The sequence below is a fragment of the Saccharopolyspora aridisoli genome, assembly GCF_004348445.1.
GTDB lineage: Bacteria > Actinomycetota > Actinomycetes > Mycobacteriales > Pseudonocardiaceae > Saccharopolyspora > Saccharopolyspora aridisoli.
This window is the reverse complement of the sequence record NZ_SMKV01000002.1, coordinates 57,672-170,747: the sequence shown is the minus strand read 5'-3', so window position 1 is coordinate 170,747 and position 113,076 is coordinate 57,672. Positions and strand designations below refer to the sequence as shown.

Here is a 113,076-nt window from a genome sequence, read left to right as displayed (position 1 = left end):
TCAACTCCGACCCCTACGGCGAGGGCTGGTTGATCGAGGTGCGCGTGACCGAGACGGGTGCGACCCTCACGGCCCAGCAGTACTCGGAATTGATCAACGAGTAGCCGCGAAGCCCGGAACGAGGCGAGGCGATCAATGGCGATCAGTGTCTTCGACCTGTTCTCGGTGGGGATCGGCCCGTCCAGCTCGCACACCGTGGGGCCGATGCGCGCAGCGCAGCGGTTCACGGCGAAGCTGCGGGCGAACGGGACCATTTCCAGGGTCAGCAGGGTCAGGGCGGAGTTGTTCGGTTCCCTTGGCGCGACCGGCCGCGGTCACGGCAGCCCGAACGCGGTCCTGCTCGGGCTGGAAGGGCATCGCCCGGAGTCGGTGGATCCGGTGACCGGTGCGCAGCGCGTCGACGAGATCGACAGGAGCGGGTTGCTGCGGCTCGGCGGCGATCACGTGCTGTCCTTCACCAGTGCGCGAGACCTGGTGCTGCACCGGCGCAAATCGCTGCCGGAACATCCCAACGGCATGCGCTTCACCGCCATCGGCAACGACGGGGGCGAGCTGGAGTCGGCGGTCTACTACTCGGTGGGTGGCGGCTTCGTCGTGGATGAGGACGCGGTTGGTGCCGACCGGATCAAGGCGGATGGAGCAGCGGTTCCCATGCCTTTCAACACGGGTGCCGAACTGCTGATCCGCAGCGCCGAGTCGGGTCTGCCGATCAGCGGGGTGATGCTGGCCAACGAGCTGTCGTGGCGGGAAGAGCCCGCGGTGCGGGCGGGGCTGCTGGACATCTGGCGGGTGATGCGGGAATGCGTCGACAACGGTTGCCGCAACACCGGTGAGCTGCCCGGCGGTTTGAAGGTGCGCAGGCGGGCGGCCGAGTTGGCCGCGAAGTTGACCGATCAGGACGACCCGCTGGAGTGGATCACCCTGTTCGCGCTGGCGGTCAACGAGGAGAACGCCGCGGGCGGGCGTGTGGTGACCGCGCCGACCAACGGAGCGGCGGGCATCGTGCCTGCGGTGCTGCACTACTACGCGCGGTTCGTGCCGGGTGCCGACGAGGGCGGCGTGGTGCGCTTCCTGCTCACGGCCGGGGCGATCGGCGTGCTGTTCAAGGAGAACGCGTCGATCTCCGGAGCGGAGGTCGGCTGCCAAGGTGAAGTCGGTTCGGCGTGCTCGATGGCCGCCGCCGGTTTGGCCGAAGTGCTCGGTGGCACGCCGAGCCAGGTGGAGAACGCCGCGGAGATCGCGATGGAGCACAACTTGGGCCTCACCTGCGATCCGATCGGCGGTCTGGTGCAGATCCCGTGCATCGAGCGCAACGCGGTGGCCTCGGTCAAGGCGATCACCGCTGCCCGGATGGCGTTGCGCGGCGACGGTACGCACTTCGTGTCCCTCGACAAGGTCATGAAGACGATGCGGGAGACCGGGCGCGACATGAAGGACAAGTACAAGGAGACAGCACGCGGCGGATTGGCCGTCAACGTCATCGAGTGCTGAGCGGCGGCCCGAGGTGTGGATGGGAACCTTCCTGTCATCACCTCGGGCCGTTTTGCTGCGCTGACCATCCTCGCGCGATCAACGACGGGATGGGTGTGCACATCCAATTGTGCACAACTGAATTGTGCACTACTGTTTGACGCGTGACGACGGAACCGCCGCTGGATCGGCTCCTCTGCTTCGCACTGCACAGCGCGTCGCGGGCCATCACCAACCTCTACCGGCCGTTCCTCGACGAGGTCGGCCTGACCTACCCGCAATACCTCGTGATGCTGGTGCTGTGGGAGCGCGAGTCATTGACTGTCAAGGAGCTGGGAGGCCTGCTCCGGCTCGATTCGGGAACGTTGTCGCCCCTGCTGAAACGACTCCAGACCCGTGGGCTGCTCGTCCGCACGCGCAGCGCGACCGACGAGCGGTCCGTTCGCGTCAAGGCCACCGACGAAGGACGGGCGTTGCGGCAGCAGGCGCGCGACATCCCCCAGCGGATGGTCTCGGCCACCGGGATGGACCTCGGCGAGGTCGAGCAGTTGCGGTCCACATTGGAAGACCTGACGACCACGTTGAACGACGCGGCACGCCGGGTCACCGAGAATCGGGAGACGAAGCGATGACAGTTCTCTACACGGCGGAGGCCACCGCGACCGGCGAAGGTCGCAGCGGACGCACCCGCACCTCGGACGGCTTGGTCGACCTCGAACTGGCCATCCCCAAGGAGATGGGCGGCCCCGGCGGCGCCACCAACCCCGAGCAGCTGTTCGCGGCCGGCTACTCCGCCTGCTTCCACAGCGCCCTCCAGCTCGTGGCCCGCAAGCAGAAGGTCGGCATCGAAGGCTCTTCGGTCACCGCCGAGGTCGGCATCGGCCCTAACGGAGACGGAGGCTTCGCCCTCAACGTCTCCCTCCTCGTTGAACTGCCCGGCGTGCCCGAGGAACAGGCTCAGCAGCTCGCCGAAGCCGCGGACGCGGTATGCCCGTACTCCAACGCGGTGCGCGGCAACATCGGCCTCGAAGTCCGCGTCGCCTAAGCGAACAGGACGTACACCGCGCCGGTCGCCCCGGCGAGCATCGCCAGCACCGCTGTCGCGGCGGGCAAAGCCCCGCCCGGCAGTGGTGCTTCCGCGCGCAAACGCCGATCGCTGCGCTGGTGACGCCGCCACACCAGCCACGCCACCACGCCGCTGACCGGCAACGTCGCCAGCGCGCACCCGACCGCGGCCATCGCGCTGTGGTGCGAGATCAACCTGAGCAGCACGAGCAAGCTCACGGTGAACGCCAACGCCGTGCGCAACCAGGCGAGTGTCGTGCGCTCGATCTGCAACCCCGGGTCCCAGGGCTGGTGCTCGCCCACCTCAGAACCCGGTCACGAACAGCAGCACACAGGCTGCCACACCGACCACGCCCAACCCGTAGCCCAGCACAGGAGCCAGACGCGGAGCCGGCAGCGGCTTGCCCCTGCGCAGTGCGCGCTCCGTCGCCACCCACCTGGTGAAAGCCGTACCGCTGCACAGGACTCCGGCCAGCAGCAACGCGACCGCCAGCACCGTGCGGATGTCGCTGGGCTCAGCGGCCACGGCGTTGAGGGCCTCAACACCCACCCCACCGGCCATCAGCGCCAACGCGGTGCGGATCCACGCCAGGAACGTCCGCTCGTTGGCGAGCGTGAACCGGGGGTCGGGCTCGTCGCCCTCCTCGTAAAGCCGCCGCGGCCAGCGCGCGCTCTCACCTTCGCCATCGGTCGCCATGACCTCACGTTATCTCGTCCGGATGGCGCAAGAGAGCCAGTGCCTGCGGGAACTGTGGGGCGCACACCACGTCCCGGCGGATCCTGTGCGTGAGAGAAGGCTGGCTGTTTGCCCGACGGCCGGTGATCGACGGCATGAACCTCAGTGCCGCGCGTCCCGCATGCTGTTGTTCTCACACCTGGCGGACCGGCTCGGCAGCAACCCAGGTGAGCTCATCGTGGGAACTTTCCTCGCGGTGTTCGGGCAGATGGCGGCCTTCTGCGCGGAACTGTCCCCCACCAGGTTCGCCACACCGGTCTTCGCTGGGAAACCGAATCGGATCGGTCCTCGACGGCGGCTTGTCCCCGGTGGTGGCCACCGCACTGCTGACCGGTTCCGGCGGGCAGTCGGGCCCACCTCGGTCTACCTGGTCTTCGGCGCCGCGATCACCATCGGCTGCCTGGCCCTCACCGGAAACCGACCCACTGGTCCCGCCGCGACGAGTGACCGCGGCCGGTAAGACCCCACGCGGGTCCGGCGACCGGCTCGGTCGGGGTGGCAGGAAGGTTCCCATGCTCGCGACCTGCGGTCACAAGGCCAACGGTATGTCGCCGCCGAACAGCTCCGGCTTGTGCCCGGTGATCGTGAGGTACCCGTCCGCGTCCAGCTCGCCGACGTCGCCCGTGGGCAGCCAACCTTCCGCGTCGGTGACGGGACGGATCATGCCGTCGGCCTCCAGGTAGCCCGCGCACACCAGCGGTCCTCGCACCAGCACTTCGCCATCGGGTGCGATGCGCACCTCCATGCCGGGCATCGCGCGGCCGACCGTGCCGGTGCGACGGGCGTCGGGACGATTCGTGGTGGCGCAACCGGTCGTCTCGATCACGCCCCACAGCTCGCAGATCTCCACCCCGACGCCGGTGAACAGCTCCAGCACCTCGGGGTCGATGGGGCCGGAGCCGATCGATGGCCACACCGTCCGGTCCAGCCCAACGCGGGCCCGCACCCGCTGGCGGCCCCGGGGTGTTCGCCGCTGCTCCGCCGGAATGCTGCGCAGCAGACCTGCCAGCTGCGACCACACTTGCGGCGAGGCGAAGAAGAGTGCGGGCCGGGCCCTCGGAAGCTCGTTGAGCACCTCGTCGCGGTCACCGCAGAAGTGCACGTGCGCGGCGTCGTGGATCGCCGCGTAGACGCCCACGACGCGCTCGGAGATGTGGCTCAGCGGCAGGTAGCTCAGGCGCGCGGAATGCGGTTCGGGGCGGGTGAGGTGGTGCAGCGCGGCGGCGGCGAAGCAGATGTTGCTGTGGGTCAGCACCACGCCCTTGAGCCGGTCGCTGTCCGCGCTCGGGTAGATGATGGCCGCCGGCGTCGCAGGGGTGACGGGTGCGCTTTCCCGCTGCAGCAGAGCGGGGTCGTCGCGCAACCGGTCCGCGCCGTGTCTTCGCAGGTCGGACCAAGTTCTGAAGCGGTGGTCCGCGCTGATCATCACGGCTTCGTCGAGCACCACGACGTGTTCGACCGCGCTGTCGTTGCGCAGCGCTTTCGCCCACCGCCGCAGCTGGTCGCTGCTCTCCAGCACCACCACTCGGGCGCGGCTGTGGGTGGCGATGGCGTGCACCTGGTCCTGGCTCAACAACGGGTGCAACGTGCTGGGAACCGCGCCCAGATGTGTTGCGGCGACGTCTGCGAGCCAATGCTCGGCCCGGTTGGACATCATCAGCAGGATCGTCTGGCCCCGCTGCAAGCCGAGTTCGTAGAGCGCGGCCGCCAGCAGCTCGACCTCCTCACCCGCCTGCTTCCAGGTGAGGGTCCGGTCGTCGTCGGTCAGCGCGGGCTGGTCAGGGAACTGCGTGGTGTTGCGGGAGAACAGTCGTGGGATCGTCGTTTCCAGTGCTGCCTCGGCCCAGTCGTCCAAGGTGCTCATCGCAGCCGATCTCCCCTCGCCCCGAACAGCGGTTGCGATTGACGCGCGTTGAGGCGATGAAACCTGATCAGGCATGGTCGAAACCAGCGCCGAAAGCTGGAATCGCGTTCCGACGAACCGGTCCAATTCACTGATCAACCGGAAAAACCAGGATGAATCAGACGTGGTCGCGGATGACGTCGTTGACGGCGTGTTGAAAGCCGTTGACCAGCACCTGAATGGTCAACGGCCGGAGCTGGTCGGTCACCACGCGCACTCGCTCGCGCTCGTCTTCCGGGCGTCCGTGCTCCATGTACGGGCGCAGCACGTTCTCCGCGAACAGCTCACGCAGCTCGGTGGCGATCTGCGCGGTGTGCCGTTCGACGATGCCCTTGGCCTGCACCAACATCTCCAGCGGCAGCGCCAGGTCGAGGATCTGCAGGCCAACTCCCAGCATCGCCGGGCTGGGCAACCGCAGCTTGTCGGAATCGTCGATGCGTTGCAGGATTCCCAGCTCCACCAGGTGCGCGACCAGGTCGTCATCGAGGTGGCGGCCTGCGCGGCGGTCCAGTTCGTGGCGGTCGAGATCTTCGGCGTGCTCGTCGGTCCACGGCGCGATCAGCGCGCGCTGCAGGGCGAGTTCCTCCGGCGAAGAGCCCTCGGGGATGCGCTGCAGGTGTCGCTCGATCGCGGACAGGGTGAAACCGAGCGTCTGCAGCTCACGGATCAGATCCAGTCGCGCGAGGTGTTCAGCGCCGTAGAGTCCGAGACGGCCGCGCAGGCGGGGGGCCGGCAGCAGGCCGCGCGACGAGTAGAACCGGACCGTTCGCACGGTCACTCCGGCACGGGCGGCCAGTTCGTCGATGGTGAGCTCTTCGTCCGCAGTTCGGAGCATGCCGGTCACGTTACTCCTTGACCGCTGTTACACCAACGATGTAACACTGATTGCGTCATGATTCGCATGTCGCGTGACACAGCGTTGTCCGAGGCTCGGGCTTGGCGCGTCGTGGAGAGGATTCTGTCGTGACCGCAACGGGCGGCCCCTTGGCCGGAGTGAAAGTCGTCGAGCTCGCCGGCCTCGGCCCGGCACCCTTCTGCGCGATGCTGCTTGCCGACCTCGGCGCGGACGTCGTTCGCGTCGACCGGCCCGGCGCCGGCGCCGCCGATGACCTGCTCAACCGGGGCAAGCGGTCGGTGCAGGTCGACCTCAAGCACGAACAGGGCCCGCAAGCGGTGCTCGCGCTGGCACAGGAAGCCGACGTGCTGCTGGAAGGTCTGCGGCCGGGGGTCACCGAACGGCTCGGCGTCGGCCCCGGCCAGTGCTGGGAGCTCAACCCCCGGCTCGTCTACGGGCGAATGACCGGGTGGGGTCAGGAAGGGCCGCTCGCCCACACCTCCGGCCACGACGTCGGCTACGTCTCGCTCACCGGAATGCTGCACCTCATCGGTCGCAGGGACGGACCGCCGCAGGTACCGGCGAACCTGCTGGGTGACTTCGGTGGCGGTGCCATGTACCTGGCGGTCGGCGTGCTGGCCGCGCTGCTGGAAGCCCGCGTGAGCGGACGCGGCCAAGTCGTCGACGCCGCGATCGTCGACGGAACCGCCCACCTGGGAACCATGCTGTGGGGCTTCTTCGGAACCGGCGGGTGGAGCACGGAACGCGGCACGAACCTGCTCGACACCGGCGCGCCCTACTACGACGTCTACGAAACTTCCGACGGCGGACACATGTCCGTCGGCGCACTGGAACCCAAGTTCTACGCCGAACTGCTGGACAAGCTCGAACTGACGGGAAAGGTCCCAGACCGCGACGACGCCACGAAGTGGCAAAAACTGCGGGAGATCTTCGCCGAGACGTTCAAGCAGCGCACACGCCAGGAGTGGACCGAGGTGTTCGACGGCTCCGACGCCTGCGTCGCACCGGTGCTGTCCATGGCCGAAGCGGAACAGCACCCGCACATGGCGGCCCGCGAGACCCTGGTGCGCCGCGACGGACGGGTGCAGCCTGCGCCCGCACCCCGGTTCAGCCGCACCCCGAACCCCGCGCCCGGCGCCATCGCCGCACCCGGCGCCCACACCGAAGAGGTGTTGCGCGACTGGGGACTTCCCCAGGACCTGCTCGACTCGGGAGCGATGCACTCCGCTCCGCGCTGATCTGCGGAGCGGTCGACGGGCAGATTCGTTCCCACACAGCGGCTACGCGTGGGCGATGACAGGGAGGTTCCCTTCCTCGCGCCACCCGCCACCAACCGGAAGGAAGCGTGAAGATGCGCAGGGAGTTGTTCGAGACCGAGCACGAGGCGTTCCGCGAAACGGCTAGGACCTTCATCAACAAGGAGCTCGTCCCGCACATCGAGGAGTGGGAGGCCGCAGGCCAGGTCAGCCGGGAATCCTGGCGGGCCGCCGGTGAGCAGGGCCTGCTCGGTTTTGCCGTCGACGACGAATACGGAGGCGGCGGGGTCGACGACTTCCGGTTCAACGTCGTCTTCGACGAGGAGCTCGTCTCCGCAGGTGTCTCCGGGTTCGGATCACCGCTGCACAACGACATCGTCGCGCCCTACCTGATGAAGCTGGCCGACGACGAGCAGAAGCAGCGCTGGCTGCCCGGGTTCTGCTCCGGAGAGCTCATCTCGGCCATCGCCATGACCGAGCCCGGTGCTGGCAGCGACTTGCAGGGCATCCGCACCACCGCGGTCCGCGACGGCGACGACTACGTGATCAACGGGCAGAAGACCTTCATCAGCAACGGCATCATGGCCGATCTGGTGATCGTGGTGGCCCGCACCGACCCGGACGCGGGACACGAGGGGATCAGCCTGCTCGTGGTCGAGCGCGACATGCCCGGCTTCGAACGCGGCCGCAATCTCGACAAGATCGGCCAGAAGGCGCAGGACACCGCCGAGCTGTTCTTCAACGACGTCCGCGTGCCCGCCCGCAACCTCCTCGGTGAGGAGGGGCAGGGCTTCATCTACTTGATGCAGAACCTGCCGCAGGAACGGCTGTCGATCGGCGTGTCCTCGATCGCCTCGGCCGCCAAGATCCTGGAGATCACCAAGGAGTACTGCCGTGATCGCACCGCCTTCGGTCGCCCGATCGGCAAGTTCCAGAACACTCGCTTCGAACTCGCGGAGATGGCCACCGAGGTCCAGATCGGGCAGGTCTTCGCCGACCGCTGCGTGCAGGAGCACGTGCGCGGTGAGCTCAGCATCGAGCACGCCGCCATGGCCAAGTGGTGGCTCAGCGAACTCAACAAGCGGGTCATCGACCGCTGCCTGCAGCTGCACGGCGGCTTCGGTTACATGACCGAGTACCCGGTCGCCAAGGCCTACCTGGACGCCCGGGTTCAAACCATCTACGGCGGCACGACCGAGATCATGAAGGAGATCATCGGCCGATCCATGGGATTCTGACGGCGTCGTCGGGAACCGGCGCCCCACCGGTTCCCGCATCCCGCCGTGAAGGAGGAGCCGTGGAGTGGATCGTCGCCCCCGACCCCGACGGCCGCGCGCTGCGCGACGTCTTGCCGTCGATGCTGGCCGCGATGGGTGTCGACCGCTACACCGACACCATCGGCATCCCACCCTGCCGCAACGCTCTGGTGCTGCTGATCGACGGGCTCGGGCACGAGCTGCTGCGAGCGCACGAATCCGATGCGCCGTTCCTGGCGAGCTTGCAGCACTCGCGGCCACTGACAGCAGGGTTCCCCACCACCACGGTCACCAGCATCACCTCGCTGGCCACCGGACGGTGCGCCGGTGAACACGGACTCGTCGGCTACACGTTCGCGGAACCCGGCGGTGGCCTGCTGCACCCGCTGAGCTGGACCGTGCGCAGCTCTCCCACCGGCCCCGATGGCGAGCGGGCCAGCCTGGTGGAGCAATGGCCCCCGGAGCAGGTGCAACCCAACACGACCGTGCTGGAACGCGCCGTGGCCGCCGGTGTCGACGTCCGCACCGCGGTGCCCCGGCATTTCGAAGGGTCCGGCCTGACCAGGGCCTCGTTGCGCGGCGGGCGGTTCCGCGGAGTGCGGGAGCTGGGTGACCTCGCCGCAGAGCTCCTCGACGCGGCCCACAGCCCGGGCCCCACCCTCTGCTACGGCTACCACAGCGGCGTTGACCTGCTCGGACACATCCACGGGCCCGGGTCGATCCAGTGGTGCATGCAGCTGAGGCAGATCGACGCGTTCGTGCAGATGGTGGCCGAACGACTACCGCCAGGCGTGGTGCTCGGCGTCGTGGCCGACCACGGCATGGTCGACCTGGACCCGGCAGCGATGATCGACGCCGACAGCGACCCCGCGCTGCTGGACGGCGTCCGCTTGCTCGGCGGCGAGGTGCGCGTGCGCCACGTCTACTCCCATCCAGGGGCGCGGGACGACGTGCTCGCCGCGTGGCGGGACACCATCGGTGAGCGCGGTGCGGTGATCACCAAGGAGCAGGCCATCGACGAGGGCTACTTCGGCCCTGTGTCTGCGGTGGTGAGCCCGCGCATCGGTGACGTGCTGGCGATCCTGCGGACGACCGGGGTGATTCGCTCGGTGGTCGAGCCCGGCGAGTCGAAGCTGCGTGGTCACCACGGTTCCCTGACAGCCGCGGAACAACTGGTTCCGGTGCTGGTGACAGGAGGCTGAGCGCTTACGGCGGGTTGTGGTCGGCGAGCAGCGCAGCTCGTCTGGCGTGCCGGTTCGGCCCCGTTGCTGACGACCTGGTGTGGCCGGCCCCTCGAGGTCGGCTCCGGCCTGGAGGAGCCTTCCGTTCACCGCGGGCAGTGGCGGGTTCGGGAACGATCGGGTGGTGGGAGGGAACCTTCCGCTCACCGCTCCACCGCGCCCTCGACCTGCGGAGATCGTCTTCGACGCGCATATTCGTGCACACTCGAGGAGAGAGGAACCCGCCTTGTCCACCTCTTGTATCTATGTTGTGAGCAACCTAGGATTTCCTCTCACGGAACCGATGTTCTGCTAGGCGGAATTTCCCGGGAGGCTGAACGATGCAGTCGGCCAGTGTCGAAACCGAGCGAGCGGCGGGAAGCCCAGCCGCGCTGGACACCGCGATGCGGGAATTCCGCGCGGTGCTGCCGGACGCAGCGGTCATCACCGACCCGCAGCGACTGCGGACCTACGAATGCGACGGACTCGCCAGCCACCGGGTCGTGCCAGCGGTGGTCGTGCTCCCCGAGACCGCCGAGCAGGTCCGGGACGTCGTGCGAACCTGCGCCGCTCATGGGATCCCCTTCGTCGCGCGAGGGTCTGGAACCGGCCTGTCGGGTGGTGCGCTCCCGCACTCCTCCGGAGTTCTGGTGGTCACCTCCAGGATGCGTCGCATCGTGGAGATCGACATCGCCAACGAAAGGGCCGTCGTCGAACCCGGCGTCATCAACCTCGACGTCACCAAAGCCACCGCACCGCAGGGCTACTACTTCGCCCCTGATCCCTCGAGCCAGCAGGTCTGCTCGGTCGGAGGCAACGTGGCCGAGAACTCCGGAGGCGCGCACTGCCTGAAGTACGGCTTCACCGTCAACCACATCCTCGGCATCGAAGTGGTCACCCCTGACGGCGAACTCGTCGAACTCGGCTCCGATGCGCGCGACGCTCCCGGATACGACCTCATGGGGGCCTTCGTCGGCAGCGAGGGGACTCTCGGCATCGTCACCAAGATCACCGTGCGCCTCTTGCGCAAACCGGAAGTGGTGCAAACGCTGCTCGCCGGGTTCCCGTCCACCGACGAGGCGGGCGGCGCGGTGTCGGCGATCATCGCCGACGGCGTGACCCCGGCGGCCATCGAGATGATGGACGCCCTGGCCATCGAGGCCGCGGAACAAGCCGTGCAGTGCGGATACCCCGACGGGGCCGGCGCGGTGCTGGTCGTCGAGCTCGACGGGCCGGCGGCCGAGGTCGAGCACACCTTCGCGGAGGTCGAGCGGTTCTGCCGCGCGCACGGCGCCTTCGAGATCCGGGTCGCCGCCGACGACGCGGAGCGGGCGATGATCTGGAAGGGGCGCAAATCGGCCTTCGCAGCAGTGGGCCGCATCAGCCCTGACTACATCGTTCAGGACGGCGTCATCCCCCGCACCGCATTGCCCGAGGTGCTGGGGCGCATCTCGCGCCTGTCCAGCGAATCGGGCGTGCGCGTCGCCAACGTCTTCCACGCCGGTGACGGGAACCTCCATCCCCTGGTCCTCTTCGACGACGCCGAACCCGGTGCGGGCGAACGAGCCGAGGCCGTCTCCGGCGCGATCCTCGACCTGTGCATCGAGCACGGAGGTTCCATCACCGGCGAACACGGGGTCGGTGCGGACAAGGTCAAGTACATGGGCCGCATGTTCACCACCGATGACCTCGACACCATGCAGCGAGTTCGCTGCGCGTTCGACCCGGTCGGGATCTGCAACCCGGGCAAGGTCTTCCCCACACCAAGGCTGTGCGGGGAAGTGCCGGGACGGCGAAAAGGCGTGCACCCCCTGACCGAAGCGGGATTGGCGGACCAGTTCTGATGCGCACGAAGACCACCGACGCCGCCCAGGACGCACTGGCGGCCGCGCTCGGCGCCGACAACGTGCGCCCGGCCGCGGACGATGCCAAGGGAATCGGCCACCAGCTCGTGGCCGCGGTGAAGGGAACCGAGCAGGCAGCAGCGGCGATGAAGGTCGCCGCCGAACACGAACTGCGCGTCGTGCCCACGGGCTCGGGCAGCAAGCTCGACTGGGGCGGCTCGCCCCGTAACGTTGACCTGCTGCTGGACGTTTCGCCGGCCAACGAGGTCGTCGAGCACGCCGCGGGCGATCTGGTGGTGCACGCGCTGGCGGGCACCCCGATCGCCGACATCAACCGCCTCGTGCGGGAAGGCGGTCAACAACTCGCCATCGACCAGCCGCTCGCCACCGCCACGGTCGGCGGAGTCATCGCCACTGCGACCTCCGGGCCGTGCAGGTACCTCTTCGGCGGCGTCCGCGACCTGCTGATCGGCATCACCGTGGTGCTCGCCGACGGCACCGTCACCACAGCGGGCGGGAAGGTCGTCAAGAACGTCGCCGGCTACGACCTCTGCAAGCTCTACACCGGCTCGTTCGGAACGCTCGGTGTGATCACCGAAGCCGTGTTCCGGCTGCACCCCGTGTCCGCCGAACACCGGTGGATCACCGTCTCCGCCGACGATCCCGCCGCGGCCGCCGAAGCCGCCGACACGATCCGCCACTCGCAGGCCATGCCCACGGCCCTGGAGATCGACCGGCCGGTCGGTGGTGCGCTCACGGTTTGCGGGCAGTTGGAAGGACGCCCTTCTGCCACTCACGATCGTGCGCTGGAACTGGCGGCCGCGGTCGGTGGTGAGGTCGTCGACCAGCCGCCGCAGTGGTGGGGTCAGCACCCGTTCAACGCCGACGGCACCGGGCTGCGCGTCGGTGCCGAGCCCGCCTCCATGCGCGCCCTGCTGACCGGCATCGAGCAGAGCTCCGGCGACATGCCGATCACAGTGCGCGGCGCGATCGGGCTCGGCGTGCTGCACGTGGGCCTGCCGGCAGGAGTGGACCCGTCGGCGATCGCCCGGTTGGTCGCGCAGCTGCGAGACCGCGCCGACTACGCGGTGCTCGAACGCGCTCCGCGCGAGGTCCTGGAGGTCGTGGACCCGTGGGGGCCCATCGCCGCCGGACCGCTCACGCTGATGCGCCGCACCAAGGACCAGTTCGATCCGCAACGCCGGCTCGCCCCCGGCCGGTTCGTGGGAGGAATCTGATGACCGAGACCCCGGCCCGCCCAGGTGCCTTCGACGCCTTCCACCCGCCGCAGCGCGAACTCATCGACGACTGCGTTCACTGCGGCTTCTGCCTGCCCAGCTGCCCCACCTACGACCTGTGGGGCGAGGAGATGGACTCCCCTCGCGGGCGCATCTACCTGATGAAGGAAGGGCTCGAAGGTGAGCCGCTCACGGGCAACATGGTCGAGCACTTCGATGCCTGCCTGGGCTGCATGGCCTGCGTGACCGCCTGCCCATCAGGTGTGCAGTACGGCACGCTGATCACCGAGACGCGTGCGCAGGTCGAACGCCACCACGAGCGCAGCCGGTTCGAGAAACTGCTGCGCACGGCCATTTTCACGCTGTTCCCCTATCCGAAGCGGCTCCGCGCGATGCGCGGCCCGCTCGCCCTCTACCAGTGGTCCCGGCTGGGGCGGTTGCTCAAGCGCACCGGCCTGCTGGACAAGCTCCCCGCAGGGCTCCAGGTCATGGAATCCCTCGCCCCGCCCATCAACCGCGCCGAGAAGCTCCCGCAGCGGATCCCGGCCACGCGTGAGCGGCGCGCGACCGTCGGCATGATCACCGGGTGCGTCCAGTCGGCGTTCTTCCCCGACGTCAACGCGGCCACGGCCCGAATCCTCGCAGCTGAAGGATGCGACGTGGTGGTCCCGCCCTCGCAGGGGTGCTGCGGTGCGCTCAGCGAGCACTCCGGGCGCGAGGAGGAAGCGGTCAGCTTCGCCCGTGAGCTGCTGGACACCTTCGAAGCGTCCGGCGTGGACCACGTGGTCATCAATTCGGCCGGGTGCGGGTCGACGCTCAAGGAGTACCCGCGTCTGCTCCAGGATGACCCCGTGTACCGGGAGAAGGCCGAACGGTTCTCGTCGAAGGTGCGCGACATCGCCGAACTGCTGGTGGAGCTCGGCCCCGTGGCCGAACGCCACCCGCTGCCGGTCAAGATCGCCTATCACGACGCGTGCCACCTCGCGCACGGACAGGGCATCCGGTCGCAGCCGCGCGAACTGCTGCGCGCCATCCCCGAGCTGCAGCTCAGCGAGATCAACCGATCCGAGCTGTGCTGCGGTTCGGCCGGCGTCTACAACCTGCTGCAGCCCGAGCCCGCCCGGGAGCTCGGTGACCGCAAGGCCGCGAACGTGCTCGACACCGGCGCGGAGTTGCTGGTGACGGCCAACCCGGGCTGCTCGATGCAGATCCGCACCGCCCTGGAGCGCCGCGGGGAGAGCATGTCGATGGCGCACACGGTGCAGGTGCTGGACGCCTCGATCCGCGGCGTGGCGGCGGACTCACTGCTGCGATGAGTTCTGTCGATGAGCGGGGTCGTCGTTGCGACGGCCCCGCTTCGTCGTTGAGAGGTTGAGAGCAGGGCGACCACCATCGCTGAGCCCATGCAGGGCTCGTGGGTGGGTGGTGATCGGAAGGTTCCCTTGCTCGGAACACCGCTCTGCTCCAACCGGCCGACAGCGCGGTGGTCATTGACTGTGACAGCATTGGTGTCACACTCTGGGTGGAGCACCTGCCGCAATGAGGAGGCACGCCACACATGTCCGAGGCGTTCGTCTACGACGCGATCCGCACACCGCGGGGTCGTGGAAAGAAAAGCGGTTCGCTGCACGGGGTGAAGCCGATCACCCTCGCCGTGAGCCTGATCGATGAGCTGCAGCGCCGTCATCCGCAGCTCGATCCCGCGCTGATCGATGACGTCGTGCTCGGCGTGGTCTCGCCCGTCGGTGATCAGGGCAGCGACATCGCCAAGACCGCCGCGCTCGCCGCCGGTCTCCCCGAGACCGTCGCCGGCGTCCAGCTGAACCGCTTCTGCGCTTCGGGCTTGGAGGCCGTCAACATCGCAGCGCAGAAGGTCCGATCCGGCTGGGAAGACGCGGTCCTCGCCGGCGGTGTCGAGTCCATGTCGCGCGTCTCGCTGGGTTCCGACGGCGGAGCCTGGGCGATGGACCCGGAGACCAACTACGCCACGTCGTTCGTGCCTCAGGGCATCGGCGCCGACCTCATCGCCACCATCGAAGGCTTCGACCGCGGCACCGTCGACGCCTACGCAGCCGAGTCGCAGGACCGCGCCGCCAAGGCGTGGGCCGACGGCCGTTTCGGCAACTCCGTGGTTCCGGTCAAGGACCGCAACGGCGTGACCGTCCTCGACCGCGACGAGCACATCCGCCCCGGCACCACGGCCGACTCCCTCGGCGGTCTCAAGCCCTCCTTCGCCGACATCGGGGAGATGGGCGGTTTCGACTCCGTCGCCCTGCAGAAGTACCACTGGGTCGAGAACATCGACCACGTGCACACCGCCGGGAACTCCTCCGGCATCGTCGACGGCGCCGCCCTGGCGCTGATCGGCAGCGCGGGCCTGGGGGAACGCACCGGGCTCAAGCCGCGCGCCCGCATCGTCTCCGCGGCGCTCTCAGGCGCCGACCCGACGATCATGCTCACCGGCCCCGGACCGGCCGTGCGCAAGGCGCTGGCCAAGGCCGACATGAGCATCGAGCAGATCGATCTTGTCGAGATCAACGAGGCCTTCGCCGCTGTTCCGCTGAAGTTCATGAAGGAGTTCGGCGTTGACCACGACAAGGTCAACGTCAACGGCGGTGCCATCGCCATGGGCCACCCGCTGGGTGCTACCGGCGCGATGATCCTGGGCACCGTCATCGACGAACTCGAACGCCGCAACCTCCGATACGGCCTGGCAACGCTGTGCATCGGTGGCGGCATGGGAATCGCGACCATCGTCGAACGGATCGGCTGAGGGACACATCAGACATGAGCGAGCAGAACACCATCCGCTGGGAGTCCGACGCCGACGGAATCGTCGTGCTGACCCTGGACGATCCCCAGCAGCAGGCCAACACCATGAACCTGCGCTACCAGGCCAGCATGGACGTGATCCTGCACCGCCTGGAAACCGAGCGCGACAACATCACCGGCGTAGTCCTCACCTCCGCGAAGAAGACCTTCTTCGCGGGTGGCGACCTGCGTGAACTCATCCAAGCCCGTCCCTGCGACGCCGAGTCCGTCTTCACGGCCACGGCCAACGTCAAAAAGCAGCTCCGGCGACTGGAAACGCTCGGCAAGCCGGTGGTCGCCGCGCTCAACGGCACCGCGCTCGGCGGCGGCCTGGAGATCGCGCTGGCCTGCCACCACCGCATCGCGCTGAACAACCCCACGGCCCGCTTCGGCTTCCCCGAGGTCAGCCTCGGGCTGCTGCCCGGCGCCGGCGGCGTGGTGCGCAGCGTGCGGCTGCTGGGCATCGCCGAAGCGCTGCTCAACGTTCTGCTGCAGGGGCAGCAGCTGCGACCGGACAAGGCACTCAAGACCGGCCTGATCCACGAGCTGGTCGACACTCCCGAGGAGATGCTGACCAAGGCCAAGGATTGGATCAAGGCCAACCCGGAGGCCGCTCAGCCGTGGGACGACCCCGGGCACAAGATCCCCGGTGGCACCCCGTCGTCCCCGAAGTTCGCCGCCAACCTGCCCGCGTTCCCGGCCAACCTGCGCAAGCAGCTCAAGGGCGCCCCCATGCCCGCGCCGCGCAACATCATGGCCGCAGCGGTCGAGGGCAGCCAGGTCGACTTCGACACAGCCCTGGACATCGAGGGCCGCTACTTCGTCGAGCTGGTCTGCGGCCAGACCGCGAAGAACATGAGCAAGGCGTTCTTCTTCGACCTGCAGCACATCAACGCCGGTGGAAGCCGTCCCGACGGTGAACCGGAGTTCCACGCGAAGAAGGTCGCGGTTCTCGGCGGCGGCATGATGGGAGCAGGCATCGCCTACGTCTGCGCCAAGGCAGGCATGCAGGTCGTCCTCAAGGACGTCTCGCTGGAGAACGCCGAGAAGGGCAAGGACTACTCGGCGAAGATCCTGGACAAGGCAGTCGCCCGGGGCCGCTCCACGCAGGAGAAGGCCGACGAGCTGCTCGGACGCATCACCGCGACCGACCAGATCGAGCCGCTGTCGGGTTGCGACCTGGTCATCGAGGCGGTCTTCGAGAACCTCAAGCTCAAGCACCAGGTCTTCGGCGAGATCCAGGACGTCATCGACGACGACGCACTGCTGTGCTCGAACACCTCCACGCTGCCGATCACCGACCTCGCAGAAGGGGTCCGCAAGCGCGAGGACTTCATCGGGCTGCACTTCTTCTCGCCGGTCGACAAGATGCCGCTGGTGGAGATCATCTCGGGCGAGCAGACCAGCGACCGCACGTTGGCCCGCGCGTTCGACGTGGTGCGTCAGATCAACAAGACGCCGATCGTGGTCAACGACAGCCGCGGGTTCTTCACCAGCCGGGTCATCGGCACCTTCATCAACGAGGGCGTGGCGATGTTGGCCGAGGGGATCCGCCCGGCTTCCATCGAGCAGGCGTCCTCGCAGGCCGGGTTCCCGGCTCCGGTGCTGCAGCTGTTCGACGAGCTGACCCTCACGCTGCCCCGCAAGATCCGCGACGAGTCGAAGGCGGCCGTGGAAGCTGCTGGCGGCACATGGGTTCCGCACCCTGCCGAGCAGGTCATCGACCGCATGGTGGAGGAGTTCGACCGTCCCGGTCGCTCCGGCGGTGCTGGCTTCTACGACTACGCCGACGGCAAGCGGACCGGGCTGTGGCCGGGTCTGGTGGAGCACTTCGGGTCCGCCGACACCGACCCCGCCTCGGTCGACCTGACCGACCTGATCGAGCGGATGATGTTCGTCGAGGCGTTGGAAGCGGTGAAGTGCCTCGACGAGGGGGTGCTCACATCCGTGCCGGACGCCAACATCGGCTCGATCATGGGCATCGGCTTCCCGCCGTGGACCGGCGGCGTCGTGCAGTACATGAACGGTTACCCGGGTGGCTTGGCTGGTTTCGTCGCTCGCTCCCGCGAACTCGCGGAGCGCTACGGCGACCGGTTCCAGCCGCCGGAGTCGCTGGTCAAGCGTGCTGCCAACGGCGAGCCGTTCGACAGCGGCGAGCCGGACGCGGGGATCGTCAAGGCCACTGCGGCCGAGTGAGCTGACATGACGAGGCGCCGGACCCGAACGGCCCGGCGCCTCGTCGTTAGCTCAGCGAGCTCAGCCCTCGGGGTGGTCCACAACCGGGGCGTTGACGCACTGCGGGGTCTGCGGCGACAGAACCGGGGCAACCGCGCCGAGGACGGCGACGTTGTCCCCGCACAGCTGCACCGGAACGGCGCTGATGTTGTTGTCGTTCGCCCCGTTGACGCCCTCGTTGTCCGCGCTGTCGGCGAACGCCGGGCCGGCCAGGGCCAGCATGGCGGTGGCGGCGCCGGCAACGCCGGCGATACGTGCAGCGGTACGCACTGTGGTTCTCCTTATGGATGACTGTTGTTCAGGGCGTTAACCCCTGCGGCACGGGGAATTCCTGCGCTTCTCCGGTGTCGCGCGGCAGAGTTTGCGGCATGGCGCGCGCTCAAGTCGAACTTAGAACGGCGTTTTCAGCCGAATACCCTCGATGGAGTGATGTGCCTAGACAGTCCACTGTGGATTGTCAGCTGCGCGTTGCTCAGTTCAGCGGCAGGACACCGCTGATCCGCTGCAGCGGAGCTTCCGCGACTCCGCTGACGACCTTGTCGGCCTCGGACACGACCGGAGCGTTCTTCGTCGCGGGAAGCACGTCGCTGGGCTTGGCGAGCGTCAGCGGCTCACCGGAGGCCTGCAGCGGGTTGTTCTGCGGGGTCGGTGCGACCAGGGCCACCGGGTTGCTGATGGGTTCGGACTCGTAGCCCTGGGCGGCGGTCAGCGCCACGGCCGTGTCCACCGCCGAGAAGCCCTGGTGGTTCGGCTTGCGCGGGCCGATCTCGGTGTCCAGCAGCGCCGCGTCGGGCGTGTGCTCGTGCACCACGCCGAGGTGGCCCGGGGTCACCGAGCCACCGACGGTCGGCCGGGTCCCGGTCATCTTCGAAACGCGGGTGGTCTCGGCGAAGACGTGTCCGAGCACGCGGTTCGTCTTGCCGGGGGCGAGCACGGGACGGCCGTCCTGCAGCTCACCGGCGACGCCGTGCCCGGTCTTGGTGATGTCCACGCCGACCTTCTTGATGACGTTCGGTGAACTCACGTCCAGCTGTGTGTCGGCGCACGGTGCCTTGGTGGTGCTAAACGAGGGCCCTTCCTGCATCTGGCAGGCGTGGGCCGGGATTCCGGCGGTGATCTCGTCCGGAACGGACGTCAGATCGGGCTTTTCGATGTCGGTTGTTCCCGCCGCGTTCGCGGCACCGGTGCCGACGGTGGCGAGGCTCGCGGCCATGACGGCCGCCTTGACTGTGCGCGTGGTCCAGGAGCGCAAGATTGGATCTCCTCGAGTCGGGGGTGTTGGCACGGCTGACTCGACATCGGAGACGCTGTAGAGGATCTTGAGCCGCAGGCGGCGAATGCAGCACGAACGAGTGAAAGTCTGTGCGTTGGCAGGGGTGCGGCAGTGGGAGGAAGGTTCCCATGCACCGCTCCGCACCCCGCACCCGGCGGTGGTTCTAGAAGCCCAGGCCCGGAGCGAACAGCGCGATCATGTGCTCGGTGGCCTTCTCGGCGGTGACCTCCGGGTGGTGGTCGCGCCAGAGGGCGAGCCGCTCGCTGGCTCCGATGATCGCCTCGGCGTAGGCCTCGGCCTGCTCGTCGTCGAGGCCTTCGCAAACCGACCGCAGCAGGTCCGCGGTGAAGTTGCGCTGCTGGACGCGGATGGCCTCCAGCTCGGTGTTGACCGAGGCGCTGGGGATGGAGAACTCGTTGCGCAGCAGCGCCCAGGCTTGCGCGTGGTCGTCGCTGAAGCGGAAGAAGGCCAACTGGCAGTCGTAGAGCTTCTGCTCGCGACTGGTGGCCTCGGCGGCGGCGCGGCTGGTGGCTTCGAGGAGTTCGGCCTTGGACCGCTGCAGGCAGGCCAGCAGCAACCCTTCCTTGGAGCCGAAGTACTCGTAGAGCATCGGTTTGGACAGGCCCACCTGGCTGGCGATGTCGTCCATCGAGGTCGCCTGGTAACCGTCGTCGGCGAAAACCCGCTCCGCGACTTCCAGGATCTGCGTCTCGCGCTCAGCCCGGGACATTCGCTTGCGGCCGCTGGCCGGTGCAGTAGACCTCGTCACGGATCAACCCTACCGCAAGTAACCTACTCGTAGTAGCCTACCGCGGAGTAGATAAGGTGCCGGTGTCCGAGGAGGGGCTCTGATGGTGCAGAAGCAGTCGCCTGGCCAGCGTCGATACGAAACCTCGGTCGTCATCGTCGGAGCCGGGTTCTCCGGTCTCGGCATGGCGATCAAGCTCAAGCAGGCCGGCATCGATGACTTCGTCGTCCTGGAGAAGTCCTCCGACCTCGGCGGGACCTGGCGGGACAACACCTACCCGGGCTGCGCTTGCGACGTGCCGTCGCTGATGTACTCGTTCTCGTTCGAGCAGAACCCGAACTGGTCGCGGTTGTTCGCCGAGCAGGGTGAGATCAACGAATACCTGAGCTACTGCGCGGACAAGTACCAGGTCCGCGACCACGTGCACCACGGCGTGGAGTTCACCGGCGCCGAATACGACGAGCAGGCCAAGACCTGGCTGGTCACCACCGGCGACGGCACCGAGTACGTTGGCCGCGCCCTGGTGTCCGGCGTGGGCGCCCTGCACATCCCCAGCTACCCGGACCTGCCGGGTGTGCAGGACTTCGAAGGCGAGATCTTTCACTCGGCGGAGTGGAACCACGACTACGACTTGCGAGGAAAGCGCGTCGCCGTCGTCGGTACGGGCGCGAGCGCGATCCAGTTCGTCCCACGCGTTGCGGAGCAGGTCCAGAAGCTGCGCTTGTTCCAGCGCACGCCCCCATGGATCCAGCCCAAGCCGGACCGGGCGATCCCGGAGTCGGTCAAGAAGCTGTTCCGCCGCGTCCCGATGGTGCAGCGCGCGGCGCGCGTCGCGATGTACTGGATCCTCGAAGCCCGGTTCTTCGCGGTGTTCAACAAGCGCCTGGGCAAGGCCGCCGAATGGCTGTCCAAGCGCTACATCCGCAAGGCGATCTCGGATCCGGAGCTGCGCAACGCCGTGACGCCGGACTACTCGATGGGTTGCAAGCGCATCCTGCTCTCCAGCGACTACTACCCGGCGCTCAACCGGTCCAACGTCGACGTCGACACCAGCGGCGTCGCCGAGGTCCGGAAGAACTCCGTGGTGACGGGCGATGGCCAGGAGCACGAGGTCGACGCGATCATCTACGGCACCGGCTTCCACGTCACCGACGCCTACGACCACCTCGCCATCGTCGGGCGAGAAGGGCGCAAGCTCCAGGACACCTGGCGCGACGGCGCGGAGACCTACCTCGGCATCACCGTCTCCGGCTTCCCCAACCTGTTCTTCCTCCTCGGCCCCAACACCGGCCTCGGCCACAACTCGGTCGTGTTCATGATCGAATCGCAGCTGAACTACGTGATCGACTGCATCCGCCGAATTCACAAGGGTGAGATCGGCCAGGTCGACGTTCGTCAGCCGGTGCAGGACGCCTTCAACCGCGAGCTCCAGTCCGCACTGGGCGACGGGGTCTGGTCGGTCGGCGGTTGCCGGAGCTGGTACCTCGACGAGAACGGCGTGAACCGCACGCTGTGGCCGGGTTTCACCTGGAAGTACTGGATGCGCACGAGGAAGGCGGACCTGTCCGACTACGAGGTGACCGCGCGCTGATGTGATTGGATCGCCCCACCCCGTTGAAGCTTCGCACGGGCGTTCGATATGGTGATCGAGTCACTGTCGAGCAGCCCCTTCAGGGGCGCACCTAGCTAGGGGCGGCGATGTCACCGCTGTCGTCCGATGAACTGCGCACAATCCGCGAGGAGCTCAGCGCTGGAACCACGCCGACGGTGTGGTTCACCAGCTCTGCCGTCGGAGTCCAAGAAGGGCGCTCCGGGAAGGTGATCGCGCTCGGCGAACCGGCCGAAGGGGACTTCATCCAGGTCCGCCCGGCCGGTTCGAAGGACGTCCTGTCCTTCTCCACCGCAGAAGTCACCCAGGTCAAGCCGCCTCGCAAGAAGCCGACGCCGGAGCCGGCCAAACCCGCCGCGAGAACTCCGGCGAGCACACCGAGTCGGGTGACCGAGACGAAGCCGGTCGAGAAGCCCGCGGCGAAACCGGCGCCAGCTCCCGCCGCCAAGCCGAGCAACGAGGCCACGGCCAAACCCGCCGACACCGCTGCGGCACGGCGCAAACCGCGACAGGTCAAGCAGCCGGTCGGCGGTGCCGTCGTGACGCTCACCGCTGACCAGGACGGTCAGTGGAGCGTCGAGGTCGCCAACGCCAAGCGGAAACTGGTCAAACCCACCCAGGTGCCGGCCAACGCCGTCGCCCAGGCGGCGAAACTGCTGCACGACGACGTCGCCGGGGCCGTCGAGCCGCTGATCGAAGCCGCACGCGAACAGCACCGCGCACGCGTCGAGCAGCTCCGAGCCGAGCTCGAAGCTGCCGAGGCGGCGCTCGAGGAACTCGACGAGTGACTCGTTGTCGTCCCAGCGGGGACGACAACGACCCGCTCTCCTGAACCATCACGCCCGTGCCCGAAGGTCGCGTGGAGTACCTGCGGAGCATGGGAACCTTCCTGCCTCCTCCCGATTCCCGGGTCGCTCTAGTCACGCCGCTGGTTGTCAACGACAGCGCAGCGGTGATCGGGATCAGTCCTCGATGTCGGTCGTCCCCTGCAGTGTCCGCTGGCCGCGGTCGGTCGGCGGAATCTGGTCGTAGGCGGCCGGGTCGAGCTGGGTCACCTCGCCCGAGGCGATGGACGAAAGGATCCCGTCCAGACCGATGTAAACGGTCCGCGTGAGCATTTCGCGGTGTTGTTCACCGAGCGTCTGGGTCTGGCCGCGCACTTCGAACAGAACGGCGCCGCTGCCGTTGAGCTGGAAGGCTCCGAGACCCGTCCCGGGCAGGTTGATGTCCTGCGGGTACAACGTGATGTCGCCGAAGTCGGGATTGCGCTCCGCAGCGTCTTGAAGCGCGTTGTAAGCCGCGACGTTGAGTTGCTTGGAGTACTCCGGGCGATAGCTGTCGGCGAACTCGGCGAAGGCGGCACCTTCGGGCGTATCCGGGTCCGCGACGAACTTGCCGGACAGGCTCATGGTCACGAACCTGTCAGTTCCGGGAACCGTGTAGCAGGCTCCCTGATGATGAAGGTCGACATAGGTGTCAACCGCACCGAACTCGGCTTGCAGTCCCGTGTAGACGTCGCGGACCGTCTGCGTCTCCGGGGTGATGAACCAGCCGGGCCGATCGCTGCTGCCGGGGAAGTCCTGCGGTTGCGGCTGGTACGCCAGGTCCGGGTGGTAGTCGCGGTTGACGTCGAATCCCGGCCGATGCGAGTAATCGTCGCCCTGCCGCTGATCGGTGATGTAGTTCCACGGTGGTGGCGACGTGGCCAGCTGGGGGAACCGGGACTGAACTTCCTGCCAGGTCATGTCGTTGCCGCGCCGGTCGAGAGAACCGGCGTCCGGATTGATCTTCGGCATGGCGACCACCGTCAGCTGGTCACGGATTCGCTGCGCGGTGGTGGAGTCCGACGTGCCCAAGTAGTCGAGGATGTCGAGCAGGGCGTCAGGGCCCGTCTTCTCGTTGCCGTGGATCTCGGCCGTGACGAACACGACCTTGGGCCCGGTGCCCACGCGCGCGAGCATCACGTCGCGGCCCTTGTTGGAAGCGCCCACGTCTTCAACGGCCACGCGGCCGGCGCTGACGCGTTCGATGCGGTCGAGCTCCACCAGCATTTCGTCGTAGCTGGTGAACTCGGTGATCGGGTTCTCCCGAGGCTCCTCGCTGCACGGGGGTGGTGCGGCCATGGTCGGTGGTGCTCCTGCGGTCGCGGGGACCAGCGCGGTGCCTACCGCGACACCCGCCAACGCCAGTGCTTGCCATCTCTGCATTGCCGGACTCCTTGCCGTTGCCGAAACGGGGAACCAGACAAGTCGATCGACAGAAAGCGCACAATCGGCCAAGAGGGGACATCTCGGAAGGTTCTCGACGAGGCCGAATGGACAGGCGAAGGTCCACCACCTATCAAGAGCAGGTGCGTACACCCTTCTCGACCGGATCCCGGACCCCGCTAGGGCAGCGCTCGTTCCGCTACTTGCTGATCGCGACGGTCGGAGGGTTCTCCGGGTATGCCCTGCTCCTGCCCGTGGTGCCGTTGTGGGCAGTGGCCGGAGGTGCGGGCGAGATCGCAGCGGGTGCGACGAACGCGGTGTTCATGCTGGTCACGGTGCTCGCGCAGCTGGCGATGCCATGGTTGCTCAGGAAGATGGACTGCCGCGGGCTGTTCGCCCTGGGAACCGCGATGATCGGACTGCCGACACCGCTGTTCGCGCTCTCCAGCGACATGTGGGTGTTGCTCGGAGTCTCGGCGCTGCGCGGAATCGGGTTCGGGGTGCTGACGGTCACCGGCTCGGCGCTGACCGCGGAACTGGTGCCCCTCGCACAACGAGGCCGGGCGGCCGCCTACTACGGCCTCGCCATCGGCCTGCCCAACGTAGCCCTCCTGCCTACCGGGGTGTGGTTGAGCGGCCGGATCGGGTTCGGCCCCCTGTTCTGGGCCGCCGGTGCGATCCCCGTCCTCGCCGCGCTGACGATCCTGGGCATCGAGCGGGTGCGCATCCGCGACCAGGAGCGAGGAACGCAGGCCCGGCCGGTCGCGCTGCTGCCCTCCTGGACGGTCATGGCGGTCAACACGGCTGCGGCAGGGGGTTTGACGGCGTTCCTGCCGCTGGCGGTCAGCCCGTCGGTCGCACCGCCAGCGCTGTTGATCTTCGCCGCCGCCACCATGCTCGGCCGGTGGCTCGCCGGGCACCTGGGAGACCGATTCGGGCAGCAGGGCGTCCTCGCGCCATCGGTGCTGTTCGGCGGCTTCGGAGTGCTGCTGCTGGCCTTGGCCGCGTGGACTGCCGACCCGGTGGCGCTGGCAGGCGCGGCGGTGTTCGGCACCGGCTTCGGTGCCGTTCAGAACACGACCCTCATCCTCATGCTGGAACGCGCCGACTCGGCAACCGCGAGCACCGCCTGGAACATCGCCTACGACGGAGGTCACGGACTCGGCGCGATCGGGTTCGGAGTCCTCATCGCCGCATCCGGCTACCCCGTGACCTTCGCGATCACGGGCGCACTGCTGCTCGCCTGCCGCGCCCTGGCCGGCCGCCGGTGGGCGTGAGCGAGGGAACCTCCCGATCACCCGCCGCACGGCCACGATCGAAGAAGACCTTTCTGACCTGCGCATTCACCAGCAGGAGTTCCTTGGGCTCGGGCAGACGACCGAGGTCGGGCACAGTGGCTGAGACGCGGGGGCAGCGGTGCCGGGCCGTCGCCGTACAGCGGGAGCACCTAGAATCGGGTGCGTGTTGCGCAGCCTGATGACCCCACGTTGGCTGCTCCTGCATGCGCTGTTCATCGTGGCCACGATCGCCACCGGCTTCCTCGCCGTGTGGCAGTGGGATCGCGCGCACGAGGCCGGGGGGAGCTTCCAGAACCTCGGCTATGCGCTGCAGTGGCCGCTGTTCGGCGCCTTCACGATCTTCCTCTGGATCAAGATGATCCGCATGGACTTCGCGCAGCAGCGCGGCGAGGCCGAACCCGCGAGCAGCGTCGAGTCCGAGGAAGAGGAGGACACCGCCACAGCGCCGTCCGAAGGACCGGAACGACGCCGGTCACGGCCGCTGGTGCCGCCTCCGGCGCCGCCTGTCGATCCGGATGAAGATCCGGAGCTGGCCGAGTACAACCGGTATCTCGCTGGGCTCGACCAGTCGGATCAGCGCACTAGTTGAAGGTGATCCCGCCGTTGATCTCGCGGGTCTGCACCAAATTCTTGACCTGACCGTTGTTGATGTTGACGACGTTGTCCGACGCCGTGATCTCGTCGTGCACGGCGGCGCCTTCGCGGCGCAGCAGTTCGGCGAACTCCTCGTCTTCTGAGCACACCAGGTCCAGCCGCTCCGCCAGTGCCGTGACCTGAGCCGGGCCCGCGTCGTCGCGCTCGGCGGCCTCCAAGGCCACCTGGGTTTCAGGGTCCTGCTGCGACCTGCGGCGAAGCAATCCGCGGACCTTCGCCAACGCCATCGTCCCAGCGGCACCCAGCGCGGTGGCCGCCTGCCCGCCCAGGGCGCTGGCGAGCGAATCCAGGAACGGATCGGTCATGTTTCCTCCGCGAGCAAGGGAACCCTTCTGTCACGAAGTGTAGTTGCTCGACCTGTTTCCGTGTTGGTTTCGAGTCGAATTCAGTTGTTCGGCAGCACGCTGAGCGCGCGGACAGGTGTGATATCAACGAACTGGTTGACGGCAAAGCGAAACGGATGCCGATTGCTTCCGGGCAGTGGAAGCCGGTGGTTCTTCCCGGCGGCTGGAATCGGTGAGCGGGAGCGAGGGTTCGCGCCACTTGGCGCGGTCGGCGGCCGGATCTTGCGGACACTTTGGTGATAGGGGCTGGCGTGCGCAGCGGCGTGCTGTTGAAGATGTTCGGACTGTGCGTCCTAGCCGGCGTACTCGTGGCGGCTCTACTGCTGCCAGTTGCGACCGGGGCTGGGGCGATGGTCAACCAGACCACCCATGCCATGGCGAAAATGTCGAGTTCGCTCGCCAAACGCGAAATGCCGCAGGTGTCGACCGTCACCGACCGCAACGGCAAACCCATCGCCTACTTCTTCAAGGACTACCGGGTAGAAACACACCCGGAGCAGATCGCCGACACCATGAAGGCTGCCATCACCGCTGTCGAGGACAAGCGCTACTGGCATCACGGCGGCGTCGACTGGCACGGCACGATCCGCGCACTCGCGACGAACATCAGCAGCGGCGAGACCGCGCAGGGCGCGTCCACGATCACCCAGCAGTACGTGAAGAACTACCTGGTGCACGTCTCGGCCACCACCGAATTGGAGGCGGAGCAGGCCAAGGAGACCACGGTCGCCCGCAAGCTCCGCGAAGCCAAAATCGCCGTCGAGCTGGAACGCACCATGTCCAAGGAAGAGATCCTCACCGGGTATCTCAACGTGGTGCCTTTCGGCAACCAGACCTTCGGGGTGGGCGCTGCTTCTCAGACCTACTTCGGCACCACTCCTGACAAGCTGACGATCGCCCAGGCGGCGCTGCTGGCCGCTGTGGTCAACCAGCCCGGTTCGCTGAACCCCAACAGCAACCCGCAGGACGCGCTGGCCCGGCGCAACCTGGTCATCGACCTGATGGCCGACAGCAACAACGACATCCGCATCACCGAGGAAGACGCTGAGATCGCGAAGAAGGAGCCCTTGGGCGTCTTGTCGCCGCTGGGGCGGCCCCCGAACGGGTGCGTCGGCATCGGCGACGGCACCACCGACGGCTTCTTCTGCACCTACGTCCGGGATTACCTCGAGCGCTACGGCATCGACACCGACAAGCTGAAGGTCGGCGGCTACACCGTGCGCACCACCCTGGACCGCACCGCTTCCGACGCCGCCAAGCAGGCCGCCCAGAAGCAGGTCCCGACCCAGACCGAAGGCATCGCCAACGCCATGTCGGTCGTCGAACCGGGCAAGGACAAGCACAAGGTCCGCGCCCTGGTCGCCAACCGCGACTTCGGCAACGACCCGAGCAAGGGTCAGACGGCCTACGACATCGTCAGCCGTGTGCAGCCCTTCGGCGCGGGCTCGATCTACAAGATCTTCACCGCCGGGGCTGCGATCGAGCGCGGCATGAGCATCTACGACACGATCGATGTCCCCGCCAGCTACACCTCACGCATCTACAAGAACGGGCAGGCGCCCTACACCGTGCACAACGCCGATGGCGTGAGGCCGGGACCGCGAACGCTGCAGATGGCGTTGGCGACTTCGCCGAACACCGGCTTCGTGGCGCTGCTGGAACGGGCCGGCCTGAACAACGCCGTCGACATGGCCGCCAAGCTCGGCATGCGCAAGAGCATCAACGGTGTCAACTCGCTGGGTTCGACGCTCAAGGACGACGGCTCGAACGGGCCCTCGTTGGGCGACTCGATCAAGCGGCGCAACAACGGATCCTTCACCCTCGGCTTCACGCCGACGAGCGTGCTGGAGCTTTCCAACGTCGCGGCCACGATCATGAGCGATGGCGTCTACTGCCCGCCGACCCCGATTGAAGAGGTCAAGGACCGCTACGGCAACCCGGTGCAGCTCGGCGAGCCCGCCTGCGAGCAGGCGGTGGCACCGGCAGTGGCGACCGCTCTCGCGCAAGGGCTGAGCAAGGACGACACCGAGGGAACCTCCCGCGCGGCGGCGCAGGCCGTCCAGTGGGCGCGCCCGATGATCGGGAAGACCGGTACGACCCAGGAGCACAAGTCCGCAGCCTTCTTGGCGGCCACCCCGCAGATGGCCGGTGCCGTGCTGACCTACTCCGACGGCAAGCGCCCGGAAGGCATCTGCGACGGTGGCGGAGACTCGCCGCCCTACCTGTGCGGCGGTGGCGGCAACATCTACGGCGGCAAGGTGCCTGCGCGAACGTGGTTCGACGCGATGACCAAGATCCACAGCGGCCTACCGGTCGTCGCTCTGCCGGGAACACCACCGCCCCCCGCGGCGCCGCCCGCGGCACCGGCGCCGTAAATGGATGTGAGGATGGGGACCTTCCTGCCATGTGAATGGCACGAAGGTCCCCATTCTCGTGCCATCGAGCCGTACTCAGCAAGAACTCAGAAATCCTTGGCAAAATGCCTCCGTGGTTCTCGAACGTGATCGAGTGGATGTTCGCGGCACCGTCTACTTCGTGGTTCTCGCCTATGCGCCTGCTTGGTTGCTGACCACGCCGATGTGGCTGACCGGTGAAGGACTGTCGTGGGAATGGGCGCCGGTCGCTCTCACCCTCATGATGTTGATGCCTTCCGTCGCGGCAGTGGTGGTCACCAAGTGGATCAGTCCGAGCAGCGCCTCGTTGCGCGCGTTGGGACTCACCAACCCCGGCGGGATCAAGAATTGGTGGAGATACGCCGTCCTGGGGTGCGTCGGGCCCCTGCTGGCAGTGCTGCTCGCATTGCTGGTCGGCTACCTGCTCGGCGTCTACAAGTCGGACTGGACCGGGTTCTCGGGGCTCGTGGAGCAGTTCGGCGCCACCGTCGTCGGTGAGCAGAACCAGACCTCACCAACGGCGCTCGCGCTGACCCAGCTCGCCCAGGTCTTCCTGTTCGGATGGGTGCACACGCTGCCGGCGCTCGGCGAAGAACTCGGTTGGCGCGGGTACCTGACCAAAGCCCTGCTGCCGCTGGGCCAGCCAGGTTCCTTCCTCACCACAGGTGTTCTGTGGGGGCTTTGGCACGCGCCGATTCTGCTCCTCGGTTACAACTACCCCACGGTTCCGATCGTGGTGTCCTTCCTGATGATGGGCTGCTTCTGCGTGCTCGTGGGAACCCTGCTGAGCTGGTTGAGGCTCGCCTCCGACAGCGTGTGGCCGGCCGCGATCGCACACGGCTTCCTCAACTCAGCGGGAACGATGGCGGTGATCTTCAGCCAGGCCGGTCACCCCGTCGACAACGCCAGCGTCGGCCTGCTCGGGTGGAGCGGCTGGATCGTGCTGATCCTGCTCATCCTCGTCCTGATCATGATCGGCAGGCTGCCCGTGCGCTTCGAGATCACCAGGCAAGGGATCAGCAAGGGGGTCGAGCGTCGCAGCCGAAAGGCGTGATCGGCGCAGAGGAGCCTTTCTGCCACCTCGCTCCAGCCGGTAGCGAAACACGCGCTGTTGGGATCTTGGCGTGCAAGCATTGAGGCATGGTGACGAGTCTGCTGCCCTCCACCCAGCGCGTGCTGCTGCGGCGCCTGGCCGTGGAGCAGAGTGAAAACCGTGTTCCATCCTTGATCGCCGGCCTCGTGCGTGATGGAGAGACGGTCTGGTTCGGTTCCCGTGGCCAGGTGAACGAAGCTTCCTCCACGACGGACACCCAATACAGGATCGGGTCGATCACGAAGACGTTCGTGGGCGTGCTCGTGATGCGGCTGCGCGACGAGGGCCGTCTCGACCTCGCCGACAAGCTTGACGAGTACCTGCCGGGGACCTCGCTCGGCAACCGCAGCATCGGAGAGATCCTCAGCCAGCGCAGCGGCCTGACCGCCGAGCCCGCAGGGCAGTGGTGGGAGCGCACCCCGGGCGGAAGCCCGGAGGAGCTGCTCGCCTCCGTCGACGACAGTGCGCTGCGCCCGACCCCACGCCACCAGTTCCACTACTCCAACGTGGGTTTCGGAATCCTGGGCGAACTGGTCGCCCGGCTTCGTGGCGCCGCGTGGCACGAGGTGATGGAGCGCGAAATCTTGCGGCCGCTCGGCATGCACCGCACGACCTTGAGTCCGGTCGCGCCCCACGCTGAGGGATTCGCGGTCCACCCGTGGGCTGACGTGGTGTTGCCGGAACCTGCGGAGGACGCTGGGGCGATGGCGCCCGCAGGGCAGTTGTGGTCGACCTATGGCGATATGGTCCGGTGGGCCCGCTTCGTCCTGGGCGACACCGGCGAGGTGCTCCACCCGGACACGGTGGCCGAGATGCGCGTGCCCGGCTCGGTGGACGACGGGCCGGAGTGGCGCTCCGGCTACGGACTCGGTTTCCAGCTGCTGCGGCACAACGGGCGTCGCCTGGCCGGGCACAGCGGTTCGATGCCGGGCTTCTTGGCCAGCGTGTGGACCGACCCCGCCGAGAACGAGGCGGTGATCTTCATGGCCAACACGACGGCTGGAGTCACCGGGGCGCTGGGCACGGACCTGCTTGACGCCTTGGCCGAGCACGAACCACGAATCCCGAAGCCCTGGATCCCGCGACCGGACGTGGACATGGGGCTGCTGGAACTGACCGGTGAGTGGTACTGGGGCCCGTCGCCGCACGTGCTGCGCGTGCTCAGCAACGGACTCCTCGACCTCAGGCTCGGGCACGGCCGTCGAGGAAGGGCCTCGCGCTTCCGCCCCAACGGTGACGGCACCTGGACGGGGCTGGACGGCTACTACGCGGGCGAGATCCTGCGCATCGGTCGAGACGCCGACGGCACGCCCAACCACCTCAACCTCAACACGTTCATCTTCACTCGCACCCCATACGCCTCAGACGCCCCGGTACCCGGTGGCGTTGCAGGATGGCGGCCTGCCGGCAGCTGATCTGCGCAGCTTGGGTTCCTCCCTGCCAAGCCATCGAGGACGAAGGGACCCAAGCTGCCCAGGTGGGCGCGACTATGCCGAGCAGAGCCCGTGCGGCATGCTTGCGGTATGGCCGACGACCTGCCGATCACGAGTGGCTGGAGCATTCCGCCCGCGGAGCTGTCCGAGCGCTTCTCCAGGTCGTCCGGGCCAGGCGGGCAAGGAGTCAACACCACCGACTCGCGAGTGGAGCTTTCGTTCGACCTGGCGCGCTCATCCTCGGTCCCCAAGCGACTGCGTGCTCGCGCGCTAGAGAGGCTCGGGAACCGGTTGGTCGACGGCGTGCTCACGATCACCGCATCCGAGAACCGAGCTCAGCTGGCCAACCGCCAAGCCGCACGGGAACGCCTCGTCGCTGTGCTGGCTTCCGCCGTCGCACCCCCCGCTGCGAAGCGCCGCCCCACCAAACCGACGAAGGGATCGCAAAGGCGACGACTCGCCGGCAAGAAACGGCGCGCTGAAGTCAAACGTCAGCGCAGACGAGGTGACGCCGGCGACGCCTGAGCTGCGAATACCGCGTTCCTGGTTACTCTTGCGCACAGGTGAACGCAGGAGGGAGCGAGCTGATGCGCACAGCATGGGTCATGCCCGGCGGCTCCACCTTCGGGGCCATTCAGGCAGGTCTGGCCACGGCACTGTTCGAGGCGGGCATCGTCCCGGATCTCGTCGTGGGAACCTCTGCGGGCTCGCTCAACGCGGCGTGGCTGGCCGGTGATCCGACCACGCGCGGTGCTGAGAAGCTGCGCGACCTGTGGAAGTCGATGCGGCGAGCCGACGTGTTCCCAATCCAGCCCACCAGGCTCCTCGCGGGCAAGCTCGGTCTGTCCAACCACGTCATGGGCAACCACGGCCTGGCCCGCTGGGTGCACGAGACCTTGCCGTTCCGCAGGCTGGAGCAGGGCGCGATCCCGCTGACAGTGACCGCGACCGACCTCGACACCGGTGATGCCGTCTACTTCGAAGACGGCCCTGCCCTGCCCCCGCTGGTGGCGTCGTGCTCGATCCCCGGGATGTTCCCTCCTGTGGAAGTCGGTGGGCGCTGGCTCGTCGATGGTGGACCTGCCGCGTTCATGCCCATCAGCCGCGCGGTTGAGCAGGGTGCACAACGGGTGTTCGTGCTCCCCTGCGGCGGTACTGAGCCGTTCGAGTTCACCCAGGATCGGCGACGCGGAATCGGTTCGATCGCGACTTGGCCGCCGCCGAAGACACCGCCGCGCTCGATCAGTGGTGTCAACGGCGCTGCTCTGGGTGCGGCGATGGTTTCCGCAGCACGATTGGACATGCAGGTCAACGCGCCACGTTGCGAGTTGTACGTGGTGCCGGCTCCTTCCATCGTCGGGCTGTCGCCCTACTCCTTCGCGCACTCCGGGGCTTTGATCGACAGCGCCTGGCGGGTCGCCCGCAGCTGGCTCCCCGAAGCCACACCCGTTCGAGCAGGACGTCCCGTCAACATCGCCGGAAGACCTGTCGGTGACGAGCAGTTCGGGATCACGGACTCGGCACCAGCGTTCTGAGGACGGTGCGGCTGAGCAACCGTCCCGCGCTCCACAGGGAACGTCGGCGCGGTCGCACGGCACGTGGTGGCGGTGGCCCGGAGGCGGGTGTCAGTGCCACGCGCAGGAGATCTCGTGGAGGTTCAAGGCCGGATTTGTAGGCGCGCAGCGTCGCGCGGGGCACGGCCGTTCCCCGCCGGCTTCCACTCTCCATCTCGGCCACGAGCTCCTCGAAGCGGCACAGGTTTTCCGCCTCGATCGCCTCGAAGAGGATCTTCCGGGTCAACGCCGCCGACATGAAGGTGCGAGCGCCGTCCATCACCGCGCGCACCGGCGGCGCCACTGGAATCCCGTCGATGAGAACGGGTTTCGGTAGTCGGGTGGTGCGCTCGAACCTGGTGCCCGCGTAGCTCTGGATCTTCTGTCGATGCGGGATGAGGACGTGGATGTCGGCTGATTCCGGAGGGGACTTCAAGCCGTGCAGACGAGCCGCGTGCAGCCCGGTGAGCATCGCGTGAGGCCCGGCGCGAAGCAGAGCTGCGTCGATGCGATCCCGCACCGTCGCAGGGCCGGGCGCGACGAGCACGATTCCTGGGGCCAGACGAGTCCACGGGCCGTCGGCACGGGCCCAGCGATAAGCCGTGGACTGGCTGATCCCGAGCTTGGTCAGTTCACTGACCCGGTACACGCGGCGGTGGGAGCTCAGAGCGGCGGCTTTTGCGGCGGTCGTCTTCTGCATGCGTAGAACTATCCGCAAATCAGGCGCCGATTTGGTGTAGCAGGCACGGTCGATGCGTGTGTCGTGCTCACCTGAGTGGGTGATTACCGGCTCGCTGGGTGGATATGGGAACGTTCCGGTCAGTCCAGCCGCCGGGCGGAACGTACCCATACCCACCGCGAGAAGACCGCTCAGCGGGTGGCAGAAAGGCTCCCCTGCTCTTCCGGATGCTTCTGCATCCACCACCGCATCGCGTATTCGACCAACCGAATCAGAGCCTGCTTGGTGGACTGCCGGTTTCGGGCGTCGCAGGTGACGATCAGAACGTGGTCGGGGATCGCCATCGCCTCTCGGACCTCCTGAACCCGGTGCTGAAGATTGCCGTCGAAGCAGTTGAGACCAACGATGTAGGGCAGTTCCCTATCCTCGAAGAAGTCGATGGCCGAGAAGCAGTCGGCCAGCCGGCGCGTGTCGACGAGGACGACCGCACCGATCGCTCCGCGCACCAAGTCGTCCCACATGAACCAGAACCGATGCTGACCAGGCGTGCCGAACAGGTAGAGGATCAGGTTCGATTCCAGCGACAGACGACCGAAGTCCATGGCCACCGTCGTGGTTTGCTTGTTAGGTGTCGCGTGCAGGTCGTCGATGCCGTGGCTGGCCTCGGTCATGACCGCTTCGGTGGTCAGCGGCACGATTTCCGACACTGATCCGACGAACGTGGTTTTGCCGGCGCCGAAACCACCCGCGACGACGATTTTCGCGGAGGTGGTCGGCGGGGACCTGCGGGGGTATTCGGGTTGGGCTTGCGCATCAGGATTCATGTCTGCCTACTCAGTCATCAGGTCAAAGCTGGGTTTCTGCGTTCGGCACGCTGCTCAGGAGATCCGCGCGCCGGGGGAAGTCAGAGCCGGCGAAGTCCGCTCAGGACCCGTTCCATCAACGAGAAGTGCGACGAGCTGCTGTTGTCGCTGACCGTCTCGTGGACCGTGACCAAACCCAGGTCCGCCATGTCGCCGAGCAGGACCTTCACCACGCCGAGAGGAACTCCCAGCATCGCGCCGACCTCGGCAATCGACCGCGGGTGCTGGCAGATCTCAGCGATGGCGTGGTGCTCGGTCCGCTGCAACCTCCCCGGCGTGCAGAAACCGCTCGCCGATACCAGCGTTTCCAGCTCCAGGTGGTGGTTGGACCTGGTCCGGCCACCGGTCCACGCGTACGGGCGGATGGAGGTGGACATCGCTTCGCCGGTGGGCGAACCATCCTGTGCGGTCTGGGAGCTGGCCGCAGTCGGCGGAGCGGGGTTGCCGCGACCACCGGCCGCCTGTGGTGCTGTGGTTGCGCCGGGGGAGGCTGACCGGGGTTGGGAGGCGTCCTTGACCTCCTCCGACTCGGTCGTGCCCTGTGGCCCGGGATCCTTCTGCGCACGCTTGCGGCGCCACCCGCGTCGACCGCTGTCCGGGGAGAACCGGTTGAAAACTCCCGCCACGCTCTCGCTCTTCGGCGGGCCGGAGGGGCGCCGCCGGTGTTGCCCGGTCGGGTCCGGACCTTCGCTCATCGTCGCCTCACACCGACTGTCCGGTCATCACTCGGCTTGTTCCCTGCAGTTGAGAACGCAGCTCCGGCGTCAAGATCTGACCGACGCGCTCGACCAACAAGGTCATCTCGTAAGCGATCAAACCCATGTCGCACTGAGGCGCCGCCAACACCGTCAGGCAGGAGCCGTCGCTGATCGCCATCTGCAGCATCAGACCGCGCTCCATCTCGACGACGGTTTCGGTGACAGCGCCCGCCTCGAAGCACCGAGCCGCACCCTGGGTGAGGCTGAGCAGGCCGGACGCGACGGCGGCGAGCTGGTCTGCGCGGTCGGTGGGGAGTTTCGCCGAGGCGGTCAGCAGAAGTCCGTCAGCCGATACGACGACTGCGTGGGCAACACCGGGAACCCGCTCGGTGAAGTCCGTGACGAGCCAACCGAACTGGCTCGGCTGGGAATTCTGGGCGTTCATGGCGCCTCCTTCCTTCCTGATTGATTCGGGGATCACCGGGTCTCATCCGTGGACGGCTGCGGGTCGCGAAGGCTGTGCTTGCCCGCGCGGACACCGCGTTGGAAGCTGGCCAACCTTCCGCGCGTCACGTCGGCGTCGCGCGGTGGTGTGGCGGTCGGATCGGTGACCGATCCCGATACCAGCTGGGCTCTCGGGGTCCGGCGTGGCAGGCCCGACGGCGTGAACTGCGGCGCCTCGTTCCCGGCCTGCTGCTCCGCCGCCTCTGCGTTGCCATCCTCGGGTGGGTCCAGCTGGGGGGTGAGCGGCTGTTCCGCACTCGTTGCTGTGACGTGCGAGGCTTGGTTCAGACGGTGACGGCCACGCTGGACGCCTGCTTGGAAGCTCGCCAGCCTGCCCCGCGCCCGGTCGGGGTCACGTGCGGGACGCACTTCGTCGTTGTCCATCCGGTCAGCGCTGCCGGCGACCAGGTTCGCCAGCGGAACCCGCCGGGGCAATCCGGCCGAGGTGAACTCGGTCGGTTCGGAGGCCGCGACCTCCTCAGCGCGTTGCTGACCCTCATCGCTGGCGAAGGTCCAGTCGCGGGAGTCCTCGTCGGCCGTGCTCAAGGCCTCATCGGAGGAAGGGTCCCTCTCTTCCAGCCTTACGCACGGCAAGATCTCGGTGACCGGAGTGTCGTCGGTCTCGTCGGGCCAGCGGAGCTTCGGTTCCGCGTCCGGGTCTCCGTCCTCTCGCTCCAAGAACCACGCCGACGACAGCTCGTCGAGGATTGACTCAGGGGTACCGGGAACCTCCACCTCAGGCGGCGGCTCCGCGGAGGTTTCCTGAGTGCTGAAGAGGTCGTTCAACGAGTCTTCGTCCTCGGCACTGCGGAACAGGTGGAACCCGTTGTGGGTCGGCGGGATGCTGATCGCGTCCTGTTCGGCTGCCTCCCAGTCGAACTGCCTGATCAGCGTGTCGTCGTCGTGTCCGGGCCGGTAGACGCCGTTGGTGCGCGGGGAGGGGAGCGAGACGTCGTCGATCAGCAGGTCCCGCCGAAGGGTCGTGGACACCCGCAGGCCCGTGTCATTCTGGCCGGGCATCAGCTCCACCCGGATGGCGTGCCTGCGTGCCAGACGGCCCACCACGAACAAGCCCATGCGCCGAGATGTCGACTGCTTGATCTCCTCTTCGGAGTTCAGGCGCTGGTTGGCTTCCGCGAGCTCATCCGGGCTCATGCCGATGCCGTCGTCGTCGATGTCGATGCGCAGCGAGCCATCGCGGTTTCGCTCCCCCGACACCAGGACCTGCGTCTGCGGCGCGGAGAAGTTCGCAGCGTTGTCGAGCAGTTCGGCCAGCAGCCGCACCAGGTCGCTGGCCACGTAGCCAACGATCTTGGTGTCCGGTAGTTGCTGCACGTTGACCCGCGGGTAGTGCTCGATCTCCGAGATCGCGGCGCGTAGGAGATCGACCGGCGTGGTGGGCCGGGTGAAGCGACGTGCCAGGTCGGCGCCGGACAGCACCATCAGGTTCTCGTTGTTGCGGCGCATTCGGGTCGCGAGGTGGTCCAGCTGGAACAGCGTTGCCAGTTGGTCAGGGTCCTCTTCGTCGTGTTCGAGCTGCTCGAAGAGTCGAAGCTGACGTTCGAGCAGGCTCTGGCTGCGTCGCGACACGTTGATGAACGAGTCGCTGAAGCTGCGGCGGAGTTCTTCCTGCTCGGTGGCGAGGGTGACCGCCTGTGTGTGCACGTCGTCGAAGGCTCGGGCAACTTCGCCGACTTCGTCGATGGTGTTGACCGGCACCGGTCGGACGGCCTGTGGCGCGTGTCCGGCGCGGATGTCGGCGACGGCGTTGGGGAGCTGGTGGTTGGCGGTGTCGAGCGCGCTGTGCCGCAGCATCCTGAGCGAGCCGAGCAGGTGCCTCGCCACCATGACCACGATCGCCCCGGCGATCAGCAGTGCGGTGAGCAGGATGACCGATTCGAGACCGGCGAGGTTCCCCGCGGTGTCCTGCAGGCTGAACGCGGTTTGGTGCAGCTGCTGGTCGAGCTGCGTTTGCAGCGTGTTGAGCGCCTGGGTAGCGGCGTTCGACTGGTCCTTCCACGTCGCCGTCGACACCAGGTGCGACGACAGGGTGGACCGCGTGTCGTTCTGCTCGGCAATCGCCAGCTGGACCGAAGTTTCGCGAGCCGGCACTTGAGGATTGGAGTAGAGCTGGTCGTAGCGGATGCGCTGCTGCGGGTCCGCTGCGGCGCGGAAATCCTTGACCGCCGCGGTGCGGCGGGCTTCGCTCGCAGCCAGGCGGGCGAGGTTGTCGCTGGTGAAGTCGTCGCGGAACAGGCCGGTGAGTACCAGGGCCTGTTGCAGCTGCACCTCTTCGCTGATCTTGGCGAGCTCGTGCACGGTGGTGGCGGTGGCCACCAGCTCCGAGGACGAGATCTGGCTGATCAGCGTGCGGTCCAGCGCGAGCATCACGTCGATGAGCTCGGTGTAGGCGTGGGCGGTGATGCCGGGGTCGACGCGTCCGCCGAGCACGAGCTCGCGGACCGGGTCGAGCTCGGTCGACTGCCGTTCGGTCTCCTGTTCGGCGTACCGAACGGCGTCGCTGTCCGGCGCGGCGTTCAACAGACGTTGCGTCTCGGCCAGTGCTTCGTCGGAGGCGGCGAACCGGTTCCTGACGTCCGCGTTGGTCACTTGGCCGCGAGCCAGGAATTCCGCGGCCTGGCTGCGTTCCTCTTGCAACCTGTCGACGGCGGTGCGCACGGCGCGGCCGGCCGAGACGACGCGGTCCATCTGCTCGTAGTTGCTGGCTTCGGTGATCTGACCGCGAATGTGAAGGACGCCAAGCACGATCGCGAAGATGACTGGGACCAGCACGACGGCGGCGATCTTGACCGGGAGCTTCCAGTTGTGCCACGTGAAGATTCGTGACGTGGCGCGCGACCACATGGATGCCCGGGTCGCGTTCGCGGGCGAGTCTTCTACTCCGCTGCTCACGACGCAGTCCTTTCCCGCGCGGTCGAAGCTTTCATCGCCAACTGCGCGTTCGTGTGGTGGGCGGACCGGCCCGCCTCCGAGGCGCGGCAGGTCATTCGTGGTTGGCGGCGCTGCCTGCGTTCCGGGGGGTTCTCGCGGGTGGCCGTGCGGTCTCGACGGCGGTATCCGATAGTCGCTGCGATGTCGGGGGTGATCGCGGTGGCATCGAATTGTTCTCACCGGTCGTCGGCGTGCAGAACACTACATCACCGGAATGATCTTCCACCTGTTTTGGATTCAGCGCACTGACCAGTGGCTTCGAGTCGATGGAGATCATCTTCGCGGGTGCGCGGGAGCTCATTGGGCACTTTGGACACTGATCGTGTTCATTGCTGCGGAGGTTGGATGCGCTTTAGTCACCCATTGGAGAGAATTTCGCCGACTGGGTGACAAAGGGGGCGGAAGCAATGCGTATGTCCCCTCGCTCGCATCGTGTTACCCTCGCCTAATCAGGCGGTCGACCAGGGAAAATGGACCTTGAAGTGTCGTTTTGCGAGCTGGCCTGATTCCGTTCCGGTCTCGAGGGGGCATGGGCTCCCTTCAGATTCAATCACGGTCAGTGATCTTAGAATTCATCAGTTGGTGTGCTGTGTCGCTGCTGTGGTTCAAGTGGAGCGGCGTGATCGTTAGACTCCCGCCTTGGTTGGCATCGCAAGTCGTGCGGTCACCGACTCCTGGCGGAACCCGAATCAAGGAAGGCCGCGAACAGCTGCGGGAGTTCGGACGATGTTGGGGGACTGAGCGGCATCGGCGCAGAAACACGTCGATGTGATGACCGATTGCTTGGAAGGATGCATGCGCAACGCCACCGAACCCCCGTCGCCATCTCGACGAACTGAAGCGGCCTTCGGTCAGATCGACAAATCAGCCAGGCGCATCGATCTCCCGGTACCCGGCGACTCGGGTCCCGACTTCCGCAGCATCGCTCGCAGTGCGGAATTCCTCGAATTGCGCGGCACGCTGCGCAGGTTCACGTTCCCGATGACCCTGGTGTTCGTGGTCTGGTACGTCGGTTACGTCGTCCTCGCCGCGTACTTCCCAGATCTCATGGGGATTCGACTGTTCGGCGCCGTCAACATCGGACTTGCCCTCGGCATCGGCCAGTTCATCAGCACCCTCGTCATCACGGCCCTCTACCTGCGCTTCGCGGCCAAGGAGATCGACCCGCGCGTCGCTGAGCTCTACCGCAACGCCACCGGAGAGGAGCGGCCGTGATGGGCACCGACCCGATGCTCAACATCAGCATATTCACCGCGTTCGTGCTGCTCACGCTGTTCATCGTCTACCGGGGGAGCAGCACGGGATCCACCACCGACTACTTCGCAGCGGGCTCGCAATTCACCGGTGCGCAGAACGGTATCGCCCTGTCGGGCGACTTCATGTCAGCCGCTGCGTTCCTCGGCATCGCGGGCGCCATCGCCTTGCACGGCTACGACGGTTTCCTCTACTCGATCGGATTCTTGGTCGGGTGGCTGGTGAACCTGCTCCTGGTCGCAGAACTACTGCGCAACACAGGCCGATTCACCCTGGGCGACGTGCTCAGCTACCGCATGAAGCAGCGTCCCGTCCGCGCCGCTGCGGCGGTGTCGACCCTGGTGATCTCTCTCATCTACATGGTTGCGCAGATCGCCGGCGCCGGAAGCCTGGTAGCACTGCTGCTCGACGTGCACAGCGCGGCCGGCCAAGCCCTGGTGATCGCCGGCGTCGGCGCGCTGATGATCACCTACGTGCTCGTGGGTGGGATGAGGGGAACCACTTGGGTGCAGATCATCAAGGCGGTCGCCCTGATGCTGTGCGTCGCGCTCATGGCGCTGTTCCTGATGGGCAAGTTCGGATTCAGCATCACTTCGTTGCTGCAGCACGCCGCCGAGAAGAACCCGCTCGGTGAGCGGATCTTCTCGCCCGGAACCCAGTACGGGAAGAGCGAGATCACCAAGCTCGACCTCGTCTCGCTGTCCTTGGCGCTGATCTTCGGTGTAGCCGGCCTGCCGCACGTGCTGATGCGCTTCTACACGGTGCCCAACGCCGTGCAGGCGAGGCGTTCCGTGGTGTGGGCGACCGTCACGATGTCGGTGTTCTACCTGTGCACCTTGGTGATCGGGTTCGGCGCGGGGGCGATCAGCGGGACGGATTCGATCGTGGCCGCCCCTGGCGGCGAGAACTCCGCGGCGCCGCTGCTGGCCTACGAAATCGGCGGAACGGTCCTGCTGGGAGTGGTCGCCGCGGTTGCTTTCGCCACGATCCTCGCCGTGGTGGCGGGTCTGACTCTGACCGCATCGGCATCCTTCGCCCACGACGTGTACGCCAACGTCATCAAACGCGGGCACGCCGAGCCGGGAGCCGAGGTCAAGGTGGCGCGGCTGACAGCCCTGATCATCGGTGCCACCTCGATCATCGGCGGCATCCTGGTGAACGGGCAGAACCTCGCGTTCCTGGTGTCTCTGGCCTTCGCCTTCGCCGCGTCGGCGAACCTGTCGACCTTGCTCTACTCGCTGTACTGGCGACGGTTCAACACCCGAGGAACCTTGTGGGGGGTTTACGGCGGCCTGGGCATCTGCCTGCTCCTGGTGATCTCCTCCCCGGTGGTTTCAGGAACCCCGACCTCGATCGTGCCCGGAGTCGACTTCGCCTGGTTCCCGCTGAACAACCCCGGCTTGGTGTCGATTCCGGCGTCGTTCTTGTTCGGCTACATCGGCACCCTGCTAGGGGAGCGCGAGAGCGACGACCGAGCTGACGAGATGGAGGTCCGGTCGCTGACCGGCATCGGAGCTTCTTGATCGGCCGTACCGCGCATGGGAACCTTCCTGCCACTTCCCCGGCAGGAAGGTTCCCGTGCTCTCGGCGCCGCCGACTTCCAGTCGGCCATGATCGAGCCTTCTCACGGTTCTGCGAGACACCCATCCGAGCAGTGCGACGTATCGTGAGTCGGCCAGGTGACCGAGTCGGAGAGGAGTTCCGCGAACCAGAGCTCGTCGGAACCGGTGCGCAAGGTCCGGACATACGAACAGGTCACGGCGCAGATCGAGCAACGTGTTCTCGATGGGGCGACTCGCCCCGGCGACCGCCTTCCCAGCGAGCGAGAGTTCGCGCAACTCCTTCGGGGTCAGCCGGGCCGTCGCTGCGGGAAGCGCTGAGCGTGCTCGAAGCGCTGGGTTTCGTCGACGTGCGACCTGGCCCTGACTGCGGACGCGTGTTCCTCGGCCACCCCGGCACCGGGTTTCTCAACGCTGCTGAAGATGCAGCTGACGCTCGGTCAATCCAACGGCACCGACCCGGCTGTCTGGAGGAGTGGGCGTTGCCCGAGGCGGCTCGGCACGCCACCTCCGCCGACCACTGGCTTGCACGCGATCTTCGACGGGCTGCTCAGTCCTGCTCGCGCACGCGGAGGCCGTCGAATGCGACCGCTGCGACGGTGTCGGCCAGCGTCTGCGCGTCCGCGCCCTGACGTGGCCTGTACCACTCGACGAGTGAGTTGACCATGCCGAACAGCAGGCGTGCCGCGGTCGCCGGGTCGACGTCCGGGCGCAGGTCGCCGTCCGCGGCGGCTTTGCTGACCAGGTCGGCGACGATCTGATCGAATTCCCGGCGGCGGGCCAGCGCGGCCTTCTCGACCTTGGTGTTGCCGCGAATCCGCAGCAGCAGGGTCACGAAGGGCAGTTGATCGACGAGCACGCCGACGCTGGCTCGCACCAGGTATTCGAGTTTGTCGATGGCGCGCCCGTCGATGGTCTCCAGCTTGTCCGCCTCGGCGAACAACCCGTCCAGTCCTCGGTTGACCGCGAGCCGCAGCAGTTCGTCCTTGCTGCGCACGTGGTGGTAGATCGCGGACTTGGTGATCTGAAGCTTGCGCGACAGATCCTCCATGCTGGTGCCGTCGTAGCCGCGTTCGTTGAACAGCTTGACCGCAACCGTGAGCAAGGACTCCAGGTCGTAGCCGGGCCGACCGCGTCTGGTCGCACGGGTGCTGGGCGGTTCGGTCATGAGCTCATTATCGCAAGTCGTTTCAGTCGCGAGGGCGTTGGTCGATGACCCGGCGGAGCTTGCCCACCGAGCGTTCGAGGGAACCGGGCTCGACGATCTCCACGCCGACGCTGACACCGACACCGTCCTTGACCTTCTCCGCGATCTCCGTCGACGCCTTCTCGCGCCGTGCCGGGGTGGTCTCGGGAAGCGCTTCGACCAGCACGGTCAGCTGGTCCATCCGATCTTGGCGTGTGAGCTTGAGCTGGAAGTGCGGCGACAGGTCGGCGGTGCCGAGCACGACCTCCTCGATCTGCGTCGGGAAGACGTTGACCCCGCGCAGGATGATCATGTCGTCGCTGCGTCCGGTCACCTTGTCCATTCGTCGGAAGGCCGGTCGCGCCGTGCCCGGCCGCAGCGCGGTCAGGTCGCGCGTCCGGTAGCGGATGATCGGCAGCGCCTCCTTGGTCAGCGAGGTGAACAGGAGCTCCCCGGTCGTCCCGTCGGGTAGCGGCACGCCGTCGATCGGGTCGATGACCTCGGGGTAGAAGTGGTCTTCCCAGACGTGCAGTCCGTCCTTGGTCTCGACCGCCTCTTGCGCGACACCGGGTCCCATCACCTCCGAGAGGCCGTAGATGTCGACCGCGTCGATGTTGGCGCGCTCCTCGATCTCGCGGCGCATCTGCTCGGTCCACGGCTCGGCGCCGAAGATCCCGACCTTGAGGGAAGTGCCGCGCGGATCGATCCCCTGGCGCTCGAACTCGTCGAGGAGCGTCAGCATGTAGGACGGCGTCACCATGATGATCTCGGGACGGAAGTCGTTGATGATCTGCGCTTGCCGTGCGGTCATGCCGCCTGAAGCCGGAACGACCGTCATCCCCAGCTTCTCGGCACCGTAGTGAGCGCCGAGGCCTCCGGTGAACAGCCCGTACCCGTAGGAGATGTGCACCTTGTGGCCAGGGCGTCCGCCGGCGGCGAAGATCGACCTCGCGACCACGGTGGCCCACACGTCGAGGTCGGATTCGGTGTAGCCCACGACCGTCGGCTTGCCGGTCGTTCCGCTGGAGGCGTGCACCCGGCGGACCTGGTCCTGCGCAACGGCGAACATGCCGAACGGGTAGTTGTCGCGCAGGTCTTGCTTGGTGGTGAAGGGAAACTTCTCGAGGTCGCTCAGCTCCCGGCAGTCATCCGGGTGCACATGCGCGTCGTCGAACTTCTTGCGGTAGAAGGGAACGTTCTCGTAGGCGTGTCGCAGCGTCCACTGCAGGCGCTCGAGCTGCAGGGCGCGAAGCTCGTCGGTGCTCAGCCGTTCGGCCGACGAGAGGTCGTCGATCGGTGGCGCGGCGCCAAGTCGGCGGGCGCTCGGCACTTCGTTGTGCGTCGTCGTCATGGGGGAGGGACTCCTCAACGCTTGATCTGACCGACGGTGCGGCTGCGGCCGCGGAACTCCGCGACGACCTCTGGCCCTGCAGGGGTGTCCCGGTGCACCGTGACGTCGTAGATGCCGTTCCGGCCGTATCGAGTTCGTTCTTGCGCGGTGGCCACCAGCTCGTCACCGAGACGCGCGCTCGCGACGAACGTGATATCCGCTCCGGCGGCGACGGTGACAGGCCCGTGGCTGTTGCACGCGGCTGCGAAAGTCGTGTCGGCGAGCATGAAGACGTAACCGCCGTGCGTGATGTCGTGCCCGTTGACCATCTGTTCGGTCACCCGCATCCGGGCTATCGCACTGCCGTCGTGCGCTGCGGTCACGACGATGCCCAGCGACGACGAGGCGACGTCGGATTCGAGCATGGTCCTCGCGGAGTCGCTGAGTCGGTTCGGCGAGCGTGACACCGGGTTGCACCGCCTTCTTACTGACCGAATGGACGGTAAATAAATCTGCTCAAGTAAAAGTCAGTGCGCAAACCGATGTCAAGGCCGACGTCCTCGGAAGAAACCCATCCGGAGGCGACCGGCCGGGTCGCCGCACCCCGGCTTGAGCTCAGCGTAGGCGCGCGCGTGGACGTGAGCCTCGTGGTGAACCCGGTGAGGCTGCTGAGGGCGCCTGCGCAAGGGTCAACGCTCCCGCTGCGCCGCTGCGTCGATGGCGGCCTCGCTTCCACCCCGTCCGGTGAGGTGGATCGGGCTGTTGCCACTTTCGCTCCCCGGTGATGCGCGCTAGCATTAATTCCCGACCGTTCGGTTAGTAATTCTGGAGGGCGAGGCACGATGGCTCAAGGTGCGAGCAAGGTTCTGCGCAGCTACACCAGTGGCGGCTGGAGGGTGGGCGAAGCCGAAGGCACACCACTGCACGACGCCGTCACGGGCGCTGAAGTCGCGCGGATGAGCTCCGCCGGTATTGACATGGCCGCAGCGCTCGAACACGGCCGCGCGGTCGGAGGGCCGGCACTGAGGGAACTGACGTTCCACCAACGTGCAGCCCTGCTCAAAGCGTTGGCCTCGCACCTCCGCGAGCACCGCGAAGAGCTGTACGAGCTGTCGGCCAGGACCGGTGCGACCCTCGGAGACTCCAAGTTCGACATCGACGGCGGGATAGGGGTCCTTTTCTCCTACTCCAGCAAGGGGCGGCGCGAACTGCCCAACGACACCGTGTACGTCGATGGGGACGTCGAACCGCTCAGCAAGGGCGGCACCTTCCTCGGCCAGCACATCGCCACGCCGCTGCGTGGCGTCGCAGTGCAGATCAACGCCTTCAACTTCCCCGTGTGGGGGCCGCTGGAGAAGTTCGCTCCGGCCTTCCTCGCCGGCGTGCCCAGCCTGGTCAAGCCGGCAAGCCAGACCGCCTACCTCACCGAGAAGCTCGTGGAGCTGATCGTGGAGTCCGGGCTCATTCCCGAAGGGTCGCTGCAGCTGATCAGCGGAAGCGCAGGGGACCTCCTCGACCACGTCACCGCGCAAGACCTCGTGTCGTTCACCGGCTCGGCGTCCACCGCGCAGAAGCTGCGCGCTCACCCGGCCATTGTGCGCAACTCGGTGCGCTTCAACGCCGAAGCCGACTCGCTCAACTGCTCGATCCTCGGACCGGACGCCAAGCCGGGTACTGCCGAATTCGACCTCTACGTCAAGCAGCTGGTCACCGAGATGACCGTCAAGGCCGGCCAGAAGTGCACCGCAATTCGGAGGGCTTTCGTCCCGGCGGAGCTGCTCGACGACGTCGCCGAGGCGGCAGGTGAGCGCCTGGCGAAGGTCAAGGTCGGAAACCCGGCCAACGCTGACGTTCGCATGGGAGCGCTGGCGAGCCTCGAACAGCGCGAGGAGGTCCGCCGGTCCCTGAAGGCGTTGCAGGGCGCGGGCGACATCGTCTTCGGCGACCCTGAGCAGGTCGAGGTGTTCGACGCCGATGCCGAAAAGGGAGCCTTCATCTCACCGGTACTGCTCAAGGCGGACCCCGGTCGAGCAGAACCGCACGAGGTCGAGGCGTTCGGACCCGTGTCGACGCTCATGCCCTACACCTCGGTGGAGCAGGTCGTTGATTACGCCGCGCGCGGCCAGGGGAGCCTGGTTGGCTCCGTGGTGAGCGGGGATGCCCAGTTCGCCCGCGACGTCGTGCTCGGCGTCGCGCCCTGGCACGGCCGGCTGCTGGTGCTCGATGCGGATGACGCGAAGGAGTCCACCGGACACGGTTCGCCGATGCCGGCGCTCGTGCACGGCGGTCCCGGTCGCGCCGGTGGTGGTGAGGAGATGGGCGGCATTCGCGGCGTGCTCCACCACATGCAGCGCACCGCGGTGCAGGGCAGCCCAGCGGTGCTGTCCCAGGTCACCGGACGATGGGTGGAAGGCGCCCCTCGTGCCACCGACGGCGTCCACCCGTTCCGGAAGTCTCTGGCCGAACTCAAGATCGGCGACTCGGTGGTGGCCGGCCCGCGCCAGGTCACCGATGCGGACGTCGCGCACTTCGCGGAGTTCACCGGCGACACCTTCTACGCGCACACCGACGAAGACGCTGCCCGGGAGAACCCGCTGTTCGGTGGCATCGTCGCGCACGGGTACCTGGTCGTCTCCTTCGCGGCTGGTCTGTTCGTGTCGCCTGAGCCCGGACCGGTGCTGGCCAACTACGGACTGGAGAACCTGCGGTTCCTCACGCCGGTCAAGCCCGGCGATGCACTGACCGTGACCTTGACGTGCAAGCAGATCACGCCCCGCGAGAACGCTGACTACGGCGAAGTCCGCTGGGATGCCGACGTGACCACCGACAACCAGGAGTCCGTCGCCAAGTACGACGTGCTCACCCTGGTCTCCAAGGAGAAGCGATGACAGCAACGTTGTCCGACCAGGAACTCGAGGAGCACTTCGAGCGCACCATCGACAAGGACCAGCGGATCGAGCCGCGGGACTGGCTGCCCGATGGCTACCGCAAGACGATGGTCCGCCAGATCGCCCAGCACGCGCACTCCGAGATCATCGGCATGCAGCCGGAGGGCAACTGGATCACGCGGGCGCCGTCGCTGCGCCGCAAGGCGATCCTGCTGGCGAAGGTCCAGGACGAGGCGGGGCACGGGCTGTACCTGTACTCGGCGGCCGAGACGCTCGGTGGCGACCGGCAGGACCTGACCGAGAAGCTCATCACCGGCCGGCAGAAGTACTCGTCGATCTTCAACTACCCGACGTTGTCGTTCGCCGACGTCGGCGTCATCGGCTGGCTCGTCGACGGCGCGGCGATCTGCAACCAGGTGCCGCTGTGCCGCTCCAGCTACGGCCCCTACGCGAGGGCGATGATCCGGATCTGCAAGGAGGAGTCCTTCCACCAGAGGCAGGGCTACGAACTGCTGATGACGATGATGAAGGGAACCCAGGCACAGCGGGACATGGTCCAGGACGCGGTGAACCGCTTCTGGTGGCCGTCGCTGATGATGTTCGGCCCGCCGGACGCCGAATCGTCGCACACCGAGCAGTCGATGCTCTGGAAGATCAAGCGGCACACCAACGATGAACTGAGGCAACGCTTCGTCGACATGACCGTCCCGCAGGCCGAGATGCTCGGCGTGACCCTGCCGGACCCCGACCTGGAGTGGAACGCCGAACGCGAGCACTACGACTTCGGCGAGGTCGACTGGAACGAGCTCAAGCAGGTCATCAAGGGGAACGGGCCGTGCAACACCGAAAGGATCGCCCGGCGCCGCAAGGCTCACGAGGACGGCGAATGGGTGCGCGAGGCGGCAGCCGCACACGCGCGCAAGATGACGGAGGCGAAGGCATGAGCCGGAGTGAATGGCCCCTCTACGAGGTCTTCGTACGAGGCAAGCGGGGCTTGAACCACGTGCACGTCGGTTCTCTTCGCGCGGCCGACGACGAGATGGCTGTGCACCACGCGCGCGACCTCTACACGCGGCGCAACGAGGGCGTGAGCATCTGGGTTGTGAAGTCGTCCGCGATCACGGCTTCCAGCCCTGACGAGAAGGATCCCTTCTTCGCCCCCTCCGGGGACAAGGTCTACCGGCACCCCACCTTCTACGACATCCCCGACAACGTTCCCCACATGTGAGCCGACGATGTCCTTCGACAACGCCTACGAGGCACTCATCGACGCGCACGACGATTCGCGCTGGGCTTTCGGCAGCGGGTTCGAAGACCCGCTGGCGGGAGTCGACACCTCAGTGCCGTCCGGTGTGGACGGTGCAGACCTGGCCGAGTACTGCCTGATGCTGGCTGACGACGCGCTGGTCTTGTCGCACCGGCTGCAGCAGTGGTGCACCTTCGCCCCTGAACTCGAGGACGAGGTCGCCATCGCCAACATCGGCCTGGACCTCCTGGGCCAGGCCAGGCTGCTGCTGGCCCGAGCCGGCAAGGCCGACGGCAGTGGACGGGATGAGGACGCCTACGCGTTCTTCCGCGGCGAGGACCAGTTCCGCAACGTGCGGCTCGCGGAGCTGGAACGCGGCGATTTCGGACAACTCACCGCGGTGCTGTTGGTGCTGTCCACGTGGCGCCTCGCACTGTTCCAGCGGCTGACCACCTCCGGCGACCCGGTGCTCGCCGCCATCGCCGACAAGGGCGTGAAGGAACTGACCTACCACCGCGACTACGCGGCTCAATGGGCGGTTCGCCTGGGCGATGGCACGGACCTCTCCCGGGAGCGCATGCGGGAGGCCTTGACCGCCGTGTGGCCGTACGTGGACGAGCTGTTCACCGCGCACGAGGTCGAATCACGCCTGGTGGAAGCCGGTATCGCGATCGACCCCGCTGCGGTGCGCGAGGAGTTCGACGGCGTGCTCGCGCAGGTGTTCCAGGCCGCGACGCTGGAACGTCCCGACATCTCGGGCAAGGCAGGAGTCGCCGGCGGAACCGGCAGGCACGGTCGGCACACAGAAGCGATGGGACACCTCGTCGCCGAGCTGCAAAGCGTCGCCCGCGCGCATCCGGAGGCGACGTGGTGACCGCCAGAGCCGTCGCGGAGACCGTCCGCGATCCCGAACTGCCGATGCTCACGCTCGCCGACCTCGGAGTGCTCCGCGAGGTCTCCGAACAGGACGGTGCGGTGAAGGTGTCCATCACACCCACCTACAGCGGTTGTCCTGCCATGGACACGATGCGCGACGACCTGGTCCACGCGTTGCAGGGAGCGGGGTTCACCAGAGTCGAGGTGAGCACGGTGCTGCAGCCGTCGTGGAGTTCGGACTGGATCAGCGAGCAAGGCCGCCGCAAGCTCGCAGAAGCCGGCATCGCACCACCTGGCGGTGTTCCCGCGCGCGGCACCGGTCCGGTGCCGTTGTCGCTCCACCCACCTGAGCGAAAGGTTCCCTGCCCGCGCTGCGGTGACGCGGACACGAAACTGCTGTCGGAGTTCGGAGCCACCGCGTGCAAGGCCATGCGCCGCTGCCGGTCGTGCGACGAACCGTTCGAACACGTCAAGGAGATCTGAGGTGACCGCGTCTACCAATTCCCGGGTGCGGGGCGAATTCCACACGCTGACCGTCGCAGAGGTCAGCGAACTGTGCGACGACGCCGTCGCGGTCACCTTCACCGTGCCACCAGAGCTCGACGGCACCTACGACTTCCGGGCCGGTCAGTCGCTGACGTTGCGCCGCGTGATCGACGGACGAGAGGAGCGGCGGTCGTACTCGATCTGCTCGGCCGAGGGGAGCTCTCCGCGCATCGGGGTGCGTGAAGTCCCGGACGGGTTGTTCTCCACCTGGCTTGTTAACGAGGTTCGCCCCGGCGACGAGATCGAAGTGGGTGCCCCGACCGGGGCGTTCAGCCCGAAGTCGGTAGCGGGGCACCACGTGCTGATCGGTGCCGGATCGGGCATCACCCCGCTGCTGTCGATCGCGGCGACGGTGCTGCGGGACCCCTCAGCCACTGCGATCGTCGTCTACGGCAACCGCCGGACGGATACGGTGATGTTCGCCGACGAGCTCGCGGATCTGAAAGACCGGTATCACGAGCGCCTGGAACTGGTGCACGTCCTCTCTCGCGAACCGCGGGAGGCGGATCTGTTCACCGGACGTCTCGACGAGGAGAAGCTGCGCGCCCTGATGGCGCTGGTGCCGGAGGTCGGTGACGTCGACGAGTGGTGGCTGTGCGGGCCGTTCGGCATGGTCACCGGGGCGCAGCAGCTGCTGGGGGAGCTCGGTGTGGCTGACGAGCGCATCCACCGGGAGTTGTTCTACGTCGACGACGTGCCTCCGGAACCTGTGAAGCACATCGACGCGGTGCCCTCGGGGGAGACCACCGAGACGACCATCGTCCTCGACGGCCGGCGCACGACCACCGCGTTGTCGCGGGAGACACCAGTTCTCGACGGAGCTCAGAAGGCGAGGCCCGACCTCCCGTTCGCCTGCAAGGGCGGCGTCTGCGGCACCTGCCGGGCGAAGGTCACCGAGGGAGAGGTCGACATGCGCCGCAACTTCGCGCTGGAAGAAGCGGAAGTAGCCGAAGGGTTCGTCCTGACCTGCCAGTCAGTCCCGGTCAGCGACGTGCTCACCGTGGACTTCGATTCCTGATCCGGTTCGGCGCGGAACGCGGTGAAACCGGCCCGTTCACAACGGCTGAGACGGCAGTTGCGGACCGACAGTGGTCGATTCGCGAAGCCGCCCCTGGTCCAGTTCTGATTGACCAGGGGCGGCTTCGCGTGCAACGTAGCGGAAGTGGCAACTACATTTCCTCATCATGGCCAGGGATTCCACTGAGGAAGAGCAGGCCGAGTTCTAGGAACACCTTCGACTGCTCGCGTGGGTTTGCACCGACCGATCGGCAGGGCTTGACCACACGGAACCGTATGACACGACCATGGACCGGGCCGAATGCGAACGGCTCGTCACCGACAATGCGACCAGGTCTGCCACCTAGCCCCGAGATCGCAGGTGATCAGGGGTGAGGTCGTCCCGGATACGCATGACGCGTGGTCGGTGGCGGAAGCGGCCGTGTTCAACTGCGGTGTCGGCTTGGACCTCGACCACTGTGTCTGCGCGCACGGGTTGGTAGACGATGGCGGGACTGCCTGGCAGCCCGCCGGCCGTTCCTGGTAGCTGGACGGGATCGAGACGGGATTCATCGGGCCGTAGCCGTGCCGCCAACTCAGCGCGCAGGGCCTGTGGCACGGGCTGCGATATCCCGGTCACCCACCATTTGCCGGATGGGTCTTGCGCCCCGAGCACGAGTGCGTCCGGCGAGGTCACGCCGAGGACGACCGCTTCGACCGTGCGGGTAGTGCGGATTTTGAGCCAGCCGCTGCGCTGGCCCGGCGCATAGCGGCTGGCGACGGGTTTGGCCACGGCGCCCTCGACGCCGGTGGCGCCCCAGTCAAGGCTCATCCATTCTCGTGCGGTCCTCGGGTCGAGGGTCTGATCGACGATTTGCACGTGCGGCAGCGGACGGGCGAGAAGGTCCCCAAGGATCTTTCGACGTTCGAGATAGGGCCTGCCGCGCAGGTCGTAGTTGTCAACAGCCAGCAGGTCGAAGGCCATGAAGACGGCAATGATCTGGTCGCGTTCGCGCCGTGTGGGACCGGCTTGCAGGGAGGAGAACTCAAGGCGGCCGTGGCGCCAGGCGACGAGTTCTCCGTCAATGACGACGTCGCCGATCGCGGTGAGATCAGCGACGACCTCCGGAAACCGGGTGGTCAGTGCGGTGTTTCCCTGCCGGGACTGCAGCAGCTGCTGTTCGGCGAACCCAACGACCCTGTAGCCGTCGAGTTTCGGCTCGTAGGCCCATCGGCCGGACTCGACAGGCAGGTCACGGGCGGGGGTGGCTATCGTCACCGTGATCGGCGGGTGCAGCACCGTCACCTGCCCAGCTTGCGCCGAGTAGCCGACGCATGCCCGGTGACCAGTGACCCCAGGTCAAACGGCACGCGCCCCTTTTCAGGCGGCGCGGGTCCTCTGGCGTGTTCACCGTCGGCACTCCCTCACCTGATCGCGGGTAGAACGGGGCCAGTCGTGGGTTCATGCTGGAGTGCTCTCGGCGAGAGGACGGGCTCTGGACTTGACCAAGTCCAGGGGCGCTCTGAGGCTGCTGACCGGGTTTCGCACCCCCGGCGGCATTGCGGGACATCGGCACCAGCCGACTGGCATCCTGGCTGCACATCTACGACGTCCGCTCACCCCACAAGCTCGCGGTCAGGGCCGTAGAGGCAGCGAGGAGAAGCGATGCAGCCACAGGTGCGCGACCTCATCGACATCGAACCCGAGGTTTGGGACGACCCGATACGCGGGGATGTGTCTTTTCGGGTGCTCTTCAGCGCTGACCGGACGTCGACGTCCTCGCTGTACACCGGTCTCGCCGAGCTGCCTGTCGATGGCTGGCTAGGGCGCCATCGACACACCCAAGCCGAGGTGTACCAGGTCGTCGAAGGCCGCGGGATCGTTGTCCTGGAGAACGCCGAGTACCAGGTGGCAGCCGGGTCAGCTGCGTTCATCCCCGGCAATGCCGAGCACGGCATCCGCAACACCGGCGACGGGCCCCTCCGGCTCGTGTACACGTTCGCGACCGATTCCATCGACGACGTGGTGTACCGCTTCTCTGCCGACGAATGATCGGCGCTGGCTGCAAACGCCGTGAGGAAGTGAAAGCGACTAATGAGTTCGAAGGGCGCGTGCGCCCACCAGTCGCCGGTGGTGGTTCGGTGCCAGGAGAGCAGGATTACGGGAACGGTTTGGGCGATGCCGGTACCGCAAGCACGGACTCGGAGTGGACGCCGTCGAAGGCCGCGGGGTTACCGCGCCCAGTACGAGCGAGCACGCGCATGCATGCACCAGCTGAGATCAATTTAGCAGGAACATACAGGCATTGGCTGATGCACAAAACCGCCCCTGGCCTTGTTCTTGCTGGCCAGGGGCGGATTTGGCTGGTCTCGCTATGCGCCCTCGACAGGATTCGAACCTGTGACACCTGCCTCCGGAGGGCAGTGCTCTATCCACTGAGCTACGAGGGCTCGTCGCTGCGGACGGTCGATAGCTTATCGCACGCCGCACGCGTGTTTGGGGCGGGGTCGGGTTCCTGCGCGTCGATGTTGTTCATCTGGGAGTTGCCGGTGGGTGGGCGCTTGGGAACCTTCCTGTCGCCGCGTCCTTGGTGGGCGAGGTGGTGATCTGGGCTGCAGGGCACTTTCGTCTCACGTCGCGAATCATGCATACTCTGCTATGTATCTGACTCGATGTGAGGAGGCGCGGAGATGGGGCACGGTCATGGGCACGGAACCGCTGCCGACGCGGTCCACGCGTCCGGCCGCTACGTGACCAGGCTTTCCATCGCCTTCGGCGTTCTGCTCTCCTTCTTCGTGCTCGAAGCCATCGTCGGGTGGCTGACGTCGTCGCTCGCACTGCTGTCCGACGCAGGGCACATGCTCACCGACGTCCTGGGGGTGGGGATGGCGCTGGCCGCGATCACCGCCGCCCGACGTCCCGTGGGCAACAAGCGCACCTTCGGCCTCTACCGAGTCGAAGTCCTCGCCGCGCTGGCCAACGCCGTGCTGCTGTTCGGTGTCGCCGGCTACATCTTGCTCGAATCCGTGGAGCGGTTCCGGCAGCCGCAGGAAGTCGCCGGCTTGCCGATGATGGTCACCGCGGCTGCCGGTCTGCTGGCCAACCTCGTCGTGTTCGCGCTGCTGCGAAAGGGGGCGGACGAGAGCCTCAACGTGCGCGGCGCCTACCTGGAAGTCCTCGCTGACACCATCGGCTCGGCCGGTGTGCTCGTTGGCGGCTTCGTGACCTGGGCGTTCGGCTGGTACCTCGCCGACCCGATCATCGCCGTCGGCGTCGGGCTCTTCGTCCTGCCCCGAACCTTCACGCTCGCCCGCCAAGCGCTGCGGATCCTGGTGCAACAGGCTCCGGAAGGTCTCGACGTGCAGGAGATGCGCAGCGATCTGGCCGCTCTGCCGTCGGTCACGGAAGTTCACGACCTGCACGTGTGGACGCTGACCTCGGGCATGGAGGTCGCCTCCGCTCACCTGACGGCAGGACCCGACGCAGACCACGGTGGTGTCCTCACCGCCGCGCAGCGGTTGCTGTCGGAGCGCTACCGGATCGAGCACGCGACCCTGCAGGTCGAGCCCGCCGAATGCGCTCAGCGTTGCCAGGAACTGACCTGGTGAAGGGCTGCGGCCCGGCGGTTCAGAGTGAGCGGGAGGTTCCCATGCTCACGCCAGCGGCTTGGCGCCGCGCTGGCTGAGCATGGTCTTCATCAGCTCCATCTCGCTTCCTTGGGAACCGAGCATGTTCTTCGCCAGGGCGCGGACCGCGGGGACCGCGGCGTGCGTCGCGCCGTACTCGGCCATCGGAGCTCCACCTTGGTGGTGGCGCAGCATCAGCTGCAGGAAGTAGACGTCGAACTCCGAACCTCGAAGCGAGCCGAGTCGGGAGAGTTCCTCGCTGGTGGCCATGCCAGGCATCAAGGCGCCACCGGACATCGGCATCGGCATCGGGGTGGCGCTGTGCTGGTGGCCACTGGCCCCGGTCATCCACTGCATGACCGGTCCCGTCGCCTGGGCCGGTTGGTTCCAGATCCCCAACCAGCCCTGCATGCGGCCGATCTGGTCGCGCTGGTTGGTCTCGATGTCGAACGCGAGCTGCCGGATGGCGACGTCATCGGCGTGTTCCCGCGCCAGCGTCGCCATGGTCACCGCCTGCTGGTGGTGGACGCTCATGTCCTGCGAGAACCCGACGTCGACCGCCGTGGCCTGGGGCTCCGCGCTGTCGAAGGACGGCACCCGGATCAGCAGTCCGAGCGCCGCCCCCAACAGCAGCAGGGAGAAAGCCGCCACGATGGCGACGATGACCTGCGAAACGCGTCGTGCCTGGGGCAACGGGCTCACTGACCCATTTGGCCGGAGCCGGTGTTCGCGCCCTTGCCGTCCATCGTGACCGCATCCGGGCCGGGCGGGGTCGCGTCGAACTTCGGCGGGTTGTTGGTGTCGAACGCGCCCGGGTACGCCTGGCAGGAGCCGCCGACCTCGGGGTACACGCCGTTGTTGTTCAGGCGCAGCGCGGTGATGAACTGGTCGATCCGCGGGTCGTCGGCGCTGTCGACCTTGAGCTGGTGACCCCAGGACTGCAGCGAGATCGGCTTGTCCAGGCCCGGGTACGGCGACAGCATCGTGTACGGCTTGCCCTGGGCGCGGACCTTGAGGCGGTCCAGGCCGGCCTCGTCGACCTTGTCCGGGTTGTAGGCGATCCAGACCGCGCCGTGCTCCAGCGAGTGGACCATGTTCTCGGTGCGAACCGCCTGCGGGTAGACCACACCGGTGCAGTCGGCCCAGACGCCGTCGTGCGGGCCGCCGAACGGCGGGTTCTTGTCGTAGGCGACGCGCTGGCTCGGGGCGACGTGCTGCTGACCCTTGTAGTCAGCGGTGATCACCCCGGGGATCGTCTTCGACGGGTCCGGGTTCTGCGGCGACGGCTTGAACGCCTCGGTGGCCTTCTCCGCGGCGGCCTGCGCATCGCGCGTCGCGGCCTGGTCGGACCACCGGGTGTAGGCGTACCCGAAGATCACCGCCGCGAACACCGCGACCACCGTCACCCCGGCGACCAGCATCCACGGGACAGATCGTTGGTTCACCACGGCGGCGCCGCGCACCGCTTTGTTCTTAGCCATGCTGCTCGCAAACCTCGTCTCGCCAGAACCGGGGGACAGCGCCCGCCAGTGTAGAGATTGCCCGTGTGGCGGTGTGCCGATAGGCAAGTGCTCGCCACCACACGTTCTCACACACAGACAACGCTTTGATCACGCCCCGTGGTCGCCTCGCGTGCGGCGCGCGATCCGAAGCTGGGTCCAACGGCCCTCACGAGCCCACGGAGGGGCGGCACCCGGCGTCTGAACTGGGTGGAAGGATCCCTAAACTTCATAAGGTGACTCCTGCCGCGCTCGCTGAACTGGTCCGCAACACCGCCGTCGACGTGCTCTCCGCCCGTGGGCTGGACACGTCGGTGCTGCCTGAGGCGGTCACCGTCGAGCGCCCGCGAAACCCGGAGCACGGTGACTACGCGACCAACATCGCGATGCAGGTCGCCAAGAAGGCCGGGGTCACCCCGCGCGACCTCGCCACCTGGCTCGCCGAGGCGTTGACCAGTCAGGACAGCATCGACGTGGCCGACGTGGCCGGTCCCGGCTTCTTGAACCTGCGGCTCGCGCCCGACGCCCAGGCCCAGATCGTGCGCGAGGCGCTGGGCAGCGGCGCCGAGTACGGCAAGGGCGACCTCTACAACGCCTTGAAGGTGAACCTGGAGTTCGTCTCGGCCAACCCGACCGGCCCCATCCACCTCGGCGGCACCCGCTGGGCGGCCGCGGGCGATGCGCTGGGACGGGTACTTTCCGCTCAGGGCGCCGAGGTGACCCGCGAGTACTACTTCAACGACGCCGGTGCGCAGATCGATCGCTTCGTCCGGTCGCTCATCGCCGGGGCCGAGGGCGCGCCCGCGCCGGAAGACGGCTACGGCGGCGGCTACATCGGTGAGATCGCCGACCAGGTCCTCAAGGCGGAGCCGGGTGCGCTGGAGCAGCCCGAGGGTGAGCGGCACGAGACCTTCCGCCGCGTGGGCGTCGGGTTGATGTTCGAAGAGATCAAGCAGAGCCTGAACGACTTCGGCACCGTCTTCGACGTCTACTTCCACGAGGACTCGCTGCACAGCTCCGGCCAGGTCGAGACCTGCGTCGAGCAGCTCAAGGCGTCCGATCACCTCTACTACACCGATGGCGCCTGGTGGCTGCGCTCCACCGAGTACGGCGATGACAAGGACCGGGTCGTCATCAAGAGCGACGGCGCACCGGCCTACATCGCCGGCGACATCGCCTACCTGCGCGACAAGCGGTCGCGAGGCTTCGACCTGTGCATCTACATGCTCGGTGCCGACCACCACGGCTACATCGCCCGGCTCAAAGCCGCCGCCGCAGCGCTCGGTGACGACCCCTCCGTGGTAGAGGTCCTGATCGGCCAGATGGTGAACCTGGTGCGCGACGGCAAACCGGTCCGCATGAGCAAGCGCAACGGCACCGTGGTCACCCTCGAGGACCTCGTCGAGGCCGTGGGTGTCGATGCCGCGCGCTACTCGTTGATCCGCTCCTCGGTGGACTCCGCCGTGGACATCGACCTGGACCTGATCAGCAAGCGCACCAACGAGAACCCGGTCTTCTACGTGCAGTACGCGCACGCCCGGTTGTCGTCGCTGCAGCGCAACGCCACCTCCCTGGGCATCGAGCGGGGATCCGTGGAGAATGCCGACCTGTCGTTGCTCACCCACGAACGTGAGGGCGACCTGATCCGCACCCTGGGCGAGTTCCCCCGCGTGGTGCGCTCGGCCGCCCAGCTGCGCGAACCGCACCGGGTGGCTCGTTACCTGGAGGACGTGGCCAGCGCGTACCACAAGTTCTACGACGCGTGCCGCGTGCTGCAGCCCGGTGACGACCAGGCCAACCCGCTGACCATCGCCCGGCTGCAGCTGTGCGAGGCCACCCGCCAGGTGCTGGCCAACGGTCTGGGCCTGCTCGGCGTGAGCGCGCCGGAACAGATGTAATCGCAGGCGGACGGCTCGCCCTCGACGAGGAGGGTGCCGTGTTGCCTGATTCACCGCCTGTCCAGCGGCAGGCTGCGCGAAGGAGCTTTGTCAACATGCGCGCCCATCCCGCCGGGCCTCGGCACGCCGATGTCGTGCCACCCGGCAACACCGCAGGACCGTCTCCGGCGAGTTCCGGGGAGATCGATCAGCTGCACCCTCAGGTGTGGCCGCGCAACAGCGAGCGCGGCGCTGACGGCGTCGTCCGCGTCGCCGGCCTGGACGTGCGGGAACTCGCAGAGCAGTACGGCACGCCGCTGTTCGTGCTCGACGAGGACGATTTCCGGTCCCGCGCTCGCGACTACGCCCAGGCGTTCGGCGACCCGTCCGCCGTGCACTACGCCTCCAAGGCGTTCCTGTGCACCGAGGTGGCCCGCTGGGTCGCCGAGGAGGGGCTGAGCCTGGATGTGTGCAGCGGCGGCGAGCTCGCCGTGGCGCTGCGCGCGGGTTTCCCGGCTGAGCGCATCACGTTCCACGGCAACAACAAGTCCGTCGCCGAACTGACCGCCGCCGTGGAGGCCGGGGTCGGCTCGGTGGTGCTGGACTCGTTCCACGAGATCGCCCGGCTCGACCACATCGCCACCCAGCGCGGTGCTCGGCAGCGGGTGCTGGTGCGGGTCACCGTCGGCGTCGAGGCGCACACCCACGAGTTCATCGCCACCGCGCACGAGGACCAGAAGTTCGGGTTCTCGCTGGCCGCGGGGCAGGCGGCCGAGGCAGTGGCCCGGGTGCTCAAGGCCGACTCGCTCGAGCTGGCCGGTCTGCACAGCCACATCGGTTCGCAGATCTTCGAGGTGGACGGTTTCGAGCTGGCCGCCCACAGGGTGGTGCGGTTGCTGGCCGAGCTGCGCGAGGAGCACGGCGAGGAAGCGATGGCCTCCGTCGACACCGTCGACCTCGGTGGTGGGCTGGGCATCGCCTACACCCCGGACGACGACCCGATGCCTCCGTCGCAGCTCGCCACGAGGCTGTTCGAAATCGTGGGCAAGGAAGCCGACAACGCCGGTCTTCCGGTTCCCAACATCGCGGTGGAGCCGGGGCGCGCGATCGTCGGCCCGAGCATGATCACCGTCTACGAGGTGGGCACGATCAAGGACGTCGCGCTCGGAGCCGACGTCGAGCGCCGTTACGTCAGCGTTGACGGCGGGATGAGCGACAACATCCGCACGTCGCTCTACGACGCGGTCTACGACAGCAGATTGGTGTCGCGTTCGGCCGAAGCGGAGCCGGTTCTGTCCCGCATCGTGGGCAAGCACTGTGAATCCGGTGACGTAGTGGTGCGCGATTGCTGGCTTCCAGAGGACATTGCTCCGGGAGACCTGCTCGCGGTGGCCGCCACCGGGGCGTACTGCTACGTGATGGCCAGCAACTACAACCGCCTGCCCAAGCCGCCGGTGGTTGCCGTTCGCGCTGGTCAGGCGCGATTGTTGCTGCGCAGGGAGACCGAGGACGACCTGCTCCGGCTGGAGGTGTGAGTGATCCGGGACCGTGAACCGATCAGGGTCGCGCTGTTGGGCTGCGGCACCGTGGGCACTGAGGTGCTGCGGCTGCTGCAGGACCAACCGGAGGAATTCGCGGCGCGCACTGGGGCCCCGATGCTGGTCACCGGCGTCGCGGTGCGGCGCCCGCACAAGCATCCCGAGGTGCCCGAGAACTTGTTGACCACCGATGCCCAGGCGTTGGTGGAGGGTGACGTCGATGTCGTCGTCGAGCTCATCGGCGGCATCGAACCGGCCCGATCGCTGCTGCTCACCGCCTTGCGTTCGGGCAAGTCGGTGGTCACGGCGAACAAGGCCTTGCTGGCCGAGCACGGCTCGGAGCTGTACGCGGCTGCCGACGAGGCGGGCACCGACATCTACTTCGAGGCCGCCGTGGCGGGAGCAATTCCGCTGCTGCGGCCGCTGCGCGAGTCGTTGGCCGGTGACCGGATCAACCGTGTCATGGGCATCGTCAACGGCACGACGAATTACATCCTGTCGGCGATGGACTCAACCGGAGCCGGCTACTCGGAGACCCTCGACGAGGCCGGGCGCTTGGGCTACGCGGAGGCGGACCCGACGGCGGACGTGGACGGCTTCGACGCCGCGGCGAAGGCCGCCATCCTCGCGTCGCTGGCCTTCCACACCCGCGTGACGGCCAGTGATGTGCACCGCGAGGGGATCTCCGCGGTCACTCCGGGAGACATCGCGGCGGCGGCGACCCTCGATCGCACGGTGAAACTGCTGGCGATTTGCGAGCGGGTGATCGACGAGGACGGCACCGAGTCGGTGTCGGCGCGCGTGCACCCGGCGATGATCCCGCGCAGCCACCCGCTGGCCGGTGTGGGCGGGGCGTTCAACGCGGTGTTCGTTGAGGCCGAGGCCGCCGGTCAGCTCATGTTCTACGGGCAGGGCGCCGGGGGTGCTCCGACGGCGAGCGCCGTGCTGGGAGACCTCGTCGCGGTCGCCCGGAACCTGGTCGTCAAGGGCAAGGGGCCGCGGGAGTCCGCGCACGCCCAGTTGCCGGTCCAGCCGATGGGCAAGACCCCGACCCGCTACCACATCAGCCTCGACGTGGCCGACAAACCTGGTGTGCTCTCGCAGGTAGCGGCGACGTTCAACGAGCACGATGTGAGCATTTCGGTGGTGCGTCAGCAGGGCAGAGGTGCGGAGGCCAGCCTCGTGGTGGTCACGCACACCGCCTCCGACGCGGCACTTTCGTCCACAGTGGATAAGATCGCGCAGCTCGAGATCGTGCGCGAAGTGGTCAGCGTGATGCGCGTGGAAGGTGAACCGACGTGACGAACATCCAGAGTGCTCCGACGCGGTCCGGGGCCGGGTGGCCGGGCCTGATCGAGGCCTACCGGGACCGGGTGGAGGTTCCCGATGGGGCGCACGTCGTGACCCTGCAGGAGGGCAACACCCCGCTGGTTCCGGCGCCGTACCTGTCCGAGCAGACGGGGTGCACCGTCTACCTGAAGGTGGAGGGTGCCAACCCGACCGGTTCGTTCAAGGACCGCGGCATGACGGTGGCCATCACCCACGCGCTCGCCGAGGGCAGCAAGGCCGTCATCTGCGCCTCCACCGGCAACACCTCGGCCTCGGCCGCGGCCTACGCCGCCCGCGCGGGGCTGACCTCCGCGGTGCTCGTGCCCCGGGGCAAGATCGCGCTGGGCAAGCTCGCCCAGGCCGTGGTGCACGGCGCCAGGATCCTGCAGGTGCAGGGCAACTTCGACGACTGCCTGGAGCTGGCCCGCAAGACCGCCGCCGAGCACCCGGTCACCCTGGTCAACTCGGTCAACCCGGTCCGCCTGGAGGGTCAGAAGACCGCGTCGTTCGAGATCTGCGACGTGCTGGGACACGCCCCCGACGTCCACTGCCTGCCTGTCGGCAACGCCGGCAACATCACGGCCTACTGGAAGGGATACACCGAGTACCACCGCGACGGGATCACCGACTCGCTGCCGCGGATGTTCGGTTTCCAGGCCGCGGGTGCCGCGCCGCTGGTGCACGGTCAGCCGGTCGCCGAACCCGAGACGATCGCGACCGCGATCCGCGTCGGCAGCCCGGCTTCCTGGGAGGGCGCGGTCAAGGCCAAGGAGGCCTCCGAGGGCCTGTTCTCGGCGGTGACGGACGAGGAGATCCTGAACGCTTACCGGGTCCTCGCGGGCCGGGAGGGTGTGTTCGTCGAGCCCGCGTCGGCGTCGAGCGTGGCCGGTCTGCTGGCCAGCTCGGCCGACGGGCGCCTGCCGAAGGGCTCCGTCGTGGTCTGCACCGTCACCGGTCACGGGTTGAAGGACCCCGACACCGCGCTGGCGGGCATGGTCGAGGTCGAGCCGCTGCCGGTCGATCCGAGCGCGGTCGCCGACGCGCTGGAGTTGCGTTGAGCTCGCTCCCGGTGCGGGCGGTCCGGGTCGAGGTTCCCGCGTCAACGGCGAACCTCGGCTCCGGTTTCGACGCGTTGGGCATGGCGTTGTCCTTGTACGACACGGTCTTCGCGCGCGTGATCGACGGCCCGCCCGGCACCGCGACGGTGTCGGTGGCCGGGCAGGGCGCGGGTCTGCTGCCCGGGGATGAGCGGCACCTCGTCGTCCGGGTCGTGCACGACACCTTGGCGGAACTGGGGATCCAGGACCTGCCTGCGCTCGATCTGCACTGCGAGAACAACATTCCGCACTCGCGGGGTTTGGGTTCTTCCGCGGCGGCGATCGTCGCCGGTATCGCCGTCGCGCACGGTCTGGCGGGAATCGACTTGCGGGCAGCGGAGAACGTCGAGCGCGCGCTGCACCTGGCGGCGGTGCGCGAGGGGCATGCCGACAACGTGGCGGCCAGCATGCTCGGAGATTTCGTGCTCGCTTGGAGGGAATCGGACCGCTTCCGCGCGGCGAGCGTTCCGGCGCATCCGGAGGTGTCGCCAATCGCCTTTGTGCCGCAAGGGGAATCGGCGACCCACGTGACGCGCGGGCTGCTGCCGGAGCGGGTTCCGCACGCCGACGCCGCGTTCGCGGCAGGCCGTGCGGCGCTCGCCGTGCACGCGATCACCCGGGACCCGTCGTTGCTGCTGGCAGCGACCGACGACCGGCTGCACCAGGACTACCGCGAGCCGGCGTGGCCGGAGACCGTCGCGCTGGTGCGCGCGCTGCGAGCCGAGGGGATCGCGGCGGCCGTCTCCGGGGCGGGCCCGACCGTGCTGGCGCTCCCGAGCAAGAGCGCGAACGCCCACGAGGTCGCTTCGAGCGGGTTCACGGCGCTGGACCTTCCGGTCGATCGCAGAGGCGTCCGAACGCACGTCGAGGGCTGATTTCCGCGCGCGGTCATCTCGTGTTGTGCCGCTGTGCCCGAACTGTGCGCCAGGTGGAACAGCGCAGTTCACCGGCCCCGGGCGCGGTGGCTCCGCGAGGAGTGGTAGAAAGGAAGTGTCGCCGACGATCCGGCTGTGCGAGGCGCCGGAGGAAACTAGGCGGACCTGATCTTCGACCACGAGGATCACGCCCGCTTTCGGGGGCCTTCGTTCGCCGAATGTCGACGGCACGATCTGCAAGGGCGCCACAAGCCCGGGGGGTTGTTGCACCCGAACTACGGGGCGTCTACCCTCAAGGTCAATCAGTCACCGCGCCTAGGGCCGGTGCCGTGCCCGGAACATCGTTTTCCGGGGCGCATCTCCCGCTGTGAATTGGACTCCGCCGACACGGGCGAAGATCAACTAAAGCGGGTCTGGCGACCGCGGTGACCGAGGCAGGAGTTGTCAACTCAAAGTGAGTTCGCTTCGGGATCATCGGCGCCAATCCGTTGCCGATGTCGGGGTGGGGGCCTTAAGTTCCACGGTGTGGCCTCCCAAGGTGACCATGACGCCGACCCGGATCCTGAAGTTTCCCGGTTCACCACCGGGGCAATCCGAGAGTCGGGGATTCCTGGAATGAGGCGGCAGGACGTGCATCGGCACGTGTGGATCGGAGTGGATGCGTCGCACATGGACCACGCGAGCCGGGTGCCTCCCACTGCCCGGTGCTGCTGGTTCCCCGAGCCAACGTCGAAGTCGGTAATGCTGCGTCCGAGGGGCGAATCCGACCGGCGAAAGGGCTGGTAGCACATACCGGCCGTCCGCACTCAAACGAGCGGGCGGGCAATCCGCTGGGTCGCGTAGGAGGCGCGGTCCGGTCAGGAAGGACATTCGTGAGCAACACCGAACTGTTGAGCAGCGAGGCCGCCAACGGCACCTCATCTGCTGGCCAGCAGGACGCCGAAACCAACGGCGCTCCGCGGCGACGCGGCGGACTCTCCGGCATGGTTCTTGCCGAGCTGCGCCAACTCGCGGGAGAACTGGGGATCGAGACCGGGGGCCTCCGCAAGGGCGACCTGATCGCCGCGATCAAGGAGAAGCAGGGCGGCGGCAGCACTGCGCCGCGAACCCGCTCGACCGCGAAGAAGGCGCAGGTGCGCAGCGAAGAAGCCCCCGCCAAGGGAAGCCAGCCGACCCTCGACAGCACCAGCGACGAGGGCGACAACGCCTCGCGCGACACCGCGGCCGAGCCGAACAACAACGGCTCCGCCCCCACGCGCACCAGAACCCGGCGGCAGTCCGGCGAAAGTGGCGGTGACGACGACAATCGTCGCGGCAACAGCCGCCGCCGCCGTTCCAGCGGGCGCAACAACGCGGGCACCGAGTCGGGCGGTGCCGACGACCAGCGCGGCGGCGGCAACGCCGAGCGCAAGTCCGAGAACAACCGGCAGGACCGGGACAACAACCGTCAGGACCGGCAGGACCGGGACAACAACCGGCAGGACCGCCAGGACCGGGACAACCGGCAGGACGATGACGACGAGGGTGGTCGCCGGGGCCGAGGTGGCCGTCGCTTCCGCGACCGCCGCCGCAACCGCGGTCGCGGCGAAGGTGGCGAGCCGGAGGTCCGCGAGGACGACGTCCTGCTGCCCGTCGCCGGCATCCTCGACGTGCTGGAGAACTACGCCTTCGTGCGCACCTCCGGCTACCTGGCCGGCCCGAACGACGTCTACGTCTCGCTGTCGCTGGTGCGCAAGTACGGCCTGCGTCGCGGCGACGCGATCAAGGGCGTCATCAAGCAGCCTCGCGAGGGCGAGCAGCAGCGGCAGAAGTTCAACCCGCTGGTGCGGGTGGACTCCATCAACGGCCTGGAGCCGGAAGCGGCCAAGAACCGCTCCGAGTTCCACAAGCTGACGCCGCTGTACCCGAACGAGCGGCTGCGCCTGGAGGCCGAGCCGCAGAACCTGACCGGCCGGATCATCGACCTGGTGATGCCCGTCGGCAAGGGGCAGCGCGCGCTGATCGTCTCGCCGCCCAAGGCCGGTAAGACGATGGTGCTGCAGGCGATCGCCAACGCGATCACCACGAACAACCCCGAGTGCCACCTGATGGTCGTCCTGGCGGACGAGCGTCCGGAAGAGGTCACCGACATGCAGCGCTCGGTCAAGGGGGAGGTCATCGCCTCGACCTTCGACCGCCCGCCGTCGGACCACACCACGGTCGCCGAGCTGTCCATCGAGCGCGCCAAGCGCCTGGTGGAGATGGGCCACGACGTCGTGGTGCTGCTGGACTCGATCACCCGTCTGGGCCGCGCCTACAACCTGGCGGCCCCGGCATCCGGGCGAATCCTGTCCGGTGGTGTCGACTCCACCGCCCTGTACCCGCCGAAGCGGTTCCTGGGTGCGGCTCGCAACATCGAGAACGGCGGCTCGCTGACCATCTTCGCCACGGCGCTGGTGGAGACCGGTTCGACCATGGACACGGTCATCTTCGAGGAGTTCAAGGGCACCGGCAACGCTGAGCTCAAGCTGGACCGCAAGCTCGCCGACAAGCGGCTGTTCCCGGCGGTCGACGTGGACTCCTCCAGCACCCGCAAGGACGAGATCCTGCTGTCCTCCGACGAGCTGGCCGTCACGCACAAGTTGCGCCGGGTGCTCTCCGCCCTCGACGCGCAGCAAGCTCTGGAACTCCTGCAGGACCGGCTGCGCAAGTCGCGCACCAACATCGAGTTCCTGATGCAGGTCGCCAAGACCACCCCGGGCAAGGACGACGACTGATCGTTTCGTCCCCACCCGAGAGAAGGGCCCGCAGCCGAGTGGTGCGGGCCTTTTTCTTCGCTCTGGGAGTGGCAGGGAGGTTCCCGTGCGCAGGTCTGCTCAGTGGAACCGTGACAGGGAGGATCCCATGCACGGCTCGGCTCGGCGGTGCGATGGGAGGTTCCCGTGCTCGCCGGTGGCGAGGCGCTCACGAGGGTAGGTAGTCGGCCTCGTCGCCCGCATCGGCGTTGCGCATCAGCATCGACGCGAGGAGGACCGCTGCGATCGGCCCGATGATCAGGGCGGCGCCGATCGGGATGGTGAGGGCGTCCAGGGCGACCGCGCATGCGACCATCGCCAGGGGGTAGCCGATGCGCAGGCCCAGCCGTTGCCAGCGGAAGCGCCACTGCACCTGGTCGGCGCTGAACAGGGCGAGCCCGGCGGCGAAGCCGAACAGCAGCGGGGCCGACAGCGACAGCTCGCTGCGCAGCGTCGGTGCGCTCTGCAACGCCAGCAGGTCGATCAGCGCGGCGACGCCGGTGGCGCTGCCCAAGAAGAGCAGAGGAAGGGACACCCACGACCGGATCGTGAGTTTCCCCAGCGCAGCGCAGAACAACACGCGCAAATAATGAACGGTGTTCACGGGGTTGTGCATGTCGGGTGCGCGCGGACTCGGCGGGCGGTTGATCTGCTGCGCCGGGCGGTCGCGCTGGTGCGACGAACGGCTCCGGGAATACTGCTCCGAACACCTGCGTTGCAGGTCGCGTGCCGTGGTCTGGCACAATTGAAGGCTGGTTCCGGTCCCGGTTCACCACGCTGCGATGGGCGCGTGGACCCGGCGGCCAAGTTGAGAGGAAAAGCCGTTGAAGAGTGGCATTCACCCCGAGTACGTGGTGACGCAGGTCAACTGCGGTTGTGGCAACAGCTTCACCACCCACAGCACCCGCAAGAGCGGTCAGATCACCGTTGAGGTCTGCTCGAACTGCCACCCGTTCTACACGGGCAAGCAGAAGATCCTGGACACCGGTGGCCGCGTGGCCCGCTTCGAGGCCCGTTACGGCAAGCGCAAGAAGTAGCTGCGCCGACGGCGCCCGCTCTCCGCTCCACGCGTGAGAGCGGGCGCCGTCTTTGCGTGAGGGCCGTCTCGACCGGGGCGGCTTCGTCCCACCACAAAGCCGTCAGGAAAAGGGTCGCCCCGTGGAGACATCGAAGCTCGAAGGTCTGCTCGCCGAGTACGACGATCTGGAGAAGCGGCTGGCCGACCCGAGCGTGCACGTCGACCAGGCGAACGCCCGCAAGCTCGGCCGCCGCTACGCCGAGCTCACACCCATCGTGCGCACCTCGCGCGAGCTGGACGAGATCCGCTCCGACTTGGAGACCGCGCAGGAGCTCGCCCCCGAGGACGAGGGTTTCGCCGAGGAGGCCGACAGGCTCGCCGAGCGCATCCCCGAGCTGGAGGACAAGCTCACCGAGCTGCTTCTGCCACGTGACCCGCACGACGGTTCCGACGTGGTCCTCGAGGTCAAGTCCGGTGAGGGAGGTGAGGAGTCCGCGCTGTTCGCCGGCGACCTGCTGCGCATGTACCTGCGCTTCGCCGAGCGCCGCGGCTGGAAAGCCGAGGTTCTCGACGCCACCGAATCCGATCTCGGCGGCTACAAGGACGCCACTGTCGCGCTCAAGGCCAAGGCCGGAGACAACAGCCCAGACGGCGTGTGGTCGAAGATGAAGTTCGAGGGTGGCGTGCACCGCGTGCAGCGCGTGCCGGTCACCGAGTCCCAGGGACGTGTGCACACCTCCGCGGCCGGTGTCCTGGTCTACCCCGAGCCCGAAGAGGTCGAGGTCGAGGTCGACGAGAAGGACTTGCGCATCGACGTGTACCGGTCCTCCGGGCCGGGTGGGCAGAGCGTGAACACCACGGACTCGGCGGTGCGCATCACCCACCTGCCAACGGGCATCGTGGTGTCCTGCCAGAACGAGAAGTCGCAGCTGCAGAACAAGCTGCGCGCCATCCAGGTGCTCAAGGCCCGGTTGCAGGCGGCAGCGGAGGAAGAGGCCCAGCGCGAGGCGTCGGAGACCCGTCGCAGCCAAGTCCGCACGGTGGACCGCTCGGAGCGCATCCGCACCTACAACTTCCCGGAGAACCGGATCTCGGACCACCGGGTCAACTACAAGGCGTACAACCTCGACCACGTTCTCGACGGCGACCTCGACGCGGTGCTCGACGCGCTGCTCGCTGCCGATCGCAACGAGCGCCTTGCGCTCTAAGCTGATCGACGTGACCCGACAGCCACTGCGCTTGGCAATCCTGGAGGCCGAGCGCACTCTTGCGTCGGCCGGCGTGGGCAGCCCGCGCGCCGACGCCGAGCTGCTCGCCGCGCATCTGCTCGGCGTCGAGCGCACCAAGCTCATGATGGTTCCCCTGGTCGACCCGCCGGTCGTGGAGGCTCTGCAGGAACTGGTGGGCCAGCGCGCCGCGCGGGTCCCTCTGCAGCACCTGACCGGCCGCGCCCACCTGGGCGGCGTGGACCTGGACGTCGGGCCCGGCGTGTTCGTGCCCCGCCCGGAGACCGAGCTGCTGGTCGAGTGGGGCGCCAGTGTCGTGGACGGCGTCGAGCGGCCCACGATCGTCGACCTGTGCTCGGGTTCGGGAGCGCTCGCCCTCGCGTTGGCGCACGCCCGCCCGGACGCGTGCGTGCACGCGGTCGAGAAGGACCCCGTTGCCCTGTCGTGGGCCCGCCGCAACGCCGGTCTGCGGTCGGAGGCGGGGGACACCCCGATCGGCCTCTACTCCGGTGACGTCACCGACCCCATGCTGTTCATGGAGCTGGAGGGCCTGGTCGACCTGGTCGTCTGCAACCCGCCGTACGTCCCGGACGGGACCCCGGTCCCACCGGAGGTCCGCAACCACGACCCGCACGAGGCCGTCTTCGGCGGCCGGGACGGACTCGACGTCGTCCGCCACGTGGTGGCCTGCGCGGCCCGGCTGCTCAAACCGGGGGGCGGCGTGGCGATCGAGCACGACGACACCCACGGTGGCTCGGTGCCCGCGTTGCTGCGCGCCCGCAGGGTCTTGACCGAGGTTCAGGAACACCCGGACCTCGCCGGTCGCCCCCGCTTCGCCACCGCCCGCCGCACCCACCCGGAGTGACAGGGAGGTTCCCTTGCTCGCGATGAGAAGGGCACCTGCCCTCCGAAGAAGGGATTGCCGGTGATGGACAGGGGCCGGTGGTGAGCGGAAGGTTCCCTTGCTCAGGTCGCGGGCTTGTCGCCGGTGCCCTGGGAATCGTCCTCCTCGGGCTTCTCGTCGTCTGCGGAGGCGGTGCCCGAGGACTTCTCCGTCGTTTCCGCGGTTTCGGTTTCCGGCTCTTCGTCTTCGTCCCGGGTCGCAGGTTCTGAGCCGACCTCCATGAAGCGGGTCGGTGCGTCGGTGGTGGCCTTCTTCTCAGCGTCCGCGTCGGCGGGCTCGGCGCTGTGGTCGACAGCCTCCTCCGGGGACTCGGCGTCGTCGGCCTTCTTCTCCGCCGACTCGGTTCTCCCGTCCGGTGTGGCCGTCGATCCGGGTCCCCTCGGTTGCGCGGACTCGGGGGCCTCCGGGGCGTCCTCGGTGGACTCGGACTCGGTGGTGCTGACCGCCCCGACCTTCAGCAGCTTGGTCGGGGAGTCCGCGCCTTCGTCCTCGGCAGCGGGGGCGTTCGCGGCTTCGGCGCCGGTCGAGTCCACCGCCTTCGGGACCTTCAGGCGGTGCGTCGGGGCCTCCGCGCTCTCATCCCGCTTGGCCGGGCCGTTGGACCCCTTCTGCGGGGCGGTCGCCGCGGTGTTGACGGCGTTGACGAACTCGCGCAGCAGCGCGTTGAACTCGGTGGGGCGTTCGCGGTTCGGCCAGTGGCCCGCCTGCGGCATGACACGCAGCTGCGCGCCCGGGATGGCGCCGGCCACTTCCTGGGCGGAGGCGACCGGGATCAGGGCGTCCTCCTCGCCGTGGATCACCGTGACCGGGCAGTCGATCCCGTTGAGCAGGGGCAGGTGGTTGATGGTCATCGAGCGGCGGTTGATCGCGTCGGCGTGCCAGTCTGCGAAGACCGAGCGGCGGACGGCGGCTTCGGCGCTGACCTCGTCGACGATGGACTCCAGGTCCCGCACCGACGAGGCGTCGGCGAGGAACACCCTGTTCAGCGCGAAGCGCACCAGGGAGCGGTTGCTGCGCAGCAACGTGGCGGCCATCCGGCCGCTGAGGCCGGTGCGCATCAGCAGGTAGGTGAGCAGGTGGTGCGGCAAGCGGTGCTGCATCCCGGTGCTGTCGACCAGCGCGAGCGCGCGCACCCGCTGCGGGTGGCGCAGTGTGAAACCGGTCGCGATGCTGCCGCCCATGGACAGGCCGACCAGGGTGGCCTGCGGGATCTTCCAAGCGTCGAGCAGCCAGCGCAGGACCTCTTCGAAGGTGCGCTGGTTGCCTCGTCCGCGCCACTCGGTGCTGCCGCCCTGGCCGGGCAGGTCGGGGGCGTAGACGCGGTGGTCGGCGGCCAGAACGCCGATGGTGTTCCGCCAGCTCAACAGGGCGTTGTCGGGTCCGCCGCCGTGCAGCAGAACGATCGGTGGCCCGTCGGTTCCCGCCTTGTAGTAGCGGACCTTGCCGGCCGGGAATTCGATCTGGTCGACCTCGACACCCTGGGGTGGGGCGGTCATCAGTGTTCTCCTCATTTCCGTGCTTCGTCGGTGCCCGTGTCCGGCAGACGCGTGGGAGGCCGGGCGCGTTTCGTGTTCACGGCCACACCCGAATTGATCTCGGGCCGATGCCCCGGTGTTACTCGTCAGGATCCTCCTAGATGGTGATCTGCTGCACCACCTGAAGGGGTCTCGGCGTGGCGTGCCAGGATGCGAGGAGTGAGCACCGTTTTTGACTGCAGCAGTCCGGACAAGCGCAAGGCGGGATTGGCCGCCGCGGCGAACGCGGTCCGCGCCGGTGGGCTCGTCGTGCTGCCGACCGACACGGTTTACGGCATCGGCGCAGACGCCTTCGACTCCGAGGCCGTGCGTTCGCTCCTGGCGGCGAAGGGACGGGGCCCGGACATGCCCGTTCCGGTGTTGGTGGGGTCCTGGTCCACTGTGGATGGGCTGGTGATGTCGGTTCCGGAGCAGGCGCGCGCCCTCATCGAGGCCTTCTGGCCGGGCGGGCTGTCCCTGGTGCTGCCGCAGGCACCGTCACTGAACTGGAACCTGGGCGAAACCCGGGGCACCGTGAACTTGCGGATGCCGCTGCACCCGGTCGCACTGGACCTGTTGCGCGAGGTCGGCCCGATGGCCGTCTCCAGCGCCAACCACACCGGTCAGCCGCCTGCCACCAACGCTGAGGAAGCCGAGGCGCAGCTGGGCGACCGCGTGCAGGTGTACCTCGACGGTGGTCCTTCGGGGGAGCCGGTGGCCTCGACCATCGTCGATCTCACGCAGGGAACTCCTCGGGTGCTGCGCGACGGTGCTGTGAGCAGGGCGGAGTTGTCCGACGTGCTGGGCGTGGAGATCGAGGCGGACCGGTGAGAAGTCCCGGCACCGGGATCGATAGCGTTACACCGGAAACAACGCGGACCAGCCGTCCCTGTCGGGGCGGGCGGCGGTCTCGCCGCTCGGGCGCGGTGCGCCGCGGCGACGCCGTTGAGGGGCCACGATTCTCAAGCGATGAGGAGCGCCGGGTTTGATTACTCCGTCCTGGGGGCTGAACTTCGACTTCGCGCCGCAGCGCGGGTGAGCCACCGGTATGGACTACGCACCTTTCGCCCCGGTCGGACTGCCCGCTCGTGAGTACCTGCTGGTCATGCTCACGGCGGCGGTCACCACCTTCCTGCTGACCGGCCTGGTCCGGTTGCTGGCGGTCCGGGTGGGCGCGGTCGCCTACCCGCGGGTCCGCGACGTGCACCTCAAGCCGATGCCGCGGATGGGCGGCGTGGCGATGTACGGCGGTGTGCTGGCCGCGACGTTCCTGGCCGCGAACCTGCCTGCCCTGTCGCGCGGCTTCGCCTATTCCAAGGACTCGCTGGCGGTGCTCATCGCCGGCGGTCTGATCGTGCTGGTGGGTGCGCTCGACGACCGGTTCGAGCTGGATTCGCTGACGAAGCTGGCCGGGCAGGTCACCGCGGCCGGCATCCTGGTGCTCTCCGGTGTGCAGTGGTTCGTGTTCTGGGTGCCGTGGGGTGGCACGGATGGGCACGTCGGTCAGCTGCTGGTGCTGGGCAGCAACCAGGGGCAGCTGCTGACGGTGCTGCTGGTCGTGGCCATGATCAACGCGATGAACTTCGTCGACGGGCTGGACGGTCTGGCCTCGGGCATCGGCTTGATCTCCGCGGCCGCGACCTTCGTGTTCTGCCTGAGCGTGCTGGACCGGCAGAACGGCGACGTCAACGCCTACCCGCCCGCGCTGATCGCGGCGGCCATCGCCGGTGCCTGCCTGGGCTTCCTGCCGCACAACTTCCAGCCCGCGAAGATCTTCATGGGCGACTCCGGGTCGATGTTGATCGGCCTGATGTTGGCGACGGCGAGCACCTCGGCCTCGGGCCGGATCATCTACACCGGTTCCGGGCCGGGCGACACGATCGCGCTGCTCTCGCCGCTGCTGGTGGTCGCGGCGGTGCTGTTCGTCCCGCTGCTGGACCTGATCATGGCGGTGGTGCGGCGGACGAAGGCCGGCAAGAGCCCGTTCCACGCCGACAAGATGCACCTGCACCACAGGCTGCTGGAAATCGGGCACTCGCAGCGCCGCGCGGTGCTGCTGATGTACCTGTGGGCGGCGGTGATCGCCTTCGGTGCGGTGTCGTTGACGCTGTTCAACACCTGGGTGGTCGGCTGGGTCGTGGGCTTGACGGTGCTGCTGGCCGCTATCATCTCGTTGATTCCGCGCATGCGAACCCGAGCCGATCGAGAGTCCTGATGAGCGAAGCGTCCGAGCCCGCCACCGGTGAGCAGGCCGAGCCGGAGAACCCGCACGCCGAGGTCGTGCGCAGGTTGGCCACGGCGATGCTGCGCACCGCCGTGTGGCCGGGTGTGGCCACTGTGGGTCTCGGGGCGATCGTGGCGACTGTCCTGGTCGGGGTTCCCGGGTTGGTGGGAGCGCTGATCGGCGGGTTCGTGGCCTTCGGGTCCTCGCTGCTGACCATCTGGCTGATGCGGTTCTCCGGAGGCATGAACCCGCAATTTGTGATGGTCATCGCACTCGGTGGTTATGTCGGCAAGATGTTGGTGCTGCTGGTGGTGATGACGTTGCTGGGAGGCATCGACGTCATCCACCGGGAGTCGCTGGCGTTCACGATGCTGGCCACGGTGATGGTGTGGGCGGGGGCTGAAGTGGTGGCCTTCAAGCGCACCAAGATCCCGACCATCGTCCCGAGCAACTGAACCGTTCTCACGACGCGAACCGAATCTGACGGACGGGTGAAATCGAGGTGTAGCCGACCAGCATGTCGGTAGCCTACTTACCCGCTGGTAAGGTCTGGATCGAAAGCCTTCCCTGCACAGCGGGTTGAAGGGCACCAGAAGGTCGGCCTTCAGACACCACTGGGTGGGGAGGGCCCCTCCGCGTGCCGGATCGCGTATCAGGTACGTTAAGTGCAAAACGTGACGATTCCCCCGGAAGAGTGAAGTTCGGCCGGGAGAACCGGAAGGAGCCCAGTTGGGCGCGCTGATGCTGGCCGAAGGCGGAACATTCCAGCCGCCGGGCGCCGATAGCTTTTTCCTCCCGCCGATCGCCGGCGGAGTCACCAAGCCGATGGTTCTCGTCGTGGCTTCGGCGATCATCGTGGGCGCCTACTTCCTGATCGCCACCCGAAACCTCAAGCTGGTTCCGGGCAAGGGTCAGTTCGTGGCCGAGTTCGCCTACGAGTTCAGCCGGAACAAGATTGCCCGGGAGCAGATCGGTGCCAAGGACTTCCGTCCTTTCGTGCCGCTGATCTTCGCGCTGTTCACGTTCGTACTGGTGAACAACCTCTTCGGGATCATCCCGCTCATCCAGTTCCCCACGATGTCCAAGATCGGTTTCCCGATCGCGCTGGCCGCCGTGGTCTACGTGGTGTTCCACGGGGTGGGCTTCGCCCGGCACGGCTTCCTGGGTTACTTCAAGCACATCATGTTCCCGCCCGGGGTTCCGAAGCCGATCTACCTCCTGCTGGCGCCGATCGAGTTCCTGCAGAAGTTCGTCGCGCAGCCGGCCGCTCTGGCGGTCCGAGTGTTCGCCGCGATGTTCGCCGGACACCTCATCCTGCTGGTGTTCACGCTCGGCGGTGAGTACCTGCTCCTCGAGGCGAGCGTGGCGTTCAAGCCCATCTCCGTGGTGGCATTCGCCTTCGCTATCGCCCTGACCTTTGTCGAAGCCCTGATTCAGGTGCTTCAGGCCTACATCTTCGCCCTGCTGACCGCCAACTTCATCGGCGCAGCGCTGGCCGAAGGCCACTGAGGGCCTGACACAAATAAAAACCGGGCGACGACAAAGACTTTCCGATCCGAAAAAGGACCTGTCGATCCGCCCAGATAAAGCGGACCGAGTGAAAGGTAGTGAAAGTGAGCAACATCGTTCTCGCGCAGGCCGCTGAGGCTGCGGGCAGCATCAACCCCGGTCTCGCCGCGATCGGCTACGGCCTCGGCGCCGTCGGCCCGGGCATCGGCGTTGGTCTGATCTGGGCCGCTGTCATCAACGGCACCGCCCGCCAGCCGGAGGCCCAGGGCCAGCTGCAGGGCATCGCCTGGATCTCCTTCGTCCTGGTCGAGGTGCTGGCGCTGATCGGTCTGGTCGTCTACTTCATCGCGTCGGCTGCCTGATCATCTGACGGCTCAACGCGTTGGGAGACGTTGTGGTGAAGACCCAGATGCTGCTCGCCGCTGAAGGCGAGCACAACCCGATCGTCCCGGAGCCCGCGGAGATCGTGGTCGGTCTCGTCGCGTTCGGGCTGCTGCTGTTCGTGCTCTGGAAGTACGCGGTCCCGCGCTTCGAGAAGATCTACGCGGAGCGCAGCGAGCGGATCGAGGGCGGGATCGCGAAGGCCGAGGCCGCGCAGGCCGAGGCACAGCGGACCCTGGAGCAGTACAAGTCGCAGCTGGCCGAGGCCCGTGCCGAGGCCGCACGCATTCGCGACGACGCCCGTGCCGAGGGACAGCAGATCCTGGAGGAGATGCGCGCTCAGGCTCAGACCGAGTCGGACCGCATCGTCAGCCAGGGCCAGTCCCAGCTGGCGCACCAGCGGGCTCAGATCGTCGCCGAACTGCGTTCCGACCTGGGACGTCAGGCTGTCGACCTGGCCAGCCGGGTGGTCGGCGAGTCCCTGGAGGACGAGGCGCGTCGTCGCGGCACCGTTGACCGGTTCCTCGACGAGCTGGACGCGACCTCGGCCCCGGCCGAGTCGGCCAAGCCCTGAACCTAGTGAAAGGCGCTGAGAGTTGAGCACCCTCGTGAACGCCGCGAGCCGTGAGGCAATGGCAGCGAGTCAGCTGCAATTGCTGCAGGCCACTGACGGGGCTCAGGCTGCGGAGATCACCGGGCTCGCCGACGAGCTGTTCGGCGTGGCCGCTCTGCTGGGCCGCGAGTCCACGCTCCGGCGGGCGCTCGCCGACGCCTCCACCGACGCGCAGTCCAGGGAGAACCTGGCCCGCGGGTTGCTGGAGCCCAAGGTCGGCGCCCGGGCGCTGCCGGTGATCGTCGAAGCCGTCCGCGCACGCTGGTCCAGTCCGAGTGACCTGGTCGGCGGGCTCGAGCAGCTCGCACGCACCGCGCTGCTGGTGCAGGCCGAGCGGGCAGGACGCCTCGACGCGGTCGAGGACGAGCTGTTCCGGCTGGGCCGCATCATCGGCTCCGAAGTGGACCTGGAGCGCTTGCTGTCGGATCCCTCCGGGGAACCGGCCAGCAAGACCGCCGTGCTGGATCGGCTCATCGAGGGCAAGGTCGAACCGGTGACCCTCGAACTGGTCCGGCAGCTCGTGGCCCGGCCGCGTGGCCGGCGGGTCAGCGAGGGGCTGGAAGAGCTGGCCGAGCTGTCGGCGAAGCGCCGGGAACGCTCGGTGGCGCACATCCGTTCCGCGTTCCCGCTCAGCGCGGAACAGCAGGACCGGTTGTCGCGCACCCTGCAGCGGATCTACGCCCGTCCCATCGCTCTGCACCTGGAGATCGATCCCGGTGTCGAGGGCGGGCTGCTGATCAAGGTCGGTGACGAGGTCATCGACGGCAGCGTGACGGGACGCCTGCAGACGCTGCGGCGCGACCTGGCCGACTGATGCCGACACCGCGCCCCGGCTTGAAACCGAGCCGGGCGCGCGGTGCGCAACACCAACTCCCTTCCAAGAACTAACCGAGGGCAGGAACGAGACATGGCGGAGCTGACGATCTCGTCGGACGAGATCCGCAGTGCGATCGAGAATTACGTCTCCAGCTACTCCCCGGAGGTCAGCCGCGAGGAGGTCGGGGTCGTCACCGATACCGGTGACGGCATCGCCCATGTCGAGGGCCTGCCTTCGGTGATGACCGAGGAACTGCTGGAGTTCCCCGGCGGCATCTACGGTGTCGCGATGAACCTCGAGGCTCAGGAGATCGGCGCGGTCATCCTGGGTGAGTCCGAGAAGATCGAGGAAGGCCAGGAGGTCAAGCGGACCGGCAAGGTCCTGTCGACCCCCGTTGGCGACAACTTCCTCGGTCGCGTGGTGAACCCGCTGGGTGAGCCCATCGACGGCCTCGGCGAGATCGACGCCGAGGAGCAGCGCCCGCTCGAACTGCAGGCCGCCACGGTCGTGCAGCGGCAGGGCGTCGGCGAGCCGATGCAGACCGGTATCAAGGCCATCGACTCGATGACCCCGGTCGGCCGCGGTCAGCGCCAGCTGATCATCGGTGACCGCAAGACCGGCAAGACCACGGTCGCGGTCGACACGATCATCAACCAGAAGCAGAACTGGGCGTCGGGCGACCCGACCAAGCAGGTCCGCTGCATCTACGTCGCGATCGGCCAGAAGGGCTCCACGATCGCCGGTGTGAAGCGGTCCCTCGAGGACGCCGGCGCGATGGACTACACGACCATCGTCGCGGCCCCGGCCTCGGACTCCCCGGGTCTGAAGTGGCTGGCCCCCTACACCGGTTCGGCCATCGGTCAGCACTGGATGTACCAGGGCAAGCACGTCCTGATCATCTTCGACGACCTCACCAAGCAGGCCGAGGCCTACCGTGCGCTCTCGCTGCTGCTGCGTCGCCCGCCGGGCCGCGAGGCCTACCCGGGTGACGTCTTCTACCTGCACTCGCGTCTGCTGGAGCGCTGCGCGAAGCTGTCGGACGAGCTGGGCGCGGGTTCGATGACGGGTCTGCCGATCATCGAGACCAAGGCCAACGACGTGTCGGCCTACATCCCGACCAACGTCATCTCGATCACCGACGGTCAGTGCTTCCTGCAGTCGGACATGTTCAACGCCGGTCAGCGCCCGGCCATCGACGTCGGCATCTCGGTGTCCCGTGTCGGTGGTTCCGCGCAGATCAAGGCGATGAAGAGCGTCACCGGTTCGCTGCGTCTGGACCTGGCCCAGTACCGCGAGCTGGAGGCCTTCTCGGCCTTCGCCTCCGACCTGGACGCCGCTTCCAAGGCCCAGCTGGACCGCGGTGCCCGCCTGATGGAGATCCTCAAGCAGGGGCAGGGCGAGCCGCTTCCGGTCGAGGAAGAGGTCGTGTCGCTCTACGTCTCCACCAAGGGTCACCTCGACTCGGTCGCGATCGCTGACGTGCGCCGCTTCGAGAGCGAGTTCCTCGCTCACATGCGTCGCTCGCACGAGACCACGCTCAAGGACATCGTCGAGACCGGCAAGCTGTCGGCCGACGGCGAGAAGGTCATCGTGGACGCGATCGAGGAGTTCAAGAAGAGCTTCACCGGTTCGGCCGGCTCCGCCGCGCCGAGCGGCCCGGACGCCGAGGCTCTGGCCGCCGACGAGGTCGGGCAGGAGACCGTGAAGGTCGCCAAGCCCGCCCCGAAGGAGTGACCAGGTAAGCCATGGCCAACCTTCGGGAACTCCGGGATCGCATCCGGTCGGTGAAATCGACCCGGAAGATCACCAAGGCGCAGGAGCTGATCGCTACCTCGCGCATCACCAAGGCGCAGGCCAGGGTCGCTGCCTCGCGGCCGTACGCCGACGAGATCACCAACGTCCTGTCCGCGCTGGCTGACGTGAGCACGTTGGACCACCCGCTGCTGACCGAGCGCACCAACCCCAAGCGGGCTGGTGTGCTGGTCGTGACCAGTGACCGGGGTTTCTGCGGCGGCTACAACGCCAACGTCATCAAGGCCGCCGAGGAGCTGCAGTCGCTGCTCCGCGAGCAGGGCAAGCAGCCGGTCCTCTACGTCGTCGGCCGCAAGGGCGAATCGTACTACCGGTTCCGGCAGCGCGAGATCGAGGCGAGCTGGTCCGGTTTCAGCGACCGGCCCGACTACGCCGACGCCTCCGAGGTCGGCGAGACCCTGGTCAAGGCGTTCCTGGCGGGTGCTGACGACTACCTCGACGACGGTGGTACGGACGGTAAGCTGGGTGTGGACGAGCTCCACCTGGTCAGCACCGACTTCGTGTCGATGCTCACCCAGAAGCCGACGGTCCGGCGGATCGCTCCGCTGGAGGTCGAGTACACGGACGAGCGCAAGCTCAAGCCCGTCTACGAGTTCGAGCCGGACGCCGAGACCCTGTTCTCCGCCCTGCTGCCGAAGTACATCAAGACCCGCCTGTTCGCGGGCCTGCTGGACGCGGCGGCGTCGGAGCACGCGGCTCGCCGGACGGCCATGAAGTCGGCGACGGACAATGCGGACGAGTTGATCCGCAACCTGAGCCGCGAGGCCAACCAGGCCCGCCAGGCCCAGATCACCCAGGAAATCAGCGAGATCGTCGGCGGTGTCGAGGCGCTCTCGTCCGCAGGAAGTGAGTGACATGACTGCTGCTACTGCCACCAGCACTGGCACGGGCCGCGTCGTCCGGGTGCTCGGCCCGGTCGTGGACGTCGAGTTCCCGCGTGACCAGGTGCCGGACCTGAACAACGCTCTGACCGCCGAGATCACGGCGGAGAGCATGGCCAAGACGCTGACGCTCGAGGTCGCCCAGCACCTGGGCGACAGCGTCGTGCGCACGGTCTCCATGCAGCCCACCCAGGGCCTCGTCCGCGGCGTGAACGTCGTGGACAGCGGCTCGGCGATCTCCGTCCCGGTCGGCGACAAGGTCAAGGGCCACGTGTGGAACGCACTGGGCCACTGCCTGGACGAGCCGGGCTACGGCTCGGACGCCGAGCGCTGGGAGATCCACCGCAAGGCCCCGGCCTTCGACCAGCTCGAGGGCAAGACCGAGGTGCTGGAGACCGGCATCAAGGTGATCGACCTGCTCACCCCGTACGTGCAGGGTGGCAAGATCGGTCTGTTCGGTGGTGCCGGTGTCGGCAAGACCGTTCTGATCCAGGAGATGATCCGCCGAGTCGCCAAGAACTTCGGTGGTACCTCGGTGTTCGCCGGTGTCGGCGAGCGCACCCGTGAGGGCAACGACCTCTGGGTGGAGATGGACGAGTCCGGCGTTCTGGCCGACACCGCGCTGGTGTTCGGTCAGATGGACGAGCCGCCGGGCACCCGTATGCGCGTGGCGCTGTCCGCTCTGACGATGGCGGAGTACTTCCGCGACGTCCAGAACCAGGACGTCCTGCTGTTCATCGACAACATCTTCCGGTTCACCCAGGCCGGCCAGGAGGTCTCAACCCTGCTGGGCCGCATGCCTTCGGCCGTGGGTTACCAGCCGACGCTGGCCGACGAGATGGGTGAGCTGCAGGAGCGGATCACGTCCACGCGTGGTCGTTCGATCACCTCGATGCAGGCGATCTACGTGCCGGCGGACGACTACACCGACCCGGCCCCGGCGACGACCTTCGCCCACCTGGACGCGACGACGGAGCTCTCCCGTCCGATCTCCCAGATGGGCATCTACCCGGCGGTCGACCCGCTGACCTCCAGCTCCACCATCCTCGACCCGTCGGTCGTGGGTGACGAGCACTACCGCGTGGCCCAGGAGGTCAAGCGGATCCTGCAGAAGTACAAGGAGCTGCAGGACATCATCGCCATCCTCGGTATGGACGAGCTGTCCGAAGAGGACAAGGTGACGGTGCAGCGGGCGCGTCGCATCCAGCGCTACCTGTCGCAGAACTTCTTCGTCGCGAAGCAGTTCACCGGCCAGGAGGGCTCCTTCGTCTCGGTGAAGGAGACCATCGAGGCCTTCGACAAGCTGTGCAAGGGCGACTTCGACCACTACCCGGAGCAGGCGTTCCTGTCCATCGGTGGTCTCGACGACCTCGAGCAGGCGTACAAGAAGCTCACCGAGCAGTGATCTGCTGCCCCGCTTGCAAGCCTGGCGGGGTGTGGTGAGAACCGGCGAGCGGGGTCGGGGCCCGACGGGTCCCGACCCCCTTTGCCACTAGGCACTTCCAGCCCGGCCAGTCAAGATCGCCCTGGTGGCGTTGGCTAGACTGCGGGCACACACCCGACAAAGGAGACGCGCGTGGCCAACATGTCCGTCCAACTGGTCGCCGTCGAGCGCCTGCTGTGGTCCGGGGAGGCGACCACGGTCGTCGCGCAGACCACCGAGGGAGAGATCGGCATCCTGCCGGGCCACGAACCGCTGCTGGGTCAGCTGATCGAGGGTGGCGTCGTGCGCATCACCACCACCGACAAGGAGACCGTGACCGCTGCGGTCCACGGTGGCTTCCTCTCGGTGACCGGTGCCGGCGTGAGCGTGCTCGCGGAGTCCGCGGAGCTGGCGCAGGAGATCGATGTGGCGAAGGCTCGCCAGGACGCCAAGAGCGACGACGAGCTGGCCAGAACGCAGGCAACAGCCCGATTGCGAGCAGCGGGCCACACGGACTGATCGGGCTAGCATGGGTTCGCCGGTCGTGTTGCTCGTCGTAGCGTTCGCGCTGCTGCTGCTCGCCGCTCTCGCGGTGGGCCTGCTGGCCTGGCGACGAGTGCGCGAACTGCGGGCCGGAGGCATCGACGTGGCGCTGCGCGCCACCGATGGCAAAGGGCGCGGCTGGCAGCTGGGTGTGGCGCACTACCGGGGTGAGGAATTCGCCTGGTACCGCATCCTGAGCCTTCGCTCCGGCCCGAACTGGGTGATCAACCGGCGAACCGTGGACATCGCCCAGCGACGTGAACCCTCGGTTGCGGAGGCGTACGCGATGCCGAGCGGCTCCACGGTCTTGGACCTCACCGGCCCTGGCCTGGAGCTGGCGATGAACAGCGAAGCGCTGACCGGCTTCCTGTCCTGGCTCGAATCAGCACCACCGGGACATTCGGTGCCGTGGGCGTCCTGAACGCCCGGCGAACAACAGCGGGGTCCGACCACGGGCCCCGCTTTTTCGTGCCCTCTGGCGGAGCATGGGAACCTTCCTGTCACTTCTGGCCCACCTGCTGACACGATGGTTCCCATGCTCGCGACGGCCGGAGTGGGCTTGGGCGGCGTGGGGCGCCGAGATTGGTGCTCGTGACCGAGGACCTCACGATCAGGCCGGAACCTTCCGATGAGAGCTTTGACGCCCAGCGTGCGCTGGCTCAGAGCGCTTTTCCGGGTGGGTTCTAGAGGCGTGCCGCCTGTTGAGGATGCCGAATGGGGTGCGTGCGGGTGCGGCTGGACACCGCGGCCGACTGCGTGAAGCCCGGGCCATGTACGCCCCCAAGGCCGACTACGTCGAGGTCCCCGCCTGCAACGACAACCCCTACGCCGCGCACTGGTTCGAGAAAAGCCTTCGATGACCAGGGGTGCAACCGATTACGCTTCGAGCGTGCGCATCGAGACCGTCGGCTACGACCACCCCGATTCACAGCGGTTGGTCGAGGCTCTGCAGCAGGAGTACGTCGAGCGCTACGGCGAGGAGGACCTGACGCCAGTCGACCCGGCGGAGTTCTCCCGGCCCCGCGGCCTGTTCCTGCTGGGTTACCTCGGTGAGGAGGCGGTGGCCTCCGGCGGTTGGCGGGCGCGCGAAACCGGTGAAGAGGGGTTGCGGGACGGCGACGCGGAGCTCAAGCGCATGTACGTCGTGCCCGCTCAGCGCGGCAATGGATGGTCCCGGCGGATGCTCGCCGAGCTGGAGTTCACCGCCGCGCTGGCCGGCTGCAAGCGGTTGGTGCTGGAGACCGGCACCAAGCAGCCCGAAGCCATCGGCCTCTACCTCTCATGCGGGTACGAGCCGATCGAGAACTTCGGTGTCTACCGGTGCGAGCCGGACAGCCGCTGCTACGGCAAGGAGCTCTAGGCGTTCCCACCCGGCTTCCACAGCACGTCCCCGTCTGGGTTGGCGACCCTGGCCAGGATGAACAGCAGGTCAGATAGCCGGTTGAGGTACTTCGCGGGCAACGGCGACGTGCGCTCGGGGTCGGTGTCCTGCAGCGCCCAGGCGGAACGCTCGGCGCGGCGGGCCACGCAGCGCGCCTGGTGCAGCAGCGCGGCACCAGGCGTGCCGCCGGGCAGGATGAACGAGTCGAGCTTGCCCAGCCGGGCGTTGAAGTCGTCGCACCAGCCTTCGAGCCGGTCGACGTAGGCCTGGGTGACCCGCAGCGGCGGGTACTCGGGGTCCTCCACCACGGGTGTGGACAGGTCCGCGCCGACGTCGAACAGATCGTTCTGCACGGCGCGCAGCACGGTCACGACGTCGTCGGCGAGTTCAGCGGTGGCCAGGGCCACGCCCAGCACGGAGTTCGTCTCGTCCACGTCGGCGTAGGCGACAAGGCGCGGATCGGTCTTGTGGACCTTCGAGTTGTCCGACAGGCGCGTGGTGCCCGCATCCCCGGCCCGCGTGTAGATCTTCGTCAGGTGGACTGCCATGCCCACAGCCTAGGCGTGCCAGCCGTCGGCGGAAGTTGGCAGGAAGGTTCCCTCGCACCACGTGCTCCGCTGCCGCACCGCGGTGACTGGAAGGCTTCTCGCACGTCCACCCGGTGGGAGGAAGGTTCCCTCACGAGCTCGTGACCCGCTCCGATGCTCGGTGGGCGGGGGCCGTAACCTCGATGCTCGTGAGTGAGCACTTCCGGGTACGCGGCGGAGCGCGCCTCGTCGGCGCGGTGGACGTGGTGGGGGCGAAGAACAGCGTCCTCAAGCTGATGGCCGCTGCGCTGCTCGCCGAAGGCACGACGACGATCGTGAACTGTCCCGAGATCTTGGACGTTCCGCTGATGGCCGACGTGCTGCGCAGCCTGGGCTGCGAGGTGACCATCGATGGCGGCACGGTGCGCATCACGACGCCGTCATCGATCAGCCACGAGGCGATCTCGCCGTCGATGGGCAAGCTGCGCGCCTCGGTGTGCGTTCTGGGGCCGCTCGTGGCGCGCTGCCGTCGCGCCGTGGTGACCCTTCCCGGTGGCGATGCGATCGGATCCCGCCCGCTGGACATGCACCAGAACGGGTTGCGGAAGCTGGGCGCGACCAGCCACATCGAGCACGGTGCGGTGGTCGCCGAGGCCGAGAACCTGCAGGGCGCGCAGATCTGGTTGGACTTCCCGAGCGTGGGGGCCACCGAGAACATCCTGATGGCCGCGGTGCTGGCCGAAGGCACCACGGTGATCGACAACGCCGCTCGCGAACCGGAGATCGTCGACCTCTGCGTGATGCTCCAGCAGATGGGCGCCAAGATCGAGGGCGCGGGCACCTCCACCTTGACCGTGCACGGGGTCACCTCGATGCGCGCGGTGGAGCACCGCGTGATCGGTGACCGGATCGTCGGCGCGACCTGGGCGTTCGCCGCCGCTGCCACTCGCGGGGACATCACGGTCAACGGGGTGGACCCGCAGCACACCAACCTGATGCTGGAGAAGCTGCGCAGCGCGGGCGCGGAGGTCACCACCGGTGAGGAGAGCTTCCGGGTGATCATGCCGGAGCGCCCGAAGGCCGTGGACTACGTGACCTTGCCCTTCCCGGGGTTCCCGACCGACCTCCAGCCGATGGCGCTGGCCTTGTCCGCGGTTGCCGACGGCACCTCGATGATCACCGAGAACCTGTTCGAGTCGAGGTTCCGATTCATCGAGGAGCTCGTGCGGATGGGCGCGGACGCGCGCACCGACGGACACCACGCGGTGGTGCGCGGAATGGAGCGGTTGTCCAGCGCGCCGGTGTGGGCGACGGACATCCGCGCCGGTGTGGGTCTCGTCCTGGCGGGGTTGTGCGCGGACGGCGACACCGAGGTGTGGGACGTCTTCCACATCGATCGCGGATACCCGAACTTCGTGGAGAACCTCCGCGGGCTGGGTGCCGACATCGAGCGCGTCGCGGACTGATCTTCGTCATCTGTGGCCGGTGGTCCCGCTTCGTCCGGGGGCACCGGCCACAGGTGTTCCGGGGGCCCGCACGAGTGTCGGGGATCATGAACACCGGCACCGGTCCGGGTGGCTAAAGTCCTTCGCGGACCAGGCGAGAATCCGGAAAGGGAACCGATGAGCACCACCACGCGGGTCGGCCGCATCATGACCTTCACCGCGAAACCCGGCCGGGGCATCGAACTCGCCAGGATCATGATGCAGGTGGCCGAGGGCTTGCGCGGGTCGCTGGGTTGCCAGCTCTACCTGGTCAGCCGTGACGTCGAATCTCCCGACACGGTGCGCGTCGTCGAAGCCTGGACCGATTTCGCCAGTGCGGACGCGGCCCTGGCCACCACCGTGGCCACGCGTCCCGACATCGACCTCAACGACGTGCTGGGCATGCTCGCCGAACCACCGGAGCAGATCGACCTGAACGCCCTGGGCGGCGTCGGCCTGTGAGTCAGGCGCTGCGGCGTTCGCGCAGCAGGAGCAGGGCGTAGGCGGCGATGGACTGGGCGTCGGTGATCTCGCCGGCGGCGATCATCTTCTCGAACTCGTCCCGGCTGAACCACGCGGTGCGCATGTCCTGCTCCTCGTGCTCGCGTTCGTGAGCGCCTTCGGTGAGCCCGGTGGCGAGGAACACCCTGCCGCGCTGGCTGGACATGCCGGGCGCGACGTCGAGCAGCCCCAGGTCCCGCATGTTCGCCGCGCGCAGCCCCGTCTCCTCGCGCAGCTCGCGGGCCGCGAGCTCACCGACCTCGACGTTGGCCCGGTCGGGCGCGGTGCCCTGCGGGAACTCCCAGCGGCGCATGCCCAGCGGGTAGCGGAACTGCTCGACGAGGTGCAGCCGATCACCGTCGAGGGGGATGACCAGGGCGTAGTTCGGTTTGTCGATGACCCCGTAGATCCCGGTGGTTCCGTCGTCGCGCCGGACGCCGTCCTCGCGCACTGCCATCCACGGATTCGCGTACACCTCGCGGCTGCTGGTCTGCTCCATGCGCCCCATCCTGCCGCCCGGGGGCGGGGGAGGTGAGCATGGGAACCTCCCTCCCACGCCAAGCCGGCGCGATGCCTGGTGAGAGCTTCGGCGGGCGAAAGGTTCCCTTACTCCGCCGCCGCGTGGTTGAGCTGCGACTTCCGGCGGCCGTAGCCGAAGTACACGATGAGCCCGATGGCCGTCCAGATCGCGAAGGTCAGCCAGGTGACCGCGTCCAGACCGGTGATCAGGTAGGCGCACAGCGCGAGGCCGAGCAGCGGGACGAACGGCATCAGCGGGGTGCGGAAGCTGCGGGGGAGTTCGGGGCGGGTTCGCCGCAGCACCACGACGCCGATGTTGACCAGACCGAACGCGACCAGGGTGCCGATGCTGGTGGCTTCGGCGAGCTGGTTGAGCGGAACCACGGCTGCCAGCAGTGCCACCAGGGTCCCCACCAACGCGGTGTTGCGGGCCGGAACCGCCCGGCGGTTGACCCGCGAGAGCATCCGCGGGACGAGGCCATCGCGCGACATGGCCACCAAGATCCGCGTCTGCCCGTAGAGCACGGTGAGCACGACCGAAGCGATCGCGATGACCGCTCCGAGCGCGAGCACGACCGCGGGCCAGCCCTGGCCGGTGACCGTGCGCAGAGCGGTGGCCAGCGACGCGTCGGACTCGCCCAGGGCTCGAGCTCCGACCGCTGCGACAGCGGCTAAGGCCACCAGCACGTAGATCGAGGTGACGATGATCAGCGACAGGATGATCGCCCTCGGCAGGTCGCGCTTGGGGTTGCGCGCCTCCTCGCCTGCGGTGGAGGCGGCGTCGAAACCGATGAAGGAGAAGAACACCGCGGAGGCGCCGACCGAGATGCCGGCGATCCCGGAGGGGGCGAACGGGGTCAGGTTCCCGGAGTTGAACGCGGTGGAGGCCACCACCACGAAGAACACGAGCACGGCGATCTTGAGCACCGTGGTGACGGTCGTGGCCCACGCGCTCTCGCGCACGCCCAGCAGCAGCACACCGGTGGCCAGCAGCACGACGACGGCGGCGGGCACGTTGACGACACCGCCCTCGCCGGGGGGCGCGGCGAGCGCCTCGGGGATGGTCATGCCGATGGTGCCCTGCAGGAACTCGTTGAGGTAGCCGCCCCAGCCGACCGCGACGGCGGCGACGGACACCCCGTACTCCAGCAGCAGGCACCAGCCGCAGATCCAGGCGATGATCTCACCGAGGGTCGCGTAGGTGTAGGAGTAGGCGGATCCGGACACGGGGACGCTGCCCGCCAGTTCCGCGTAGGACAGCGCCGAGCACAGCGCGGCCACCCCGGCCAGCACGAACGAGATCACAACAGCCGGACCGGCGGCCGGGGCGGCCTCGGCGAGCACCACGAAGATGCCGGTTCCCAGCGTCGCGCCCACCGACAGGGCCACCAGCGGCACCAGGCCGAGGGTGCGGTTCAGCTCGCTGCGCGAGCCCTCGGTGGCGAGTCGTTCGGCAGGTTTGACGCGGAGCAGATCTCGGGCGAAAGACACGAGCGATAACGGTAACTCCGGTTGTGGGAAGGGGTGTGGCACGGGTCCCGACCGGGTGCGGGGCGGTGATCACCCGTGGGGGTGCTCGACATCGATGGCTGCGCCCGTACTCTGTGCCGGGTGCGACTCGTGATTGCCCGCTGCCAGGTGGACTACGTCGGTCGTCTCACCGCGCACCTGCCGATGGCGCAGCGGCTGCTGCTGGTGAAGGCCGACGGTTCGGTGTCGGTGCACTCCGACGACCGCGCCTACAAGCCGTTGAACTGGATGAGTCCGCCGTGCTGGCTCATCGAGGACCCCGAGGTGTGGACGGTGCAGAACAAGGCCGGCGAGAAGCTGGTGATCACGGTCGAAGAGGTGCTGCACGATTCCAAGCACGAGCTGGGCGTCGAGCCGGGCTTGGTCAAGGACGGCGTCGAGGCGCACCTCCAGGAGTTGCTCGCCGAGCACGTGTCGACTCTTGGCGAGGGCTGGTCGCTGGTTCGCCGCGAGTTCCCGACCGCGATCGGCCCGGTGGACCTGATGTGCCGGGACGACGGCGGGAAGAGCGTCGCGGTCGAGATCAAGCGTCGCGGTGAGATCGATGGTGTCGAGCAGCTGACCCGCTACCTCGAGCTGCTTAACCGCGATCCGCTGCTCGCCCCGGTCACGGGTGTGTTCGCGGCTCAGCAGATCAAGCCGCAGGCGCGGACGCTGGCCGAGGACCGGGGGATCCGCTGCGTGGTCCTGGACTACGACAAGCTGCGCGGCATCGAGCCCGACGAGTACCGCCTGTTCTGAGGCCGGCTGCGCGCCCCGGCCTGGAGTGACAGGACGGTTCGCTTGCTCCATGGGGGCCGGCCGCACGCGGTGTTGCCCGTCATCACCTGAATTCCGGGGAGCCGAACCCACTGCTGCTCGGCAGATGAGATCCGGTCGCTGGTGAATCGCGGTGATGGCCGATTGTTCGGCATCGCGCGAGGCATTCGCAGCATCACCGACCGTCGCCAACCATTGGTCGATCTTGATCGGAATGGGATCGGATCTGGCGGTGGCAGGAATGTTCCCACCATTCCCATTTCTCGCCATGGCGAACTGTTCGCGGCGAGTTCCGCGTCGGACGGCGTGACGTCTTCGGCAGCGGGAGTGGCAGAAAGGGTCCCGTGCTCGCGCGCGAGGCCGTGATCCGGGTCAGCGGTGTGCGGGACCGTTGCAGTCGCAGGGCCGCAGGCGGGTGGTGGACAGCGGCGCGAGCATCGCCGCCAGCCGGTGCAGTCCTTCGGGCCGGCGGTCCGCTGACGCTGCGTGGACGTCGGGGCGGGATTCGTCGATCGGGTCTTCCGCGAGTCCGGCGCTGATCGCCAGATCGATCCGGGCGTTCACGGTTCCTCCCCGCAGCGTCGCGAATGCATTGTGTGACCATACCGTCACGGTGCGTCGAAATAGTTGGGAGAACGCGTATATCACTCGCATGGACCCGCTCGTTCACGGGGTGCACACGCGTACGGCCGGAAAGTCCCCTGCGTGGCGCCAGTCGGCGGATGTTCCGTGATCGATTTAGTGTCTTCTCCAACGAATTGATATCGGCTTGCGACTGCCGTCCCATCTGTGCGGTACTGTCCGACCGCTATCGCGAATGTGGTGGTTCTCGTTTGACTTTGTTGGGTCTGTGGGAGGTGGGGCGGCAGTGCTGCTAGCCCAAGGTCAGCTACTCGACGCGAACGGCGTCGACTACGCGTTGTTGGCGCTGTATTTCGCGTTCGTACTGGGGATCGGCTGGCTGGCGAGGCGGGCCGTTTCAACCAGCCTGGACTTCTTCCTCTCCGGGCGCGCGCTGCCCGCGTGGGTGACAGGTCTGGCGTTCATCTCGGCGAACCTCGGTGCCATCGAAATCATCGGCATGTCGGCCAACGGTGCCGAATACGGCATGCCGACGATGCACTACTTCTGGATCGGTGCGGTCCCGGCCATGCTGTTCCTCGGCGTGGTCATGATGCCGTTCTACTACGGCTCCAAGGTCCGAAGCGTCCCCGAATTCATGCTCCGGCGATTCGGCAAGGCCGCTCACCTGGTCAACGGCATTTCCTTCGCCCTGGCCCAGGTGCTCATCGCCGGTGTGAACCTGTACCTGCTGGCCAGCATCGTCAACGCGCTGCTGGGCTGGCCGCTGTGGGTCTCGGTGCTCGTCGCCGCGCTGATCGTGCTCTCCTACACCGCGCTGGGCGGCTTGTCCGCCGCCATCTACAACGAGGTGCTGCAGTTCTTCGTGATCGTCGCGGCGCTCCTGCCGCTGACCATCGTCGGCCTGGTCAAGGTCGGCGGCGTGCAGGGCCTGGTCGACAAGGTCACCGCGAGCAAGGGCGGCGCCGAGCAGCTGACCGCCTGGCCGGGTGCTGAGCTGACCGGCTTCAGCAACCCCATCCTCAGCGTCATCGGCATGATCTTCGGCCTCGGCTTCGTGCTGTCCTTCGGTTACTGGACCACCAACTTCGTCGAGGTCCAGCGCGCGATGGCCTCCAAGTCGATGTCGGCCGCGCAGCGGACTCCGATCATCGGTGCCTTCCCGAAGATGTTCATCCCCTTCATCGTGATCATCCCCGGCATGATCGCCGCGGTGATCATCCCGGAGATGACCAACTACAAGCTCACCGAGCAGGGTCCGTACGACTACAACGACGCGATCCTGCTGATGATGCGAGACCTGCTGCCCAACGGCATCCTCGGCATCGCGCTGGCTGGTCTGCTCGCGTCCTTCATGGCCGGTATGGCCGCCAACCTCTCGTCGTTCAACACGGTGTTCACCTACGACATCTGGCAGGCGTACGTCGTCAAGGACAAGCCGGACAACTACTACCTGCAGATGGGTCGTTGGGTCACCGTCGGCGCCACCCTCGCGGCCGTGGGCACGGCGTTCATCGCCTCCGGCTACGAGAACCTGATGGACTACCTCCAGCAGCTGTTCTCGTTCTTCAACGCACCGCTGTTCGCGACGTTCATCCTGGGCATGTTCTGGAAGCGGATGACCGCGCACGCCGGTTGGTCCGGTCTGGTGCTGGGCACGGCCTCGGCCATCACGGTCTACGCTCTGGCCGAGACCGGAGTGCTGGACCTGCCCGGTCAGGGTGCGAGCTTCGTCGGTGCCGGTGTTGCGTTCGTCGTCGACGTGATCGTCAGCGTCGTCGTCTCGCTGGCCACCAAGCCCAAGACCGATGAGCAGCTGGTCGGTCTGGTCTGGGGTCTGACGCCGAAGGAGAACCTGAAGGCGTCCACGACCGGTGAGGACGCCGGCTGGTACCGGCGTCCGGGCCTGCTGGCCGGTATCGCGCTGATCCTGATCATCGCCCTCAACATCATCTTCGGCTGAGCCAGGACTGGGAGGAAATCTCATGGCTAGTGGAGGTTCGGGGCACAGCGCTGGTGCCTTCGACATTCGCACGGTGATCGCGTCGCTGTTCGGCATCTACGGAGTCGTGCTCGTCGTGCTCGGCTTCATCCAACCGCAGGCCGAAATCGACAAGGCCGCAGGGCTCAACATCAACCTGTGGGCCGGCCTCGGCATGGTGGTGTTCGCGGCGGTGTTCGTCCTGTGGGCTCGCCTGCGCCCGATCAAGGTTCCCACCGACGGCGAAGGCGGCACTGCCGCCGAGTGACGTGAACTGAATTCGACCGGGGCGGCGTCCGCACTTCAGGGTGCGGGCGCCGTTTCGCATTTCGATACCGATTCTGCGGATCCAGTCCCGATTCCAAGATCGTCTGGCTACCGTGTCGGCAACGCGCAGCTGTCAAGTGGACCAGCGCACAACGGAGCGTGTCCAGCACATGAGTCGGGCGGTACATGACGGTTCTTTCCCGACTCGGTATTTCGTAGGCTGCACGTTGACAATGAACGTCGTAATGGTGGGAGGCCGGCCATGACCCAGACCGCCCGTGGGAACGTCGAAGAGATCGCCAGCGCGCGGTCCGAGACGTTCCAGTCGATCGACCCGCGCACCGGTGAGGTGGTGGGCGAGCATCCGATCCACGATGCGGAGGCGGTCGAGAACGAGGTCGCGGCGGCAGGCGAGGCGCAGTCGGCGTGGGACGAGCTCGGCTTCTCCGGTCGCAGACAGCATCTCGACCGCTGGCGGAAACTGCTGGTCAAACGCCTCGACGAGCTCGCGGGCGTGGTATGCGCGGAGACCGGGAAGCCACTCGAGGACGCCAAGCTCGAACTCGTGCTGGTCATCGACCACCTCGCGTGGGCCACCTCCAACGCCGAGAAGGTCCTCAAGCGACGCAAGGTCTCGCCCGGCGTGCTGATGTCCAACCAGACCGCCACGGTCGAGTACCTCCCCTACGGCGTCGTGGGTGTCATCGGCCCCTGGAACTACCCGGCCTTCACGCCGATGGGCTCGATCGCCTACGCGCTGGCCGCGGGCAACGCCGTGGTGTTCAAGCCCAGCGAACTCACCCCCGGAGTGGGGGAGTGGCTGGTCAAGAGCTTCGCCGAGGCCGTGCCGGAACACCCGGTGTTCCGCCTCGTGACCGGTTTCGGGCAGACGGGCGCCGCGCTGTGCCAGGCCGGCGTGAACAAGGTGGCCTTCACCGGTTCCACCGCCACGGGCAAGCGCGTGATGGCCTCGTGCGCGGAGAACCTGGTGCCGGTGCTGGTCGAGTGCGGCGGCAAGGACGCCTTGATCGTCGACTCCGACGCGGACCTGGCCGCGGCCGCCGACGCCGCCGTGTGGGGTGCGATGTCCAACGCCGGCCAGACCTGCATCGGCGTTGAGCGCGTCTACGTGCACGACGCCGTGGCCGACCGCTTCCTGAAGATGGTCAGCGACCGCGCCGCCAAGCTGCGTCCGGGCGGCGAGCCGGGTGCCGACTTCGGCCCCATCACGATGGCCTCGCAGGTCAACATCATTCGGGACCACATCGACGACGCGATCAAGCGCGGCGGTCGTGCTGTGGTCGGCGGACGCGACTCGGTGCGCCCGCCGTTCGTCGAGCCCGTGGTGATCGCCGACGTCCCCGAGGACTCGGCCGCCATCACCGAGGAGACCTTCGGTCCGACCCTGGTCGTGCAGCGGGTCCGCGACGTGGACGAGGCCGTCGCCCACGCCAACGCCACCAATTACGGGCTCGGCGCCACCGTGTTCTCCCGCGCCCGAGGGATGGAACTGGCACGTCGGCTGCGCAGCGGCATGGTCGCGGTCAACTCGGTGATCGCCTTCGCCGGTGTGCCCGCCCTGCCGTTCGGCGGTGTCGGCGACTCTGGCTTCGGCCGGATTCACGGTGCCGACGGCCTGCGCGAGTTCGCCCGCCCGCAGTCGGTGACCCGCACCAAGTTCAAGATCCCGCTCAACCCGATGAGCTTCGCCCGGCCCAAGGGGACCGTGGGCACGGTCGTCAAGCTCATCAAGGTGATGCACGGCCGCTGAGCTGATCCAGTCCACCACGGTCGGTGTTTTGGCTTGCGCCCGTGGTGACAGGAAGGTTCCCTTGCTCGCATCCCCCGGTGTTCGCCAGGGGGATGCGCGCGGGCGCACGTCCCGGGCAGAGTTGACCGCGCACGGATGAGCGCGTCGAGCCTCGGGGCTTGGCGGTGGAAGCGCAGGCGAGGAGGCCAACGGGTGAAGAAGATCGTCAACGAGCCGGCGGACGTGGTCGCCGAGGCGTTGCTGGGTGTGGCTGCGGCCCACCCGGAGCTGCTTCGGGTGCAGACCGATCCGGCGGTGATCGTCCGCGCTGACGCACCGGTGACCGGCAAGGTCGCGGTCGTCTCCGGTGGTGGGTCCGGCCACGAGCCCCTGCACGGCGGTTTCGTCGGTTCGGGGATGTTGGCCGCGGCCGTCCCGGGCGCGGTGTTCACCTCGCCGACTCCAGACGCGGTGCAGGCGGCCATCACGGCCACCCACGGTGGTGCCGGGGCGCTGCTGGTGGTGAAGAACTACACCGGCGACGTGCTCAACTTCGAGACCGCAGCCGAGCTCGCGGCCATCGAGGACGTCGACGTGCGCAGCGTGATCGTCGACGACGACGTCGCGGTCAAGGACTCCACGCACACAGCGGGTCGCCGCGGGGTGGGCGGCACCCTGATGGTCGAGAAGATCGTCGGTGCCGCCGCCGAGCGCGGAGCGGGCCTCGACGAGTGCGAGGAACTCGCCCGCAAGGTCGTATCCCAGGTGCGTTCGATGGGCATGGCGCTGACCGCCCCCACCGTTCCGCACGCCGGTCAGCCCAGCTTCGAACTCGCCCCCGACGAGATGGAAATCGGCATCGGCATCCACGGCGAGCCCGGCCGCGCCCGCGTGCCGATGGGCACCGCCGACGAGATCGTGGCGCAGCTGCTCGACCCGATCCTGGAAGACCTGCCCTTCGCCGAAGGCGACGACGTCCTGCTGTTCACCAACTCGATGGGTGGCACCCCGCAGCTGGAGCTCTACCTCGCGCACGGCGTCGCCGAGCGGTTGCTGGCCAAACGCGGCATCACCGTCCGCCGGCGCCTCGTGGGGCCGTACGTGACGAGCTTGGAGATGCAGGGCATGAGCCTGACGCTGCTGAAACTCGACGACGAGCTCACCGAGCTCTGGGACGCGCCGGTGCACACCGCCGCGCTGCACTGGTGAGGAGGAGTCCCGGAATGGGTTGTACTGCACAGAACATCATCGGCGCGCTCAGGGCGGGCGCTGCCGTGGTCGCCGAGCACCGCGACGAGCTGATCCAGCTGGACAGGGAGATCGGGGACGCCGACCACGGCGAGAACATGGACCGGGGATTCCGCGCCGTCATCGCGAAGATCGACACCTCGGAGCCGCAAACCCCGGCAGCCGCGCTGAAACTCGCCGCCAGCGTCCTCATCTCGACGGTCGGCGGAGCATCCGGTCCCCTCTACGGCACGGCGTTCCTGCGCGCGGCGTCCGCGGTCGGCGACGAGGCGGAACTCGACGCTAGCGCCGTCGCGAAGGTCCTGCAGGCGGGGATGGAAGGTGTCGTCGCGCGCGGGCGGGCCGAGGTCGGCGACAAGACGATGATCGACGCCCTCTCACCCGCGGTCGACGCGGCCAAGAACACCGCCGAATCCGGGGCCGACAGCGCCAAGGTGCTGGCCGCGGCCGCCGAAGCCGCGCATCAAGGCGCGCAGGCGACCGAACCGCTCGTGGCCCGCAAGGGGCGCGCTTCATACCTGGGTGAGCGCAGCGCCGGACACATCGACCCAGGGGCGCGTTCCACCGCGCTGCTGTTGACCGCATTCGCCCAAGCCGCAGGAGCCCGAGCATGAGCGTCGGACTGGTCATCGTTTCGCACAGCTCCGGTCTGGCCGAGGGCGTCGTCGAACTCGCCACGCAGATGGCGCCCGAGGTGCGCATCGTCCCGGCAGGTGGCCTGCCGGACGGTGCGATCGGCACCGACTTCGAGAAGGTCTCGGCCGCGCTGTCCGACGCCGACTCCGGTGCGGGTGCGGTCGTGCTGTTCGACCTCGGCAGCGCGCAGATGGTCGCCGATCTCGCGGTGGAAACCCTCGGAGACCCCGACAGCGCTCTGGTCATCGACGCCCCGCTGGTCGAGGGAGCCGTTGCCGCAGCCGTTTCGGCGCAAGGCGGCAACGACATGAAGACCGTGGCGCGAGCGGCAGAAAGCGCCCGCGGCAGCGCGCAAGCCCCAGCGGCTGAACCCGCCGGTGCTGAACCGGCCTCCACCGACCAGGTCACCAGGGAGTTGGAGCTGACCAACGACGTCGGCCTGCACGCCCGTCCCGCCGCCCTGCTGTCCCGCAGCCTCACCGGCCTGCAGGCAACCGTCAAGGTCGCCCTGGGTGACAAGCAGGCCGACGCGTTCAGCGTTCTCGGCCTCATGGGCTTGGGTGCGCGCAAGGGCGACCGGATCACCCTTCTGGCCGACGGTCCCGACGCCGTTCAGGCCGTCGAGCGCATCATCGACCTGGCCAACCGCAACTTCGACGAATAGCCACCGACCTGCGGAGGGGAAACTTCTTGCCGCCACTCGTGACAGGAAGGTTCCCCTCCACGGGATCGAACGGTGTCGATGACTGCGTTCCAAGGTCATCGGAGGCTAGGCTGAGGCGATGTCGCCGCGTCGCCACCGAGGCATGCTGCTGCTCTTCGTGTGCTGGGTGTTGCTCGCCGGTTGCACCACGCAGAGACCCACTCCGACCGGCGGATCCCAACCGGCCGACACGAGCGCGCGCACGCTGCTCGGCGACATCCGCACCCTCGATGCGTGCACGCTGACAGATCCTGCCGCCCTGCAGCGGTACGGCGCGGTGTCGGACGCGGGGACGGTGTCGCTGGACTACTGCCTGCTGCACCTCAGGCCCGACGACCACACGCTCATCCAGCTCGCGGTCGGCGAACTGGTCGGTCCCGAGGCCATCGAGCAGGGGGACCCGGTCGTGCAGCACGGGGCGCTGCGCATCGCCCAGAGCGCTCCCGCCCCTGGGCACTGCACCCGTCGCGTCCAGTTCGGTGACGGCGTTTCGCTCCAGATCAGCGCCGACCTGATCAACGGTGGTCCTGCCGCCGGGCTGTGCGGCATCGCCGACACCGGAGCGAAGGTCGCCGCCGACGCGGTCCAGCAGGGGCGCGCAGGACACCGCGACTACCCGTCGAACTCACTGGCGCTGCTCGACCCCTGCACCGTGTTGGACACCGCGGCGGTGAACCAGGTCCCAGGTCTGGAGGAGGCGCGGCCACGTCCCGGCATCGCCGGCCACCAGTGCGCCTGGGGCGAGCCGTCCGCTGATGCCCCGCGCGTGCAGTTGCGGCACACCGCGGGTGAACCGCCCGAGCTGCTGCACGGTGCCGCCGTGGAGGAACCGGTGGACGGGCGTCGCACCGTGCTCAGCGTCGTGGGTGGTGATCCGCAGGTCCCCCTGTGCTCGGCGGAGACCGCCCACATCCCCTTCGGCGCTGCCGCTGGACAGGTCGAGGTCGCCCAGCTCGTCGTCGCGCTGCCCGGCATAACCGGTACGGATGCGTGTGACTACGCCCGAGGACTTGCCCGGTCGGCTTGGCCGAGCCTGCCGCCTGCGAATCCGTGAGCACCGAACCGGTTACCGTTGTCGACGTGCCTCGACGCAACCGACAGCAGCGCCAGAAGGGTCTCCGCGCGGACACCAGTCACCGCGGAGCCGGCACCGCCTACGGGGCTTCCCGCGTCGAGCAGGGCCCGGACGGCGACTGGATGGTGCGCACCGTTCCCGCTGCTCAGGCCACCAAGGTCTACCGCTGCCCGGGTTGCGACCACGAGATTCAGACGGGCATTCCGCACGTGGTGGCCTGGCCCGAGGCGGAGCTCGGCGGTGTCGACGAGCGCAGGCACTGGCACACCGGCTGCTGGAAGGCACGCGCCCGTCGCGGCCCCACCCGCCGCTGGTCGTAGCGCGCACCACTGCTGCGCAGGTCACCACGAGCAGGTCACCCCTTCGTGGCAGGATCGGGTCCGATGAGCACCGAGATCCGCGCCAACACGATGCTGCCCGCCCGCCGGGAGCAGATCACCCTGCACACCGCTGACGGGCTGGAGCTGATCGGGGAGCTCGCGCTGCCCGAGTCGGGGCAGCCGCGGGCGACGCTGATCTGCCTGCACCCGCTGCCCACGCACGGCGGCATGATGGATTCGCACATCTACCGCAAGGCCGCGTTCCGGTTGCCGGCCCTGGCCGACATCGCGGTGCTGCGCTTCAACACCCGGGGCACTGCCAGCGAGGCGGGACGCAGCCAGGGCAACTTCGACAACGGGGACTCCGAGCGCTTCGACGTCGCCGCGGCGCTCGAGTACGCCGAGTTCCACGACCTGCCCAACGTGTGGCTGGTCGGCTGGTCCTTCGGCACCGACCTGACGCTGGTGCACGGACTGGACCCGCTGGTGGAGGGAGCGGTGCTGATCTCCCCGCCGCTGCGGTGGAGCACCGAGGACCACTTGCGCGCCTGGGGTGATTCGGGCAAACCCGTGCACGCCCTGATCCCCGAGTTCGACGACTACCTGCGCCCGCAAGAGGCCCGCGAGCGCTTCGCGCTCATCCCGCAGGCGGAGGTGACCGGCTTCGACGACACCAAGCACCTGTGGGTCGGCAAGGCGGAGGCGGCGCTGGACGCCATCGTGCGCACCATCACCCCCGACGTCGCGACGCCGCTTCCCCGCACCTGGGAGGGCCCGTTCGAAACCCGGCAGGTCACCATCGTCAACTCGTGACCCCGGCCGGTAGGTGACGGGAAGGTTCCCATGCTCATCTCAGGAGAGCCGTCGACCGGTACAGCACTTCCGGAACGCCTTCGTGGACTCGTTCCAGCACTCGTTCGAAGCCGAGTCCCTCGGCGACCCGGACGGCCGGAGCGTTGTGCGCGGCCGTGGCGATGACGACGGGGTGTGCGGGGCGGTTGCGATGTGCCCACCGCATGGCTGCGTGCCCCATCTCCGACGCTTAGCCGTGGCCCCACGCGGCCGGGAGGAACCGGAAGTACAGGTTGAGGACGTTCTCGCCTTCGTCGACGGCGTGCCGCAGGCCGCCGAATCCCAGCACTGCGCCGGTGCTGGCGGCCAGGACCGTCCAGTAGCCGACGCCGCGGGTGTCCCAGTCGAGTTGGAAGCGCTCCAGCAGCCGCAGCGACTCGTCCCGGTCGCGTCGGCCGAATCCGGACAGCGCGTGCGCCTCCGCGCTGGTGTGCACCTCGACGAAGGCTTCGGTGTCTGCGGCGAGCGGGCGACGCAGCAGCAGTCGCCGGGTTCGGATCTTCGAAGGATCGGACATCCCACGAACGCTATCGGGGGCCGCGGCGGTCCGGCAGCCCAATTCCCAAGTTGGCGTGCGCGGGTGGTGACAGGAAGGTTCCCATGCTCGCGCTCGGCCTGTTGCGTGCTGCGGGTGGGGCAGGTCCGGCAGGATGGTTCCCGTGCACTACATCGAATCCGGAGCAGGAACGCCCCTCGTGCTGCTGCACGCCTTCCCGGTGGATGCTCGCATGTGGAATCCGCTGCGCAGCCGGTTGGAGGAGCAGGCCCGGGTCATCACGCCCGATCAGCGAGGGTTGGGGGAGAGCTCCCTCGACGGGACCACGGCGCGGGGAATGATCGAACCACCGGCGGCGCCGCTGACGGTTGATCGTCCCAGCGTCGAGGTCGCCGCCGCCGACGTGCTGGAGCTGCTCGACCAGCTGGAGCTGCCGCGCGTGGTGCTGGGTGGTTGTTCGATGGGCGGCTACGTGGCGATGGCGGTGCTGCGGGCGGCTCCGCAGCGGGTGGCCGGACTTCTGCTGGTGGACACCAAGGCTCCCGCCGACACCGATGAGCAGCGCACCAACCGGCTCAACGTCGCCTCTCGGGCCGAGCAGGAAGGCACTGGCGGCTGGCTCGCCGAGAACATGCTGCCGAACCTGCTGGGCTCGGCCACGCGCCAGGAGCGCCCGGAAGTTGTGGGGGACCTCCGGGCGCTGATCGAAGCGCAACCCGCCGATGGTGTGGCGTGGGCGCAGCGGGCGATGGCGGCCAGGTCTGACAGCTTCGAGACGCTGCGCGCCTTCGACGGGCCCGCGATGGTCGCCGTCGGTGCCGAGGACACCATCACCCCGCCTGCAGCGGCCCATGAGATGGCCGATGCGTTGCCAAGCGGGAAGCTCGTCGAGCTGGCCGGTTCAGGGCATCTGCCGTCGTTGGAGGCGCCGGACGCCTTGGCCGACGCGGTGAGGCCCTGGTTGGCCGGCATCGACGTGTGAGCCGCTACCCGTCGTCGCCGGTGTCCTCGTCGGTGGTGCGCTTCGTCGTTTCCGGCTCGTTCTCATCCCGCCGGAAACGTTCCGCGATCTCGCTGGGCAGCAGGAAGTACCTGCCCGAGTCGCGTTGACCGCGTGCGCGGGCGTTCTCCCTGCCTGGGTCGCTGTCCGCCATTGACTGGTCCTCTCCTGGTGCGCCGACTCGCGGCCGACCTCGTCAAGAGAGACACCTGTGCATGGATTCGATGACGCGGGTGCGGATGACCGGCGACGATGCGGTCAGCGTTGTTGGTTGGCGTTCACCCGGGTGGCGTTCTGCGGGCGCTGCTCGGACTGCTGCTCGCCCGGCACCGGGAGCTGGATCCGGCGGGTCGGTTGGTCGGCCGAGGCCTGCTTGCGCTGGATCTTGTCCGTCGGCTCGTCCACGGATTGCGAGCTGCCGCGTTCCTGACCCGGCGTGCGCTTGGGCAGCCCCGAGCTGGTGACGGCCTGTTCCGCGGGCTGCGCGTTGTTGTTGTGGAGCTCGCCGGTTTCGCGACCGTCGCGGGCGATGGCTTCTTCGGCGTCCTTGTACGCCTGCTCGCGGGCCTCCGCGGCGGCCTTGCGCAGCTTCTCCTCTTCGGCGTCCTCGAGGTCGAGGCGCTCCAGCAGCGGCGTGGTCTGGCCGAGCAGCTCAGCGGCGTCCCGCAGCTTCTTGGCGACGGTGTCGCGCAGCTGGGTGAGCGAGTGCACGTGCTCGTCGGCCTGGGTGAGCCGGCGCTGCACTTCCTCGGTGGTCGCTTCGAGCCTGCGCTGCGCGTCCGCGCGGGTGGCGGTGACCAGGCGCTTGGCCTCGCGGGTCGCGACGTCGATGCGTCGGGTGGCTTCTTCGGTGCACTCGCGGATCATCCGCTCGGACTTCTCGCTGGCCTCGTGGACGAGCCGTTCGGATTCCTGCTTGGCTTCCTGCAGCCGCCGCTGCGCGGCTTCCTTGCTCGACGCCTCGCGCGCGTTCGCGGTCTCGGTGGATTCGCGTTCGAGCTCCTCGGCCTTGGCCTTGGCGTCGCTGACCAGGGTTGTCGCCTGGTCGGTGGCTTCCTGGACGCGGCGGTGGGCTTCGTTGGTGCCCTCGCGCAGCCTGCGGTTCGCCTCTTCGGTGGCTTCCCGGACGCGGCGTTCGGCCTCGGACTTGCTGGTGGCCTCCTGCTCGGCGAGGGTCCGCATGGCCTCCGTGCGGCGGGCCGACATCGCGATCTCGAAGTCCTCTTCCACCTGGGTGCGGTGGGCTTCGGACTCCTCGTCGGCGCGCTTGCGGTTCTCCTCGGCTTCGCGGGTGATGCGCTCGGCCTCGTTCCTGGCCCCGTCCATCAGCGAACGGTGCTCGGTTTCCATCTCGCTGCGCCGGTTGTCGACCTCGCTGATCAGCCGCTCGTAGCGGGTGCGCAGGTTGACGGCCTCGGCTTCGGAGCGGGAGCGGATCTGGGCGGCGTCGGCCTCCGCGCGGGAGCGGATGTCGGCGGCCTCGTCCTGGGCCAGTCGCAGCATGCGCTGCAGGCGCTCGCTGAGCCCTTCGAGGGTTGTCGGCGGCTTGGCCAGCCGGTCGACCTGGCCGCGCAGGCTCTCGATCTCAGAGCGGGCCGACTCGAGCTGCTTGGACAGATCGGCGGCCTGCGACACCGCGGCATCGCGATCCGAGGTGAGGATGCGGATGTCGGCGTCGAGGCGCTCTAGGTGCTCGTCGACCTGGGCGCGGTCGTAGCCGTTCTTACGAGCGAGATCGAATCCCGATCCCAGTGGCAGCAAATCGCGGTCGTCGGCAAGGCCCATGGAAACAAAGCTACCCGGAAGCGGACGTTGTTGTGGGAGGTGCGCTTGGGTCTTGAGAGGTTTTTGCTCACCTCTGTGAAGTCCATCTCGCGCACCGCGGAGGCGACTCTTGACCGGCTGGCCAACCAAGGATGAAGATGGAGTGGTCAAGTCGGACGTAACGGAGGTGATCGACGTGGCCGAACGGTCGAGCGCTTCGACTTCGAAGCCGTGGGTTCGCTGGCAGGATTGGGCGGGTGTCGTCTTGGGCGCCTACCTCATCCTCAGCACGATGTGGACGTCGACGAACGGTGGTGCGATGTCGGCGATGATCGTGCTGGGCGCGCTGCTGCTGATCGCGAGCGTGTGGTCGCTGGCGATGCCCGGATCGATGACCAGCGAGTACAGCCACATGCTGCTGGGCGTCCTGCTCTTCATCTCCCCGTGGGTCCTCGGCTACGCCGAGTTGGCGGGCGCATCGTGGACCTCGTGGATCGTCGGCGTGCTGGCTGTGGTCGTCGGTGCGGCGGCCCTGCCCCAGGCCAACGCGGCGCACCGCGGTGTGGCGGGGCAGCACTGATCCGGTCGAGCCGCTCGAGAGGCCCGTGCGTTGCGAGCCTCCGTGGGATGAGGCGGACGCGCTCTTCTCGCGATGTGCCCGGTTTGCGCGGGTTCGACAGCGGCGATGACCAGGCAGTGCTCGGTTGCGACAATCGCGCGGCCCGGCGGTAACGTCCGGGCCGCGCTCTTAGTGCTATCCCGTCAGGAGGAGGTCGGGCAGATGTCGCATGAGCTGGGCGAGAAGGCCCGTCGACGCCCGTCCACTTCCGAACGGGAAGACGATCGCAGCGCCGCCCCCAGTGCCAGGGAGCGCATCCTGACCGCCGCCGGCGAGCTGTTCGCCGAGCACGGTTTCAACGCCACCCCGACGTCCCGGATCGCTGAACGCGCCGAGGTGCCCAAAGGGCTCATCCACTACTACTTCCGCCGCAAGCAGGACCTGCTGGCCGCGCTAGTGGAGCGGCTTCCCGAAGAGGAAGTGGAATCCGAGGGCCTCGTCGTGCGCGGCGACGTCGCGGGCAGTCTGCGACGTCTGGTGGGTGAACTCGACGCCCGGCTCGAATCGTCGATGCTGCTCAGCCACCTGCTGTGGCGGGAGGCCGACACTCACGACGCCGTGCGGCAGGCCATGCAGCAGCGGTTCGGAGTGGTCGTCGAGCAGATCCGCCGGGTCATCGAACTGGCCCTGCCGCCCGGCCTGGCGGGCTGTGACGTCGAAGCGGCCGCCGTGCTGCTCGCCCGCGTGATCAACCACCGCCACTCCGTCGCCCGCCACCGCACCGAGGACGACGAGCTCGATCGCGAGATCGGCTTCATCGCCAGAGCGCTCGAACTGGGCGCGGGCTCGCGCGCCGTGAAGCTCGCCTGAACCAATCCGGCCTTGTGACGGCAGTGTTCGCCGCGCTAGAAATCACCGCAGGCGATCACCGCGGAGGTTGGGGTGGGCATTGGGCGCGTTCGATTGTCCCGTCGGCAAGGGCTCCTCGCCACCGGTTTCGGCATCACGGGAGCAGGTGCCATGACCTCGGTCGTCGACGCCTCACCGGATCCTGCGACCTATCCGGTCACCGGGCTGAACGACGAGGTAGAGCTGATCGAAGACCGCTACGGGGTCCCGCACCTCTACGCCGACAGCGAGGACGACGTCTTCCTCGCACAGGGCTTCAACGCGGCGAGGGAACGTCTCTTCCAGATCGACCTGTGGCGGCGACGCGGACTCGGCTTGCTCGCCGAGGTCCTCGGCCCCGACTACGTCGAGCAGGATCGCGCCACCCGGCTGTTCCTCTACCGAGGCGACATGGACGCCGAGTGGACGCGTTACGCCGACGACGCGCAGCACATCGCCACCCAGTTCGCCCACGGCATCAACGCCTACCTCGACTGGCTCGACGCACACCCAGAACGCATGCCCGAGGAGTTCGGGATCCTGGGCTACCGGCCGGCCCGCTGGGATCCGTCCGACGTCGTGCGCATCCGCAGCCACGGCTTGACCCGCAACCTGGAGAGCGAGGTCGAGCGAGCTCGGGTCGTGTGCGCCGCGGGCGTGGAGGCGGACCTGATCCGCCAAGGGCTGCAACCCGATCACCGCACCGTCGTCCCGGACGGATTCGACCCCTGCACGCTTCCCGACAACGTGCTCGAAGTCTTCGACCTGGCCACCCAGGACGTCGAGTTCAAGGAGAACTCCATCCGGCGCGTGCCGCGCGACGCGACCACCGAGGGCAGCAACAACTGGGTGGTGAGCGGGGACCGCACCGCGACGGGGCGTCCGCTGCTGGCCAACGACCCGCACCGCGCCTACTCGGCTCCCTCGCTGCGCTACATCGCGCACCTGTCCGCACCCGGCCTGGACGTGATCGGAGCCGGTGAGCCAGCCCTGCCGGGAATCTCCATCGGGCACAACGGCACGGTCGCGTTCGGACTGACGATCTTCCCGATGGATCAGGAAGACCTCTACGTCTACCAACTCGACCCGGCCGATCCCAGCCGATACCGCTACGGCACCGGCTGGGAGGAGATGACGGTGCTGCGCGAAGAGGTCCCCGTGCGTGGTGAGGCCGGACGCGAGGTGGAACTGACCTTCACCCGGCATGGCCCGGTCATCCACGTCGACCGGAAGCACAACCTCGCCTACGCGGTGCGCACCGCCTGGCTCCAACCCGGGATGTCCCCCTACTTCGGCAGCATCGCCTACATGAGGGCTGAGAACTTCACCGAGTTCACCCGGGCCATGCGGAACTGGGGAGCCCCGACCGAGAACCAGGTCTACGCCGATGTGGAGGGCAACATCGGATGGGTTCCCGGTGGCCTGGCGCCCAAGCGGGTCGGCTACGACGGGTTGCTCCCCGTTCCCGGTGACGGCAGGTACGAGTGGGAGGGTTTCTACTCAGGGGACGACCTGCCGCGGCTGTTGAACCCGGACGAGGGCTTCATCGCCACGGCGAACCAGTTCAACCTCCCACCTGAGCACCAGCAGATGGGACTCGGGTACGAGTGGACCAACCCGTTCCGGCACCAGCGGATCGTGGAAGTCCTCTCCCGGCAGCGCAAGCACACCATCCGGGACTCGGAGCTGCTGCAGACCGACCAGCTGTCCATCCCCGCTCGGCGAATCCAGCCGCTGCTGTACCGGTTGGACAGCGGTGACGCCGACCTGCGGCGCGCGCTGCGCATGTTGCGCGACTGGGACGCCGTGCTGGGAGAGGATTCCAACGCGGCCGCGCTGTTCGAGGTGTGGTTGTCCAAACACCTCGGACCGGGATTCGCGCGTGCCGTGGTGCCGGATGCGGCCGAGCACATCGACACCGTCGACAACCTGGTCATGCTCACCGAGCTGGAGGACCCGGGCCGCTGGCTGCCGGACGCAGCCTCCCGCGATCGGCTGCTGTTGGACACCCTGCGCACGGCCTACGCGCAAGTGCGGGAGCTGCTCGGCCGAGGGGAATCGAGTTGGCGGTGGGGCCGGCTGCACCACAGCCTCTTCGAGCACCCGGCTTCGAACGCCCTCGACCCGGTCCAGCGCGCGCGTTTCGACGTCGGACCGCTACCGCGCGGTGGTTCGTCGGCGACGGTGAACCAGTCCTCCTACCGCGTCAGCGACTTCCGCCAGACGAACGGTCCCTCGTTCCGCATGGTGCTCGACGTCGGCAACTGGGACTACTCGGTCGCGGTGAACACGCCGGGCCAGTCCGGGAACCCGTCGGACCCGCACTACCGGGACCTCGCCGAGAGCTGGCGGGACGGGACCTACTTCCCCTTGGCCTACAGCCGCGAAGCCGTCGAGGAGATCGCCGAACGCCGAATCCTGCTGGTGCCCGCCTGAACCTGTCCAGAGGCGGCGGGTCGGAGTGAGAGGAAGGTTCCCTCGCGTCCCGAGGTCGTCGAGGTGACCAGCGGTGGGTCCACATCGGACCCGTCGCTCGGTGTCGTCAGTGGGCGTGAGGCGCTGGCTCGACCAGTTCGACGAGGACGCCGCCGGCGTCCTTGGGGTGAACGAAGTTGATGCGGCTGTCCGCGGTACCGCGGCGGGGCTGGTCGTAGAGCAGGCGCAGTCCCTTGGCGCGCAGCGCCTCCATCGCGGCCTCGACGTCGGTGACCCGGTAGGCGAGTTGTTGCAGGCCCGGGCCGTTCTTGTCGAGGAACTTGGCGATGGTGGAGTCCTCGCGCAGCGGTGCGAGCAGCTGGACCTGGGTGGCCCCGGTCTCGTCCCCGGGTGCGCGCAGCATCGCTTCGCGGACGCCCTGCTCCGCGTTCTCCTCGGAGTGGGCGACTACCAGGCCGAAGGTGTCCCGCTGGAACGCGATGGCCTCGTCGAGGTCGGGGACCGCGATGCCCACGTGATCGATTGCCGTGACCAGGTCGTTCAGTTCCGCTCGCATGGTCGCAGCGTAGTCGTCGCGGAAACCATGGGAAAAGCGGCGAAATCGGCGGCTCGAATTGCCCCAACGAGCGGAGTCGAGTGCTCAGCCCTAGAGGCGAGCATGTGGCGAATTCACGTGGAAGGGGCAGATATGGTCAAGTCGCAACGGAACCGCAGGCTCGCCGTCGTCCTGGTCGCTTTCGGGATCGCCGCTGGCACGGCCACGCCCGTCGCGTTCGCCGCAGGCGACGACGGAACCACCAGCGGCGGTGGTGGACCCAATCCCAACGCCGAGCGGATGAGCCGGGATCGCGGCTGGGTCGTTCCCCTCGCCCCGCTGCACTTCGGTGCCGCACCCTACGAGGCGGTGGAGGCCGCGGCCACTTCCGCCGCCGGTGAAGCCGACTGCGGCATCAGCGCCACCGCGGCCACCTACCTGACGTTGGCCACGACCTGGCCCGAAGTGTCCCCGTCCGGCGCGTCGCCGTCACCGATGACGCTGTCCCGCTACGACGACCAGACCTCGCTCGCCGACCCCGAGCAACGTGCCGAAGGCCTGTTCTTCAACCCCGGCGTCGGCATCTGGCAGCTCGACTCGGCGGGCCTCGGGGCGGAGGAGACGGCCGCCACCGCCATCGACAGCTCCACCGCCGCCGCGACGATGGTTCCCCACACGGTCGACGCGTACTGCTCGGCCCTCAACAGCGGTTCCAGCGAAGCCCAGGCCCGCGCAACTGCGTGGACCCCTTGGCACGCATGTGACTCGGGAGCCTGCGAGGACGTCTACCAACGGCTCGAGGCCGACGGCGTCACCAAGGACGCAGACGTCGACCGCTACGGCGGCGCCGAGGAGCGCAAGTGCACCTTCGAAGGAGCTGAGTACGACTGCCTGTACGTCGACCCGAGCGCCGCCCAGGGCGAAGACGCCTGGACCGCGCCCGACTACGGCCCAGCGCCGGTTCCCGCCCCCTTCTACGCCTTCACCTACGAAGAAGGCGGCGTCGACTACGAGGTCAGGTACTGGATGAAGGGTGACTCCGGTGCCTCCACCGACGTGTCCGCCTCCCGGGAACTGGGCGTGAACGCGCGCAGCAAGCTGTCGTGGGCCGAGGAATCGACCTTGTGCGACACCACGACCGGCACCGGCAACTGCTGAAGCCGCTCGCAGCCGGGCCGGTGCGAGCAAGGGAACCTCCCTGCCGCCCCGGCCCGGTCGAAACCGCAGGACGGGAGCCCTTCGCTCACCGGTCCGCGCTGCTTATGGCGGTCGTCACAGCCGGTTCTCGCGGCCTTCGCGGGTATGGTCCCGATGGCGTTCGCGGGTGATGATGGGTTGCGACGCCGATGGCTTGATGTGTCGACGATGACCGGGAGGCAGTCGTGGGTAGTTCTGTGATCGTTGCGGGCGCGCGAACCCCGATGGGCCGGTTGCTCGGTTCCCTCAAGGACTTCTCCGGTGCGCAGCTCGGGGGAGTCGCCATCAAGGCCGCGCTGGAGCGCGCCGGTGTAGCCCCCGACCAGGTGCAGTACACGATCATGGGCCAGGTGCTGACCGCCGGAGCCGGGCAGATCCCGGCCCGCCAGGCCGCCGTCGCCGCCGGCATTCCGATGGACGTTCCCGCGCTGACCATCAACAAGGTCTGCCTGTCCGGGCTCGACGCGATCGCACTGGCCGACCAGCTCGTCCGAGCCGGTGAGTTCGACATCGTCGTGGCTGGCGGCCAGGAGTCGATGACCCAGGCGCCGCACCTGCTCACGGGGTCGCGCGAGGGCTTCAAGTACGGCGACGTCAACATGCTCGACCACATGGCCCACGACGGGCTGTTCTGCGCGTTCGACCAGGTCGCGATGGGTGTCTCGACCGAGAAGTACAACTCTCGCTACGGCATCACCCGCGAGGAGCAGGACGCTTTCGCCGCTCGCTCCCACCAGCGCGCCGCCGCGGCGATCGAGTCCGGCGCGTTCGCCGAGGAGATCGCGCCGGTGGAGGTCCCGCAGCGCAAGGGCGACCCGTTGGTGCTCGACACCGACGAGGGCGTGCGCGCGGCGACGACCACCGAGACGCTGGGCAAGCTGCGCCCAGCCTTCTCCGCAGACGGCACGATCACCGCGGGCTCGGCCTCGCAGATCTCCGACGGCGCTGCCGCGGTCGTGGTGATGAGCAAGGCCAAGGCCCAAGAGCTGGGCCTGGACCACCTGGCCGAGATCGGCGCGCACGGCGTGGTCGCCGGGCCGGACGCGAGCCTGCACGAGCAGCCCTCGAACGCGATCAGAAAGGCCTGCGAGAAGGCCGGAGTCGACGCCGCCGGGCTCGACCTGGTGGAGATCAACGAAGCCTTCGCGGCGGTCGGCATCGTCTCCGCCCGCCAGCTGGGAATCGACGAGGAGAAGGTCAACGTCAACGGTGGAGCGATCGCGCTCGGCCACCCGATCGGCATGTCCGGCGCCCGTCTGGCGCTGCACCTCGCGCTCGAGCTCAAGCGCCGCGGCGGCGGCACGGGTGCCGCAGCGCTGTGCGGCGGTGGTGGGCAGGGTGACGCCCTGCTGCTCACGGTCCCCTCGGCCTGATCAGGGCATCCCTGGCGATTCCCCGAGAGGTACCCGGGGAATCGACCACCTGCAGGATCAACTGCTCGGGTCGTGACTACCCTGGACCGCATGAAGTGGCTTCCAGGGGGATGGCAACGAGCTGACTGGAGCGAGCCGACGCGCACGATCCCGCGCGGCACCGCTCGACACACCTCGGGGCGCCAGGCGGCGGAACCTCATCCGCCGCCGGCCGGGGCACCCGCACCCACGATGCTGGGTGCTGACGCCCACGACATCGACGTCAGCTCCGCGAGCTTCCGCTCGCTGCTGATCGGTGGCGGGATCAGCGGCCTGGGCACCGTGCTGATCGCGGCGGCGCTGGTCAACAACGGCAGCACCGCGGGCATGTGGTTCTGGCAGCTGGTCTTCGGCATGGCATTCCTGTGGTTCGCGATGGGTTCACGCGGGATGCTGCGAGGCCGCGGGTTCCTGATCGACCGCAGCGGCTTCTACGCGCGCACCACGGGTGAGGTCGTCGGAGTCGACTGGCGTGAGATCAAGGCGGTCGGCATCGGCGCCTTGCCGTGGATCGAGAACAAGCGGCCGGTGAACCCGGAACGCCGCCGCGCGCTGGAGATCTACCCGGCCGACGCGGGCTTCATGGACCGGCATCCCGAGCTGGACCGCTGGCTGGTGGAAGAAGCGCCGACCGTCCAGGGCCTGCCGCCGGACCGCTACCGGTTCCACCTGCCGCCGTTCAGCCGCCTCCCGAAGGACCTGGAGGCCGCGGTCAAGGACGTCGCGCCGCAGAAGTGGGTGGGCCAGTACCGGCGTCACCTTCCGCGCCCGCCGCAGGGCTGATCGGCGTCGAGCCCCAAGCTGGCGATCGGGTCACCGGCGCTGAGCTGCGGATCGTCGACCGCGAAGGTCCGCGCCACGCCCCGGCCCGTCGCGGCCGTTTCGAAGCGGACGGTGACCCGGCCGTGCCCGGAGCCCTGCACCCAACCGTGCCCGTGCTCGTTGTGCGAGACGTCGTCGCCCGCCCGCCACTGCCGTGACGACGGCTGCGCGGCTTCGGCCGGTTCGGGTGCTTCCGGCTCGGGGTCCGGGTTCTCCTCCGGGTCGGCGGGGTGGTCGAACAGCGACTCCTGCTCGGAGTGGGCCAGCCCCGAGTACGACACGCCGACCAGGCGCACCGGTGTTCCCGGTGGCACGGCGATCGGTAGGAGGCGGCGGGCCGCGGACGCCAGGGTGTGCAGTTCGCTGGTGGCCGAGGAGAACGTCTCGGCCCGGCTGATCGTGGTGAAGTCCGAGTCGCGGACCTTGAGCGTCACGGTGCGCGCGGCACGGCCCGAGGACACGAGCCGTCGGTGGGCGTTCTCGGCCTGGCCCACCACCTCGGCCAGCAGCGTCGCGCGGTCGGTGATGTCGTGGTCGAAGGTCGTCTCGGCGCTGACCTGCTTGGCCTCGGCGCGCTCGGCGACGGGGTGGTCGTCGATGCCCTGCGCGAGCCGGTGCAGCTCGGTGCCGATCGCTTGGCCGAGCAGGGATGTCACGTCCTGCGGGTGCAGAGCGGCGAGCTCGCCGATCGTGGTGACCCCGATGCGGTGCAGCTTGGACTCGGTGACAGGCCCGATCCCCCACATCTTGCGCACCGGGAGCGCCCACAGCAGTTCCAGCTGCTCCTCGGGTGGCACGACCAGCATCCCGTCCGGTTTCGCCAGTCCCGACGCGATCTTCGCGAGCTGCTTGCCCGGTCCTGCGCCGATGGAGGCCACCACCCCCACCTCCCGCAGTACCCGGGACCGCAGCGCACCGGCGAACTCCTCGACGCGGTGCACGGAAGCACCGGCGAGTTCGGTGGGTTCCATGAACGCCTCGTCGACCGACACCTGCTGCACGACGTCGGAGACCTCGCGCACGATGCCCAGCACGTGCCGGCTCACGGCCTGGTAGACGCGGAAGCGCGGCGGCAGGACCACGGCCACCGGGCAGCGGCGGCGGGCCTCGGCCATCGGCATCGCCGACTTCGCCCCGTACTTGCGGGCCTCGTAGCTGGCTCCGGCGACGGTGCCGCGCGGCCCGAGCCCACCGACCAGCACCGGGCGGCCCCGCACGGTGGGGCGGGTGAGCTGCTCCACGGACGCGAAGAACGCGTCCATGTCCATGTGCAGCACCCACCTCATGGGACTCATTGAACTCGAACAGGCCGACAGGGGCGCGGAAGGCGCGATTGTGAGCGCCGTCTCCGTTCTGGTTCGGTCGTCGGGTGAGGTGAAGGTCGTCCTGCGGTCACCTCACCCGGGGCGGACCGGTGCAAGGGAACCTCCCGGCCACTTCGGGACGGGCCTCAGCGCAGGCGGGACCAGGCGTAGGTGGTCATGGCGTCGCGGAGGTAGGAGGCCATGCCCTTGGGCTTGCGCCGTTCGATGCGGTGCCGGAACTTCGGCTGGTTGACGTACATCTCTGCCAGCCGCAGGTAGGAGGCGCGGTCGGGCGTCCAGAAGTGACCGAGCCACTGGTAGTGCTCGTGAACGATCTGCTGAGTCCGGGGATCGTTGCTGGCCACGCCGGTGGCGAACAGCTCGGCGACCGCGGAGCTGATGCGCTGCCAGTCCTCGCCGATCTTGCGGGCCACGGCTTGCTTCTGCGCCGGGCTGAGGTTCCCGGCGCCTGAGGGTGTGAGGCTTCCGATCAGCGCGGTGCCGTCCTCGACGGCCTCGGTCTGTTCGAGAGCTGCGCTCCCGGACAGGTTGTTCGGCTGCACGGCATCCCCCTAGTTCCATCACGCGCGCACAGCGCCCTTCGCCACGACCAACGGGCAGTGATGCTCAAGACTCTTTCGAGCGAAATGCGTCAACTGCCCGTGGCACAGTAGCGGAGACGAATGGCTGCGGTGCGTGATCCACCGGATCCGCGACCAGTCTGTGATTGCGCTGCGGAAACTCCCGGGGGAGGGCCTCAGTCCTGCCCGTCTTCGTCCGGTTCTTCCTTCGCCGCTGCTTCGCGGGGCGCGAGGAACACCACGCCCCGGTCGAGGTCCAGCGGACCACCCGGGTCGTGGTCGCGGGACACGCCGTCCTGGTCGCCCTCGTGCTTGAGCTTGCGACCGGGGAACATCTCACCGATTGCGGCCATGACCCCACCGTAGCCCCGACCTGCGGCGATGCACAGCGTTGAGCGGAAGGTTCCCATGCTCACGGCCCCGCGGACGGTGCTGGAACGTCGGTGCCCGTCTCGCCCCGGGCGAGACGGGCACCAACCGATCAACGGGTCAGCACTGCGACTTGTAGAAGTACTGGGCCTGCTGGGCCAGGTTGTCGCGGGTGATGGAAATCATCTCCGTCTTCGTCTCCCGCTCGACGGGCTGGCCCTTGATCGCCGCGATGGCACGCCTGATGCCTTCCTGGCCGATCTTTGCCGGGTTCTGGGCGATGAGGGCTTGCACCCGGCCGTTGCGCAGGTCGTCGACCTGCTTCGGGCTCGCGTCGAAGCCCACCAGTTGCACCTGACCGGACTTGCCCGCGTTGGACAGCGCCGTGCCCGCGCCCTCGCCGGTGTTGAGGTTCGTGCCGAACACGCCCACCAGGTCGGGGTTGGCCGCCAGCGTCGAGGACACGATCTGCGCGGCCGTGGCCGGCTCGTTCTCGGTGTACTGGGTGGGTAGCAGCTTCAGGTTCGGGTGCTTGGCGATCTCCTCCTCGAAGCCCTTGGCGCGCTCGTCCGTCGTGGAGGTGCCCGCCTTGGTGTTGAGCGCCAGCACCGAACCCGACTTGCCGCCCAGCAGCTGCACCAGGGTCTGCGCCGCCAGCTGCCCACCGGCGTAGTTGTCCGAGGACAGCGACGTGACCGCGATGGAGCGGTCCTCCAGCGCCGTGTCGACCTCCACGACCTGGATGCCGTTGCCCTTCGCCTGCTGCAGCGGTGCGGCCAGGGCCTTGTCGTCGGTCGGAGCGATGATCACCGATCCCGGCTTGCTGGCCACGATGCCGCCGAGGATCTGCGACTGCTCCGCCTGCTCGAACTTCTCCGGAGCCTGCACGTTGAGCTGATAACCCTGCGCGGCGGCTTCCTGCTGCGCCGCGCATTCGATGGAGACGTAGAACGGCTCACCGCGCTGACCGGTGATCAACGCGAGGTCCTTGTTGTTCGGGTCGGTCTGCCCGCCGGTGCTACCGATCTGCCCGGAACCGCAGCCGGCGAGCAGCAGTGCCGCGGCACCGAGCGCCAGCAGCCCCTTGTGCGTTCTCATCGAAACAACCTCCACACGACTCTGTGCTGGAAAAGGTTTGGGTTTCTCAGGGTTGGGATCAACGGTTGTTGCGGGCTCGACGCCGGCGCTGGTCCAGGTAGACCGCGGCGACCAGGACCGCCCCAACGGCGATCGGCTGCCAGAACGGGCGAACGCCGGCCATCACGAACCCGGCGTCGAGCACCGCCGGGATGAAAACGCCGATGACACTGCCCAGAACCGTCCCGATACCGCCGAACAGGCTGGTGCCGCCCAGCACCACCGCGGCGATCGAGTTGAGGTTGTCGTTGCTGTGACCGCTGATCGTGGTCGTGCCGAAGTAGGCCAGTGACATGAAACCGGCCAGCCCGGCCAGCACGCCGGTCAGCGTGTAGACGGCGATGAGGTGGCGGGTCACCTTGATGCCACTGCGTCGCGCGGCTTCCGCGTTCGAGCCGATCGCGTAGGTGTAGCGGCCGAAAGCGGTGGTGTGCAGCAGCCACATCGCCAGCAGCGTGATGATCGCGGCCAGGATGACCAGGTTCGGCACCACGCCGAAGGAGGTCCCCGTGCCCAGCGTGGTGCGCAGGGTGGAGGGAACCGTGCGCACGTCGATGCCGTTGGTCAGCAGTTGCGCGGCACCCAGCGCCGCACCGAACGAGCCGAGCGTGACGATCAGCGCGGGCACTCGCGCGACCGCGACCAGCAGCCCGTTGAGCAGTCCCCACGCGGCGCCGCCGAGCAGCGCCGCCACCAGGCCGATCGCGATGACGTCCCAGCCCGCGCCGGTGGCGTCGCCGCCGCTGAGCGCCTCCATGGTCATGGCCGAGACGACTCCGGCGAACACCAGCACTGAACCGACGGACAGGTCGATGCCGGCGGTGATGATCACGAAGGTCATGCCCACCGCGAGCATCAGCAGCGGTGCTGCCTGCACAAGCAGGTTCTGCACGTTGAACAAGGTCAGGAACGCGTCCGGGCGCAGTGCGCTGAACAGCGCGCACAGCACCACCAGCACCAGACCGGTCCACACCGTGTTGGAACCGGCCAACCGGGAACGCACGCTCATGGCGGACTCGTCGGGGGTCTGCTGCACCGGCTCCTCGGCGGAGGTCTTCTGCGAAGTGGACATCAGCTCGCGTCCTCCTGGGGCAGGGCCCCGGTCATCGCACCGACCAGGTCTTCCAGCTTGGCTTCGGCGGCGTTGAACCGGGCGACCCGGCTGCCCAGGCGCAGCACTTCGACGCGGTCGGCGACCGAAAGCACTTCGGGCATGTTGTGGCTGATCAGAACGACGGCCATGCCGGTGTCGCGAACCCGGCGGATGACATCGAGGACGCGTTCGCGTTGCACGACGCCCAGCGCGGCGGTCGGCTCGTCGAGGAACACCAGCCGGCTCGCCCACGCCACCGAACGAGCCACTGCGACGCTCTGGCGTTGACCGCCCGAGAGCGCACCGATCGGCACGGACAGGTCGGGGAGCGAAACACCGAACTTGGCGAACTGCTGGGTGGCTTCGGCGCGCATCTTGGCCTTGTCCAGCATTCCGAGCTTGCCGAGCAGGCCCGGCCGGCGGATCTCGCGCCCCAGGAACAGGTTCGCGGCCGGGTCCAGGTCGGGTGCCACGGCGAGGTCCTGGTAGGCGGTTTCGATGCCGTGACCGCGTGCGGCGGTCGGCGAGTCCAGCGACACGGCCTTGCCGTCGACCAGGACCTCGCCCGAGTCCGGCTGCTCCACTCCGGAGAGGCACTTCACCAAGGTCGACTTTCCCGCACCGTTGTCACCGATGAGCGCGACCACCTCGCCCGGACGCACGGTGAAGGAGGCCCCTCGCAGCGCTTCCACGCTGCCGTAGCGCTTGACGAGGTTACGTGCTTCGAGGAGTGGTTCGCTCATGTGTGGCTCCCAGCTGATGGTGGTCTGCACAGCACGGTGGTGAGGTCGCCTTCCAGGCGGGTCTGCCCGGCGGCGTGCGGCACGACGGCGGTGGCTCCGCGCCGCAGCGGCAGCGGGGAACCGTTCGCGCAGTGCAGTTCTCCGCTGCCATCGAGAACGATCAGCACGCCGAAGGACGGGTCGAGTTCCGCCGAGCCGTGCAGGCGTTCGGCGCGGAAGAACGGCGCGGCGTCCTCGGCCAGGAGAGGAACGCGCCCTTCACCTAGTCCGCCGGTGCGCTTGATCAGCGATGCGAGGAGTGCGTCGTCGAAACCGGAGTGGTTGACCGTCTCCAGAGCGGTGGCGGTCTCCAGGCCGAGCAACGCGCCTTCTGCGTCGGTCAGGAAGCCCTGCCACTCCAAGGTGATCGAGAAGTCGGTGGGCTGCTGCAGTTCGACGATGAACACCCCGGCGCCGATGGCGTGCGGCGTTCCGGCGGGCACGTGCACGGTGTCGCCGGGTTTGACCGGGATCTCGTTGAGCGAGCCCAGCATCGCCGAGGAGTCCTGCGTGCGGACCCACTCGGCCACCGCCTCCGGCGTCACGTCATTCCGGAATCCCAGGTACACCACGGGATTCGCGCCGCTGGTCCCCACCACGATCCACGCCTCGGTTTTGCCGAAGCGAGAACCCAGGTGCTGCTTGGCGAACGCGTCGTCTGGGTGGCAGTGGACCGGCAGGCGCTGCCCGGCGTCGAGCAGCTTCACCAGTAGCGCGGTGCTCTCGCCGTAGGCCGACACGTGATCGGCGCCGAGCCAGGACTGGGGGTCGGCGCTGACCACGTCGCGCAGCAGCTGTCCGTCGGGCAGCCGGGACAGCCCGGATTCGTCCTGCCCGAACCGGGTGGTGGTGGAGGCGACCCAGTCTTCGGGGCCGAACTCGCGGTCATCTCCGCCGCCGCGCAGTGCGGCGATCGACGCTCCACCCCGGTAGAACTGCCGGGGTTGGTTCGCCGGCAGCACCGTTGCTCGCGCGGATGAAGGACTGTGGACGGAACTCAACGAACTACCTCTCCAGATCCTCGGACCAGCAG

General features: G+C 67.9%; 112 protein-coding genes and 1 tRNA gene (2 of these 113 running past the window's edge). 73 read left to right on the top strand and 40 right to left on the bottom strand.

Annotation, left to right across the window (positions count from 1 at the left end):
* The 4 genes from gcvH to E1161_RS02265 all read left to right on the top strand — a co-directional run.
* A protein-coding gene (gene gcvH / locus E1161_RS02280) for a glycine cleavage system protein GcvH (protein ID WP_132619015.1) crosses the window boundary here: on the top strand, nt 1-104 show its final stretch. Its footprint begins 268 nt before the window's first position; the window shows 104 of its 372 coding nt (coding positions 269-372); its start codon lies off the left edge, out of view; the stop codon is at nt 102-104.
* Between the two features lie 31 nt (nt 105-135).
* Entirely contained in the window at nt 136-1,491 is a 1,356-nt protein-coding gene (locus E1161_RS02275; protein ID WP_132619013.1) for an L-serine ammonia-lyase, read from the top strand.
* A 143-nt stretch (nt 1,492-1,634) separates the two neighbouring features.
* A complete protein-coding gene (locus E1161_RS02270; RefSeq protein ID WP_132619011.1) occupies nt 1,635-2,102 on the top strand; it encodes a MarR family winged helix-turn-helix transcriptional regulator in 468 nt (155 codons plus the stop codon).
* Nucleotides 2,099-2,515, top strand: a complete 417-nt coding sequence (locus E1161_RS02265) for an organic hydroperoxide resistance protein (RefSeq protein WP_132619009.1) — start codon at nt 2,099-2,101, stop codon at nt 2,513-2,515. Before E1161_RS02270 ends, E1161_RS02265 begins: the two co-directional genes overlap by 4 nt.
* Here the strand turns inward: E1161_RS02265 and E1161_RS02260 are convergent.
* The 4 genes from E1161_RS02260 to E1161_RS02245 all read right to left on the bottom strand — a co-directional run bounded on the left by E1161_RS02260 (nt 2,512) and on the right by E1161_RS02245 (nt 6,009).
* Nucleotides 2,512-2,838 (bottom strand): DUF202 domain-containing protein, encoded by a 327-nt coding sequence (locus tag E1161_RS02260; protein WP_132619007.1) that lies wholly within the window; start codon nt 2,836-2,838, stop codon nt 2,512-2,514. The two genes, E1161_RS02265 and E1161_RS02260, sit on opposite strands and share 4 nt — an antisense overlap.
* A gap of 1 nt (nt 2,839) precedes the next feature.
* Entirely contained in the window at nt 2,840-3,232 is a 393-nt protein-coding gene (locus E1161_RS02255; protein ID WP_132619005.1) for a YidH family protein, read from the bottom strand.
* Between the two features lie 568 nt (nt 3,233-3,800).
* Nucleotides 3,801-5,135: an AMP-binding protein gene (locus tag E1161_RS02250; RefSeq protein ID WP_132619003.1), complete on the bottom strand. Its 1,335-nt coding sequence runs from the start codon at nt 5,133-5,135 to the stop codon at nt 3,801-3,803.
* Between the two features lie 157 nt (nt 5,136-5,292).
* A complete protein-coding gene (locus E1161_RS02245; protein WP_132619001.1) occupies nt 5,293-6,009 on the bottom strand; it encodes a MerR family transcriptional regulator in 717 nt (238 codons plus the stop codon).
* 128 nt (nt 6,010-6,137) lie between these two features.
* Between E1161_RS02245 and E1161_RS02240 the strand changes: the two genes are divergently transcribed.
* The 8 genes from E1161_RS02240 to E1161_RS02205 all read left to right on the top strand — a co-directional run bounded on the left by E1161_RS02240 (nt 6,138) and on the right by E1161_RS02205 (nt 17,851).
* Nucleotides 6,138-7,268: a CaiB/BaiF CoA transferase family protein gene (locus E1161_RS02240; protein ID WP_132618999.1), complete on the top strand. Its 1,131-nt coding sequence runs from the start codon at nt 6,138-6,140 to the stop codon at nt 7,266-7,268.
* 113 nt (nt 7,269-7,381) lie between these two features.
* A complete protein-coding gene (locus E1161_RS02235; protein WP_132618997.1) occupies nt 7,382-8,524 on the top strand; it encodes an acyl-CoA dehydrogenase family protein in 1,143 nt (380 codons plus the stop codon).
* A gap of 59 nt (nt 8,525-8,583) precedes the next feature.
* Entirely contained in the window at nt 8,584-9,744 is a 1,161-nt protein-coding gene (locus E1161_RS02230) for an alkaline phosphatase family protein (protein ID WP_132618995.1), read from the top strand.
* A 359-nt stretch (nt 9,745-10,103) separates the two neighbouring features.
* On the top strand, nt 10,104-11,606 hold the full coding sequence (locus E1161_RS02225) for an FAD-linked oxidase C-terminal domain-containing protein (protein WP_132618993.1): 1,503 nt from the start codon (nt 10,104-10,106) through the stop codon (nt 11,604-11,606).
* Nucleotides 11,606-12,844, top strand: coding sequence for an FAD-binding oxidoreductase (locus E1161_RS02220; RefSeq protein ID WP_132618991.1), 1,239 nt, complete (start codon nt 11,606-11,608; stop codon nt 12,842-12,844). Before E1161_RS02225 ends, E1161_RS02220 begins: the two co-directional genes overlap by 1 nt.
* Nucleotides 12,844-14,160, top strand: coding sequence for a (Fe-S)-binding protein (locus E1161_RS02215; RefSeq protein ID WP_132618989.1), 1,317 nt, complete (start codon nt 12,844-12,846; stop codon nt 14,158-14,160). The genes E1161_RS02220 and E1161_RS02215 overlap by 1 nt, the downstream gene beginning before the upstream one ends.
* Before the next feature lie 242 nt (nt 14,161-14,402).
* Entirely contained in the window at nt 14,403-15,617 is a 1,215-nt protein-coding gene (locus E1161_RS02210; protein ID WP_132618987.1) for an acetyl-CoA C-acetyltransferase, read from the top strand.
* 14 nt (nt 15,618-15,631) lie between these two features.
* Nucleotides 15,632-17,851, top strand: coding sequence for a 3-hydroxyacyl-CoA dehydrogenase NAD-binding domain-containing protein (locus E1161_RS02205; RefSeq protein WP_132618985.1), 2,220 nt, complete (start codon nt 15,632-15,634; stop codon nt 17,849-17,851).
* A 60-nt stretch (nt 17,852-17,911) separates the two neighbouring features.
* On the opposite strand, the gene E1161_RS02200 is transcribed toward E1161_RS02205, so the two are convergent.
* The 3 genes from E1161_RS02200 to E1161_RS02190 all read right to left on the bottom strand — a co-directional run bounded on the left by E1161_RS02200 (nt 17,912) and on the right by E1161_RS02190 (nt 19,932).
* Entirely contained in the window at nt 17,912-18,160 is a 249-nt protein-coding gene (locus E1161_RS02200; protein WP_235874721.1) for a hypothetical protein, read from the bottom strand.
* 202 nt (nt 18,161-18,362) lie between these two features.
* Nucleotides 18,363-19,142 (bottom strand): hypothetical protein, encoded by a 780-nt coding sequence (locus E1161_RS02195; RefSeq protein ID WP_132618983.1) that lies wholly within the window; start codon nt 19,140-19,142, stop codon nt 18,363-18,365.
* Between the two features lie 184 nt (nt 19,143-19,326).
* The gene (locus tag E1161_RS02190) at nt 19,327-19,932 is read right to left on the bottom strand and encodes a TetR/AcrR family transcriptional regulator (RefSeq protein ID WP_328591201.1); all 606 of its coding nucleotides are present in this window, start codon (nt 19,930-19,932) and stop codon (nt 19,327-19,329) included.
* An 82-nt stretch (nt 19,933-20,014) separates the two neighbouring features.
* Here E1161_RS02190 and E1161_RS02185 point away from each other — a divergent pair, with 82 nt between their 5' ends.
* Both E1161_RS02185 and E1161_RS02180 read left to right on the top strand, forming a co-directional pair.
* A complete protein-coding gene (locus tag E1161_RS02185; protein ID WP_132618981.1) occupies nt 20,015-21,502 on the top strand; it encodes a flavin-containing monooxygenase in 1,488 nt (495 codons plus the stop codon).
* Nucleotides 21,503-21,609: 107 nt separating this feature from the next.
* Complete coding sequence (locus E1161_RS02180; RefSeq protein WP_132618979.1) at nt 21,610-22,308, top strand: DUF6319 family protein; 699 nt, start codon at nt 21,610-21,612, stop codon at nt 22,306-22,308.
* Nucleotides 22,309-22,482: 174 nt separating this feature from the next.
* Here E1161_RS02180 and E1161_RS02175 read toward each other — a convergent pair whose 3' ends face one another.
* Nucleotides 22,483-23,727 (bottom strand): M14 family zinc carboxypeptidase, encoded by a 1,245-nt coding sequence (locus tag E1161_RS02175; protein WP_132619208.1) that lies wholly within the window; start codon nt 23,725-23,727, stop codon nt 22,483-22,485.
* A 143-nt stretch (nt 23,728-23,870) separates the two neighbouring features.
* Here E1161_RS02175 and E1161_RS02170 point away from each other — a divergent pair, with 143 nt between their 5' ends.
* Nucleotides 23,871-25,004: an MFS transporter gene (locus E1161_RS02170; protein ID WP_235874720.1), complete on the top strand. Its 1,134-nt coding sequence runs from the start codon at nt 23,871-23,873 to the stop codon at nt 25,002-25,004.
* A gap of 184 nt (nt 25,005-25,188) precedes the next feature.
* The gene (locus E1161_RS02165) at nt 25,189-25,614 is read left to right on the top strand and encodes a hypothetical protein (protein ID WP_132618975.1); all 426 of its coding nucleotides are present in this window, start codon (nt 25,189-25,191) and stop codon (nt 25,612-25,614) included.
* Here E1161_RS02165 and E1161_RS02160 read toward each other — a convergent pair.
* On the bottom strand, nt 25,607-25,984 hold the full coding sequence (locus tag E1161_RS02160; RefSeq protein ID WP_132618973.1) for a hypothetical protein: 378 nt from the start codon (nt 25,982-25,984) through the stop codon (nt 25,607-25,609). The genes E1161_RS02165 and E1161_RS02160 overlap by 8 nt on opposite strands.
* Nucleotides 25,985-26,274: 290 nt before the next feature.
* Between E1161_RS02160 and E1161_RS02155 the strand changes: the two genes are divergently transcribed.
* From E1161_RS02155 to E1161_RS02135, 5 genes are all read left to right on the top strand, one after another.
* Entirely contained in the window at nt 26,275-28,398 is a 2,124-nt protein-coding gene (locus tag E1161_RS02155) for a transglycosylase domain-containing protein (RefSeq protein WP_132618971.1), read from the top strand.
* Nucleotides 28,399-28,429: 31 nt separating this feature from the next.
* The gene (locus E1161_RS02150) at nt 28,430-29,470 is read left to right on the top strand and encodes a CPBP family intramembrane glutamic endopeptidase (RefSeq protein ID WP_235874719.1); all 1,041 of its coding nucleotides are present in this window, start codon (nt 28,430-28,432) and stop codon (nt 29,468-29,470) included.
* Between the two features lie 86 nt (nt 29,471-29,556).
* Nucleotides 29,557-30,924, top strand: a complete 1,368-nt coding sequence (locus E1161_RS02145; RefSeq protein ID WP_132618969.1) for a serine hydrolase domain-containing protein — start codon at nt 29,557-29,559, stop codon at nt 30,922-30,924.
* Between the two features lie 108 nt (nt 30,925-31,032).
* The gene (gene arfB, locus E1161_RS02140) at nt 31,033-31,467 is read left to right on the top strand and encodes an alternative ribosome rescue aminoacyl-tRNA hydrolase ArfB (protein ID WP_132618967.1); all 435 of its coding nucleotides are present in this window, start codon (nt 31,033-31,035) and stop codon (nt 31,465-31,467) included.
* A gap of 62 nt (nt 31,468-31,529) precedes the next feature.
* On the top strand, nt 31,530-32,477 hold the full coding sequence (locus tag E1161_RS02135; protein WP_132618965.1) for a patatin-like phospholipase family protein: 948 nt from the start codon (nt 31,530-31,532) through the stop codon (nt 32,475-32,477).
* Here the strand turns inward: E1161_RS02135 and E1161_RS02130 are convergent.
* The 5 genes from E1161_RS02130 to E1161_RS02110 form a co-directional block, all read right to left on the bottom strand.
* Nucleotides 32,452-33,345: a hypothetical protein gene (locus E1161_RS02130; protein ID WP_132618963.1), complete on the bottom strand. Its 894-nt coding sequence runs from the start codon at nt 33,343-33,345 to the stop codon at nt 32,452-32,454. The genes E1161_RS02135 and E1161_RS02130 overlap by 26 nt on opposite strands.
* Before the next feature lie 20 nt (nt 33,346-33,365).
* Nucleotides 33,366-33,998, bottom strand: coding sequence for a GTP-binding protein (locus tag E1161_RS02125; RefSeq protein WP_132618961.1), 633 nt, complete (start codon nt 33,996-33,998; stop codon nt 33,366-33,368).
* An 80-nt stretch (nt 33,999-34,078) separates the two neighbouring features.
* Nucleotides 34,079-34,414 carry a DUF742 domain-containing protein gene (locus E1161_RS27845; RefSeq protein ID WP_235874718.1) on the bottom strand — a complete coding sequence of 112 codons (336 nt, stop codon included), beginning with the start codon at nt 34,412-34,414 and terminating at the stop codon, nt 34,079-34,081.
* Nucleotides 34,415-34,739: 325 nt separating this feature from the next.
* Nucleotides 34,740-35,180: a roadblock/LC7 domain-containing protein gene (locus E1161_RS02115; RefSeq protein WP_132618957.1), complete on the bottom strand. Its 441-nt coding sequence runs from the start codon at nt 35,178-35,180 to the stop codon at nt 34,740-34,742.
* Nucleotides 35,181-35,212: 32 nt separating this feature from the next.
* Complete coding sequence (locus E1161_RS02110; protein ID WP_132618955.1) at nt 35,213-38,152, bottom strand: sensor histidine kinase; 2,940 nt, start codon at nt 38,150-38,152, stop codon at nt 35,213-35,215.
* A gap of 810 nt (nt 38,153-38,962) precedes the next feature.
* Between E1161_RS02110 and E1161_RS28280 the strand changes: the two genes are divergently transcribed.
* The 3 genes from E1161_RS28280 (at nt 38,963) to E1161_RS28605 (ending at nt 41,325) form a co-directional block, all read left to right on the top strand.
* The gene (locus tag E1161_RS28280; RefSeq protein WP_328591200.1) at nt 38,963-39,406 is read left to right on the top strand and encodes a DUF485 domain-containing protein; all 444 of its coding nucleotides are present in this window, start codon (nt 38,963-38,965) and stop codon (nt 39,404-39,406) included.
* A complete protein-coding gene (locus E1161_RS02100; protein WP_165939658.1) occupies nt 39,406-40,968 on the top strand; it encodes a solute symporter family protein in 1,563 nt (520 codons plus the stop codon). Before E1161_RS28280 ends, E1161_RS02100 begins: the two co-directional genes overlap by 1 nt.
* A gap of 156 nt (nt 40,969-41,124) precedes the next feature.
* On the top strand, nt 41,125-41,325 hold the full coding sequence (locus E1161_RS28605) for a GntR family transcriptional regulator (protein ID WP_132618949.1): 201 nt from the start codon (nt 41,125-41,127) through the stop codon (nt 41,323-41,325).
* 229 nt (nt 41,326-41,554) lie between these two features.
* On the opposite strand, the gene E1161_RS02090 is transcribed toward E1161_RS28605, so the two are convergent.
* Genes E1161_RS02090 through paaI form a run of 3 tightly spaced genes read right to left on the bottom strand, consistent with a single transcriptional unit; the run spans nt 41,555 to nt 43,945 of the window.
* Nucleotides 41,555-42,172 carry a TetR/AcrR family transcriptional regulator gene (locus E1161_RS02090; protein WP_132618947.1) on the bottom strand — a complete coding sequence of 206 codons (618 nt, stop codon included), beginning with the start codon at nt 42,170-42,172 and terminating at the stop codon, nt 41,555-41,557.
* 22 nt (nt 42,173-42,194) lie between these two features.
* Nucleotides 42,195-43,541, bottom strand: a complete 1,347-nt coding sequence (paaK, locus tag E1161_RS02085; protein ID WP_132618945.1) for a phenylacetate--CoA ligase PaaK — start codon at nt 43,539-43,541, stop codon at nt 42,195-42,197.
* Nucleotides 43,542-43,555: 14 nt separating this feature from the next.
* On the bottom strand, nt 43,556-43,945 hold the full coding sequence (gene paaI, locus E1161_RS02080) for a hydroxyphenylacetyl-CoA thioesterase PaaI (protein WP_132618943.1): 390 nt from the start codon (nt 43,943-43,945) through the stop codon (nt 43,556-43,558).
* A 417-nt stretch (nt 43,946-44,362) separates the two neighbouring features.
* Here paaI and paaZ point away from each other — a divergent pair, with 417 nt between their 5' ends.
* Genes paaZ through paaE form a run of 6 tightly spaced genes read left to right on the top strand, consistent with a single transcriptional unit; the run spans nt 44,363 to nt 50,094 of the window.
* The gene (paaZ, locus tag E1161_RS02075) at nt 44,363-46,408 is read left to right on the top strand and encodes a phenylacetic acid degradation bifunctional protein PaaZ (protein WP_132618941.1); all 2,046 of its coding nucleotides are present in this window, start codon (nt 44,363-44,365) and stop codon (nt 46,406-46,408) included.
* A complete protein-coding gene (paaA, locus tag E1161_RS02070; protein ID WP_132618939.1) occupies nt 46,405-47,352 on the top strand; it encodes a 1,2-phenylacetyl-CoA epoxidase subunit PaaA in 948 nt (315 codons plus the stop codon). Before paaZ ends, paaA begins: the two co-directional genes overlap by 4 nt.
* The gene (gene paaB, locus E1161_RS02065; protein WP_132618937.1) at nt 47,349-47,636 is read left to right on the top strand and encodes a 1,2-phenylacetyl-CoA epoxidase subunit PaaB; all 288 of its coding nucleotides are present in this window, start codon (nt 47,349-47,351) and stop codon (nt 47,634-47,636) included. The genes paaA and paaB overlap by 4 nt, the downstream gene beginning before the upstream one ends.
* A gap of 7 nt (nt 47,637-47,643) precedes the next feature.
* Nucleotides 47,644-48,528 (top strand): 1,2-phenylacetyl-CoA epoxidase subunit PaaC, encoded by an 885-nt coding sequence (gene paaC / locus E1161_RS02060; protein WP_132618935.1) that lies wholly within the window; start codon nt 47,644-47,646, stop codon nt 48,526-48,528.
* Nucleotides 48,522-49,013 (top strand): 1,2-phenylacetyl-CoA epoxidase subunit PaaD, encoded by a 492-nt coding sequence (paaD, locus tag E1161_RS02055; RefSeq protein ID WP_132618933.1) that lies wholly within the window; start codon nt 48,522-48,524, stop codon nt 49,011-49,013. Before paaC ends, paaD begins: the two co-directional genes overlap by 7 nt.
* A gap of 1 nt (nt 49,014) precedes the next feature.
* On the top strand, nt 49,015-50,094 hold the full coding sequence (gene paaE, locus E1161_RS02050; protein WP_132618931.1) for a 1,2-phenylacetyl-CoA epoxidase subunit PaaE: 1,080 nt from the start codon (nt 49,015-49,017) through the stop codon (nt 50,092-50,094).
* A gap of 342 nt (nt 50,095-50,436) precedes the next feature.
* Here the strand turns inward: paaE and E1161_RS02045 are convergent, their stop codons facing one another.
* On the bottom strand, nt 50,437-51,378 hold the full coding sequence (locus E1161_RS02045) for an ATP-dependent DNA ligase (protein ID WP_132618929.1): 942 nt from the start codon (nt 51,376-51,378) through the stop codon (nt 50,437-50,439).
* Nucleotides 51,379-51,738: 360 nt separating this feature from the next.
* On the opposite strand from E1161_RS02045, the gene E1161_RS02040 reads away from it, so the two are divergent.
* Nucleotides 51,739-52,125 (top strand): cupin domain-containing protein, encoded by a 387-nt coding sequence (locus tag E1161_RS02040; RefSeq protein WP_132618927.1) that lies wholly within the window; start codon nt 51,739-51,741, stop codon nt 52,123-52,125.
* 325 nt (nt 52,126-52,450) lie between these two features.
* On the opposite strand, the gene E1161_RS02035 is transcribed toward E1161_RS02040, so the two are convergent.
* Nucleotides 52,451-52,523 (bottom strand) — tRNA-Arg (locus tag E1161_RS02035).
* Nucleotides 52,524-52,763: 240 nt separating this feature from the next.
* Here E1161_RS02035 and E1161_RS02030 point away from each other — a divergent pair.
* Nucleotides 52,764-53,681: a cation diffusion facilitator family transporter gene (locus tag E1161_RS02030; RefSeq protein WP_132618925.1), complete on the top strand. Its 918-nt coding sequence runs from the start codon at nt 52,764-52,766 to the stop codon at nt 53,679-53,681.
* Nucleotides 53,682-53,726: 45 nt separating this feature from the next.
* On the opposite strand, the gene E1161_RS02025 is transcribed toward E1161_RS02030, so the two are convergent.
* Together E1161_RS02025 and E1161_RS02020 are read right to left on the bottom strand one after the other, a co-directional pair.
* Nucleotides 53,727-54,350 (bottom strand): DUF305 domain-containing protein, encoded by a 624-nt coding sequence (locus E1161_RS02025; RefSeq protein WP_235874716.1) that lies wholly within the window; start codon nt 54,348-54,350, stop codon nt 53,727-53,729.
* Between the two features lie 47 nt (nt 54,351-54,397).
* Nucleotides 54,398-55,180, bottom strand: coding sequence for a DUF3105 domain-containing protein (locus tag E1161_RS02020; RefSeq protein ID WP_132618921.1), 783 nt, complete (start codon nt 55,178-55,180; stop codon nt 54,398-54,400).
* Between the two features lie 254 nt (nt 55,181-55,434).
* Between E1161_RS02020 and argS the strand changes: the two genes are divergently transcribed.
* The 6 genes from argS (at nt 55,435) to rho (ending at nt 64,670) form a co-directional block, all read left to right on the top strand.
* Entirely contained in the window at nt 55,435-57,096 is a 1,662-nt protein-coding gene (gene argS / locus E1161_RS02015; RefSeq protein WP_132618919.1) for an arginine--tRNA ligase, read from the top strand.
* Nucleotides 57,097-57,191: 95 nt separating this feature from the next.
* Entirely contained in the window at nt 57,192-58,610 is a 1,419-nt protein-coding gene (lysA, locus tag E1161_RS02010) for a diaminopimelate decarboxylase (RefSeq protein WP_132618917.1), read from the top strand.
* Nucleotides 58,611-59,915: a homoserine dehydrogenase gene (locus E1161_RS02005; RefSeq protein ID WP_132618915.1), complete on the top strand. Its 1,305-nt coding sequence runs from the start codon at nt 58,611-58,613 to the stop codon at nt 59,913-59,915. It begins immediately after the preceding gene.
* A complete protein-coding gene (thrC, locus tag E1161_RS02000) occupies nt 59,912-61,000 on the top strand; it encodes a threonine synthase (protein ID WP_207920054.1) in 1,089 nt (362 codons plus the stop codon). Before E1161_RS02005 ends, thrC begins: the two co-directional genes overlap by 4 nt.
* Nucleotides 60,997-61,914, top strand: a complete 918-nt coding sequence (thrB, locus tag E1161_RS01995; protein WP_132618913.1) for a homoserine kinase — start codon at nt 60,997-60,999, stop codon at nt 61,912-61,914. The genes thrC and thrB overlap by 4 nt, the downstream gene beginning before the upstream one ends.
* A gap of 872 nt (nt 61,915-62,786) precedes the next feature.
* A complete protein-coding gene (gene rho, locus E1161_RS01990; RefSeq protein WP_132618911.1) occupies nt 62,787-64,670 on the top strand; it encodes a transcription termination factor Rho in 1,884 nt (627 codons plus the stop codon).
* 187 nt (nt 64,671-64,857) lie between these two features.
* On the opposite strand, the gene E1161_RS01985 is transcribed toward rho, so the two are convergent.
* Nucleotides 64,858-65,223, bottom strand: coding sequence for a hypothetical protein (locus E1161_RS01985; RefSeq protein ID WP_235874715.1), 366 nt, complete (start codon nt 65,221-65,223; stop codon nt 64,858-64,860).
* A 289-nt stretch (nt 65,224-65,512) separates the two neighbouring features.
* Between E1161_RS01985 and rpmE the strand changes: the two genes are divergently transcribed.
* The 3 genes from rpmE (at nt 65,513) to prmC (ending at nt 67,797) form a co-directional block, all read left to right on the top strand.
* The gene (gene rpmE / locus E1161_RS01980) at nt 65,513-65,725 is read left to right on the top strand and encodes a 50S ribosomal protein L31 (RefSeq protein ID WP_093413636.1); all 213 of its coding nucleotides are present in this window, start codon (nt 65,513-65,515) and stop codon (nt 65,723-65,725) included.
* Nucleotides 65,726-65,846: 121 nt separating this feature from the next.
* The gene (gene prfA / locus E1161_RS01975) at nt 65,847-66,914 is read left to right on the top strand and encodes a peptide chain release factor 1 (protein WP_132618907.1); all 1,068 of its coding nucleotides are present in this window, start codon (nt 65,847-65,849) and stop codon (nt 66,912-66,914) included.
* A gap of 10 nt (nt 66,915-66,924) precedes the next feature.
* Entirely contained in the window at nt 66,925-67,797 is an 873-nt protein-coding gene (gene prmC, locus E1161_RS01970) for a peptide chain release factor N(5)-glutamine methyltransferase (protein WP_132618905.1), read from the top strand.
* A gap of 101 nt (nt 67,798-67,898) precedes the next feature.
* On the opposite strand, the gene E1161_RS01965 is transcribed toward prmC, so the two are convergent.
* Nucleotides 67,899-69,332 (bottom strand): alpha/beta fold hydrolase, encoded by a 1,434-nt coding sequence (locus tag E1161_RS01965; RefSeq protein WP_132618903.1) that lies wholly within the window; start codon nt 69,330-69,332, stop codon nt 67,899-67,901.
* Nucleotides 69,333-69,530: 198 nt separating this feature from the next.
* Between E1161_RS01965 and E1161_RS01960 the strand changes: the two genes are divergently transcribed.
* The 13 genes from E1161_RS01960 to E1161_RS01900 all read left to right on the top strand — a co-directional run bounded on the left by E1161_RS01960 (nt 69,531) and on the right by E1161_RS01900 (nt 80,913).
* The gene (locus E1161_RS01960) at nt 69,531-70,181 is read left to right on the top strand and encodes an L-threonylcarbamoyladenylate synthase (RefSeq protein WP_132618901.1); all 651 of its coding nucleotides are present in this window, start codon (nt 69,531-69,533) and stop codon (nt 70,179-70,181) included.
* Nucleotides 70,182-70,398: 217 nt separating this feature from the next.
* Nucleotides 70,399-71,565, top strand: a complete 1,167-nt coding sequence (locus E1161_RS01955; protein WP_132618899.1) for a glycosyltransferase family 4 protein — start codon at nt 70,399-70,401, stop codon at nt 71,563-71,565.
* Entirely contained in the window at nt 71,565-72,029 is a 465-nt protein-coding gene (locus E1161_RS01950; protein WP_132618897.1) for a hypothetical protein, read from the top strand. The genes E1161_RS01955 and E1161_RS01950 overlap by 1 nt, the downstream gene beginning before the upstream one ends.
* Nucleotides 72,030-72,303: 274 nt before the next feature.
* The gene (atpB, locus tag E1161_RS01945) at nt 72,304-73,083 is read left to right on the top strand and encodes a F0F1 ATP synthase subunit A (protein WP_132618895.1); all 780 of its coding nucleotides are present in this window, start codon (nt 72,304-72,306) and stop codon (nt 73,081-73,083) included.
* A gap of 104 nt (nt 73,084-73,187) precedes the next feature.
* Entirely contained in the window at nt 73,188-73,445 is a 258-nt protein-coding gene (locus E1161_RS01940; RefSeq protein ID WP_029534827.1) for an ATP synthase subunit c family protein, read from the top strand.
* 35 nt (nt 73,446-73,480) lie between these two features.
* Nucleotides 73,481-74,038, top strand: coding sequence for a F0F1 ATP synthase subunit B (locus E1161_RS01935; protein WP_132619202.1), 558 nt, complete (start codon nt 73,481-73,483; stop codon nt 74,036-74,038).
* A gap of 22 nt (nt 74,039-74,060) precedes the next feature.
* Nucleotides 74,061-74,891, top strand: a complete 831-nt coding sequence (locus E1161_RS01930; protein ID WP_132618893.1) for a F0F1 ATP synthase subunit delta — start codon at nt 74,061-74,063, stop codon at nt 74,889-74,891.
* A gap of 93 nt (nt 74,892-74,984) precedes the next feature.
* Nucleotides 74,985-76,628 carry a F0F1 ATP synthase subunit alpha gene (atpA, locus tag E1161_RS01925; RefSeq protein WP_132618891.1) on the top strand — a complete coding sequence of 548 codons (1,644 nt, stop codon included), beginning with the start codon at nt 74,985-74,987 and terminating at the stop codon, nt 76,626-76,628.
* 11 nt (nt 76,629-76,639) lie between these two features.
* A complete protein-coding gene (locus E1161_RS01920; protein ID WP_132618889.1) occupies nt 76,640-77,560 on the top strand; it encodes a F0F1 ATP synthase subunit gamma in 921 nt (306 codons plus the stop codon).
* A gap of 1 nt (nt 77,561) precedes the next feature.
* The gene (gene atpD / locus E1161_RS01915; protein WP_132618887.1) at nt 77,562-78,992 is read left to right on the top strand and encodes a F0F1 ATP synthase subunit beta; all 1,431 of its coding nucleotides are present in this window, start codon (nt 77,562-77,564) and stop codon (nt 78,990-78,992) included.
* A gap of 171 nt (nt 78,993-79,163) precedes the next feature.
* On the top strand, nt 79,164-79,529 hold the full coding sequence (locus E1161_RS01910; RefSeq protein ID WP_132618885.1) for a F0F1 ATP synthase subunit epsilon: 366 nt from the start codon (nt 79,164-79,166) through the stop codon (nt 79,527-79,529).
* A gap of 10 nt (nt 79,530-79,539) precedes the next feature.
* Complete coding sequence (locus E1161_RS01905) at nt 79,540-79,974, top strand: DUF2550 domain-containing protein (RefSeq protein ID WP_132618883.1); 435 nt, start codon at nt 79,540-79,542, stop codon at nt 79,972-79,974.
* A gap of 468 nt (nt 79,975-80,442) precedes the next feature.
* On the top strand, nt 80,443-80,913 hold the full coding sequence (locus E1161_RS01900) for a GNAT family N-acetyltransferase (protein WP_132618881.1): 471 nt from the start codon (nt 80,443-80,445) through the stop codon (nt 80,911-80,913).
* Here the strand turns inward: E1161_RS01900 and E1161_RS01895 are convergent.
* Nucleotides 80,910-81,482: a cob(I)yrinic acid a,c-diamide adenosyltransferase gene (locus E1161_RS01895; RefSeq protein ID WP_132618879.1), complete on the bottom strand. Its 573-nt coding sequence runs from the start codon at nt 81,480-81,482 to the stop codon at nt 80,910-80,912. The genes E1161_RS01900 and E1161_RS01895 overlap by 4 nt on opposite strands.
* Before the next feature lie 188 nt (nt 81,483-81,670).
* On the opposite strand from E1161_RS01895, the gene murA reads away from it, so the two are divergent.
* Both murA and E1161_RS01885 read left to right on the top strand, forming a co-directional pair.
* Nucleotides 81,671-82,927, top strand: a complete 1,257-nt coding sequence (murA, locus tag E1161_RS01890; RefSeq protein WP_132618877.1) for a UDP-N-acetylglucosamine 1-carboxyvinyltransferase — start codon at nt 81,671-81,673, stop codon at nt 82,925-82,927.
* A 156-nt stretch (nt 82,928-83,083) separates the two neighbouring features.
* Nucleotides 83,084-83,407 carry a putative quinol monooxygenase gene (locus E1161_RS01885; RefSeq protein ID WP_132618875.1) on the top strand — a complete coding sequence of 108 codons (324 nt, stop codon included), beginning with the start codon at nt 83,084-83,086 and terminating at the stop codon, nt 83,405-83,407.
* A 1-nt stretch (nt 83,408) separates the two neighbouring features.
* Here E1161_RS01885 and E1161_RS01880 read toward each other — a convergent pair whose 3' ends face one another.
* Nucleotides 83,409-83,945, bottom strand: a complete 537-nt coding sequence (locus tag E1161_RS01880; protein WP_207920053.1) for an NUDIX domain-containing protein — start codon at nt 83,943-83,945, stop codon at nt 83,409-83,411.
* A gap of 107 nt (nt 83,946-84,052) precedes the next feature.
* Nucleotides 84,053-85,456 (bottom strand): amino acid permease, encoded by a 1,404-nt coding sequence (locus tag E1161_RS01875; RefSeq protein WP_132618871.1) that lies wholly within the window; start codon nt 85,454-85,456, stop codon nt 84,053-84,055.
* A 120-nt stretch (nt 85,457-85,576) separates the two neighbouring features.
* On the opposite strand from E1161_RS01875, the gene nucS reads away from it, so the two are divergent.
* Nucleotides 85,577-86,236 (top strand): endonuclease NucS, encoded by a 660-nt coding sequence (nucS, locus tag E1161_RS01870; RefSeq protein WP_132618869.1) that lies wholly within the window; start codon nt 85,577-85,579, stop codon nt 86,234-86,236.
* A 390-nt stretch (nt 86,237-86,626) separates the two neighbouring features.
* Here nucS and E1161_RS01865 read toward each other — a convergent pair whose 3' ends face one another.
* Entirely contained in the window at nt 86,627-86,818 is a 192-nt protein-coding gene (locus E1161_RS01865) for a hypothetical protein (protein WP_132618867.1), read from the bottom strand.
* Nucleotides 86,819-87,071: 253 nt separating this feature from the next.
* Here E1161_RS01865 and E1161_RS01860 point away from each other — a divergent pair, with 253 nt between their 5' ends.
* The 9 genes from E1161_RS01860 (at nt 87,072) to E1161_RS01820 (ending at nt 95,629) form a co-directional block, all read left to right on the top strand.
* Nucleotides 87,072-88,799: a sodium:solute symporter family protein gene (locus tag E1161_RS01860; protein ID WP_132618865.1), complete on the top strand. Its 1,728-nt coding sequence runs from the start codon at nt 87,072-87,074 to the stop codon at nt 88,797-88,799.
* A 22-nt stretch (nt 88,800-88,821) separates the two neighbouring features.
* Nucleotides 88,822-89,085, top strand: a complete 264-nt coding sequence (locus tag E1161_RS01855; protein ID WP_132618863.1) for a hypothetical protein — start codon at nt 88,822-88,824, stop codon at nt 89,083-89,085.
* Nucleotides 89,086-89,346: 261 nt separating this feature from the next.
* Nucleotides 89,347-90,855, top strand: coding sequence for an aldehyde dehydrogenase family protein (locus tag E1161_RS01850; RefSeq protein ID WP_132618861.1), 1,509 nt, complete (start codon nt 89,347-89,349; stop codon nt 90,853-90,855).
* 192 nt (nt 90,856-91,047) lie between these two features.
* Complete coding sequence (gene dhaK / locus E1161_RS01845; protein ID WP_132618859.1) at nt 91,048-92,043, top strand: dihydroxyacetone kinase subunit DhaK; 996 nt, start codon at nt 91,048-91,050, stop codon at nt 92,041-92,043.
* 14 nt (nt 92,044-92,057) lie between these two features.
* Complete coding sequence (gene dhaL, locus E1161_RS01840; RefSeq protein WP_132618857.1) at nt 92,058-92,696, top strand: dihydroxyacetone kinase subunit DhaL; 639 nt, start codon at nt 92,058-92,060, stop codon at nt 92,694-92,696.
* On the top strand, nt 92,693-93,382 hold the full coding sequence (gene dhaM, locus E1161_RS01835; RefSeq protein WP_132618855.1) for a dihydroxyacetone kinase phosphoryl donor subunit DhaM: 690 nt from the start codon (nt 92,693-92,695) through the stop codon (nt 93,380-93,382). Before dhaL ends, dhaM begins: the two co-directional genes overlap by 4 nt.
* A gap of 118 nt (nt 93,383-93,500) precedes the next feature.
* Complete coding sequence (locus E1161_RS01830) at nt 93,501-94,475, top strand: DUF3558 family protein (protein WP_132618853.1); 975 nt, start codon at nt 93,501-93,503, stop codon at nt 94,473-94,475.
* 26 nt (nt 94,476-94,501) lie between these two features.
* The gene (locus E1161_RS27495; protein WP_207920052.1) at nt 94,502-94,816 is read left to right on the top strand and encodes a hypothetical protein; all 315 of its coding nucleotides are present in this window, start codon (nt 94,502-94,504) and stop codon (nt 94,814-94,816) included.
* A 63-nt stretch (nt 94,817-94,879) separates the two neighbouring features.
* Nucleotides 94,880-95,629, top strand: coding sequence for an alpha/beta hydrolase (locus E1161_RS01820; protein WP_132618851.1), 750 nt, complete (start codon nt 94,880-94,882; stop codon nt 95,627-95,629).
* 34 nt (nt 95,630-95,663) lie between these two features.
* Here E1161_RS01820 and E1161_RS26985 read toward each other — a convergent pair whose 3' ends face one another.
* Together E1161_RS26985 and E1161_RS01815 are read right to left on the bottom strand one after the other, a co-directional pair.
* A complete protein-coding gene (locus tag E1161_RS26985; RefSeq protein ID WP_165939655.1) occupies nt 95,664-95,834 on the bottom strand; it encodes a GNAT family N-acetyltransferase in 171 nt (56 codons plus the stop codon).
* Nucleotides 95,835-95,858: 24 nt separating this feature from the next.
* Nucleotides 95,859-96,185: a GNAT family N-acetyltransferase gene (locus E1161_RS01815; RefSeq protein WP_132618849.1), complete on the bottom strand. Its 327-nt coding sequence runs from the start codon at nt 96,183-96,185 to the stop codon at nt 95,859-95,861.
* A gap of 142 nt (nt 96,186-96,327) precedes the next feature.
* Here E1161_RS01815 and E1161_RS01810 point away from each other — a divergent pair, with 142 nt between their 5' ends.
* A complete protein-coding gene (locus tag E1161_RS01810) occupies nt 96,328-97,146 on the top strand; it encodes an alpha/beta fold hydrolase (protein ID WP_132618847.1) in 819 nt (272 codons plus the stop codon).
* 4 nt (nt 97,147-97,150) lie between these two features.
* Here E1161_RS01810 and E1161_RS26980 read toward each other — a convergent pair whose 3' ends face one another.
* Both E1161_RS26980 and E1161_RS01805 read right to left on the bottom strand, forming a co-directional pair.
* Nucleotides 97,151-97,318, bottom strand: a complete 168-nt coding sequence (locus E1161_RS26980; RefSeq protein ID WP_165939654.1) for a hypothetical protein — start codon at nt 97,316-97,318, stop codon at nt 97,151-97,153.
* A 104-nt stretch (nt 97,319-97,422) separates the two neighbouring features.
* Nucleotides 97,423-98,949, bottom strand: a complete 1,527-nt coding sequence (locus E1161_RS01805; RefSeq protein ID WP_132618845.1) for a coiled-coil domain-containing protein — start codon at nt 98,947-98,949, stop codon at nt 97,423-97,425.
* A 175-nt stretch (nt 98,950-99,124) separates the two neighbouring features.
* Between E1161_RS01805 and E1161_RS01800 the strand changes: the two genes are divergently transcribed.
* From E1161_RS01800 to E1161_RS01790, 3 genes are all read left to right on the top strand, one after another.
* Nucleotides 99,125-99,508 (top strand): SPW repeat domain-containing protein, encoded by a 384-nt coding sequence (locus E1161_RS01800; RefSeq protein ID WP_235874714.1) that lies wholly within the window; start codon nt 99,125-99,127, stop codon nt 99,506-99,508.
* A gap of 201 nt (nt 99,509-99,709) precedes the next feature.
* The gene (locus E1161_RS01795; protein WP_132618843.1) at nt 99,710-100,357 is read left to right on the top strand and encodes a TetR/AcrR family transcriptional regulator; all 648 of its coding nucleotides are present in this window, start codon (nt 99,710-99,712) and stop codon (nt 100,355-100,357) included.
* Nucleotides 100,358-100,507: 150 nt separating this feature from the next.
* On the top strand, nt 100,508-102,811 hold the full coding sequence (locus E1161_RS01790; protein ID WP_132618841.1) for a penicillin acylase family protein: 2,304 nt from the start codon (nt 100,508-100,510) through the stop codon (nt 102,809-102,811).
* Between the two features lie 106 nt (nt 102,812-102,917).
* Here E1161_RS01790 and mce read toward each other — a convergent pair whose 3' ends face one another.
* Complete coding sequence (gene mce, locus E1161_RS01785) at nt 102,918-103,367, bottom strand: methylmalonyl-CoA epimerase (protein ID WP_132618839.1); 450 nt, start codon at nt 103,365-103,367, stop codon at nt 102,918-102,920.
* Nucleotides 103,368-103,499: 132 nt separating this feature from the next.
* Between mce and E1161_RS01780 the strand changes: the two genes are divergently transcribed.
* From E1161_RS01780 to E1161_RS01770, 3 genes are all read left to right on the top strand, one after another.
* A complete protein-coding gene (locus tag E1161_RS01780; protein WP_132618837.1) occupies nt 103,500-104,504 on the top strand; it encodes a hypothetical protein in 1,005 nt (334 codons plus the stop codon).
* 224 nt (nt 104,505-104,728) lie between these two features.
* Nucleotides 104,729-105,916, top strand: coding sequence for an acetyl-CoA C-acetyltransferase (locus E1161_RS01775; RefSeq protein WP_132618835.1), 1,188 nt, complete (start codon nt 104,729-104,731; stop codon nt 105,914-105,916).
* 90 nt (nt 105,917-106,006) lie between these two features.
* Nucleotides 106,007-106,738: a hypothetical protein gene (locus E1161_RS01770; protein ID WP_132618833.1), complete on the top strand. Its 732-nt coding sequence runs from the start codon at nt 106,007-106,009 to the stop codon at nt 106,736-106,738.
* Here the strand turns inward: E1161_RS01770 and E1161_RS01765 are convergent.
* From E1161_RS01765 to E1161_RS01735, 8 genes are all read right to left on the bottom strand, one after another.
* Nucleotides 106,711-108,063 carry a DNA polymerase IV gene (locus E1161_RS01765; RefSeq protein ID WP_132618831.1) on the bottom strand — a complete coding sequence of 451 codons (1,353 nt, stop codon included), beginning with the start codon at nt 108,061-108,063 and terminating at the stop codon, nt 106,711-106,713. The two genes, E1161_RS01770 and E1161_RS01765, sit on opposite strands and share 28 nt — an antisense overlap.
* 164 nt (nt 108,064-108,227) lie before the next feature.
* Complete coding sequence (locus tag E1161_RS01760; RefSeq protein ID WP_132618829.1) at nt 108,228-108,644, bottom strand: TipAS antibiotic-recognition domain-containing protein; 417 nt, start codon at nt 108,642-108,644, stop codon at nt 108,228-108,230.
* Nucleotides 108,645-108,838: 194 nt separating this feature from the next.
* Nucleotides 108,839-109,015 carry a hypothetical protein gene (locus E1161_RS26975; RefSeq protein WP_165939652.1) on the bottom strand — a complete coding sequence of 59 codons (177 nt, stop codon included), beginning with the start codon at nt 109,013-109,015 and terminating at the stop codon, nt 108,839-108,841.
* Between the two features lie 136 nt (nt 109,016-109,151).
* Entirely contained in the window at nt 109,152-110,129 is a 978-nt protein-coding gene (locus E1161_RS01755; RefSeq protein ID WP_132618827.1) for an ABC transporter substrate-binding protein, read from the bottom strand.
* 58 nt (nt 110,130-110,187) lie between these two features.
* Entirely contained in the window at nt 110,188-111,240 is a 1,053-nt protein-coding gene (locus tag E1161_RS01750) for an ABC transporter permease (protein WP_132618825.1), read from the bottom strand.
* A complete protein-coding gene (locus tag E1161_RS01745; RefSeq protein ID WP_132618823.1) occupies nt 111,240-112,004 on the bottom strand; it encodes an ATP-binding cassette domain-containing protein in 765 nt (254 codons plus the stop codon). Before E1161_RS01745 ends, E1161_RS01750 begins: the two co-directional genes overlap by 1 nt.
* Nucleotides 112,001-113,005, bottom strand: coding sequence for a class I mannose-6-phosphate isomerase (locus E1161_RS01740; RefSeq protein WP_132618821.1), 1,005 nt, complete (start codon nt 113,003-113,005; stop codon nt 112,001-112,003). The genes E1161_RS01745 and E1161_RS01740 overlap by 4 nt, the downstream gene beginning before the upstream one ends.
* 35 nt (nt 113,006-113,040) lie before the next feature.
* Nucleotides 113,041-113,076 carry the 3' end of a LacI family DNA-binding transcriptional regulator gene (locus tag E1161_RS01735; protein ID WP_132619196.1) on the bottom strand. It continues 939 nt past the right edge of the window, so 36 of the gene's 975 nt are visible here — the last part of the coding sequence; its start codon lies off the right edge, out of view; the stop codon is at nt 113,041-113,043.

What these genes read in the sequence shown, in the direction of transcription:
- E1161_RS02275 (WP_132619013.1), top strand. Translation starts at nt 136, where the DNA reads ATGGCGATCAGTGTCTTCGACCTGTTCTCGGTGGGGATCGGCCCGTCC.
- E1161_RS02265 (WP_132619009.1), top strand. Translation starts at nt 2,099, where the DNA reads ATGACAGTTCTCTACACGGCGGAGGCCACCGCGACCGGCGAAGGTCGC.
- E1161_RS02255 (WP_132619005.1), bottom strand. Translation starts at nt 3,232, where the DNA reads ATGGCGACCGATGGCGAAGGTGAGAGCGCGCGCTGGCCGCGGCGGCTT.
- E1161_RS02250 (WP_132619003.1), bottom strand. Translation starts at nt 5,135, where the DNA reads ATGAGCACCTTGGACGACTGGGCCGAGGCAGCACTGGAAACGACGATC.
- E1161_RS02245 (WP_132619001.1), bottom strand. Translation starts at nt 6,009, where the DNA reads ATGCTCCGAACTGCGGACGAAGAGCTCACCATCGACGAACTGGCCGCC.
- E1161_RS02235 (WP_132618997.1), top strand. Translation starts at nt 7,382, where the DNA reads ATGCGCAGGGAGTTGTTCGAGACCGAGCACGAGGCGTTCCGCGAAACG.
- E1161_RS02225 (WP_132618993.1), top strand. Translation starts at nt 10,104, where the DNA reads ATGCAGTCGGCCAGTGTCGAAACCGAGCGAGCGGCGGGAAGCCCAGCC.
- E1161_RS02220 (WP_132618991.1), top strand. Translation starts at nt 11,606, where the DNA reads ATGCGCACGAAGACCACCGACGCCGCCCAGGACGCACTGGCGGCCGCG.
- E1161_RS02215 (WP_132618989.1), top strand. Translation starts at nt 12,844, where the DNA reads ATGACCGAGACCCCGGCCCGCCCAGGTGCCTTCGACGCCTTCCACCCG.
- E1161_RS02210 (WP_132618987.1), top strand. Translation starts at nt 14,403, where the DNA reads ATGTCCGAGGCGTTCGTCTACGACGCGATCCGCACACCGCGGGGTCGT.
- E1161_RS02205 (WP_132618985.1), top strand. Translation starts at nt 15,632, where the DNA reads ATGAGCGAGCAGAACACCATCCGCTGGGAGTCCGACGCCGACGGAATC.
- E1161_RS02185 (WP_132618981.1), top strand. Translation starts at nt 20,015, where the DNA reads ATGGTGCAGAAGCAGTCGCCTGGCCAGCGTCGATACGAAACCTCGGTC.
- E1161_RS02180 (WP_132618979.1), top strand. Translation starts at nt 21,610, where the DNA reads ATGTCACCGCTGTCGTCCGATGAACTGCGCACAATCCGCGAGGAGCTC.
- E1161_RS02175 (WP_132619208.1), bottom strand. Translation starts at nt 23,727, where the DNA reads ATGCAGAGATGGCAAGCACTGGCGTTGGCGGGTGTCGCGGTAGGCACC.
- E1161_RS02160 (WP_132618973.1), bottom strand. Translation starts at nt 25,984, where the DNA reads ATGACCGATCCGTTCCTGGATTCGCTCGCCAGCGCCCTGGGCGGGCAG.
- E1161_RS02145 (WP_132618969.1), top strand. Translation starts at nt 29,557, where the DNA reads ATGGTGACGAGTCTGCTGCCCTCCACCCAGCGCGTGCTGCTGCGGCGC.
- arfB (WP_132618967.1), top strand. Translation starts at nt 31,033, where the DNA reads ATGGCCGACGACCTGCCGATCACGAGTGGCTGGAGCATTCCGCCCGCG.
- E1161_RS02135 (WP_132618965.1), top strand. Translation starts at nt 31,530, where the DNA reads ATGCGCACAGCATGGGTCATGCCCGGCGGCTCCACCTTCGGGGCCATT.
- E1161_RS02130 (WP_132618963.1), bottom strand. Translation starts at nt 33,345, where the DNA reads ATGGGTACGTTCCGCCCGGCGGCTGGACTGACCGGAACGTTCCCATAT.
- E1161_RS02125 (WP_132618961.1), bottom strand. Translation starts at nt 33,998, where the DNA reads ATGAATCCTGATGCGCAAGCCCAACCCGAATACCCCCGCAGGTCCCCG.
- E1161_RS27845 (WP_235874718.1), bottom strand. Translation starts at nt 34,414, where the DNA reads ATGTCCACCTCCATCCGCCCGTACGCGTGGACCGGTGGCCGGACCAGG.
- E1161_RS02115 (WP_132618957.1), bottom strand. Translation starts at nt 35,180, where the DNA reads ATGAACGCCCAGAATTCCCAGCCGAGCCAGTTCGGTTGGCTCGTCACG.
- E1161_RS28280 (WP_328591200.1), top strand. Translation starts at nt 38,963, where the DNA reads ATGACCGATTGCTTGGAAGGATGCATGCGCAACGCCACCGAACCCCCG.
- E1161_RS02100 (WP_165939658.1), top strand. Translation starts at nt 39,406, where the DNA reads ATGGGCACCGACCCGATGCTCAACATCAGCATATTCACCGCGTTCGTG.
- E1161_RS02090 (WP_132618947.1), bottom strand. Translation starts at nt 42,172, where the DNA reads ATGACCGAACCGCCCAGCACCCGTGCGACCAGACGCGGTCGGCCCGGC.
- paaK (WP_132618945.1), bottom strand. Translation starts at nt 43,541, where the DNA reads ATGACGACGACGCACAACGAAGTGCCGAGCGCCCGCCGACTTGGCGCC.
- paaI (WP_132618943.1), bottom strand. Translation starts at nt 43,945, where the DNA reads ATGCTCGAATCCGACGTCGCCTCGTCGTCGCTGGGCATCGTCGTGACC.
- paaZ (WP_132618941.1), top strand. Translation starts at nt 44,363, where the DNA reads ATGGCTCAAGGTGCGAGCAAGGTTCTGCGCAGCTACACCAGTGGCGGC.
- paaA (WP_132618939.1), top strand. Translation starts at nt 46,405, where the DNA reads ATGACAGCAACGTTGTCCGACCAGGAACTCGAGGAGCACTTCGAGCGC.
- paaB (WP_132618937.1), top strand. Translation starts at nt 47,349, where the DNA reads ATGAGCCGGAGTGAATGGCCCCTCTACGAGGTCTTCGTACGAGGCAAG.
- paaC (WP_132618935.1), top strand. Translation starts at nt 47,644, where the DNA reads ATGTCCTTCGACAACGCCTACGAGGCACTCATCGACGCGCACGACGAT.
- E1161_RS02040 (WP_132618927.1), top strand. Translation starts at nt 51,739, where the DNA reads ATGCAGCCACAGGTGCGCGACCTCATCGACATCGAACCCGAGGTTTGG.
- E1161_RS02030 (WP_132618925.1), top strand. Translation starts at nt 52,764, where the DNA reads ATGGGGCACGGTCATGGGCACGGAACCGCTGCCGACGCGGTCCACGCG.
- E1161_RS02020 (WP_132618921.1), bottom strand. Translation starts at nt 55,180, where the DNA reads ATGGCTAAGAACAAAGCGGTGCGCGGCGCCGCCGTGGTGAACCAACGA.
- lysA (WP_132618917.1), top strand. Translation starts at nt 57,192, where the DNA reads ATGCGCGCCCATCCCGCCGGGCCTCGGCACGCCGATGTCGTGCCACCC.
- E1161_RS01965 (WP_132618903.1), bottom strand. Translation starts at nt 69,332, where the DNA reads ATGACCGCCCCACCCCAGGGTGTCGAGGTCGACCAGATCGAATTCCCG.
- E1161_RS01955 (WP_132618899.1), top strand. Translation starts at nt 70,399, where the DNA reads ATGGACTACGCACCTTTCGCCCCGGTCGGACTGCCCGCTCGTGAGTAC.
- E1161_RS01950 (WP_132618897.1), top strand. Translation starts at nt 71,565, where the DNA reads ATGAGCGAAGCGTCCGAGCCCGCCACCGGTGAGCAGGCCGAGCCGGAG.
- atpA (WP_132618891.1), top strand. Translation starts at nt 74,985, where the DNA reads ATGGCGGAGCTGACGATCTCGTCGGACGAGATCCGCAGTGCGATCGAG.
- E1161_RS01920 (WP_132618889.1), top strand. Translation starts at nt 76,640, where the DNA reads ATGGCCAACCTTCGGGAACTCCGGGATCGCATCCGGTCGGTGAAATCG.
- atpD (WP_132618887.1), top strand. Translation starts at nt 77,562, where the DNA reads ATGACTGCTGCTACTGCCACCAGCACTGGCACGGGCCGCGTCGTCCGG.
- E1161_RS01905 (WP_132618883.1), top strand. Translation starts at nt 79,540, where the DNA reads ATGGGTTCGCCGGTCGTGTTGCTCGTCGTAGCGTTCGCGCTGCTGCTG.
- E1161_RS01895 (WP_132618879.1), bottom strand. Translation starts at nt 81,482, where the DNA reads ATGGCAGTCCACCTGACGAAGATCTACACGCGGGCCGGGGATGCGGGC.
- E1161_RS01885 (WP_132618875.1), top strand. Translation starts at nt 83,084, where the DNA reads ATGAGCACCACCACGCGGGTCGGCCGCATCATGACCTTCACCGCGAAA.
- E1161_RS01880 (WP_207920053.1), bottom strand. Translation starts at nt 83,945, where the DNA reads ATGGAGCAGACCAGCAGCCGCGAGGTGTACGCGAATCCGTGGATGGCA.
- E1161_RS01860 (WP_132618865.1), top strand. Translation starts at nt 87,072, where the DNA reads ATGTGGTGGTTCTCGTTTGACTTTGTTGGGTCTGTGGGAGGTGGGGCG.
- E1161_RS01855 (WP_132618863.1), top strand. Translation starts at nt 88,822, where the DNA reads ATGGCTAGTGGAGGTTCGGGGCACAGCGCTGGTGCCTTCGACATTCGC.
- E1161_RS01850 (WP_132618861.1), top strand. Translation starts at nt 89,347, where the DNA reads ATGACCCAGACCGCCCGTGGGAACGTCGAAGAGATCGCCAGCGCGCGG.
- dhaL (WP_132618857.1), top strand. Translation starts at nt 92,058, where the DNA reads ATGGGTTGTACTGCACAGAACATCATCGGCGCGCTCAGGGCGGGCGCT.
- dhaM (WP_132618855.1), top strand. Translation starts at nt 92,693, where the DNA reads ATGAGCGTCGGACTGGTCATCGTTTCGCACAGCTCCGGTCTGGCCGAG.
- E1161_RS01830 (WP_132618853.1), top strand. Translation starts at nt 93,501, where the DNA reads ATGTCGCCGCGTCGCCACCGAGGCATGCTGCTGCTCTTCGTGTGCTGG.
- E1161_RS01820 (WP_132618851.1), top strand. Translation starts at nt 94,880, where the DNA reads ATGAGCACCGAGATCCGCGCCAACACGATGCTGCCCGCCCGCCGGGAG.
- E1161_RS26985 (WP_165939655.1), bottom strand. Translation starts at nt 95,834, where the DNA reads ATGCGGTGGGCACATCGCAACCGCCCCGCACACCCCGTCGTCATCGCC.
- E1161_RS01815 (WP_132618849.1), bottom strand. Translation starts at nt 96,185, where the DNA reads ATGTCCGATCCTTCGAAGATCCGAACCCGGCGACTGCTGCTGCGTCGC.
- E1161_RS26980 (WP_165939654.1), bottom strand. Translation starts at nt 97,318, where the DNA reads ATGGCGGACAGCGACCCAGGCAGGGAGAACGCCCGCGCACGCGGTCAA.
- E1161_RS01805 (WP_132618845.1), bottom strand. Translation starts at nt 98,949, where the DNA reads ATGGGCCTTGCCGACGACCGCGATTTGCTGCCACTGGGATCGGGATTC.
- E1161_RS01795 (WP_132618843.1), top strand. Translation starts at nt 99,710, where the DNA reads ATGTCGCATGAGCTGGGCGAGAAGGCCCGTCGACGCCCGTCCACTTCC.
- E1161_RS01790 (WP_132618841.1), top strand. Translation starts at nt 100,508, where the DNA reads ATGACCTCGGTCGTCGACGCCTCACCGGATCCTGCGACCTATCCGGTC.
- mce (WP_132618839.1), bottom strand. Translation starts at nt 103,367, where the DNA reads ATGCGAGCGGAACTGAACGACCTGGTCACGGCAATCGATCACGTGGGC.
- E1161_RS01780 (WP_132618837.1), top strand. Translation starts at nt 103,500, where the DNA reads ATGGTCAAGTCGCAACGGAACCGCAGGCTCGCCGTCGTCCTGGTCGCT.
- E1161_RS01770 (WP_132618833.1), top strand. Translation starts at nt 106,007, where the DNA reads ATGAAGTGGCTTCCAGGGGGATGGCAACGAGCTGACTGGAGCGAGCCG.
- E1161_RS01765 (WP_132618831.1), bottom strand. Translation starts at nt 108,063, where the DNA reads ATGAGGTGGGTGCTGCACATGGACATGGACGCGTTCTTCGCGTCCGTG.
- E1161_RS26975 (WP_165939652.1), bottom strand. Translation starts at nt 109,015, where the DNA reads ATGGCCGCAATCGGTGAGATGTTCCCCGGTCGCAAGCTCAAGCACGAG.
- E1161_RS01755 (WP_132618827.1), bottom strand. Translation starts at nt 110,129, where the DNA reads ATGAGAACGCACAAGGGGCTGCTGGCGCTCGGTGCCGCGGCACTGCTG.
- E1161_RS01750 (WP_132618825.1), bottom strand. Translation starts at nt 111,240, where the DNA reads ATGTCCACTTCGCAGAAGACCTCCGCCGAGGAGCCGGTGCAGCAGACC.
- E1161_RS01745 (WP_132618823.1), bottom strand. Translation starts at nt 112,004, where the DNA reads ATGAGCGAACCACTCCTCGAAGCACGTAACCTCGTCAAGCGCTACGGC.